Origin of the sequence: Bradyrhizobium sp. BRP56 (genome assembly GCF_020194035.1) — a bacterium.
Taxonomy (GTDB): Bacteria; Pseudomonadota; Alphaproteobacteria; order Rhizobiales; family Xanthobacteraceae; genus Bradyrhizobium; species Bradyrhizobium australafricanum.
Genome location: NZ_JADYVV010000014.1, coordinates 57,082 through 144,140 on the forward strand (window position 1 = coordinate 57,082; position 87,059 = coordinate 144,140).

Consider the following 87,059-nt stretch of genomic DNA (forward strand, 5'->3'; position numbering starts at 1 on the left):
CGTCCGCTTGCACCGGCGCGGTCGTTGCGTTCAGCGGGCCGCCTTGAAGGTCTCCCAGCGCGCATCGCGCTCTCTCTGATATTTGGGCGTTCGCTCCGCAACCATGTCCGCCCAATGCAGCGGCTTGCCGCAGGACTGGCAGACCGGACCGAGCCCGGCCGGCTTGCCGCAGACGAGGTGCGTATAGTTCATCGAAAGACCGTCCCTGGGTGACTTGCACCAGGTCTCGCCCCATGCGCGCAGGGCAAACATGACGGGGAAGAACGCCGCGCCCTTCTCCGTCAGATGATATTCGTGGCGCAGCGGCCGCTTGTTGTAGACGCGCCGCGTCACCAGTCCGTCCGCCTCCAGCTTCTTCAGCCGCGCGGTGAGCATCTGCGGGGTCGCGCCGGTATAGGCCTGAATCTCCTCGAAGCGATGGTTGCGCGCGAACAGCTCGCGCAGCACCAGCACCGTCCAGCGATCGCCCACCACGGTCTCTGCGCGCGCCACCGGACACAGCGTTGGGTCAGCAGGGTTGCCCTTTGGCCTTGCCATCACGTTTTCTTCATCCGCATTGTTACTATGATCTTCATAGCAATATGCGCTATCGTCAACGTGGGTGCAACGGGCGTTTCCGGCCCGGTCCCTCACATTTCAAGGAGCGCGCCATGAGTACCGAAAGCAGGAAATCGGGTATCGACATGAAGCTCGAGGTCGTGGTGATTCCCGTGTCCGATGTCGACCGGGCCAAGCGCTTCTATGAAAATCTCGGCTGGCGGCTCGACGCCGATTTCGTCAGGGCGGACGGGTCCCGGGCGCTGCAGCTGACGCCGCCGGGCTCGCCGACCTCGATCCATCTCGACAAGGGATCCGAGCTGCCGCGCTTCCTGATCGTGAACGACATCGAGGCGGCGCGTGCCGATCTGATCGCGCGTGGCGCCGATGTCAGCGAGGTGTTCCATCGCGGGGCGGCGGGCCGCATCAAGGGACCCGATCCGGAGCGGCCGAGCTACGGTTCGCTCGCCACCTTCAACGATCCCGACGGCAATGTCTGGCTGTTGCAGCAAGTGACACGGCGTCTGCCCGGTCGCGTCGACGGAAACAGCGCGACGTTCACCTCATCGACCGATCTGGCCGCCGCGCTGCGGCGCGCATCGGCCGCCCATGGCGAGCACGAGAAGCGAGCCGGCGGCCACGATGCGAACTGGCCGGACTGGTACGCCGATTACATCGTGCGCGAACAGGCCGGGAGCCCGCTGCCGGAGTGAAGGATCAAACAGGAGTATCCGTCATGGCGGCGCAATCGATCGCGCAGTTTCGCGAACGGACCGCCGCGCTCGGCGTCAAGGTTGCCGGGGTGTACGCCGGCCGGGTAGGCGGCGTCACGCCTTGAGGCAGGCGCCGCGCTCGGACAAAACCTTCTCGGCCTTCGGCGTCAGCTCGTAGAGGTCGCCGTCCTTGGCGACGTATCCCTCCCTGATGAGCCGGTCGACCTCGCCTTGCACGTCGTCGGCGAAGGCAATGGATTGGGCGATGTCGCAGAGAACCGCGACCTGTTCGTCTCTAAGCATGGCGTCCTCCGTCAGGGCGGGGAACGCACGACCCGGGTTTCGGTTCCAACGGACGGGATGATAGGCCCGGCTTTCACGCGGTGAGCTGTGGCGCCGGGTGTTGCATCTTACCCATGCCGCGCATCGAACACCGGCGCGTAGCCACCGCCGTCTCGGCGAGCATGGGCACAGCGCGGGCCGCGGAAGTGGGCGGGTATGACGAGGCGGCCGCTGTCCGCGGCCTCTGCCAGGATACTCATCCGCGTCTCGCGCGCGAGCTGTGGGTCGGCACAGGATGATGTCGACAGATCGGGCTGGAAGATCTGCACCGGATTGTGCACGGCATCACCGCAAAAGATCGCGCGATGTTGTGCGTAGTCCACCATCAGCCCCATCTGGCCGCTGGTGTGGCCCGGCAGCGGGACCAGCCGCAGGCCCGGTCCCAACTGATGGCCATCGTCGACCAGATCGACACGGCCTGCCTCGACGATCGGGATGACGCTCTGCTCCAGGGCGCGGGCGTGGATCGGCGGGGCACGTCCGGCATCATGCTGCGTCATCCAGTCGGCCAGCTCGCGGCGGCCGAACAGATACCGCGCGTTGGGAAAGGTCGGCTGCCAGCGGCCGCTGTCCTGGCGGGTATTCCAGCCGACGTGATCGACATGCAGATGGGTGCAGAATACGACGTCGATGCCGGCCGGGTCGACGCCGCACGCGTGCAGCCGCTCGAGGAAGGTGCTGCCGCGCCGCCGATGCCAGGCGGGAATCTCGGGGATGTCCTTGTGCTCGCCGATGCAGGCGTCGATCAGCAGCGTTCGGCCGCCGGTTCGCACCACAAAACTCTGGATCGCGTGTTTCGCGAGGCCCCGGGCGAGGTCGATGAACACCGGCTCCAGCGTGGCGCGATGCGTTTCGATCACGCGGCGATCGTATCCGGGCAGGAATTCGGCGAGCGGAAGGCCGAAATCGTCGTCGTCGACGATGACGTCGACGGTTGCGTCGCCGATCGCAAATCGCATGACCGCTCCTTCCCGGAGAACCGTGCATCCCAACGCGCGGTCACTATGCAGGGTGGCGCCGTCGATCGCAAGTTGGTGAACGGCTATGAGACCATGCCGCGCAGCAGGCCGATCAGGCGGCCGCACTCATCGTCGGTGCCGACCGTGATGCGCAAGAAGTCCTCGATCCGCGGCTTCTGAAAATGCCGCACCAGCACGGCGCGCTCGCGCAACCTCGCGGCGAGATCGGCGCCGCGATGGCTGGGATGGCGGGCGAACACGAAATTCGCCTGCGACGGCAGCACCTCGCAGCCCAGCTCAATGAGGCCACGGACCAGCGCCTCTCTGCTCCTGATGATGCGTTGCCGCGTCTCCTCGAACCACGCCTCGTCCTCGATGGCGGCAACCGCGCCGGCGATCGCGAAGCAGTCCAGCGGATAGGAGTTGAAGCTGTCCTTGACGCGCTCCAGCGCCTCGATCAGCGGGCGTTGGCCGATGGCGAAGCCGACGCGCAAGCCGGCCAGCGCGCGCGATTTGGAGAGCGTCTGGATGACGAGCAGATTGTCGTGGCGCGCGACCAGCGGCACGGCGCTCTCGGCGCCGAAGTCGACATAAGCCTCGTCGACCACCACCAGCCGGTCGGGATGCTCGGCGAGCAGCGCCTCGATCGCGGCGCGCGGCAGCGCAGTGCCGGTCGGTGCGTTCGGATTGCACAGCAGGATGGCGCTGCCGGGCCGCCGGTAGTCGGCAAGGTTCACCCGCATCGCGGCGTCGAGAGGCACGGTCTCGTAGCTGACGCGATAGAGGCGGCAATAGACCGGGTAGAAGCTGTAGGTGATGTCGGGAAACAGCAGCGGCGCATCGTGCTTCAGCAGCGCCGGGAAAGCGTGGGCCAGCACCTCGTCCGAGCCGTTGCCGACGAACACCTCGTCCGCCGTGACGCCGTAGCGCCTCGCGATCGCCTCACGCAGCGCGGTTGCGCGTGGGTCCGGATAGAGCCGCAGGCGATCCGTGTTCGCTGTGATCGCCGCCACCGCGCGCGGCGACGGCGGGTAGGGGTTTTCGTTGGTATTGAGCTTGATAAGGCCGTCGATCTTCGGCTGCTCGCCGGGCACGTATGGCGACAGATTGTGGACGACCGAACTCCAGAAGCGACTCATGATCTGCGATCCAGGGATGAACGCGATCACAATAAGGAATACGAGGCGCTGATGAAAGCGCCTCTTTATTCCCTCGCGTTATGACAGGCGTCGTGCTCGCGCGTTACCAGGTCGCCGTGCCCTTCATGGTCGGCTGGCCCTCGGCATTCGCGGTCCACAGCTCCATGCCGCCGTCCTTGTCGCTGGCATTGATCGAGAACTCGCTGCCCTCGAACAGCGGCTGCACGCCGCGATAGGCGAGCTTCTTCGGCGGCTTGCCGCCGCGCAGCTTGGCGGCGAACTCGACGATGAAGGAAGCCTGCAGCGGGCCGTGGAAGATCAGGCCCGGATAGCCCTCGACCTTGGTGACGTAGTCGCGGTCGTAATGAATGCGATGGCCGTTGAAGGTCAGCGCCGAGTAGCGGAACAAGAGCACCGGGTCGGAGACGTGGCTCTCGCGATGCTGCGCGACCGGCGGAGGCGGCGGCGCCTTGGCCGGCGCAGCGCCCTGCGTGCTCGTCATCTCGCGATAAACGATGTCCTGCCGTTCGCGCACCGCAAGCCCGCGCGAGGTCGTCACCTCGTGATTGACCGAGACGAAGCACAGCGTGCCGGTCGAGCCTGATTTGACCGTGACGTCGACGATCTTCGAGCTGCGTTTGGCCTCATCGCCGATGCGCAAGCTGTCGAAGAATTCCAGCTCGCCGCCGGCCCACATCCGGCGCGGCAGCGGCACCGGCGGCAGGAAGCCCCCGCGCGTCGGGTGGCCGTCGGGGCCAAGCTGCGACATCGGAAACACCGGCTGCGCCAGGCACCAATGCGTGGTCCACGGCGCGGCGTCACCGGCCTTCGGCTCGCCGATCTCCTGGAACAGCGTCGCGCGCAGCCCCATCACGAGATATTTGGTGACGACGTCGGAGGCCTCCGTGGTCTTGCCAATCCACTGGCGGAGATGATCGAGGTCGAGTTTGTCGCTCATGATTGTGTTGCCCGGGCAGGAGGGATTTCAGGAACGTCTGGTGCGCTCGCCGATCGCGGGCACCTTGCCGTAGTGCCTGTCCTCGCCGACCACGATCGCGGCCGGCGCCGGATAGCTGACCTTGCCGTTCGGCGTGTCGACCTCGACGCGGCGCAGATGCGGATGTTTCGCGAGGTCGTCCATGCTGTTGACCTCGGCAAAGGCAATGTCGGCCTCGGCAAGCTTCGCCAGCAACTCCTCGCGCGTCAGCTTGCCGAAGCTGTCGCTGACGATCTGGTCGGTAACGGCGCGGTTGCGCACGCGCTCGACCATATTGGCAAAGCGCGGATCGTCGGGCAGGCCGGGCTGGTCCAGCACCTTGGCGCACAGCGTCTTCCACTCGCGCTCGCTCTGGATCGAGATCAGGATCTCCTTGCCGTCCTTCGAGCGGAACACGCCATAGGGCGCGATCGAGGGATGGGCGAGGCCGATCCGCTTCGGCGACTTGCCGTCCTCGGCATTGAGCAGCGGCACGGTGAGCCAGTCGGCCATCACGTCGAACATCGAGATCCGGATGTCGGCACCGTCTCCGGTGCGGCCGCGGCCGATCAGCGCCTCGAGGATCGCGGCATGCGCGGTGGCGCCGGTCGCGACATCGACGATCGACATGCCGACGCGCGAGGCGCCTTCCGGGCCGCCGGTGATCGAGGCAAGGCCGCTCTCGGCCTGGATCAACAGGTCATAGGCCTTGCGGTCGGCGTACGGCCCGGTGTCGCCATAGCCGGTGATCGTGCACATGATCAGCTTCGGGTAATCCTTGCGCAGCCGCTCGCGCGAGAAGCCGAGCTTGTCCATCGAGCCCGGCTTGAGGTTCTGCAGCAGCACGTCGGCGCCCGCAATGAGCTCCTCGAGCTGCGCGCGGCCATCCTTGGTGGCAAGGTCGACCACGGCGGAATCCTTGCCGCGGTTCAGCCAGACGAAGTAGCTGCTCTGGCCCTTCGCCGCGGCGTCGTAGCCGCGGGCGAAATCGCCCTCGGGTCGCTCGATCTTGATGACATGGGCGCCGGCGTCGGCGAGGCGTGACGAGCAGAACGGCGCGGCAACCGCCTGTTCGACGGCGATGACGGTCAATCCCTCAAGCGGCAGCATGATCAAGCCACTCAGTAGGAGCGGGGCATGCCGAGCACGTGCTCGGCGACGTAGGACAGGATCAGATTGGTCGAGATCGGCGCCACCTGGTAGAGTCGGGTCTCGCGGAACTTGCGCTCGACGTCGTATTCCTCGGCGAAGCCGAAGCCGCCATGGGTCTGCACGCAGGCATTGGCCGCTTCCCAGGAGGCATCGGCCGCCAGCATCTTGGCCATGTTGGCCTCGGCGCCGCAGTCGAGGCCGGCCTCATATTTGCGGGTGGCTTCCTTCACCATCAATTCGGCCGCGCGCATCGAGGCGTAGGCCTTTGCGACCGGGAACTGGATTCCCTGGTTCTGGCCGATCGGCCGGCCGAACACGCTGCGCTCCTTGGCGTAATTGGTGGCCTTGGCGATGAACCACTTCGCGTCGCCGACACACTCGGCTGCGATCAGGATGCGCTCGGCGTTCATGCCGGACAGGATGTAGCGAAAACCCTTGCCTTCCTCGCCGATCAGATTCTCCGCCGGCACCTTCATGTCGGTGAAGAACACTTCTGTCGTGGCGTGGTTCATCATGGTGCGGATCGGGCGGATCTCCAGCCCCTTGCCCTTCACCTCGCGCATGTCGACGATGAACACCGAGAGACCGTCGGTGCGCTTCTTCGACTGCTCCTTCGGTGTGGTGCGCGCCAGCAGGACCATCAGGTCGGAATATTCGGCGCGGCTGGTCCAGATCTTCTGGCCGTTGACGACGTAATGGTCGCCCTCGCGGCGCGCGAAGGTCTTTAGCGACGACGTGTCGGTGCCGCTGGTCGGCTCGGTGACGCCGAACGCCTGCAAGCGCAACTCGCCGGTCGCGACCTTCGGCAGATACTTCGCCTTCTGCGCGTCGTTGCCGTGCCGCAGCACGGTGCCCATCGTGTACATCTGGGCGTGGCAACCGCCGCCATTGCAGCCGGCGCGCTGGATCTCTTCCAGGATCGCCGCTGCCGCCGACAGCTTCAGGCCGGCGCCGCCATATTCCTCGGGGATCAAGACCGAGAGATAGCCGGCCTCCGTCAGCGCATCGACGAACTCCTTCGGATAGGCCATCTGGCGATCGAGCTCGCGCCAGTATTCGCCGGGAAACTGCGCGCAGAGTTTTGCCACCGCGTCGCGGATGTCGGAATGGTCGTCGATGTGTTGATCGTGTGCGGTCATTGTTTCGTCTTGCCGAGAGGTTGCGCCAGAGCGTGTTCGAGCGAAGCGGAAATCGGTTCGCGTGAAGAAAACGCCCGCTGTTGTGGGGCCCCGGTAAACTCCCTATGCTGTTTTGTTATAGCGTATGAACCTGCCTTCCAGGATTGGCAAGTATGGATTTCCGCCAGCTTAGGACCTTTGCGTGCGTCGCGGAACTCGGGAGCCTGAGCAAGGCATCCGATACCTTGCGGGTCGCGCAGCCGGCGCTGAGCCGGCAGATCAAGCTGCTGGAACACGAGCTGCGCACCGAATTGTTCACGCGCAACGGCCGCGGCATGGTGCTGACCGATGCCGGCCGGCTGCTGCTGGCGCGCACCAGCGGTATCGTGCGGCAGATCGACCAGATCCGCGACGACATCCAGTCCGCCGGCGGCGCACCGTCCGGGCGCGTCGTGCTCGGGCTGGTGCCGACGGTGAGCTGCGTGCTGTCGGCGCGGCTGGCGCGGCGCACGGTGGAGCGCTATCCCGGCATCTCGCTCTGCATCGTCGAGAGCTACAGCGGCCATCTGATCGAGTGGCTGCATCGCGGCGAGATGGACCTTGCCGTGATCTATGGCCCGTCGGTCGATCTGCATCTGGCGGTGCAGAGCCTCGGCCGCGACAGCATCGTCGCGGTCGGCCCGCGCGGCAGCGGGCTGAAGCCGAAGAAGCAAGTCGACTTCGGCTGGCTGATGCGCCAGCGCCTGGTGCTGCCGAGTCATTCGCACGGCCTCCGTGCGCTGCTCGAACATGCCGCGGCCAAAAAGAAGATCGATCTCGACGTCAAGCTCGAGGCGGATTCGTTTCGCGTGCTGACCAGCCTGGTCGAGGAGGGGCTCGGATATACCTTGCTGCCGCCGTCCTCGGTGCGCGCCGAGGTGGCGGAGGGCCGGCTCGAGACCGCCGCCATCGCGCGGCCGGCGCCGCGGCGCGAGCTGACGCTGGCCTCGCCGGTCGAGCATCCCGGCTCCAACGCGATGACGCTGATCGCGAAGCTGTTGCGTGACGAGGTCGCCGCACTGCGCGCCGAGGGGCTCTGGGATATCCAGCTCGCCTGAGCGCGGCCTCGCATCAGCTCACCTTGAAGCCGAGATGGCCGCGGAAGCGGTTCTTCAAATAGGTGCCGTCGCGCGGCGGCAGCGCGCGCTCGACCTCGCCGGCCGCGATCCGGATCCGCGCCAACCGCGGGCCACCGCCGAGATCGCGCAGGCTGGTGCGGAATTTCTCGATGCCGGCCATGTCGGCGATCTCACAGACATTGCCGATGCCCGCGCCATCAGCGATCACTTCGAGCCTGGCGCCGAGGCCGGAGTGACTCGGCTGCATGCCGGTCTCGCCGAAATGGCCGTTGTCGAGCACCGCGATCGAGAGATTGCCGGGCTGCTTGGTCGCGATCGTCAGCAGGCTGCCGATCCCCATCAGCTGCTCGCCGTCGCCGGTGATCACGAGCACCGGGCGCTTCGGCTGCGCCAGCGCGAGACCGAGCCCGACCATCGCCGCGCCTCCCATCGCGCCCCACAGATAGAAATTGCCGGGATGCTCGCCGGCGTCGAACAAATCGTAGGAGGAGGAGCCGAGCCCGGAGATCACGAGCAGATCGCCGCGGTCGGCGAGCAGCGCCTTCACGGCGGCGCGGCGATCGAGAGTGCCTGTTGATGCCGACATCAGTGCGTCTCCCTGGTCCACTTCTTGCGGCCGATCATCCGCTGCGAGATCAGCACCGCGACCTGCTGGTCGCCGTCATAGGCGAGCGAGGCGGCCGCCGAGATCACCTCCTCGGCATCGTCGGGGTTCTCCAGCCGCAGCACGGTGGTGCCCATGATCTCGAACGCCTGCGGCGTCGCCCGGCCCATCGGGATCTGCCAGGGATTGAACTCGGCCCATTCGCCGCGCATCGTCACCAAGGTGAGCAGCGGGAAGCGGCAGCTCGCCATCAGCGACAGCATGTTGACGCAATTGCCGACGCCGCTCGATTGCATCAACAACACCGCGCGATCGCCGCCGAGCCAGGCGCCGGCCGAAAGCGCCACGCCTTCTTCCTCTGTCGTCAGCACCGTGGTCTTGATGTCGGCATCGGCGTGCGACAGCTTGATCAGCTTGGAATGTCCCGCATCGGGAACGTAGGACACTTGCGCCACGCCAAAGCTCTTCAGCGTGCGGTAGATCGCAACCGGCCAGTCCTGGCTGGTCGCGCTGTCCTGGTGAACGGCAATCTGGTCCATCATGGCCTCGGCGGTAGCGTTTTCGAACGAACCGGGTACCGGTTCGCGAAGAAAAACGCGTCAATACAAGGGACGCGCATCGGCGCGTCCTCACACCGCTGGCTTTAAGCCAGGTCACGGGTTTATTCTCTTCGCATCTGGCTCGCCCAGCTATGCCGGAATTTTATAGGGCCAGGGTTTTGCAGGGCCGACGCAAGCGAAATGGCGGCCGGAGCCGGCTGCGTCTTTTGGTCGGGTCGAGCAACAGCCCCATTACGGCCTAAAACGATGCTCTATGCTAGAAGATGTCGATTGGCGGCAGCGCCGGGCTTCATTTTCAAGGCTTTATTTCGCATATCGATATATCTGTCGCATTTTCAGGGATCAGGGCATGATTGTCCGAGATCGGTTTCGCGGCCTCTTCCCAAAGTATTTTCTCGCACTGTTCCTGGCCGTCGCGCTTCCGCTCGTGATCAACGGGTCGATCGAAGCCTGGTTCGGTTACCGCGATCAGCGCGCAAGGCTGGACCAGTTGCTCGGTGTTCAGGCGACGTCCGCGGCCGCTGAAATTCATAACTTCATCTCCGACATCGCAAGCCAGCTTGGCTGGCTGGTCCAGCTTCCCTGGACCGACGAGGCCGATGAGGGGCGCCGAACCGATGCGTTGCGTCTGTTTCGTCAAGCGCCGGCCGTCGTCAGCCTGACACTCATCGACAACAATGGGCTGGAGCGTCTCTACGTCTCGCGGGTCGGCCTCAATCGAATCGAAAGTCGTACCGACCGATCGGCTGAACCTGCGCTGGTCGGCGCCCACGCGCGTCAGGTTCAGCGATGTCAGCTACAACAGAGGCTCGGAACCGTATTTGACCATTGCGCTCGTGGGTAACCGATCCGCGGTCGGCGCAGTCATCGCCGAAGTCAATCTCAAGCTGATCTGGGATGTCGTATCGGCGATCAAGGTGGGAGAGACGGGCCTCGCCTTCGTGCTGGACCGGCCGGGCCGCCTCATTGCCCATCCCGACATCAGCCTCGTCCTCCGCGGGCTGGAAGAAACAACCTCTCAGCCGTTTCGCACCATTCGCGACGCGATCGGCCCGGGAGCGGGCTTTGCAACGGGCCGCGACGGACAGGGACGTCCGGTTGCCGCCCGCGCGGCTCCTGTGGCGGGTCCCGATTGGACCGTCGTGGTGGCGCAGCCGCTCTCCGAGGCTTACGCCCCGATCTATGCCGCGTTGCGACGGACCACAGTGCTTCTCGCAGGCAGCACCGTATTTGCGGGGCTGCTCGCTTATGCATTCGCGCACCGGATGACCGAGCCGATCAGGCTGCTCGAGGAGGGGACGGAGCGGATCGGCGCCGGATCGTTCGAGCACCGCATTTCGATCCAGACCGGGGACGAATTTCAGCGTCTGGCAAGCAGCTTCAACAGGATGGCGGGCGAGCTCGCGCTGGCACAGCAGCACCAGGAGCGGATCGCGAAGCTCAAGCGGTTTCTCGCGCCCCAAGTCGCCGATCTCGTCGATCGTGCCGGCGATGACAGCGTGCTGGATGGCCGCCGCACCGACGTCGTCGTTGTGTTCTGTGACTTGCGCGGATTCACCGCGTTTTCCGCAGGCGTCGCTCCCGAGGAAGTCATGAGCGTGCTGTCCGAATACTATGAGGTTCTGGGCAGGGTCATTGCGCGGTTCGAAGCAACGCTCATCAGCTTCTCGGGAGACGGGTTGATGGTGCTGGTGAACGCACCCGTGCCGGTCGAGGAGCCGGCGCTGAGAGCCGTCGACCTTGCGACCGAAATGCAGAAGCGCGTGCAGGGCTTGATCGGCGGCTGGCGGTCGCGGGGCTACCAGGTTGGCTTTGGAATAGGGCTTGCCAGTGGATCGGCGACGGTTGGGCGGATCGGCTACGAAGACCGGCTCGATTACACGGCCATCGGCAGTGTCGTGAATCTCGCCGCCCGCCTGTGCGCATCTGCCGCAGATCGGGAAATCCTGATGGATGCAGGGACCGCCGCAAGCGTGAGAGGCAAGCGCTCCCTGGAAGATATCGGCAGTCGCCAAATCAAGGGCTTCGATGACGCCATTCCGGTGTTCGGAATATCTTTTTGATGTGCGTCGGCCGATCTAGACCGGAGCGGCTCGGTGCAGTCCATTGGCGACTGGTTTCGGATCGTGGGATATACTTCCGCCGACGGCGAACGCCAGCGGGTCGATAGAGCATGAGTTGCGCTCACTCTCGTGCAGCCACATCCCACGGACACGGCAGCCGGCGCGAGGTCCTGTTGTTGATGGCCGCCGCCGCGGCCTGGACCACATCCTCGCGGGCGCAGAAGCCGTCGATGCCTGTGATCGGCTATCTTTGTCCGGAATCGCCGGAGTTGTTTGGCAGCCGGCTGAACGCTTTCCACCAGGGACTTCGTGAAGCCGGTTTTGTCGAGGGCCGCGACGTTGCGATCGAATATCGATGGGCCAATGGGCAATATGCCCGGTTACCTGCACTGGCCGGCGAATTGATCGCGCGCGACGTCGATGTGGTGGTTGCGCCCGGCGGCGCCCCCGTCGCGCTTGCCGCCAAAGCTGCCGGCGTCACCAAGACAATCGTTTTCGAGATGGGCGGCGACCCCGTTCAGCTGGGTGTGGTGGACAGCCTGTCGCGGCCGGGAGGCAACATCACGGGAATCTCGAGCCTGAGCGTCGACGTGTCGCCGAAGCGGCTCGAATTGATGCACGAACTTCTGCCGGCGGCGAAAACGTTGGGGGTCGTGACCAACCCGACAAGTCCAACCGCCAGCTCGCAACTGCAGAAGCTTCAGGCCGCTGCCGAAACTTTGGGGGTCCATCTGCAGATATCGAGGGCAAGCAAGGAAGAGGAGTTTGAAGCCGTATTTGCTTCCGTAGAGAGAGAGTCGATAAACGCGCTTGTTTTCACTTCCGATCCGTATTTTGCATTTCGCAGCCGCCGATTGGCCGATCTCGCACTGAAGTATCGTGTTCCCGCAATCACGCAGACCCGGGATTTCCCGACAGCCGGAGGCTTGATGAGCTATGGCGGAGATTTCGTGCAGTCGCATCGACGCGCGGGCGTCTACGCCGGCCGGGTTCTGAAGGGTGAGAAGCCTGCTGATCTTCCGGTCCAGCTGGTCACCAAGGTCGAGTTCGTCATCAACCTGAAGACCGCCAAGCTGCTCGGCCACGAGTTCTCTCCTTCAGTCGTCAGCGGCGCAGACGAGGTGATCGAGTGACTAATTCCTTCATGAACCTGGTAGTCCGGCCGGCACGGACTGAAATGGTCCGGCCGGACCGTGGCATCGCGTGCGCTCACGGGCTCAACCGTTGGGCCGTAGAAACGCGCCGTATTGCTTGCTCGTGGTGACCTCGGCTGCCGCCTGTCCGATGACACGCATTGCTGCCATCATCGGCCACGGTCCAAGGCTCACCCTGCGAACACCGGCACGGGCGAGCTCCCCGATTTCGGGCACACCTTGCGTTACCATGACGTTGACCGGCAGCGGCGTGAGCTGAACGAGCCTCGCGATCAGCGCGAGGTCGGTGAGCCCCGGCACAAAAATTCCGTCGGCGCCCGCATCGGCATAAGCTTCCGCGCGCCTTGCCGCCTCATTCAGGCATTGCTCGGGCGAGCCGAACTTCAGCAGAAACGGATCGGTTCGCGCATTGATGAAGAGGTGAACGCCGAGTTTCTGCGCGGCGTCCCGTACCGCCCTGATCTTCGCGGCATGCTGCTCCGGAGCGACGAGCTGCCGCTTTCCGCCGACAAGCCCGTCCTCGATGTTGATGCCGATCGCGCCGGCCTTCAGGATCCTCGCCGCCGAATGCGCGGCGGCATCCGGCGTGTCGCCATATCCCGCCTCCAGATCGATCGACAGCGGAACCGGCACCGACGCGGTCATCCGCGAGACCAAGCCTTCCACGATGTCGAGCGGGGCATTTTCGCCGTCGGCGTAGCCGAGTGCGGCCGCGACCGCGCCGCTGCTAGTTGCGATGGCCGGCGAAGTCTTCGCGATCGCCTTGGCGGTGGCGACGTCCCAGGCGTTGAACAGGACGAGCGGATCGCCCTGCTTGTGAAGTCGGTGAAACGCTTCGGCGTAGTGCTGCTGTGTCGTGGCGTCCATTGCGCGCACTCCTTCTCAGGGAAATTGACAGATATCGACTGACGCGGCCGCTGCTCGCGCGCGGGCGTTCAGTTGGGGGCGTGGGTGGTGAACCAGTCCATGATCAGACCTGTGACCTCGGCCTCGCGCTCGAGATGCGGGAAGTGTCCGACGTCGGGCAGGACGATGCGCCGATGTGGTCCCTTGAAGAGCGGCTCTTCCTTGATCGAATACCGCGCCGTCGGATCGTTGCCGCCATAGATTGTCAGCGTCGGTGTATGCATGTCGTTGATCGGTAGCCGGCCCGCAACTCCCGCATCGACCAGGCCATTGTAGTATTTCAGCGCCGCCTTCATGGTGCCGGGAGAGCTGAGCGTCTCCTTGACCGAGCGGAGATGCTCGTCGTTCTGCAGGGTTGGCGACCACAGCTTCCAAAGGTAGTCGACGAAGGGAAGTCCCTCGATGTTGACCGCCGAGTGAGCGCCAGGCACCGTGAAGAAATAGACATGGAAAACCGATCGAACGGCATCGGGATCGCTCCGGAGGCTTGGGATTGTGATCGGGTGCGCGGTGTTCATGACCACCGCCGCCTTGATCGCCGACGGCGCCGTGGCCAGTGCCTGGAAGGTTGACGTACCGCCCCAATCCATGCCGACGACGTAGGCCCGTCCGTCGTCGCTCAGCGCCGCGATCAACGCTTCGAGATCCTGGCCCAGCGCGATCGGATCGAAGATGCCGTCGGCCGGAATCTCGGTCGGCGCATAGCCGCGCAGGAACGGCGCGACCGCGCGATAGCCGGCATCCGCGAACACCTGCAGCTGCTTTCGGTACGACCAGGCGTTGTCGGGAAAGCCATGCATGAACATGACGAGCGGTCCGCTGCCTTGTTCGAGATAGGCAAATCGCACGCCGTTGGCCTGCACGTATTTCAGGGCGGGTTCGCTGCCGGCGGCGTCACGCGTTGCCAGTGCGGTGCTTCGGGTCGTCATCGCTGCTCTCCATTTGTGTCGTCGTTGCGCTCCCGGGCAAATATGTGCGCAGCGCACATATATGGTCAAGTTGTTTTTTGTGCGCAGCGCACATATTATTCCCGGCATGGAACACGGAATCGCTAATCTGCTGGGCGCGCTGTCGCTCGCCGTCATGGATCGCATCGAGCAAGGCGCGCGCGAGGTCGTCGGTCGCGGCGGCGAAACGCCCGCGGCGCTCATCGTCATCGGCTATGGTCAGGGCATGACTAACGACAAGCTGAGGCGGATCCTTGGCCTGTCGCACTCCGGAACGGTCCGCCTGGTCGATCGGCTGGTTTCGGATCGGCTTGTCGAACGCCGGGCCGGCAAGGACGGCCGCGAGGTCGCCTTGCACCTGACGGCATCGGGCGCCGCGTCCCGCAACGAACTGCTGGCGTCGCGGATTTCGGCCGTGACGTCGCTGCTCGACGTGCTGTCGGTCGCTGAGCGGAAGCAGCTCGCAACGCTGATCCGCGAGCTGCTGGCAAGGCAGGACACATCCGAGATGGATCGCTTCACGATCTGCCGGATGTGCGACGACCGCGTCTGCACCAATTGCCCGTTGCCGACCAACAAGGGCCAGCACGCGCGCTAGAGAGGTTACTCTGAATCGAGCGGCCAACTCCGCTCACCTCGCCCCGCGTGCGGGGAGAGGTCGGAACGCATCGCTAGATGCGTTCCGGGTGAGGGGGAGTTTCCGCAAACACAGCTATCACCGCTTATGCGGAGAGTGCCCCTCACCCCAACCCTCTCCCCGTAAGAACGGGGAGAGGGAGCGCGGTGCCATCGCGGCCGCTATTCGACCTCATCTCCTAAGGCTCCAGCAGCTTGCCGTCAGCGCGTGGCCTTGCCCGCCATGAACACGTACATGTCCCAGAACGTCTCGGGATGATCGACCTCGAAGCGGTGCCACTGATCGAGATTGGTCTCGTCGGCCGTGCCCTGAAACTGCTTGCGGAATCGGTCGAGGACCGCCGGATCGTCAAACGGCTCGAACCCCTCGAACGACAGGCCATGCTCGTTCAGGAATGCCGCGATCGCCGGAATCGTCAGGCGGTGTTCCATGACGTTGAACAGCAGATCGCGGCAGCCGCTCATGCTGTAGAAATCCTTCGCGCCGATCAAGGGTTTCCATTTGTCAGCTTCGCGGAAGATGTCCTGCCGGCAGCGTCTGATGTCGTCGGCGGTGGCGCGATAATTGCGCGCCGCGATGCGATCGCGGGCCTCGACGATGACGCGGCGCGCCAGATCGCTGTAGAGCCCGATGCGCATCGTGCCGCCCGGCCGCAGCAGCGAGACCAGCACGCGCCAGCCGGCCAAGGGGTCGGCAAGATGATGCAGCACGCCGACCGACTCGATGCTGTCGAAGCTGCGGCCGATCGAGCCCAATTCCAGGATGTCCGCCTGCGCATAGTCGATGTTGCGCAAGCCGAGCTCCCGCGTCTTGCGGCGCGCATAGGCGAGGCTGGTCCTGCTGATGTCGACCGCGAGCAGGCGGGCGTTGGGATAGACCTGAGCGATCTGGATCGCGTGCGAGCCGGTGCCGCAACCCGCGATCAGGATATCCCGTTCGGCTTGCTGGTCCGCGGTTGCGACGGTTCGTCCCCGCGCCCGATCGGCCGCGAAGGCCGTCAACGGGTTGACGGTCCAGCGCGGATAAGGATTTTCCTCGTATTGGCGCATCACCTCGACGGATATGTCGTTCCTGATCGGAGTGAGCGCTGCAATAGCGCTGCGCTCTTCGATCTCCTCGCGCGGCTCGCGAAGCTGCACCCGCAACAGGCCGGCGACGGCCGCGGGCCAATCCCGGCGCAGCAGCGCGTCCGCCGTCGGCAAGGCATGAAGCGGGAAGTAAGCGGCGACAACGGCGAGCGTGAGCGGCGCGATCGCAGCGCCTGATGCCAGGTCCTGCAGCAACCGGTCGCGCAGCGCGCCCGCGTCTTCGCTTTCCGCCCCGGTCTGCGCATAGACATATTCGTTGATGAAGCATTGCCGGGCGAGCGCGCAGGCAAAGGTTACGATATCGTCGTCGACTTCATCCTGATCCGGCTTGCTCGCGAGCCGCAACAGCTCGGCCCGCGCATATCCGAATAGCACCTCAAGCTGCATGCTCGCCAGCGTCGTCGTTTCCATCGCGCAGCGCAGGAACAGGTCGTTCGCGAGCGGGGCGACGCCTTCGCTGCCGAACAATTCGACGCTTGTGACCGGTAGCGGCCACTTGCTTGCAATCCGCCCGACATAGCTGGTGACGGTCGGGCTCTGCAGGATGAAGCCGACCGCCTTCGCGTCCATGCCGAGCGCCAGCGCCTTGCTGAAATGCGCGGCCGCCTTGCTGCGATCGCCCAGCGCCTGGTAGGAATTGCCGGCGTTGTAATGGCAGGCGGCATTGACCTCGTCCGAGGCAATCGCCTTGGTGAACATCTTTGCTGCAGCCCGGTGATCGCCGGCAGCCTGCGCCATCAGGCCGAGAAGATTCAGGCTCTGCACATGGCCAGGATCGCGCGCGAGAAGCTGCCGGCAGATCTCCTGCGCTTCGTTGAAGCGGCGCATCGCGTAGAAGCGGCTGGCCTCGGCGGCGAGGCCGCCAATGTTGACGCCCGTGGAGCCGAAGGCAGGTGCGTTTTTGCTGGACGCGTCCCGTTGCTTCCCGGCCGCACGCCGCTCTTTTCGGTTCATGTTCCGTCAACTGGCCCAAGCTGCAAGACGCGGTGCATCAACCACCACGCCCGGGAAGACATAGGGCCGATCGCGCTTGTGGCCAAGGACAATCTGGCTTCAGCCCGGGATACGCACCGGCAGGTTCTCGATGCCGCGGACGAAGCTGGAATAGACCCGCTTCGGCTCGCCGACCACCTCGATGCGGTCGAAGCGTTTCAGCATCTCTTCCCAGACGATCCGAAGCTGCAGCTCGGCGAGCCGCATGCCGACGCAGCGGTGGATGCCGAAGCCGAACGACAGGTGGATGCGCGGCCGCGGTCGGTCGATGATGAACTCGTTCGGACGATCGATCACCTCGTCGTCGCGGTTGCCGGAGACGTACCACATCACGACGCGGTCGCCCTTCCTGATCGTCTTGCCGCCGATCTCGGTGTCCTGAAGCGCGGTGCGCCGCATATGCGCCAGCGGCGTCTGCCAGCGGATCACCTCCGGCACCATGGTGTCGATCAGTGCGGGATTCTCCTTCAGCTTCCTGAACTGGTCGGGATGCTCGTGCAGCGCCAGCACCGAGCCGCTCATGGTGTTGCGCGTGGTGTCGTTGCCGCCGACGATCAGCAGGATGATGTTGCCCATCAGATTGTCGGGGTCCATGTGCCGCGTGGCGTCGCTATGCGCCATCATCGACAAAAGGTCGTTGCGCGGCGGGGCGTTGACGCGCTCGTTCCAGAGCTTCGAGAAATAGGCGTAGCACTCGTCCATCTCCTGCCGCCGCTCCTCCGGCGAGTTGACGATGCCGCTCTTCGGCAGCGCGGTGGAGACGTCGGACCAGCGCGTCAGCTTGCGCCGCTCCTCCCAGGGGAAGTCGAACAGCGTCGCCAGCATCTGGGTGGTCAATTCGATCGAGACGCGCTCGACGAAGTTGAAGGTCTCGTTGCGCGGCAGATTGTCGAGCACGCTGGCCGAGCGCTGGCGGATCAGCTTTGCCAGCTCGTCGAGATGCGTGGGCGTGAACATCGGCGACACGGTCTTGCGCTGATGGGCGTGCCTCGGCTGGTCCATCGCGATGAAGCTCGGATAGTCGTAGCCGGGCGGCACGTCGCGGATCGAGATGCCGCCGAGTGTGGAGTCCGAGGAGAAGATGCCGTGGCTGGTGTCGACATGCATGATGTCGTTGTACTTCACCACCGACCAATACGGCTCGATCGGCGCATTGGTGCAGTAGTGCACCGGCTCTTCCTTGCGCAGCCGCTCGAACCACGGCCACAGCGTGTCGTTCTGGAACAGTTTTGGCGCGCCGGGATGAAAATCCTTGAGTGGTGTCGAATACGCTTCCTCGCGGGCCTGGCGCAGCAGCTCGGCCCGGTCGGCACGGATGGCGGTCTGGACGTTCATGTTCCTTGATCCCGGTTGGCTCGCGACGCGTCAGGCGGCGATGCGCACTGGCAGCGTCTCGTAGCCCTTGATGAAGCTGGAATACACCCGCTGCGGCTCCTCCACCACCTCGATGGTGTCGAAGCGCTTGAGGATCTCCTCCCAGATGATCTTGAGCTGCAGCTCGGCAAGCCGCAGGCCGACGCAGCGGTGGATGCCGAAGCCGAACGAGATGTGGGTGCGCGGCCGGGCGCGGTCGATCAGGAACTCGTAGGGCTTCTCGATCGCTTCCTCGTCGCGGTTGCCCGAGACGTACCACATCACCACCTTGTCGCCCTTCTTGATCTGACGGCCGCGGAACTCGTAGTCGGCGAGCGCGGTGCGCCGCATATGGGCGAGCGGCGTCTGCCAGCGGATCACCTCGGGCACGAAGCTGTCGATCAGCGCCGGGTTCTCCCGCAGCTTGCGGTACTGTTCCGGATGCTTGCTCAGCGCATAGATGCTGCCGGACAGCGTGTTGCGCGTGGTGTCGTTGCCGCCGACGATCAGCAGGATCAGATTGCCGAGGAAGTTCTTCGGGTCCATGTTCCGCGTGGCGTCGCTGTGCGCCATCATCGAGAGCAGATCGCTCTTCGGCGGCTGGCTCGCGCGCTCCTTCCACAGCCTTGCGAAATAGCCCGCGCATTCCATCAGTTCGGCCTGCCGCTCGTCTTCGGTGGCGACGAGGCCGCCGGCGCCGGGCAGGGTCGTCGCGACGTCGGACCAGCGCGTCAGCTTGCGGCGGTCTTCCCAGGGGAAGTCGAACAGCACCGCGAGCATCTGGGTCGTCAGTTCGATCGAGACCTTGTCGACCCAGTCGAACACCTCGCCGCGCGGCAGATTGTCGAGGCACTCGGTCGAGCGCTTGCGGATGTTGGTGGCGAGCTCGTCGAGGTGCGTCGGCGTGAACATCGGCGCCACGGTCTTGCGCTGCGCCGAATGGCGCGGCTGGTCCATCGCGATGAAGCTTTCGCGGCGCAGATCCGGCGGCACGTCGCGGATGGTGATGCCGCCGAGCGAGGCGGCCGAGGAGAACACCGAGTGGTTGGTCTCGATGTCCATGATGTCGTTGTAGCGGGTGATCGACCAGTACGGACCGAACATCGAGTCCTTGCAGTAATGCACCGGATCCTCGCGGCGCAGCCGGTCGAAATACGGCCAGAAGGTATCGGTCTTGAACAACTCGGGATTGCCGGGATCGTAGTCCGAAAGCGCAAGCGAGTTGGCGCGTTCGCGTGCGGCGTCCAGATTCGTGTTGTCGACGAGATCGATGGTCCCGTGCATGAGCGGCTCCTCAACCGTTTGAGCTGCCGGGGCATGGCCGGCGCGGCATGTTTTACCGAATTACATTCTCATTCCGCGGTTTGCGCAAGGGCTCTCGACGCGCATTTGGCCGCATTGATGTCAGGCCAAAGCGGCCGAATCCGGGCCTTTCCGGTAGTGAAAGGGCCGCGGCCGCGACCACGCCCGTTTGAAACGGCGTTTGATTGGGTCGGGCGGGGCGTGCGAACGGTGCGGGCGCCGTTTATTGACTGCCGGTCTTCTCGCCGGCGGGTTTTTCGCAGGGGTAGGTGTCCTGCATCCCCCACAGCAGCAGGAGAGCGATCACCATCTCACCTTTCGCCGAGCGCTTGTCGGCGGACTTGAGCATGATCTCTTCGGTCTGCTCGCTGCTCAGTGCGAGGTCGTCGGGCATGCAGAACAACAATTGACCGCCATGCCGTTTCAGCCAGGCATTGGAAGCCATCAGGCCGCCCCTGACGCCGTCGAGGTACATGTGATTGAAGATGCGGAAATTCTCACTCTTTGGATTGCGATAGGAATCCAGCCGCACGTCGACGGCAGCAGCCGGAGCCGCCGTAAGCGCCAGAAGGCATGCCGACAAGATCCATCTGGTCATCGCTGCGGTTTCCTCGCTTTGCGGCGGCGTCCTCGCCTCGATCGCCCGATCGTTAAGTATGTCATTGCCGCCCGGGGGTTCGACGCCGGCGGTCGATCGAGGACTGCGCGCTTTCCGGCATTGTCGTTAAGGCATGGCCAACCGCATCCCGCCAAAAATCGGCCGGCGATCTCGACCTTGTGTGAAACCTGGATCACACTCGCGACGACAAATCTGTGCTTTTGATACCCAGAGATTGTCCCGCCAGGAGCCATCCCGTGAACGACATGAGCTGGACCCCGCTGGGGCCGCCGCAGCCGCCTCCGCAACCGGCCCCGCCGCCGATGCCGGTGGCGTTTTCAGGGAACCGGAAGGAGTTCTTTCGCCTGGTTGCGCGCGGCGCCGGGCTCGAACTGGTCACGGTCGGCTTCTACCGGTTCTGGCTCACCACCGACATCCGCCGTCATCTGTGGTCGAACAGCCAGATCGATGGCGATGCGCCGGAATATACCGGCCGCGGCAAGGAGCTCCTGATCGGCTTCCTGGTCGCGCTCGCGATCCTGGTGCCGATCTATCTCGGCTATTTCCTGATCGGTATCGAGGCGGAGCATCTCAAGGCGTTCGCCTCGCTGCCGCTGGTCGCCTTCTTCTATTTGTTCGGCCAGTTCGCGATCTATCGCGCGCGGCGTTACCGCCTGACCCGCACGGTGTGGCGCGGCGTCCGCTTCTGGATGAGCGGCTCGGGCTGGGTCTATGCGCTCAAGGCCTCGCTCTGGGGCGTGCTGGTCGTGATCACGCTCGGCCTCGCGCTGCCGTGGCGCGAGGCGGCGCTCGAACGCTACAAGATGCGGCACTCCTATTACGGCGACCTTCAAGGCTCGTTCGACGGCCGCGGCTGGGAGTTCTTCAAGCGGGGCTGGTGGCTCTGGGTCCTGATGCCGTTCGCGCTCTACAGCACGATCTTCGCTCCGTTTGCCTATGCCGCGTTCAAGGCGGTCGAGTGGCGCTGGTGGCTGTCGGGAATCCGCTTCGGCGAAGTGAGGCTGGAATCCACCCTCCGCCGCGGCGCGCTGATCGGCCTGTACTGGAAGGTGATCGGCTGGGTCGTGCTGCTCGGCGTGGTGTTCGCGGCCTATCTCGCGCTCTGCACCTTGCTGGTCGCCAGCATGGACGGCTCCTCGATCGCGGACTTCTTCAGGACCGAGGCGTTCGCCAAGAGCATTCCGTTGATCGTGCTGCTCGGCATCGGCTATCTCGCCTTCGCGCTGGCGCTGAACGTGGTGTTGCGCGTCTATCTGATGCGCGATCTCTGGGTCCGGGTGCTGTCCTCGACCATCGTGCACAACATCGGCGCGGCCGCCAACGTCACCGCGCGCGGCGAGCTCGCCAACGCGCTCGGCGAAGGCTTTGCCGACGGCCTCGACGTCGGGGGCTTCTAGCTCCATGGAATCCGATTCCGGCGAGACCAATTCCGCGGCGCCGGCTCCCGGCGGCGTCTTCTTCGACGGCCTGTCGAACCGGCGGCGCATCGTCGCGCTCAGGCTGTCCGATGCGCTGGAGATCAGGGAGGACGGCGCGCTGCTCGCGCGCTGGGCGTTTCACGACATCCGCCGCGCCGACAGCCCGTCCGGCCTGTTGCGGCTGAGCTGCCTGACCGCTCCGCCTCTGGCACGGCTCGACATTCGCGACGCCGGGCTGATCGCCGCGCTCGTCGCGCGCTGCGACACGCTCGAGGAAGGGCTGCCGAACCGCCGGGGCGTCGCCGCGATCGTCGGCTGGTCGCTCGCGGCCGCGGTGTCGATCGTGCTGGTGGTGCTGTTCGGCGTGCCGCTCGCCGCCGAGCGGCTCACGCCGCTGGTGCCCGACTCGTTCGAGCGCCGCATCGGCGATGTCGCGGAGGCGCAGGTCAAGGTGCTGTTCGACGGCAAGCCGTGCAGCAATCCGGCCGGCCAGGCGGCGTTCGCGAAGCTGGTCGGCAAGTTGCGGCAGTCCGCAGGCTTCGATACGTCGGTGCAGTCGGGCGTGCTGGCGACGTCGGTGCCGAACGCCTTCGCGCTGCCCGGCGGCAAGGTCTATCTGTTCGACGGACTCTTGGAGAAAGCCGAGAACCCCGACGAGATCGCCGGCGTCCTGGCGCATGAGCTCGGCCATCTCCGGCACCGCGACAGCATGCGCGAATTGATCCACAACGGCGGCACCTCGTTCCTGATCGGGCTGTTGTTCGGCGATGTCACCGGCTCCGGCGCGCTGATCTTCGCCTCGCGCTCGCTGGTGACGTCGTCCTATTCGCGCGACGCCGAGACCAACGCGGACAGCTTCGCGATCGAGACCATGCACAAGCTCGGCCGTCCGGCCAAGCCGATGGGCGAACTGATGTTCCGCGTCACCGGCAAGGAGGGCGGCAAGGGGCTCTCGCTCGTCTCCAGCCATCCCTTGACCGAGGACCGCCTCGCGCGCATGGACCAGGCCGATGCCGCCAGCCGGCCCGACGGCCCGCCGCTGCTGTCACCAGCCGAATGGCAGGCGCTGAAGGGCATCTGCAGCGGCGCCGGCAAGGTGTGACGGCGCAGCCGCCGACGGTCCCTCGCTACTTCACCAGCCGGAACTTGCCGCCCTCGACCTTGATCAGGAACGCCGAACGCTCGTCATAGCCGTTGTGATCGGTCGGGCTCATGGTCGAGAGGCCGTTGTTCAGGTAGACGTCCTTGCCGCGCTCGAGCTCGTCGCGCAGCGCGGCGCGGAATTCCGCCGTGCCGGGCTTTGCGGTCTTGAGCGCATTCGCCGCCGCCCGCTTGAACAGCGTGACGGCGTCCCACAGATGCGCGCCGAAGATGTTCGGCCTCGAGCCGTTGGCCTTCTCGTAGGACGACACGAACTCGTCGCGCACCTGGCGGAACGGATCGTTCGTCGGCAGATCGTCGGCGATGGTGAAGGCTTCGCCGGTGAAGATCGCGCCCTCGACATTGGCGGCGCCGAGCTTGATGAACTCTTCCGAGGCCACGCCGTGGGTCTGGAAGATCTTGCCGGCATAGCCGCGGCTGCGCAGCGCCTCCTGCGGCAGCACGGCCGGCGTGCCGGCGGAGGCAATGAACACCGCTTCCGGATTGGTCGCGATCACCTTGAGCGCCTGGCCCATCGCGCTGGTGTCGGCGCGCGCATAGACCTCATGCGTCGTCACGGTGAGGCCGAGCTGAGGGGCGAGCCGCGACACCTCCTTGTAGTAACCTTCGCCATAGCCGTCGGAGACGCCGATATAGCCGAGCGTCTTGATGCCGGACTTTGCGATGTATTTCAGGATCGCCGCCGCCATCAGGTCGTCATTGGGCACCACCTTGAACGCCCAGCGGCGGCGGTCGTCCATCGGCTGCACGATCGCGGTCGCCGCCGCGAGCGAGATGATCGGCGTCTTGCTCTCCACGGCGACGTCGAGCATCGGCATGGTCACCGGGGTGAGCGAGGAGCCGATCAGGATATCGACGCCGTCCTGGATCACGAGGCGCCGCGCATTCTGCGTGCCCTTGGTCGGATCGGACTCGTCGTCGAGCGCGATATAGGTCACCTTCTCGCCGCCGATTTCCTTCGGCAGCGCGGCGATGGTGCGCATCTGCGGCTGGCCGAGCGCCGAGCCCGGTCCGGATCCGGACACCACGACGCCGACCTTGATGTCGGCACGCGCGCCCGGCGCAATCAGGATCGCGCTCGCAAATGTCAACAGTCCGGCCATGGCCAGCTTCATTGCAAATCCTCCCAGCACGTTCTTTTTATCTGCGGTCGATGATAGCCGACCGCCGTCCGGTCGCGCATCATATTGATTCCGCGCGATCCGTCTGTCCCCCTGATTGGGGACATTGGGCGGCGCTGGGGGTCTGCGCCTCCCTGAGTTCTGCCCTGTTCGGCTGGGGTGCCGGAACGACGAACGGGGGATGGCGAGGCCGACATCGTCCGGAGCTCTTGAACGGGCTCCGCCCGTCCTCAACCTCGCGTTTACCAATCCCTTAAAGGCCGTGAGAACCAGTTTCCCTAATCGGGCGGCAACGTCCTGCTGTTATTGAAGGACAGGAAAAGGGAGTACGAACCATGTTCAGCATTGTTCGGATCCTCGTCTTGATCGCATGTGCACATGCGGGATCCGTGGTTGCGGAAGTGCAGTGGGACGGCGCGCAGTCATCGCCAGCGGTCCACGTCCATGATTGAGCCCCATCCGATTGCGTCCGAGCACGCGCGCGCCATCTGCGAAGAGATTGGCGAGCGGCTGCGCCATGCCCTGCGTGGCGATTACGCCGATCTGCCGCCAAGGCTGCGCGAGCTGGTCAACGAGCTTGCTCCGCAGGAGTGTAAAGCGCCATCGCTGGTGCCCACGATGGCGGAGATGACGAGACCGCTGGTCGTCGCGGCCTAGGTCATCGCCTCACGACGATCTGCCGATCCGCCGGCGTGCCCTTCGAGAGCGATAATCAATGCACGGAGATCGGACTGAATAACGGTTGGAGAAGCGGTGAGGTCTCCGCTTATTGCACCAGCCTTGCTTTGAAGTAGGGAACAGAAGCCCGCTTACACGTTCTTCGCGACCTTGCGTGTCCGCGTCGGACCGGCGCCGGCGATCGGCGGCTTGATATTCCATACCGCGCGCACGCTTGCGAAGGCGTGGGCGATCACCGGCTCCTGGCGGCGGGCGGCGAGGCTGGCGAAGGAGAGATCGCAGGTCAGCTTCACCTTGTCGGCGACCACGAACTGATGCGGCCGCGCCATCCGCGGCGCCAACACGTTTTCGCGTGCGAGGCTGAGGCAGAGGCCGGATTCGACGAAGTCGATCATCGCCTCTTCCTGGTCGGTGTAGCCGATCCGCTTCGGCAATGCGCCGAGCGGGCGGAAGATGTCGTCGAGCAGCCGCCGGTGGCCGGAGTGCGGCGGTGTCGCGAGCCAGGGCAGCTCGGCGAGCTCGGCCCAGCCCTTGCCCATCACCCGGTCGCGCCAGGCGATCGGTGCGATCACCCGGTAATCGTAGCAAAGCAGCGGGGCGAGCTGGTAGCGGCCGTCGACGATGGTCCGTTCGGTGAAGCTGTGATGGACGAGCTGGTCCTGAGGCGTGGCGTCGACATAGTAGCCGACGTCGAGTTCGCCGCGGCCGATCTGCGCCAGCACGTCGTCGCTCACGCCATGGCGCAGGAAGACCTCGGTGCGCTGCGAGGACATCGCAAGGCTGCGCACGAACGGTCCGAGCCGGGTGAATTCGGGGTCGAGGATGGTGCCGACGCGCAGCGTGCCGCGCTGTGCCTCGTTCAGCGAGTCCGCCATCGCCTTGAAATCGGAGGCGGCCGCGACCGCCCGGTGCGCCAGCGGCAGCAGCGCGGCGCCGGCCTCGGTCAGGGTGAATCCGGCAGGTGTGCGGTTGAACAGCTGCAGCCCGGTGCTTTCCTCGAGTGCCTTTAGCTGCAGGCTGACCGCGGGCTGGGTCAGTTTCAGCATCGCCGCTGCGCGCGATACCGTGCCCTCACGGGCAACCGTGATGAAGCAACGCAAGGCCTGGGTACGGGGAAGCTCGATCATCGCACGTGCTTATAGCACACTTTTTTTGCGCGCATCCGACCTGCGTCGTGCATTGTCATGCGATTATAATACAACCAATGCGAGAAGTCAGGACGGCCGCCACGCGATCGTGCCTTCGGTGCGCGCGCGGACCTCGGGCGAAGCAAGGCAGGTCGCGACCGCTTCATAGCCCGCCGCGCCCGGGACGGGCGTAACGCAGATCGGCCGGCTGTGATTGGCGGGGCACAGGATGATCGCTTCATCGTCGCCGACCGCGTCGAGATCCAGGATCGCGTTGGAGCGGGTGAGGAAGAACAGCGGCCGGGCCTCGGGTCCGCGGCGGCGCAGATGCGCGATGACGGCTTCCTGGCTCGCCGCATCGAGCCCTTGCTCGAGCAAGTCGATCACGAGGATCGCGTCGTCGCCGGCCTCGAGCGCCGCGAGCAGGGCGGTCAGCGCCGGCGAGTCCACGGCGCCGTCGGCCAGCAGGGTGGCAAGGCTCGCCGCGACCCTGGCGTCGTGCGCCGGATCGGCATCGAGGCGCGCCCGCACGGCCGCGCCGCCGTCGGCCGAGCGGTCCAGCCCGACGAAGCTGGCGCCGGGCAGGGCTTCGGCGAGCCGTTGCGCAAGGCGCGTCTTGCCGCTGCCGAGCGGGCCGACGATGTAATTCAGCCGTTTGATGTCGCGCAGCTCGAAGCGCTCGCCGCCCCACGGCCACGGCAGATCGAACGCGACGCCGATCGCCGGCCGTGTCCGCACCGCACCGATGATGTCACCGGTCGCGGGTATCCTGCCGCCGCCGAGGTCGGCGCGCAGCCGGCGCAGTTTGGCGATGCTGTCGCCGCATTGGCGGATGCGCGCTTCGAGCGCGGCCTCGTGCGCGGCCAGCACACGGCCAAGGATGACGGCGTCGCCGCTCAGGATCCGCGCCACTTCACCGATGCTGAGGCCGAGCGCGCGCAGCTCGACGATCTCGGCGCCGCGCGCCATCTCGGCCGGACCATAGGCGCGCCATCCCGCCGGCGTGCGGCCGGGTGCGATCAGGCCGCGCTCCTCGTACAGGCGCAGCGCTTTCGCGGAGATGCCGAGCTGCCTCGCAGCTTCGGACGGGCTGAGGAAACGGGCGGCAGCAGCATTCATCGAATCACCTCGCGTCGTCTGACCGCGCCTCTATGGAGACGGCCGCAGGGGCAAGGTCAAGCGGGGAGGTGGGACCCGTCCACGGGCGGCTCCCTCACTCGCGCAACACACTCGATGTCGTCCCTGCCTAGTGCGCAATTGCGCACGGGAGCAGGGACCCATAACCACAGATGCCGATTGTTATGCACCGCTGGAACGACGAGTCCCGTCAACAACATCTGCCGCGGAGTATGGGTCCCGGCCTGCGCCGGAACGACGGCGGTATGTGTCGCGAGCGCGGGCGCCCGATCACCCCTCACTCCAGATGGTTCACTTTCGCCACCCAGGCGCGGACGTCGGCGAGCACGGCGGGCAGTACGGCCTTGACCTCCTGCACGGTCATGCCGGGCTTGATGCGGGGGTCGTAGAGCAGGTTGAGCAGATATTGGTCGTAGACGTCGAAATAGCCCATCGAGACGTTGTCGTTGAACATGGTCCAGGGCACGGTGGCGGTGTCGTTGATCGGGCCGAGCGACTGCAACAGCTCCTCATAGGCGCAGTCGAGGAAGACGAAATCGCCGTTGTCGACGGTGAGGATCACGTCGGAATGCTCGATCTCGTAGTTCTCGTTCTTGCGGAAGCCGGACAGGCATTGCGGGTCGAGCGAGGAGCGGATCTCCCTGGCGCGCTCCTGGCCGTAGAAGGTCGCGATCGTGCGGTACAGCTCGCGGTCGCGCACCAGCTTGACCACGACATTGGCCGCTTCGTTGTTCTCGGTCATCGCGATGTCGAGATGCTGCACCTTGCTGCGGATGTCGGCGACGACCCTGGCGAGCTGGGCCTTGCGGTCGGCGCGGCTGCCGTCGGCGAACACGCGCACCGGACTGTCGTACTTGCGGATGCGGTCGACCCGCCCGGCGAGATGATATTCGGCGCCGAACGCGGTTTTCAGAAAGCCCTCGACGATCTCGGCGTCGGTGAAGACCTTCTTCTCGTTGCGCTGGCGCGCGGCGATCGCCGGTACCTCGGTGGCGGCCGCGGGCAGCGCGGCATCAGCGAAGCAAGCGGCGAGCGTTGCGGCGAGAAGGACGGGGATCGAAGGACGGTGCTGGGGCATTGTGACAACGCTGCCGCAAGGCTTGCGGCAGCGCAAGGAGGGATCAAGGCGACGGGATCAGCGATCTTGCCGAATGGCGGCGCCTGGTTCCGTTGAAATCGACGCGATCAGTTGTTCTTCACCACCACGGTGGTGCCGACCGAGACCCGACCATAGAGATCGGTGACGTCGTCGTTGGTCATGCGGAAGCAGCCCGACGAGACGGCCTGGCCGATCGTCTCCGGCTCGTTCGAGCCGTGGATGCGGTAGAGCGTCGAGCCGAGATACATCGCGCGCGCGCCGAGCGGGTTCTCGATGCCGCCGTTCATGTGGCGCGGCAGATCGGGGCGGCGGCGCAGCATCTGCGACGGCGGCGTCCACGACGGCCATTCCTTCTTTGCGGAGATGCGGTGGACACCGCTCCAGCGGAAGCCGTCGCGGCCGACGCCGATGCCGTAGCGCAGCGCCTGGCCGTTCGCCAGCACCAGATAGAGCCGGCGCTCGGCGGTGTTCACCACGACGGTGCCGGGGGCGTAGTTGGTCGGGTAGTTGACGGTGGTGCGCGGGATCGGGCTTGCGCCTCCGCCGCCGAAGAAACTCGGGGCTTCGGACTGATAGCCGCGGGAGTCGAAGAACTGGGCGTGGGCCTGGCCGGCACCTGCCAGGATCGTGAGCGCGGCAAACATCAAGGCAATCGGGCGCATGGTCGTCGTCCTCGCGAACAATCAAATATGTAGTCAGAGAGGCCACAATTGCCGGCGTTTCGCAAGCGACGAAGCCGTGACCTCAGGCATTTTCGAACAACACGGTTTAAAAAGGCAACAGATCGGAAGCGATACCTGCATTGTCCGGCCAAGCCTTTGACGAAGCGGCTGAAGAATGGTTGATCTGGAGCGTTTTCAAGCGAAGTGGGTACCGGTTCGCGTCAAGAAAATGCGACCAAACAAAAGCTGGAGCGTTTTCAAGCGAAGTGGGCACCGGTTCGCGTCAAGAAAATGCGACCAAACAAAAGGATACGAGCATGATCCGATTCAATCGGATCGGATCATGCTCTGAGCGACCTCAAGAACATCTCGAAACGGGAGCGAGAGCATGAATGGTGCGGAAAGTCTGGTGCGGACATTGGTCGCAGGCGGCGTGGATGTCTGCTTTACCAATCCCGGCACCTCGGAGATGCATTTCGTCGCGGCGCTGGACAAGGTCCCGGGCATGCGCTGCGTGCTCGGTCTGTTCGAAGGCGTGGTGACCGGTGCGGCCGACGGTTATTTCCGCATGAAGGGAATGCCGGCCTCGACGCTGCTGCATCTCGGGCCCGGCCTCGCCAACGGCCTTGCCAATCTGCACAACGCCAAGAAGGCGCATTCCGGCATCGTCAACATCGTCGGCCAGCATGCCACCTACCACATCGGCTACAATGCGCCGCTGACGTCAGACATCGAGGGCCTGGCGCGGCCGATGTCGTCCTGGGTGCGCACCTCGCCGGATGCCAAGTCGGTTGCCGCCGACGGCGCCGCCGCGATCGCCGCCGCCAGGAGCGCGCCGCCGCAGATCGCAACCCTGATCCTGCCGGCCGACACCGCCTGGAACGAAGCCGACGGCATCGCCGAGGTGCCCGTGGACACGCAGCGCCCGAGCTATTCGCCGCAGGCGGTCGATACCGCGGCGAAGATCCTGCACGGTGATGCCGCGCATACGCTGCTGCTCGTCACCGGCAGCGCGCTGACCGAGCACGGGCTGGCGCTCGCCGAGCGCATCGCCGGCAAGACCGGCTGCACGGTGATGGGCCAGACCTATCACCCGCGCATGGCGCGCGGCCGCGGCCGCTTCTCAATCAACCGCATTCCCTATGTGATCGAGCAGGCGTTGCCGATCCTGAAGAAATTCCGTCACATCGTGCTGGTCGAGGCCAACGATCCCGTGGCGTTCTTCGCCTATCCGAACAAGCCGAGCATGCTGAAGGCGGAAGGCTGCGAGGTGCATCGCATGACCGCCTGGGGCGAGAATTCGGTCGCGGCGCTCGAGGCGCTCGCGGGCGCGCTGCATGCGACCGCGCAGGACGTCAAGCCGCAGCAATCGCAGGAACTGGCCAAGCCGACCGGCGCGCTCAACCACGCCTCGATCGCGCAGGCGATCGCGTGCGCGATCCCCGAGAACGCCATCATGGTCGATGAATCCGTCACCACGGGCCGCGGCTTCTTCCCGCCGACGGCGGCGGCCGCGCCGCATGACTGGCTGCAGAACATGGGCGGCTCGATCGGCTTCTCGACGCCGGTGGCAACCGGCGCGGCGGTCGCCTGTCCGGACCGCAAGGTGATCTGCATGGTCGGCGACGGCAGCGCGATGTACACGATCCAGTCGCTGTGGACCCAGGCGCGCGAAGGGCTCAACGTCGTGACCATCGTGTTCGCCAACCGCATCTATCAGATCCTGCGCGGCGAGTTCGACGGCGTCGGCGCCGGCGAGCCGGGCAAGCGGGCGCAGGACATGCTGAAGATCGACCGGCCGACGCTCGACTTCGTCGCGCTCGCCAGGGGCATGGGGGTACCGGGCAGGGCGGTGACGACGGCCGACGAGTTCAACAAGGCGCTCGCGGAAGCCGTCGCCGAACCGGGACCGCGGCTGATCGAAGTGCAGATGCAGGGGCGTAGCTGAAAGGCCGCGGCGGCGGCCCCGAGCATGATCCGGAAAAGTGCGAAGCGGTTTTCCCTGCGACAAACGCGAAGCGTTTGCGCGGAGATCATGCTCAAACAAGAGGCTAAAGCGCGACGATGAACCACCCGATCTCATCGCGCTTTTGTCCAGTCGGAGGCGTCGATGCAGACCGAGCTGAACAAGGTGATCGCCGCCGTGGAGGAATTCTATGCGCAGGAGATGTTCCTGCTGGAGCGCGATCTCGGCGAGCGAACGCTCACTCACCGGCTGGCGGTCTATGTCGAGCGGCAATTTTCCGGCTGGCAGGTCGATTGCAACTACGACCGGCTCGGCGAGCGCACGCTGCGGCTGCCGCGCGGCTCGGGGAGCTCGACCGACGACCATCTCGGCAAGTCGATCTATCCCGATATCGTCGTGCATCAGCGCGACATCCCGAACAATCTCCTGGCCATCGAACTGCGCAAGGACAGCAATCACCAGCCGATCGAGCACGATCAGCGCAAGCTGCAGGCGCTGACCGATCCGAATGTCTGGTTTGCCTATGCAATGGGCGTGCTGGTGATCGTCGGACAAAGCGGGGTGAGCTTTACCGAGGTCTATGCCGGCGGAGCCATCGATAGCGCGACTTCGCTCTGGTTTGCCGAGCGGCTACGCGAGAGCGGGCTCGCGAACAGGCGCGACGATGGCGCTCCGCATTAAGTCTATCGGTGAATCTTTCCTCGCGTTTGCAGTGATAGCCCGTTTGGATCATGCGTCGCCCCTGCACGCGCGGCACAACAGAAGGTGCGGGAGGTGGAGCAATTCCTGGAGCTGGTGGTCAATTTTCAGAACGATCCGATGGCGGTGCGGATTATCAGCTCCGCAACTCTTTCGCTCCCCCTCCCGCACTTGAATTCCTGGTCCGACTTTGGCTGGTCCAGCTTGCACTGATCCAACTTCCACGCCCCAACTTCCACTGCCCGAGGTGTCGGCGCACTTGATTGCGACGCGACGGGCCGAGGCAGCATCCGCACCGAGACAGTAAAAAGGCCGCCTTCGGGCGGCCTTTTCCGTGATCGCCAAGTACCGAGCGCGATTGTTTCTTTTTATTGCTTGGCGGCATCGCTGCCGGTCCCGGCAGCGCCGGTCGCGGCGGCACCGGTCTTGGCGCTCGATTTCTTGGCGGTCTTCTTCGCCTTCTTCTTCGGCGCCTTGGCCGCCTCGCCCTTGGTCGCGGTGTCGCCGCTTTGCGCGGCGGGCGCCGGGCTGCCGCCCGCCTTGTCCTGCGCGAGCGCGGTGGACGAGACGAAGGCAAGGGCGGTGGCGGCGAGGATCAGTGTTCGCATCGGATGTTCTCCCAAGTTGGTTTCCGGCGAGCCTCAACGGGACAGAATGTCGCAGGGTTCCGCGGCGCCGATCAGCAGTCCGTGAGCTCTGCGTGAACGGCATGGCCGCCGCGGAACCGGGAACCGGGCGCCGCGTTGTCTGGCCGGGCAGGAGTTCCGAGGAGAGACGCCATGCGCTGGCGGTCAATGACGGAAACCACCAATACGATGCTCGACACCGCCCCCGAGGACAGCTTCTACGCGGCGGGCTGGACCATCAGCGGCGTGGCGACATTGGCCACCATCGTCGCGATCTGGATGTTCGGGATCTGAAAGCGAACGATCTACGATAGGCAACCGGCCCGGCCCCGCTGGCGGTCGCGGCCTGCGCCGTCAGCTACTTCCGCAGAATTGCCAGCGCTTCCCGATAGAGCTGCGAGAAGCAGACCAAGAGCGCACTCGACAGCAGGAACATCGCCAGGCTGTCATAGTCGCCGGCCGTCGGCCAGGAAAACTCGAAATAGGGCGGCATGAACGCCCACCAGACGATCGGTACCGTGATGATGGTCGCAAAGGCGCCGGCGGGCGCGCCGCCCATCAGGCCGGCGATCAGGATCGCCGGCACGAAGCCCGCGAAATAGAATTGCATGCCGAAGCTCGCGAACATCTCCTGGGTCGCGGTGGCCAGCACCACCGCAAGCAGGGCGACGACGAATGTCGACAAGGACCAAGGCCGCAGCTTCAAGATGTAGTCGTTGCCCTTGCGCATCCAGACTCCCGGCCCCGCGAGTTCCGGGAAGGTAGCCGAGGAGGCCTGCAAACAAAACCCCGTACGATTCCGAGGGGCAGGGTTGTGTTCGATACAGTGAAAAGGAACCGGCCCGGTCAAGCCGCCGCCGCATTGTCGCGCATATTGCATTGCGGCACGGTGATTGGGGGCAACACGATGCTCGAGCTTCTGATTGTCGCTCTCGTCGCCGGGATCGGGTTCATATCGGGGTACGGCGCACGCGAGCTGATCTCGCGCCGGCGGCGGCGATCCGCCCCGCGCGCTCACGTTCGTGCGCGGCAGGTCCGCGCCGCGAATGACGACAGCTCCGCCTCCGGCTGGTATCGGCGGACCGGCACGCAGGGCGCCGTTCACGCCATCCCGCCACCCGACGAACTCGACGGCGCCGTCCGCGACCTGCTCGGCGAGCTCAGCCGGCGCAACGCTCCGCCGCGCACCACCGCCGGCAGCGAGCTAGAAAGGCCGGGCCGCCGCCGCTAACGCGTCGGCTACTTTGCATGGGGTTGTTTTCGATATTTTTGATGAGGCGGTCCCGAAGGGGAATGGTGGACGCACAAGGGATCGAACCTTGGACCTCTCCCGTGTGAAGGGAACGCTCTCCCGCTGAGCTATGCGTCCGGGATGTGACGTGCCAACGGCCGCTGGTCGGCGGCCGGTCGATAGAGGCGCTTCGTCAGAGCGTGCGATTTACGAAGTGCCGGGTAGGGGTGTCAAGCCAAGACCTGCAGGAATTAGGCCCCTTGCTGGCGGGCGCGGGAGGCGTGTGACTGCAGCGCCCGGATGCGCTCGGCGAGCGTGCCGCCGCCCTCGGGCATCCCGCTGCCCGGCGAGGCGCCGTTGGCGGGCTTGGCCGCCGCCTTGCCCGGCACCGTCGGCTCCGCCGCCAGCATGGCCTCGATCGCCGAATTCGGGCCCTCGAGCTGGATCGCGAGCTTGGCCACCTCGGCGGCGATGTCGTTGATGCGCTCGCGCAGCAGCGCATTCTCCATCCGCTCGGTGGCCCAGGAGCTCTCGGCCTGCTGCTGGATCGCGTTGATGTCGCGCTGCAGCTTGCCGCGCTCGTCGCTGACGGTGCGCAGCTGCTCCTCGACTTGAGCCTTCTCCTGGCGCAGCCTGTCGAGCGCGGAGGATTTGCCGCCACCTGCCGCGGCGATCTCCTCGCGCAGCTCCTGCACCGTCCGCTCGGCGGCGGCGTTGGCCTGCTTCAACTGGCCGTTCTCGAATTCACGCTCGGCAAGCAGCTTGCCCTGGGTCGCAAGCCGCGTCTCAAGGTCGTTGACCCGGTTGCCGAGCATCTCGGCTTCCTTGACCTGGGCGACGAGCTGGCGGTCGAGATCGGTGACGCGCTGGCTCAGATTCTCGACCCGGCCGCGCGCGTCGGTGAGGTCGCGCGTCGCGGTTTCCGACTGGTTGCGCTCCTGGGCGAGGCGGGCTTCGGTTGCCGCGAATTCCCTGGCGGCATCGCCGACCCGATTCTTCAGCTCCTCGACCTGGGTCCGCACCGCGACCAGTTCGATCTGGCGGCTGTCGGCGGTCATCGCGCGGTCGTTGAGCTCGGCGTTGATCTTGCCGAGCTCGCCCTGCTTGTCGGTCAGCGCCTGCTCGGCGTTGCGCAACAGCTCCGTCTTGGCTGAGAACTCTTCCTCGGTGGCGCGAAGCTGATCCTTCATCGCCTTCTCGCGCGCCTCCAGCGCGAAGATCGCGGCGTTCTTCTCGCCGAGCTCGATCTTCATGCGGTTGATCGCATCGGTCTTCTTGCCGAGCTCGGCGAGCTGGCTCGTGGTCTTGCTCTTGAGCTGGTCGACGCTCATCTCGAGCCGGCGGGCCGACATGGCGAATTCGGCGCGGAGCTGGTCCTTGTCGGCCTGGATCTCGGCCATCGACAGCGGGGTGGCCGCCTCCATGCGGCGCGTGGTCAGCCGCACCGCCCGGTTATGCACCAGCGGAACGATCATCAGGCCGCACAGCATCGAGATCAGGAAACCGATCGCCGCGTACATGATCGGCTCGATCATGAAGGGTCACTCCAAGAAAAGAAGGAATTTATTAATCACAATGCCACGGCGGGCCGGCCAAAGGCCAGCCCGATTGCCGCGTTAACCTGAATTGCTAACCGTGCCGGAGCGCCGGCCTCATCGCCCGATCAGGGCTGCGACCTCGCGCTTCGTTCCGATGGAATCGGAACGAGGCTCCAGATTCTGTCCTGACGCGCTTTCTTGATGCGAACCGGCGTCCAATTCGCTGGAAACGCTCTAGAACGGGTTCCAGGTCGCGCGCGGGGTGAATTTGAGATAGCCAACGCTGGCGCCGAGCCGCAAGCCGATGCCCGAGCGAATCGGGACCAGCACGATGTTGTTGGCGGTCAGCGCCGTCATGCCGAAGCCGCCGACGATATAGGCCGAGCCGTCGATGCCGACGAAGCGCTGATAGATCGCCTGGGTCGAAGGCAGGTTGTAGACCAGCGTCATGGTCCTCGCGCCGTCGCCGCCCCAGTCGAAGCCGACCGAGGGACCCTGCCAGTAGACCCTGAGGTCGCCGGCGTTCTTGGTGTAGAGCGTGCCTTCGCCATAGCGCAGCCCGGCCACGAAGGCGCCGGAGCCTTCCTCGCCGAGCACATAACCATTGGGCAGGCCCCACTGGCTGACGGCGCGCTCGATGACCGAGGCGAGTCCGCGCGAGACATTGCCGAAGAACTTGTGTCCGGCATTGACCAGTTCGTCGGGCCCGTAAGTATACGGGGTCGGTTCACGCTGCGGCGGCGGATATTGCGGTGGCGGGCCCTGCTGCGCGGACGCCCCTGCGCTCCAGCACATCAGCGCGGCAAACGCGACCGCGGCAAGGCGTGATGCGAAAGTCATTAAGAACCCCTGCTATCGAAATCCGGGCGCTGCCCTTTAACCTGATGCCAACAGGCACGGCTCTAGGTTGCGCCCGGTGTCCCCTCGACTCGGATGTTATCGGTATCAACTATGACGGCACAACGGCAGGAAAGATATGGATCGTGCCGGGGGATGGCGTTTTTCGGCCTGTTGGCGGGCATTTTGGCGGCCATCTGGCCGTCCTTGCCTGTTCAGGCCACCACAACCGAGCGCGTGGTGACGAACCGCTACTCCGGATTGGCGATCGAGGGATTCGATCCCGTCGCCTATTTCACCGACGCCGCCGCCACCCAGGGGCGGCCGGAATTCGAGGCCGCGGAGAGCGGCGTGGTCTGGCGTTTCCGCAACGAGGGCAACCGCGCTTCGTTCGTGGCGCATCCCGAAATCTATGGCCCGCAATTCGGCGGTTACGATCCGACCGATCTGGTGCGGGGCGTCACCTGCGCGGGCAATCCGCGATTCTGGGCCGTCGTCGGGAACAGGCTTTATCTGTTCAACCGGGAACGCAGCCGTGACGCGTTCGCCGCCGATCCCGCGCGTTTCTTGAAGGAAGCCGCGGCGCGTTGGCCGGAGCTGGAAGACAATCTCGCGCAGTGATCACGGCGCCGCGGCCGGGTCGCCCCAGGCAATGAATTCCGGCACCAGAAAGTCTTCGCGGCCCAGCCCGAAATGCAACGGGCTGCCGTTCGAATCGGTGACCTTGCCGCCGGCCGCAACGACGACCGCGTGACCGGCCGCCACGTCCCATTCGGATGTCGGCGACAGGCGGGGATAGATATCGACTTCGCCCTCGGCGACGCGGCCGAATTTGACAGCCGAGCCCAGCACGGCGCGGACCGCGCCGCCGCGCTCGTCGATGAAGGCTTCGGTGCGTGCATCGCCATGCGAGCGGCTCACTGCCACCGTCCATGGCGCGCCGCGCGGCGGGCAGGGACGGGTCTTGATCGGCACCGCCTGCGAAACCGCGCCGCCCTGCAACGTCAACCGCTCCGCGCCCTTGCCGACGATGCCGCGCCAGATCAGGCCGAGCGCCGGTGCGCCGACGATGCCGAGCAGCGGCACGCCTTGCGTGACCAGCGCCACATTGACGGTGAATTCATTGCGGCCGGCAACGAACTCCTTGGTGCCGTCGAGCGGATCGATCAGGAAGAAACTGTCCTTGTAAGGCGGCGTCGCCAGATGGACGCGCTCCTCCGACAGCAGCGACACCTGCGGCGCGAGCCGCGTCAGGCCTTCGACGATGATGTGGTCGGCGGCGAGATCGGCCTCGGTGACCGGCGACCCGTCGCTCTTGCCGGTCACATTCATCGCTGAACGATTGACGGCAAGAATTGCCTCGCCGGCGCGGATCACCAGTTCGGTCAGTGATTCGAGCAGCGTCGCGGCGGCCTCGCAGCCGATCAGGGACGGCTGTGCCTTATTCATGTGCGCGTCTCATATCAGCGGGTCGCATATCCTGTTTGTGTTCCCTGAGATCATGATGCGATGACGGAGCATCGCATCATGATCTCATCTCCTTGTTTGAGCATGATCTTTTCGGAAAACCGGTTTCCACTTTTCCGGATCATGCTTTATCAGTCCTGCCGCAAGCTGGCAGCATCCGTCTGCGCGGTGTATCAAGCCGACAGGCATGCGTGATTCGCACTCCTCGGTCGGCGTGCGGCTTTCCAGGAAACAATTGATGTCTGGCACTTCGTCTCCCGGTCCCGCTCCCGACGCGCTCGAACTCGCGGCGCTCTTGTGCTCGCGGGTCTGTCACGATCTCATCAGTCCGGTCGGCGCGATCGTCAATGGGCTTGAGGTCCTTGACGACAATCCCAAGCCCGAAGATCGCGACTTCGCGCTCGATCTGATTCGCAAGAGCGCCAAGACCGCTTCGGCGCGGCTGCAGTTCTGCCGGCTGGCGTTCGGCGCGGCCGGTTCCTCCGGCGCGCAGATCGACCTCGGCGATGCCCAGAACATGGCGAAGGGGCATATCGAGGACGGCAAGGTGACGCTGACCTGGAATTTGCCGCGGCTGCTGTTGCCCAAGAACCGGGTCAAGCTGCTCTTGAACATGCTGGTCATCGCGCAGCAGACGATCCCGCGTGGCGGCACGCTCACGATCGATCCGGTTGGCGAAGGCGAGACGATGAGCTTCCGCATCACGGCCGCGGGCCTCAATGCACGCGTGCCGCAGAACATCGTCGATCTCCTGAATGCGACCTCGCCGAACACGGTCGATGCGCATGCCGTGCAACCGCACTACACCCGCCTGCTGGCGGAAGCCTGCGGGCTGAAGGTGACGCTCACTCTCGACGGTGACAAGGTCATCATTGCCGCGTCCTGACCGCGGCCGCGCCGATATCATTAATCAAAGGTTACGACCGGCCGCGCGATTCGATCGCGCGGCCTTATCTCTTTGTTGATCCCGTTCCTTTCCATTTGCTCAACCAAACTTAAACGCTTTGCGGAGAAGCTGACCTAAGTTCCGTCAGGCGCGTCGATGTTGCGCGCCGCTGCGTTTTCGGCGTTTTTCGAAGGTTGGTTTCATGGACGATCTGTTGCGCGAGTTCCTGACGGAGAGCAGCGAGAGCCTGGATACGGTCGACAACCAGCTGGTGCAGTTCGAGCAGGATCCGAACAACGCGAAGATCCTGGATAACATCTTCCGGCTTGTGCACACCATCAAGGGCACCTGCGGCTTCCTCGGGCTGCCGCGGCTCGAGGCGCTGGCGCATGCCGGCGAGACCTTGATGGGCAAATTCCGCGACGGCATGCCGGTGAAGGCGGAAGCCGTGACGCTGATCCTGTCCTCGATCGACCGCATCAAGGAGATCCTCGGCGGGCTCGAGGCGACCGAAGCCGAGCCCGAGGGCAACGACCGCGATCTGATCGATCAGCTGGAAGCGATGGTCGAGCACGGCATGGCGGCGATGGCTGCTGGCGAAGCTGCCGCTGAAGAGGATGTGCCGGTCGTCGAAGCCCCGTCGGTGCAGGCGGCGATGACCGAAGGCACGCTGGTGGTGCAGACGCTGGAGCGTCCGCTGCGTCCGGGCGAGGTCTCGCTCGACGAGCTCGAGCGCGCCTTCCGCGAGACCGAGACCGAAGTCGCCGCACCGGCGCCGGCCGCGAAGCCTGTTGCTGCTGCGCCCGCAGCCGAGCCGGCTGAGGCTGTGAAGAAGCCGGCCCGCAAGGCCGCCGGTGAGGACGTCCAGGAAGGCGACAAGATCGCCAACCAGTCGATCCGGGTCAATGTCGACACCCTCGAACACCTCATGACCATGGTCTCCGAGCTGGTGCTGACCCGCAACCAGCTGCTGGAGATCTCCCGCCGCAACGAGGACACCGAGTTCAAGGTGCCCTTGCAGCGGCTTTCCAACGTCACCGCCGAGCTGCAGGAAGGCGTCATGAAGACGCGCATGCAGCCGATCGGCAATGCCTGGCAGAAGCTGCCGCGCATCGTCCGCGACCTCTCCGGCGAACTCGGCAAGCAGATCGAGCTGGAGATGCACGGCGCCGACACCGAGCTCGACCGCCAGGTGCTCGACCTGATCAAGGATCCGCTGACGCACATGGTGCGCAACTCCGCCGATCATGGGCTGGAGACCACCGCCGAGCGGGTCGCGGCCGGCAAACCGGAACAGGGCACCATTCGTCTGTCCGCCTATCACGAAGGCGGCCACATCATCATCTGCATCGCCGACAATGGCCGCGGGCTCAACACCGAGCGGATCAAGGCCAAGGCGCTTCAGAACGGTCTCGTCACCGAGACCGAGCTGGAGAAGATGACCGAGGCCCAGATCCACAAGTTCATCTTCGCGCCGGGCTTCTCGACCGCCGCCCAGGTCACCTCGGTGTCCGGCCGCGGCGTCGGCATGGACGTGGTGCGCACCAATATCGACCAGATCGGCGGCACCATCGACATCAAGAGCGTGGCCGGCGAGGGCGCCTCGGTCACCATCAAGATCCCGCTGACCTTGGCGATCGTCTCCGCTTTGATCGTGGAAGCCGGCGGCGACCGCTTCGCGATCCCGCAGCTCTCGGTGGTCGAATTGGTGCGCGCCCGCGCCAACTCCGAGCACCGCATCGAGCGCATCAAGGACACCGCGGTCTTGCGGCTGCGCAACAAGCTGCTGCCGCTGATCCACCTCAAGAAGCTGCTCAAGATCGACGACGGCGCGACCACCACCGATGCCGAGAACGGCTTCATCGTGGTCACGCAAGTGGGCAGCCAGACCTTCGGCATCGTGGTCGACGGCGTGTTCCACACCGAGGAGATCGTGGTCAAGCCGATGTCGACCAAGCTGCGGCACATCGACATGTTCTCCGGCAACACCATTTTGGGCGATGGCGCCGTGATCATGATCATCGACCCCAACGGGATTGCAAAAGCCCTCGGCGCGTCCGGCTCCTCGGCCCATGACCTGGCCGACGACAATGCGAACGCCCATGCGGCGAGCGGCGAGCAGCTGACCTCGCTGCTGGTGTTCCGCGCCGGCTCCTCGCAGCCCAAGGCGGTGCCGCTCGGCCTCGTCACCCGGCTGGAGGAGATCGCAACCGACAAGATCGAGCTCTCGAACGGCCGCTACATGGTGCAGTACCGCGAGCAGCTGATGCCGCTGGTGCAGATGGCCGGGGTCGAGGTGCAGTCGCAGGGCTCGCAGCCGATCCTGGTGTTCGCCGACGACGGCCGCTCGATGGGGCTCGTGGTCGACGAGATCATCGACATCGTCGAGGAGCGGCTCAACATCGAGGTCGCGGGCTCGCAGGACGGCATCCTCGGCTCGGCCGTGATCAAGGGCCAGGCCACCGAGGTGATCGACGTCGGTCACTTCCTGCCGATGGCGTTCGCCGACTGGTTCTCGCGCAAGGAGATGCGCCCGTCGGCCTCGGCGCAGTCGGTGCTGCTGGTCGATGACTCGGCCTTCTTCCGCAACATGCTGGCGCCGGTCTTGAAAGCCGCCGGCTACAAGGTCAGGACCGCGGGCGGCGCGCAGGAGGGGCTCGCGGCGCTGCGTTCGGGACAGAGCTTCGACGTCGTGCTGACCGACATCGAGATGCCCGAGATGAACGGCTTCGAGTTCGCCGAGAACATCCGAAGCGACCACAACTTCAACCAGCTGCCGATCATCGCGCTGTCGGCGATGGTGTCGCCGGCGGCGATCGAACGCGGCCGGCAGGCCGGCTTCCACGACTATGTCGCCAAGTTTGATCGTCCCGGGCTGATCGCGGCGCTGAAAGAGCAGACCGCCGAACTGCGCCGCGCCGCGTGACCGGATGCAAGGAAACGAATTGATGACCAGCAAGACCGAGACCAGTGAAGGCGCGATGGCCGAATACGTCACCGCCGTGATCGGCGGGCAGCTGTTCGGCCTGCCGATCTCGCGGGTGCAGGACGTGTTCATGCCGGAGCGGCTGACGCGGGTGCCGCTGGCCTCCAGCGAGATCGCCGGCGTGCTCAATCTGCGCGGCCGCATCGTCACCGTGGTCGACATGCGCGCCCGGCTCGGGCTGCCGAAGGCCGACGACGGCCAGCCGCCGATGGCGGTCGGCGTCGACCAGCGCGGCGAATCCTATGGCCTGTTGATCGACCAGATCGGCGAGGTGCTGCGGCTCTCCGAAAACAGCCGCGAGGACAATCCCGTCAACCTCGATCCCCGCATGGCCAAGCTCGCCGGCGGCGTCCACCGCCTCGACGGCCAGCTCATGGTCGTCCTCGATGTCGATCGCGTGCTCGAACTGGTGCCTGATGCCAAGGCGGCCTGAGACGGCCCGCTGGAATTGAAGAACTGAAACATCCCACCGGGGATGAGGAAGTAGAGGTCGCAAATGAGAACCTGTCTTGTTGTCGATGACTCAAGCGTCATTCGCAAGGTCGCCCGCCGCATCCTGGAAGGGCTCGACTTCCAGATCGTCGAGGCCGAGGACGGCGCCAAGGCGCTCGAGGCCTGCAAGCGCGCGATGCCGGAAGCGGTGCTGCTCGACTGGAACATGCCGGTCATGGACGGCTACGAGTTTCTCGGCAATCTCCGCCGCATGCCCGGCGGCGATCAGCCCAAGGTCGTGTTCTGCACCACCGAGAATGACGTCGCGCATATCGCACGCGCGCTGCATGCCGGTGCCAACGAATACATCATGAAGCCGTTCGACCGGGACATCGTCACCGCGAAGTTCCAGGAAGTCGGACTCATTTAGATTCTTCGTTCGATCCGGCGGCAGAAGCCTTCGGCTCAACGGTTGTTGTGCGTCGTGTTGCGTCGCTGGTGAAGTCATGAGTGTTGCGTTGACAAGTACTGCGGCCCTGACATCGACCCGTTCCGACAAGGTGCGGGTGATGGTCGTCGACGATTCCGTGGTGATCCGCGGGATGATCTCGCGCTGGATCGGCGCCGAGCCCGACATGGAGGTGGTCGCCTCGCTGCGCACCGGCCTCGACGCCGTCAATCAGCTCGAGCGCATCAACCCCGATGTCGCGGTGCTCGATATCGAGATGCCCGACCTCGACGGCATCTCGGCGCTGCCGCAGCTGCTGGCGAAGAAGCGCGATCTCGTCGTCATCATGGCCTCCACGCTGACCCGCCGCAACGCGGAGATCAGCCTGAAGGCACTCTCGCTCGGTGCGTCCGACTACATTCCGAAGCCGGAAAGCACGCGCGAGGCCACCGCCGCGGAAACCTTCCGCCACGACCTGATCCAGAAGATCCGTCATCTCGGCGCCAAGGCGCGGCGCAGCCCGGTGCACACGACGGCAAGCCCGCCGCTTGCGCCCGGTCATGACAGACCGCGTCCATTGGCTCCCGCTGCCGCGCACACGGCGCCGGCCCAGGTCACGCGCCGTTCGTTCGGCCTGCTGCCGCCCAAGGTGCTGCTGATCGGCTCGTCGACCGGCGGACCGCAGGCGCTGATGACGCTGGTCGCCGAGATCGGCCCGGTGATCGATCGCTTCCCGGTGCTGATCACCCAGCACATGCCACCGACCTTCACGACCATTCTCGCCGAGCATCTGGCGCGCACCAGCAAGCGGCCGGCGCATGAGGGGATCGACGGCGAGAGCATCAAGCCGGGTCAGATCTATCTGGCACCGGGCGGGCGCCACATGCGCATCGCGCGCCACGGCGTCGATGCCACGATCGCGCTCGACGACGGGCCACCGGTCAATTTCTGCAAGCCCGCGGTGGATCCGATGTTCACCTCCGCGATCGACGTCTGGCAGGGCAGCATCATGTCGGTGATCCTGACCGGCATGGGCTCCGACGGCATGCGCGGCGGCAAGGACATCGTCGCCGCCGGCGGCAGCGTGATCGCCCAGGACGAAGCGACCAGCGTGGTGTGGGGCATGCCCGGTGCCGCGGTCAATGCCGGCATCTGCGCCGCGGTGCTGCCGCTCAATCAGATCGCACCGAAGCTTGTTCGCGTGTTTGCGGGAGACCGTTCGTGACGCCGCTGGACTATGAGTATCTGCGTAAGCTGCTGAAGGAACGTTCCGGCCTCGATCTGTCGGCCGACAAGCAATATCTGGTCGAGAGCCGCCTGCTGCCGTTGGCGCGCAGGTCGAACCTCGCCGGAATTCCCGAGCTGGTGCAGCGGATGAAGGGCGGCGCGGAGTTGCTGACATCCGAGGTGGTCGAAGCGATGACCACCAACGAGACCTTCTTCTTTCGCGACAAGATCCCGTTCGACCATCTGAGGGAAGCGGTGCTGCCCGCGCTGGCGCAGGCGCGCGCGGCGCGCCGCAGCTTGCGCATCTGGTGCGCGGCGTCGTCGACCGGGCAGGAGCCGTATTCGATCGCGATGCTGCTGAAGGAGATGACCGCGCTGTTTGGCGGCTGGCGGATCGAGATCATCGCCACTGACCTGTCGCAGGCGGTGCTCGAGAAGGCCAAGGCCGGCCTGTTCAGCCAGTTCGAGGTGCAGCGCGGCCTGCCGATCCAACTGCTGGTCAAGTATTTCGTGCAGAAGGGCGAGCTCTGGCAGCTGAACGCCGATATCCGCGGCATGGTGCAGCACCGCCAGCTCAATCTGCTGCAGGACATCTCGCATCTCGGCACCTTCGACGTGATCCTCTGCCGCAACGTGCTGATCTATTTCGATCAGCAGACCAAGGCCGGTATCTTCGGCAAGGTGGCCCGGATGCTCGAGCCTGACGGCGTGCTGGCGCTTGGCGCGGCGGAATCCGTGGTCGGCATCACCAATCTGTTCAGGCCCTATCCCGACCGGCGCGGACTCTATCAGCCGAACACTGCGCCAGTCGCGCGCGCCGGCGCCGCGCTGCATGTGCTGAAGGCGGTTGCGTCCGCCGCGCGGTGAGTGCGTTTTCCTGAGCGATCGTCAATTGTTTCCCCGTCATCCTGAGGAGCGCGCTCTTGCGCGCGTCTCGAAGGATGCACGGCCACCAGCCGGGCCGTCGATCCTTCGAGACGCCGCTTCGCGGCTCCTCAGGATGACGGGGAACGGGACGCGTTGACCGACACCGCTACAGAATCGCGTGCGGCAGGAAGCGCGAGGTGTTGCCGGTGATCGGATTCTCGTCTTCCCGAATCGAGAGTCCGCAGGGCGTGCCGTCGACCAGCCAGCTGCCGAGCACCGGGTACTGCCCTGAAAAATTCGGCAGCGGCGCCAGCGCCTGGCGGATGAAGCCTTCGGCGCCGTAGGGGCCTTGCTCGGCGACCAGCGTGACGCCGGCGCTGACCAGCTCGACATTGGCGCCCTCGCGCGAATAGATCGGCTTGCGCACGAACGACGTGCCGAGCTGTGCGGCCTGCGGATCGTCCTCGAAATAGGCCGGCAGCAGATTGGGGTGGTTCGGGAACATCTCCCACAGCAGCGGCAGGATGCCCTTGTTGGAGAGGATCGCCTTCCACGGCGGCTCGATCCACTGCGTCGGCGCGGTCGAGAGGTTCTTGCCGAATGCGTCGTGGAACATCCATTCCCAGGGATAGAGCTTGAACGCGAGCGCGATCGGGCGTTCGTCGAGGTCGACGAACTGACCGTCGTCGCGCAGTCCGACCTCTTCGATGTCGAGCAGCGTGGTCTTCAGCCCGGCCTGCGCCGCGGTGTCCTCGAGATAGGCGAGCGTGCCGGCGTCCTCGGGATTTCCGGTCAGTCCGGTGAGATGCAGCGGGTGGGTCGCGCCGATCCTCTTCCAGGTCTCGATCAGCCGGTCGTGGATCGAGTTGAACTGGTCGGCGCGCTTCGGGATGATGTTGCGTTGGATCGCCTGTTCGAGCCAGGTCCATTGAAACACCGCGGCCTCGAAGATCGAGGTCGGCGTGTCGGCATTGTATTCGAGCAGCTTGGCCGGGCCGCGGCCGTCGAAGGTGAGATCGAGCCGGCCGTACAGGCTCGGATTGTTGCGGCGCCAGCTTGCCGCGATCAGATCCCAGAACGCCTCCGGTATCTTCAGCCGGCGCAGATAGCGCTCATTCTTGATCGCGCGTCCGGCGAGCTCGAGACACATCGCGTCGATCTCGCCGGTCGGCGCCTCGATCGAGCGCTCGATCTCGTCCAGCGTGAAGGCGTAATAGGCGCGCTCGTCCCAGTAACGTTCGCCGTCGATGGTGTGGAAGGTGAAGCCGGCATTCTCGGCAGTCGTCCGCCAATCGTCGCGTTCGGGACATGCGATGCGTTGCATGAGGGGAAACCGCGCTCGCTCGTCAGCCTGTTGTCAGCTTCCGCCATGCGACGGATCGTCGTCGCCGTAGCGGGCGATGGTGCGCGGCGCGCCGCCGAAGCCGCCGGACGGCGACCGTTCCGCGGGCTTTCGCGTCGCGTCGTGTCCTGCGTGGTGATGGTGGCTGCGGGCATGGCTTGGCGTCAGGCCGATCGACGCCGCGCCGATCGCGATACTTCCCATCAATTTCAGCCATACGCGGCGCGAGCGTTTCATGGACGCAATCCCTGCCTTGCCGTCTGCGGAGCCATGGCGAGTTTCCATCAGCTGCGCTCGCCGGGCAAGCGAAAGCGGGATGACACCGCGATGACACGGCAACATGCATCAGCCGCCGCTGAAGCCGAACGCATGCGCGAATGAACCGAAGCCGCCGCGGCTCACCGACGAGCTTGACGACGAGTTCGAGGACGAGGAGGAGCCGCTCGATGAGGAGCTGCTGTAGAAGCTGCTGCGCGACGAGCCGCCGCTGCCGCCCGATCCGGACGACGAACTGCGCGCCGTGCAGTCGACGCCGGGTTGCGGCGGGACCGGCGCGGCGACGCCCGGTGCGGTAACGCCCGGCGGCGTCGGCGGCACCGGCTGGCAATTCGGCCGCGGCATCAGCGCGTAGGCGCTGCCGCCGACCGCGAGCGTTCCCATCAAGAGCAGCGCGACGTGGTTGGAGCGCTTGGATGGCGCATCCGGCCGCGGCGGCGTCGGCACCGCCGGCACGGCCGGTCGCCGTTTGCCGAAGTCCGGGTTGGGTTTGCGCGCCATGGTTTGGCTCAACGGCTCAGTAGATCATGCAGGCCGCGTTCAGCGCGCCCGCGGCCAGCGAGGACAGCCCGAGCCAGATCGCCGGCGCCATTTCGCCGGAGGCGATCCGCGCCGACAGGTTCGGCACCGGGATCTTCACGATGTAATAGACGATGATCTGCACGATCAGCGCGATGATGCTCCAGATCAGGCAGTCCACGACATTGGCGGAGTGGGCGATGGCGCTGACCACCGGCAGCACGAAGCCGAGCAGGCTTAGGCCCAGCGCAATCGCCGCCGCCGGATCGTTGTCGCGGATCAGCTGGAATTCGTCGTGCGGCGTAACGCGCGTGTAGACGAAGAGGTAGGCGACCACGGCGATCAGCGCCGTGCAGAAATAGACCAGGAACGCCGGCAGGCCGGCGAGGGATTGCAGGATCATGTCGGGGCGGTCCGGGAGTTCGTCGGGATTCGCGCGAGGCAGGATTGCACGTTCCCTTGGTCGGCGCATGCCGACAGCCGGTTCAATCCCAAACAAAACCCCGCCATTTGCGGCGGGGTTCAGGTCGAAAGGAGCGAACCTTGCGGTTCTCTGCGGGCCCAGAAGGTCAGGCGGGAATGCGCTCGTCGGCCTCGTGCGGCTCGCGCAGCACGTAGCCGCGGCCCCACACGGTCTCGATGAAGTTGCGGCCTTCGGAGGCGTTGGCGAGCTTCTTGCGGAGCTTGCAGATGAAGACGTCGATGATCTTCAGCTCCGGCTCGTCCATGCCGCCGTAGAGATGGTTGAGGAACATTTCCTTGGTGAGGGTGGTGCCCTTGCGGAGCGAGAGCAGCTCCAGCATCTGGTATTCCTTGCCGGTCAGGTGCACGCGCTGGCCGCCGACCTCGACTGTCTTGGTGTCGAGATTGACGACGAGATCGCCGGTCTGGATGACCGACTGGGCGTGGCCCTTGGAGCGGCGCACGATCGCGTGGATGCGGGCGACCAGTTCGTCCTTGTGGAAGGGTTTGGTCATGTAGTCGTCGGCGCCGACGCCGAGACCCTTGACCTTGTCCTCGATGCCGGCGAGGCCGGAGAGGATCAGAATGGGAGTTTTGATCTTCGACACCCGGAGCTGCTTGAGCACGTCGTAGCCGGACATGTCGGGCAGGTTGAGGTCGAGAAGGATGATGTCGTAGTCGTAAAGCTTGCCGAGATCGACGCCCTCTTCGCCGAGGTCCGTCGTGTAGACGTTGAAACTCTCGGACTTGAGCATCAATTCGATCGACTGCGCGACGGCGCTGTCATCTTCAATCAGCAAAACGCGCATGCCAGTCCCCTATAGTCGCCGCTCCGGGCGTCAGGTCGGCCGCACTTGCGGCACTCACAAAACGCCTTTGAACAACTGATTCGGATCCTGACGAGATATGGTTAACAAAAACTGATTCCTCCGCGCAAGCTCTAACCGTGCAATTTTTGTCGAATCGCCCTAAGATATTGCGTAGAAGAAGCTTTTCCTAACCGCGTCCGTTCAGTTTCCACATTAAGAGACGGGCCTAACCGACTCTCGCGACTCGCCCTTCTTCTGATGGGCGAGCGACCTCAGTCACCAAAGACAGTGACGCAATGATTAATGATGCGGGTAAACACGAAGTTAAGCGGCCGGAGCAAAAAAGCGGAAACTTAAGGTTTTCGCAATGAAGGCGCTCGCGGAGCAGATCGGCGACATCGACGGCGTCAATATTTATGGCCGCGTGGTCGGCGTCCGCGGGCTGATGGTCGAGATCGCGGGCCCCATTCACGCGATGTCGGTCGGCGCCCGCATCGTGATCGACGTCGGCGCGGGCCGCTTCATCCCCGCCGAGGTGATCGGCTTCTCCGGCGAGAACGCGGTGGTGATGCCGTTCGGCGGATTAGATGGCGTAAGGCGCGGTTGCCGCGCGGTGATAGCCAACGCGGCGAGCCAGGTGCGGCCGTCGCCGGCCTGGCTCGGCCGCGTCGTCAACGCGATGGGTGAGCCGATCGACGGCAAGGGCCCGCTGGTACAGGGCGCCTCGCCGATGTCCTACCGCAACTCGCCGCCGCCGGCGCATTCGCGCAAGCGGGTCGGCCCGCCGCTCGATCTCGGCGTGCGCGGTCTCAATACTTTCCTGACCTGCTGCCGCGGCCAGCGGCTCGGCATCTTCGCCGGCTCCGGCGTCGGCAAGTCGGTGCTGCTGTCGATGCTGGCGCGCAATGTCGATGCCGCGATCTCGGTGATCGGGCTGATCGGCGAACGCGGCCGCGAGGTGCAGGAATTCCTCCAGGAGGATCTCGGCGAGGAGGGGCTGGCGCGCTCGGTCGTGGTGGTCGCCACCTCGGACGAACCGGCGCTGATGCGGCGCCAGGCGGCGTATCTGACGCTCGCCATCGCGGAGTATTTCCGCGACGAGGACCAGGATGTGCTGTGCCTGATGGACTCGGTGACGCGCTTTGCGATGGCGCAGCGCGAGATCGGCCTCTCGGCGGGCGAGCCGCCGACCGCCAAGGGCTACACGCCGACTGTGTTCACCGAACTGCCGAAGCTGCTCGAGCGGGCAGGGCCGGGCACCGGCGACGGCACCATCACCGCGATCTTCACCGTGCTGGTCGACGGCGACGATCACAATGAGCCGATCGCGGATGCGGTGCGCGGCATCCTCGACGGCCATATCGTGATGCAGCGGGCGATCGCCGAGCGCGGCCGCTATCCCGCGGTCAATATCCTCAAGTCGGTATCGCGCACCATGCCGCGGTCGGCCGACCCCAACTTCCTGCCCTACATCAACAAGGCGCGGCAGGTGATGGCGACCTATGCCGACATGGAGGAATTGATCCGGCTCGGGGCCTACCGGCCGGGTTCCAGCGCGGAGGTCGACGAGGCGATCCGGCTGCATGAGCCGCTCGAGGCCTACCTGCGCCAGGCCAAGGACGAGTCCACCAGCCTTCCCGACGGCTACCGGCAACTGGCTCAAATCCTGTCGGGTTTGGAAACGGAACGCTAACTTTGTCAGGCCATCATCGCCGGCACACCATAGCTATGCCGGCGGGGCCCAGCGGGGAGCCGGCTCTGTCCCGCGTTCAGATTTGGGACTTCTGGGGAGTATGAGTCGATGAAGTCACGTGAAACGCTGATTCGCCTGAAGAAATTTCAGGTCGACGAGAAGCGCCGTCGGGTTACCCAGATCGAAGGCATGATCGCCGACTTCCAGCGCATGTCGGTCGAGCTCGAGCGCGAGATCCAGACCGAGCAGGAGCGCGCCGGGATCAACGACCCCACGCACTTCGCCTATCCGACCTATGCCAAGGCCGCGATCCAGCGCCGCGAGAACCTGACCCGTTCGGCCGACGAACTGCGCGCCCAGCTCGACGACGCCAAGGCGCTGCTGTCGGAGGCATTCGAGGAATTGAAGAAGGTCGAGCTGCTCGACGAGCGCGACCAGGCGCGCGAACGCGCGGAGGAGAGCGCTCGCGAACAAGCCGACATGGATTCGATCGGCCTGATGCGGGCCCGTCTCGGCGTCATCGCCTGAACCCTCGCTCCCTCCGCTGACCAGATTGAGAGCCCGGGCCGATCGCCCGGGCTTTTTGCTGGGCGCTGTCCACAAGCCGCCGGCTTGCCGGCCACTTGTTAGCCCCTTGGCGGATCGTGGTGTCCCAAAATATGCTACCACCGGTCCGGACGGATGATCGGCAGCACGGTGGCAATGAGGCGATGGGGGATCGGGGCTTGGAGGGCGCAAGATGCTGACGCCGGCTGAGCTGGTCTGGCTGATCGCCGCCGTCGCCAAGGGGGATGAGGCCGCCTTCGAGCGGCTCTACGCCGCGACCCGCGCGAAACTCTTCGGCGTCGTGCTCCGTATCTTGCGGCGACAGGACCTCGCCGAGGAGGTCATTCAGGAGGCTTACGTCAAGATCTGGAACAGCGCCGGGCAGTTCAACCCAGCCCTGTCGTCCCCGATCACGTGGATGACGTCGATTGCGCGCAACCGCGCCATCGACGTGGTGCGCAAGCGCGGCGAGGCCTCGCTGGAGGAAGAGCCGGCGGCGATGGAGGTCGCAGCCGACCAGCCCGATCCGCTGGCGCGACGGGAGATGACGGAAGAGTTGAAGCGGTTGCTGGAGTGCGTCGGTCGTCTGGAGCCGGATCGTCAGAAGCTCGTGCTGCTCGCCTATTACAACGGCTGGAGCCGCGAGCAACTCGCCGCAAAGTTCGAGACACCGGTGAACACGGTGAAGACCTGGCTGCGCCGCAGCCTGATGGATATCCGGGAGTGTCTTGGACTCTGATTGATGGCCTATAGCGAAGACCATATCGCGCTCGCCGCGGAATATGCGCTCGGTACGCTCGATGCCGAGGAGCGCGCGCAGGTCGAGACCATGATGGCCGTCGACAGCGAGTTCGCAGCGCTGGTGCAGGCTTGGCAGTTCAGGCTCGGGCCGCTGAACCAGATGGTCGGCCTGGTCGAGCCGCGTCCGGTGGTCTGGGACAACATCAAGGCGGCGATCGGCCATGCGAGCGCGCCGCAGGCGCCGCTGGTACTGCCGGAGACGCCGGCCACGACAGTGACGCCGCCGCCTTCGCCAATCACGGACGATCCTGAATTCGGCTCGGCGTTCGATCCGGACGAGCCCCAGCCGCCGTCCGAGATCCGCAGGCTGCCCGAGGCCCGACAGCCACGGGTTATCTTCGACGAACGCAACGTGACCGCGCTTACGAACCGCGTGAAGCGCTGGCGCGGTATCGCCTCGGCCGCGACCGCGATCGCGGCCGCCCTGCTGGCGACGCTCGGCCTGCAGATCTACAAGCCCGACGCCTTGCCGAACGCGATGAGGCCAAAGCCGCGCATCCAGACCGTCGAGGTGAAGACGCCGGCGCCGGCATTGACGCCGTCGGCGCAGTATGTCGCGCTGCTGCAGGGGCAGAATGGCGGGCCGGCCTTCATCCTGACGATCGACGGCGCGACCAAGAATTTTACCGTCCGCAAGGTCGGCGCCGCGTCGGAGCCCGGCAGGAGTTTCGAGCTCTGGCTGATCTCAGACAAGCTGCCGCAGCCGCGCTCGCTCGGCGTGATCGGCGCTGATGATTTCACCGCGCGTCCGGTGCTGTCGGGCTATGATCCCGACGTGATCAATGGCGCCACCTATGCGGTGACGGTGGAGCAGGCCGGCGGCTCGCCGAACGGACAGCCGACCTCGGCGCCGATCTTCACCGGGAAGCTGATCGAGACCGTGCCGGGCGCGTCGGCTTCGCCGCCGCGATAGGCCAGCCGCCCATCGTCAGAGGTTGCCGATGGTGGCCGCCCGTCATTGCGAGCGCAGCGAAGCAATCCATCCTTCCGCACGAGCGGTGACAGTGGATTGTTTCGCTGCGCTCGCAATGACGAGGATAGAGCTGCCCGTTTCGCAGCAGGTCAGTTCGATCCGCCACCCGCACAAAAAAGAAAACGCCCGTGGGGAGCGGGCGTTTTCGATAGTCAACTTGGGGGTAGTTGGGGGTCTTAAATATCCACGCAGCGACTTTGGGGGGCTGTAAAGAACACTACGTGAATTCGTGAAACTCTCCTGTTAGCGGACCAGCGAGTTGCTGGTGCTGGTGATCGCGACGGGCTTGCCGGCCTTCATGACCCGCGCCGTCTGCGTGTATCCCTCATCCGACGAATTGTGTGCCGCGATGCCGAAGCCCGCGACCAGGATACCGGCGAACAACGCCACAACCACAATCTTCAGATGCGTCATACGATCGGCGCTGTAGATCGAGTGGTTCATGGAAGTCTCCTGCCGCCTTCCTGCTCTCAGTAAATCTGTCGGTTCGGTCTGTTGTCCGGTTCAACGTCTCGTGCCCCGCTAACGTAGGATTTGCCGATTCCGTTCCCTAGAGGCCATCACAAGGCCGTGATGAGACGTGATCGGGCGCGATCAGAAATGACCCTTTGGTAATCCGAGACGCATTAAAGCTATTTAATATCAGTGTCTTGGGATTATGTTGGGATGCTGCATCCCAGATAGGGCCGTTCCGGCCTATTCTGCATAAATCAGTTGCCTGTGGCGAGAAAGCACAGACGAAAACGCAAGTGATTTGCGGCCCCTAGCTCGTTTTCGCGCGAAGTGGACGCCCGGCTCGCGTGCAGAAAACGCTTCCGAACAAGTGACTCTAAACGCTGCCGACCGTCTTCAGCCGGGCCCTGGGATGGATCTCGGCTTGCGACAGGACGGTGGTCTGCGAGCGGAACCGTTCCACCAGTGAGCGAACGAACGGCCGGATCGCGGCCGACGTCACCAGGACCGGCGCCTCACCCTCGCGCGCCGCCTGCTCGAAGGCGTTGCGCACGGCGGTCATGAACTCCGACAGTTTCGAGGGCTGCATCGCCAGGCTGCGGTCGTCGCCGGTGCCTACGATCGACTCCGCAAACGCCTGCTCCCAGCGCGCCGACAGCGCGATCAGCGGCAAATAGCCGTTCGGCGAGGTGTTTTGCGCGCAGATCTGGCGGGCCAGCCGGGCGCGGACGTGCTCGACCATGGTGGCCGGATTGCGCGAGAACGCCAGCGCATCGGCGATGCCTTCCAGGATGGTCGAGAGATCGCGGATCGAGATGCGCTCGGCGAGCAGCAACTGCAGCACGCGCTGGATGCCCGACACCGTGACCTGGCCCGGCACGATGTCCTTGATCAGCTCGCCTTGCTCCTTCGGCAGGTCCTTCAAGAGCTTCTGCACCTCGCCGTAGGACAGCAGGTCCGCCATGTTGGTCTTGAGCAGCTCGGTCAGATGCGTCGACAGCACGGTCGCGGCGTCGACCACGGTGTAGCCCTTCAGCGCGGCCTCTTCCTTCAGGCCGGCATCAACCCAGGTCGCCGGCAGGCCGAAGGTCGGCTCGATGGTGTGGATGCCGGGCAGTTGCACCTGGTTGCCGGCGGGGTCCATGACCATGAACTGGCTCGGCCAGATCTTGCCGGTGCCGGCGTCGACTTCCTTGATCTTGATGACGTAGCTGTTGGCTTCGAGCTGGACGTTGTCGAGGATGCGCACCGCCGGCATCACGAAACCCATCTCGATGGCCAGCGAGCGGCGCAGCGCCTTGATCTGCTCGGTCAGGCGGTCGGTGCCGTCGGGGCCGTTGACCAGCGGCAGCAGCGCGTAGCCGAGCTCGATCTTGAGGTCGTCGATCTTCAGCGCGGCGGCGATCGGCTCCTCCGCGGCCGCAGCGGCAGCGGCCGCGGCTGCAGCCGGGGCGGCGGCTGCTGCCGTTTCGGCCGCCTTCGCAGCCCGCTTCTGCTTGCGTGCGTTCCAGGCCAGCACCGCGGCGCCGGAGCCGAGCGCCAGGAACGGCAGCGTCGGAATGCCCGGCAGCAGCGCCAGCACCAGCATCACGCCGGCCGACATACCGAGTGCCTGCGGATAGCCGGAGAGCTGGCGCATCAGCGCCTTGTCGGCGGCGCCGGTGATGCCGGCCTTGGAGACCAGGAGGCCGGCGGCGGTCGAGACGATCAGCGCGGGCACCTGGGTGACGAGGCCGTCGCCGACCGTCAGCACGGTGTAGGTGCGGGCGGCTTCGCTGAAGGAGAGGCCCTGCTGGGCGACGCCGATGATGATGCCGCCGACGATGTTGATGCCGACGATCAGGAGGCCGGCGATGGCGTCGCCGCGGACGAATTTCGAGGCACCGTCCATGGCGCCGAAGAAACCGCTCTCGTCTTCCAGCGCCTTGCGGCGCTCCTTGGCAGCCTTCTCGTCGATCAGGCCGGCGGAGAGGTCGGCGTCGATCGCCATCTGCTTGCCGGGCATCGAGTCCAGCTGGAAGCGTGCGGCGACTTCGGCGATGCGGCCCGAACCCTTGGTGATGACCACGAAGTTCACGATCACCAGGATCGCGAACACGATGATGCCGATCACGAAGTTGCCGCCCATCACGAAGTTGCCGAACGCCTCGATGACGTGGCCGGCGGCCGCCGTGCCCTCATGGCCGTGGCTCAGGATCAGCCGGGTCGAGGCCATGTTCAGCGACAGCCGCAGCATGGTCGAGATCAGCAGGATGGTCGGAAACGACGAGAATTCCAGCGGCGCCTGGATGAACAGCGAGGTCATCAGGATCAGGATCGAGACCGTGATCGAGACCGCCAGGAAAAGGTCGAGCACGATCGAGGGCAGCGGCAGGATCAGCACCACCAGGATGGTGAGGACGCCGATCGCCAGCGCGATATCGCCGCGCTTCAGGATGTCGCCGATCTCGCCGAGGCTCGGCAATCCGCTCTTGCCTGCCGTGCCCTGACCCGCCGTGATGTCGACCATGGTAGCCGCTCTCCCCCGCGACTGGCGGCTGCGGCCGCCAAGCGTCTGCGCGACGGCCGCAGGGCCGCCGTTCCGAAAGTGAGGCACCGCGCTGGCGTTCACGGGGATCTCCGCCCGTTAGACGCGTTCGACGACACTCGACTTCACTCGGCAATTCTTGCCGGGTGTATGGTTAGCAAAGGGTTAATAAGGGCTTTGGCGCGACCGCACGGGTCGTCGCAGGCGCCGGCAGCGGGATTCGCGGCCGGAAGCAGGGGTGAGAGGGCCTCGTGGTCGAGATACGCCGCCCTCACCATGAGGGTCCAGACCAGGATTTTGCCCCGCAACAACGCGTCATCCTGAGGAGCCCGCCAAAGGCGGGCGTCTCGAAGGATGGCCACGGATGAGGCCGCCGGCCTTGCGGCCTCTATCTGAGGGCACCGAGCACGACGCCCGATGCGGCGATGATGCCGAGCGTGATGACGCTGGCGCGCCACAAGAACTGCTGCCGGGCGGCGCGCCGGTCATGAAAGGCCAGCCAGTCGTGGACAAAGCCCGCGGGGATGTCGAACACCACCGCCGACTTGTTGCGACGGTGCGTTTCATGCTCGCAGTACATCGTCCGGACCGTCGGCACGCCCAGCCGCTCGAGCTCGCAGTGCCACTCCCAGGCATGCTTGCCGTTGGTCCAGCGATTTTCAAAGGGGATCACGTGTGATTCCATGACGAGCCTCCTGGCCCACCCTTGAACCTCACGCGGCAAGTCTAGCCGATTTCATGGGCTGGCGCGAGATTGACGCCGCACCGGGGCTCGTGCCCGTGCGGCGCGATGGCGGTAACTCGTCCGGGCGCCATGGAGCGTCCCCGGCGGCCCTGCGCCGGGTCCGCCCGGCGGTGCAGGGGCCCGCTTTAGGCGGGCTCAGTCCAACTGCGCCAATGCGTCGGTTGAACATGGACGTGGTCATTTGAACCAACGACCCAGTCGGCGCCGTCCTTGTGGCAGGGGACCACGAGCGCATGGACCATTCCATCATAGTCCAGGACACAGACTTCGAGATCCCGGTCTGCTGGCGCAGTTGAAACGGGTAGCCATTCTGCGGGCAAGGTATGCATGATGTACCCTCCGATGAAATGCATGCGGTTCTCTCGGCGCGACGGCCGGGGCGTGGGGCATCTGGCTTGACGCCAGCACGCGAGCGTCTGTCGCTCGTCAGTTCCGTCACAAGCAGCGCTGCCGGCCTGCGACGCACAATCCACCGTCCGAACGATCCTGGCACGGATGACGATTGGCAAGTGTGAACCAGCTCGCACTCCTTTCAATCTTCTTCGACAGGATGATCGCCGTCGCGCGATCGATATTCCTACACGTCCGGACACTTTCTCAAGTCGTATGCACGAGCACGATCAGTCCCGCCACAATCAACGCGGCGCCGGCGGCATAGCTGAGGCGGTGGCCGACCGGGAGCAGCTTCTCGCAGGCGACGTAGACGGTGATGCCGACGATCCAGAGCAGGTTCATCACGCCGCCGACGAACAGCAATGCCATCAGGAACCAGCAGCAGCCGAGGCAGTAAAGGCCGTGCCGCAGCCCCATGCGCAGCGCACCGGCCGTGCCCGGTTGCCAGTGCCGGCTCAGGAACAGCACCGGGCTCTGGCAGTAGCGCAGGCAGGCGCGCTTGAGCGGCGTGAACTGGTAGAGCCCGGCCAGCAGCAGGACGCCGCTGGCGAGCGTCGCGCTGGTAGCAGCCATCGCCATCGACAAGAGGCCGGCGAGGTCGAGTTGCCATTGCGTCAGCGTCGCGGCGAGGCTAAAGCCGGCCCAGATCACGAGATAGCCGCACAGGAAGATCCAGGCCTCAGCGAGGGGAGAGGGCGTTGCCGATTGCTTGCGCTTCAGGGCGGCGAACAGCAACACCATCGGCGCGGCGCTCGAGATCATCATGGCGACCATCATCGTCAACCACATGACGAACACCAGCACGGCATAGGAAGGCGTCCATGGCGTCGGATCCATCGGCATATCAGCCATGCTCATGTCGATGCCGGCGCCGGCCAGGAGATAGGCCCAGGCCAGCGCCATCACCGCGGCGATGCCGCCTGCAAAGATCAGGCGGTCATGCCGCAGGACGTGTTCGAGCGCCGATGTCTCGCTCATGGTGGGATCCCAGCAGCCGAACGGCCGAACCGCGCCCGGCTGTGTCAGGCCGCGACGCCGTCCGGCGTCTGCACGACGTTGGCGAGCGAGCTGTGCGAGCCCTTGGTCTCGTACTTGATCGCCCCGGTCGAGCGGATGTTGGAGGAGGCCACCTCGGCCCCCCTGTGCTCGAACCCCTCCGGCATCACGACCTGGATGCGATGCGGCGTGCCGGTGACAGGATTCTTGATCGGCTCGACCTCGGTCTCCAGCACGCCCTTGGCGACGAGCTTGGCGACGCGCCCATTCTTGTCGAAGGAGAACTCGATCGGCACGAACACCGGATCATGGATCTTGGTCACGATCAGGCTGAAGATCTGGAACAGCGTGCCTTCGGCCGAATTCTTGCCGGACAGGATGTTGAACAGCGCTTCGCGCTGTTCCGCCGTGGCGCGCTCGTCGATGATCGGCTGCATCTGCCCGTTGCCCTCGTGCAGCGCGCCGGGAAAGTCGACGGTTGCCGCGAACACCAGGCCGTCGAGCTTGGTGCTGCCGAAATGCCCCTTGGTGATCCGCATGCCGACCATGCCTTTGCAGGAACCATGCGTCGGCAGCGCATTGAAATCGCAGGGGCAGCCAAATGCACAATTGCAGTTCTTGATCCATTCGCCTTCGAGACGCCAGTCAGAAGCCATGGCAAACCTCCATATGACTGTCGGTGATCAATGCAGGCGCTTCAGAATGCCTTCCGCTTCAAAAAAAACGGATCAGTTCAAGTAGGCCGGGATCATAGCAGCAACCGGTCCGGCGGTACAGGAAGCGCTGACGCCCGATCGCCCAAACATCGCCGCGGCGGCGCGCGGAGGCGCCGATCGGGGAGGGAGGACGGACCGGGATCGAACGTCCAAGCCTCGACGTCGGACGAAATACCGAGCAAGTCGCTTCGTGTCGGGGGATTCCATGACAAGCCAAGGAGACCGTGCGGCGGCAACGACCGGCAAACCCTGGATTGGTGGTTTCGGGGCTGTCGCGGCTGTCACCCTTTCCGTCGCGACGGGTGCTGCCGCAAAGCCTCCGGGCCAGGACGCCGCCATGATGCGCATGCTGGCGTGCGACGGCGAAGGCGTCAGGATGGAGGTCTATCTACCGCTATCGGTTGCATTGGCAGGCCAAGGCCTGCGCGCCGGCCAGACGGTGATCGGCTACTACGCGCTCGACCTGACCGAGGCCAACAAGGGCAAGCCGCTTGAGCCGGTTCGCGTCACGATGAGCGCGGACAAGAAGACGGTGACCGTCGACCAGTACACAAGGGGACTGCCGCCGACACAGATTCCGGTGCGCGGGGGCACGGTCGATTTCGATCAGCGGTTTGCGAAACGCGCCAAATGCGGCCCGTTCCAGTCGCAGGACCCGAACTTCGGGAATTGATGCGACGCTAGCCGCGCGCGAATCCGCCGCGGAGCGTGCCGTTTCAAGGGGCGGCGTCCCCTTGCTGGCGCATGCCTAATCTCTCGGCAATGTGGCTTGACCCGGAGGCAAATGCCGACGAAGTTCCGCCTGCCGTGGTAATTTCTTCTGAATATTCCCCTGAAGTCGCTACGTTCATTCCCGACTCGCGCCGGGCATGGCTGCGCCTTGTCGTGGCCGTGGTGATCGGCTCGCTCGGCAGCGTCGGCATGTGGTCGGTCGTGGTGGCGTTGCCGGTGGTGCAGACCGACTTCGGCGCGACCCGCGGAACGGCCTCGCTCGCCTTCACCATGGTGATGCTCGGCTTCGGCCTCGGCCAGGTCGTGACCGGCAAGATCAGCGACCGTTACGGCATCGTCGCGGCGATCGGCGCCGGGATCGGCATCCTCGGCCTCGGCTATGTCGGCGCCGGCTACGCGCCGTCGATCTGGGCCTTCATCCTGCTGCATTTCGCCATCGGCCTGTCGTCGGCGGCGACCTTCGGCCCGTTGATGGCGGAGGCGTCGCACTGGTTCGAGCGCTACCGTGGCCTCGCGGTCGCGATCGCCGCGAGCGGCAATTACGTCGGCGGTACGGTGTGGCCGCCGCTGGTCAATTTCGGCATGCAGAGTGTCGGCTGGCGCACCACCCATATTGCAATCGGCATCTTCACCGCGATCGCGATGCTGCTGGCACTCATGGTGCTGCGCGTGTTGATGGGCGCGGCGACCAGGCGCAGCCATGTCAACGCGGCACCACCGCGGGTCGACCTCAAGCTTTCCACCAACGCGCTGACCGCGATCCTGTCGCTCGCGTCGATTTCCTGCTGCGTGGCGATGTCGATGCCGCAGGTCCATATCGTCGCCTATTGCGGCGATCTCGGCTACGGCGTGGCGCGCGGCGCCGAGATGCTGTCGTTGATGCTCGGCTTCGGCATCATCAGCCGGATCGGCTCCGGCTTCCTCGCCGACCGGATCGGCGGTATCCGCACCCTGCTGATCGGCTCGATCGCGCAAGGCGCGGCGCTGTTGTTCTATCTGTTCTTCGACAGCCTGACCTCGCTCTACATCATCTCGGCGATGTTCGGCCTGTTCCAGGGCGGCATCGTGCCGAGCTACGCGATCATCGTGCGCGAGGCGATGCCGGCGTCGGAGGCCGCGACGCGGATCGGCATCGTGATCTTCGCCTCGGTGTTCGGCATGTCCTTTGGCGGCTGGATCTCGGGTGTGATCTTCGACGCCACCGGCTCCTATGCCGCCGCCTTCGCCAACGGCCTCGCCTGGAACCTGCTCAATGTCAGCATCATTCTGCTGCTCATGATGCGGGCGCGGCAGCGGGTGGCGCTGGCGTGACCCGGAAAAGTGCGAAGCGGTTTTCCTCGCGAGAAGCGCTTGCGTGGGATCATGCGCCGACAAAGGCCTGATCCGGGACTGCGGCGATTTTCGGCGACGCCCTACAGTTCGGCCGAGATCCGCGCGATCGCTTTTTCCAGGCGGTTCTTGATGGAATCCATCTTGCCGGTCAGTTGCTGCAACTCCCGTAGATCCAGCTCGGCATAGACGAACTCGTTCAGCTCCTTGCGTTGCGAGGACAGGTTCGCCATCTGCTTCTTGGCGTGGTCGGTCAGCGACAGGTTCACGACCCGGGCGTCCTCGCTCGAATTCTTGCGGCGTAAGAGGTTCTTCTTTTCGAGCAATTTTGACTGCGTGACCACAAACGACTGATCGACACGCAGTGCCCGCGAAACCGCGCCGACGGGAAGGCCGATGTTTCGGTCCTCGGCATTCGCCAGGACCGTCATGATCATCCATTGAGGACCGGTGATTCCGATCATCTTGGCCCAGATGCTGCGCAGCTCCTCCAAGCGTACGCTGGTCGACACGATTTCCCAAGCCAATCGCTCAGTGGCGTCCTGCAGTTTGTCGGTCGATTTGCGCTCGGTCATGACGCACCTTAACAAAAATTCATCTTCACAGATATCGAGCAATTTCTTGAAGCGGGCGTCTGACGAAAATGTTCGTCGCGGCGTTGCCTGAATGACACATGGCCGCGCAAACAGTATAATGATTAACTAATATAAGTTGAATATGTGACTGCCCGATAGCATTGTTCCGCCCCGTAGATGGGGGGCATCCACCATCTCACGCCTGCAGTGGCCGAGTTGACCACGAGCATCTCGAAAATGGCTGCGCCGCAGCGGTTTTTGGGAGGGGAAACGTTTGTCGCTTTGCCAGCAGTGCAAGGCATCACTTGGAGGACAGCATGAAAATCGTTAGGGGCCTTTTGTTGGGCTCGGCGGCAGCTCTCGTCGCGAGCAGTGGAGCGATGGCGGCCGACCTTCCGGTCAAGGCCAAGGCAATCGAGTACGTGAAGGTCTGCTCGCTCTATGGTCCGGGCTTCTACTTCATTCCGGGCACCGACACCTGCATCAAGCTGGGCGGCTATCTGCGTGTCGACGTTCTGGCCAACACCAACAGCGATGCCAGCGGCAACTATGGCGGTCAGGGCGGCGCACAGAATCGCTTCACCAACGGCTACACTTGGCGCTCGCGTGAAGACCTGAACGTCGACACCCGCACCGCGACCGAGTACGGCGTGGTCCGCACGTTCTTCGATGCGACCTTCAGCTGGACCTCGGACAGCTACGGTGGCGCCGGCAACGGTTCGACGGTCTACTCGCCGGTCGGAACGTCCGCTGCCCCCAACAACGCCAGCTCTGGCACAGTCGCGAACGGTACGGTCGGCGTCTACTACGCCTTCATCCAGTTTGCCGGCTTCACCATGGGCAAGGCGGTCTCGCAGTTCTCGGCGCCGTGGACCAACTATCCGGGCAACAACTTCGACGGTCTCGTCGGCGGCGGCGGCACGGTCACTGGCGTGAACCAGTTCACCTACACCGCGCAGTTCGGTAACGGCGTGTCGCTGGCCCTGTCGGCTCAGGATCAGTCGGCCTACTATCAGGCTGGCGTGCAGAATCTCGGCGCGCTCGGCACCGGTGCCCTCGGCATCTACGGCGCGAGCGACTATGCCGGTACAATTGCGCCGGATCTCGTCGCCGCTCTCCGCGTCGACCAGGCCTGGGGTCTGTTCCAGGCGTCGTTCGCGGCGCATGACAACCACGCGGCCTATTATGGCGGTACCGAGTTGACCGGCCATCCGGACGACAAATGGGGGTGGGCCGGTCAGTTGGCCCTGTCGATCAAGAACATCCCGACCGGACCTGGCGATACCGTCAACGTCCAGGGCGTCTATACCAACGGCGCAACGCGCTACAACATCCAGGATCTGTCGGGCGCCGGTGCGTTCACCTACTTCGGTAACACCAGCATTCCCGGTGCCTATCAAAGCATCGGCTTCGGCATGGCGCCGGACAGCGTGTTTGTCACCGGCGGCGAGCAGCAGCTGATCACGACCTACGGCGTGAGCGGTGCGTATGTCCACAACTGGAATCCGAACTGGAACACCAGCATCTACGGCGCCTGGGCCCAGGTTAACTACAACAGCACGGCCAAGAGCTACATCTGCGGTCCGGGCGGAACTGGTGTGGGCGGATCGTTCGGCATCCTGATCGGCGCCGCCTCGAACCTGACCTCGTGCAATCCTGACTACAGCATCGCGCAGATCGGTACGCAGACCCAGTGGACCCCGGTGAAGAACCTGACCTTCTCGGCTGACTTCACCTACACCCATCTGGATCAGAACTATGCCGGTACGGTCACCTATCCGGGTAGCGCTGCGATCGGCAAGCCGGCCGCAGTCTATTCTCTCAGCAACCAGGATACCTACACGCTGCTGCTCCGCGCCCAGCGCAACTGGTAAGGCCCGGCTGATCCTGGCTTGATCTCCACGCAAGGCCCCGACGGGCAACTGTCGGGGCTTTGATGTTGAAAGAAGAGGTGTATGATTTACTAATATTAGTCTATCATGTACAAAGTCGGCGTCGGTTGCTCTGCCGACCATGATGATGAGGAGATATCAGACATCTTCATGAACTAGCCTCCAGAACCTCCGGCAATGCCCTGCCGGAGGTTTTTTGTTGAGCTCGTGCGATTGGCACATGCTTCAGCGGCGCGCACGGCTTCGTGAGACCCGGGATCGAAAACCGCGCTGCATCGTGATCAGCGATACGGGCGAAGTAGCAGCGTCAGCTGGACGGCATATGCCGCGCTCAGTTATATGACTATATCATTTAATTGCCCGGCCTGATCAGGAAGCGTCGCTCGGCATGCCGAAGGCAACTGCAAAACCGAGCCATCACCGTAAACCTTCGACTGCGCATTTTCCGACCGCGACTGCTTCAACCAATCGAATTGCGAAAGCGACCGAACTGCAGTTACAGCGCCTCGCCGGCTGCTTGCATTCCCTGTCGTCGCGCCACCATCACCTGACCCAGGGCTATGCAGCGCATTGCGGCATCGCCGGCATTCAGTACACGATGCTGACCACGATCCGATATCTCGAGACCAGGGGCGACGTCTTCCCGGTCACCATCGTCGAATACCTCCGCTTGACCAGCGCGGGTGTTACCAAAGCGATCCAGCACCTGACCGAACTTGGCCTCGTCGAGAAGGCAGGCGATCTGGATGATCGTCGCCGCACCAAATTGACAGTCTCCCAGGCCGGCTGCGCCCTTCTGGACTCGCTCACGCCGATGCAGTCGAAGGTCAACGACGTCTGGCTGGGTTGCATGAACAACAAGGAGTTCTCGATCTTTCTCGATCTCGTCGAGCGGTTCATCAGGTCGAGCGATCGCGCGCTGGCGATGCAGGACTACCTGGTCAAGGACAGTGACATCCCGCCCTTCTAGCCATGCGGGCTCGTGGTCACGGTGGAGTGACCGATAACGTCTTGGTTCTCGCGATTCCGTGAGAGGGCCTGCGCCGGTGGCACGTGCGCGCGAGAGGCGATTCTGCTGCGTTCAGGACGTCGCCGAGCATCTGCTCGGAAAACGATTGCGGCAGCAACAATTAACAACAATCACAGGCATAAGCGCAACGCATTGCTGCGCCGCCGTATCGACGATTGCCGCCGCCGAATGACTTCAATTAAATGAACCAGCATTGGAATAATTTCTTGGGAGAGCTGGGTGATTGGCGTTTGCGATTTCGGCGCCAACATCACGCGGCTATCGAAGCGGCGCTTCGTCGACGCGAACTGGCGGACTCGTATCGATAACGCGAACCGGCAGCCGAGCCGGGTGCGAACGAGTTGACGAAATATGCATGACCACTGTGGGGTGCATGGCGCCTCGTCAAGCAGCGTCGAGTTCGATGATCAGGGCTGGCCTGTCTGGCCGGATCGCGAGGATCTGTCGGCGGAGTTCGTCAAGGTGTTGGCCGCCGCACAGGAGGGCGGTTCAACGGTTTCCGAATGTTGGTTGACATTGAGCAGGATCAACCTCGGTTCGGAGAACTCGTGGTCCGGGGAATGGATTAAAACCGCGGAACTGAACGAAGCGAGAGCCGAGCTTTCGTTGCAGAACGGAAACATGATCACCGCTCGTCGCAACTGGCTTCGCGCCACCACTTACTTTCACGCAGCCGCAAGGCCTCCTGGATACGCCAATGATCTGCTGAAATGCGCTGTCGACGGCATGCGCCGCTGCGCGACCAACTTCCTGAACAGCCGGGTCCCGGCGGGCCAGGTGCTGTCGATTCCCTGGACAGATGACCTGTCGCTTCAAGCCTACTATCTGCCATCGGCCTTTCGCGGCGACGGGCCCGTGATCGTCTGCATTGGCGAGCCAGGTTCCTACAAGGAAGAACTGATCGCCAAATACGCCGGCCACGCCGACGAGCGCGGCTTCTCGCTACTCGCCGTGGATCTATTGGGTACTCAGACGGCGTTGCCACCGGAACGGCTCGAGGGTCGCAAGTTCGAAGCCGCGATGAGCCGCATTCTGGACTTTCTTTCGGAGAAGCCCGGCGTCGACAACACGCGGATCGCCATCGTGGCGGACGCGTGGAATTCCTCGCTGGTCGCCCGGGCGGCCGCCAGTGACGCCCGGTTTGCCGCGGCGGTTTGCGATGCCGGCATGTGGGACTCGCACGAAAGAAGCTTCTTTTATCGGCAAGCAGACGGCAATGAGCAGATTGGATGGCTCGAGGAAGCCAACCCGACTTCGCGAAGCATCGAATGTCCGCTCCTCGTCACCGCGGGTGAAGCCGGCTGGCTCCTTCCGGGTGCGCTGATTGAATTTGGCGATCGATTGAGCAGCATTCATCGCGACGCCCGGCTGATGTTATTCCGGCGTGCTGAAACCGCCGCCATGCAGGGGCATATCGATAACCCCACGTTGGCCAACGAAGTCATCTTCGACTGGCTTGAAGACAGGCTCCGGCCGAGCAAGGGCCTGGCCTAAGCGGCGGATTCGGTCCCTGCGATCACACCGCCTGGCCGGCCTTGAGCAATGAGCAGCCGGTGATCTTCAGGCTGCCGTCGGCCTGCCGCTCCAGCGTGTAGAGCGCCTCCCACGCCTCGCCATTGGCATCGACGATGTGGACGCGCTGCGCGATCCGGTCGCCGTCGCTGCGCGCCTCGCCGAACTCGAAGCTTCTGTGCCGATAGACCGGCGCGTATTGGTTCTGCACCATCGACATGAAGATGTCGGCTTGCGGAAAGATCTGCCGGATCGCCGGCGCAGCATGCGAATAGGCCGCCGCGGCGTCGTCGCGGCCGAACGCCTGCTCCTGCGCGCGGATCACGGCCTGCGCGGCGCCGACGTCGTCGGCCGCTGCGGGAGCGAGCGAGCCGAGCAGAATAGCGACGAACATCAGGATGATGCGCATGCGGTGGCACCGGACAGTCGACCTTCCAGCCGCCGCAAGGTTACTCCCGCACGACCACGGCGGCAACGGAGCAGGGCGTCTTCGGCGGCTGGCTCCGAACGACCAAGCAGCGCGATGTCAGTTGACGCGCCGATGGTGCCGCAGCGCCTCGGCAGTCGGGCATCCGGCGTGCCGCGCATGACGCGTTGCGAATGGCTGCTCGATGGTGACGATCTGGCAACCGTATTGCGCCGAAACCTCGGCGATGACGTTCGACACCGCGTCGTCGATCCGCGAGCCGGGCAGATGCGCGACGATCAGGTCGCCGATGCTGAGCCGCTTGCGGACGCGCAGGTCGTTGTCGATGCGGTAACTGAACAGGGCATGGATCACGCCGCGGCGATCGCGAATCGCGATCAGCCCGGTCTCGGGCGAGCTGCCGCGGCAGCGCCGGCGCACGAACCGCAGCCATTGATCCGTGGTAATACTGGCATCATGCATGAACACCAGCGGATAGGCCACGATCGCATGCTGATGGTCGATCGGAAGTGCCTGGAATTGCTCGTTCATCGCCGGATTCCCCGATGATGGCGAAACTGCTGGGGAAAGCGCGGCGCAGCATTGATCTGCATCAATGCCGCCGGCGGTTGATCCAGATCAAATCGGGGTTGATAGTGTCAAGCACCCAACCAAGCGGACACCCGAAGCCATGACCATTGCCGAGCCACTGCAGGATTCGTGTGCAGGCGCGACGCGTTCCGACTGCAGGCATGGCCGCGCCACGAACGGCTGCGAGGACTGCAAGGTCAGGCTGTTCAGCGTCTGCGCTGCGCTGGAGCCGTCCGAGCTCGAGGAGCTCGACCGGATCAGCCAGGCAAAGCAGGTTCCGGCGCGAACGACGCTGTTCGAGCAAAGTGCGCTCGCGGGGAGCGTGTTCAATGTCACCGACGGGGTCGTGCGGCTTTACAAATCATTGCCCGACGGCCGGCGCCAGATCGTGGGTTTCGCGCTGCCGGGCGACTTCCTCGGACTTGCGCTGCAGGACCGCTACGGCGTGACCGCGGAGGCGGTCAACGACGTCGCGGTTTGCCGTTTCGTGCGATCGGCGTTCCTCGCCTATGTCGACGGCAAGCCGCATCTGTTGCGCCGCCTGCATGAGTTCGCGGGGCACGAGTTGAGCCTGGCGCAGGACCAGATGTTGCTGCTCGGACGGCGCAGTGCCGAGGAAAAGATCGCTGCATTCTTGCTCAACATGCAGACGCGATACGCCCGGATCGGAAGCGTGTCCGTCACCGTGCCGCTGCCGATGAGCCGGCAGGACATCGCCGACTATCTCGGTCTCACCATCGAGACGGTGAGCCGCACGCTGACCCGCCTTGCGCGCGAGAAGGTGGTGTTGATCGTGCCCGATGGCGTGCGGCTGCTCGACCTCGAACGGCTCAAGCTGAGCGGCGCGAGCTGACGCTGCGGCGTCGGCTTTTTGATCCAGCACAAGGCGATGCGCGCGCAGGCGCGCTAGGTCTCTCCATCATATGCAGGAGACGACCCATGCCTCTCGACACCATCCTCGTCATGATCGCGGTCACAGCGATGTTCGCTACCATTGCCGCCGTTATTGCGTGGGGCGACCGGCAGACGCGCGATCTGTGATACTGTCGCGTGATCAGAGCCATTCCGGTCCGATTGAATCGGAACGGGTCTCTGGATCGTTGTCTTGACGCTTTCGCCACGCGAACCGGTATCCGCTTCGCCTGAAGACGCTCTATCTGATCGAGCCCTTGAAATTATCGATGTCCGGCGAGGGGCGGGCGGGAAACAGCCGCGCGGTCGAGGAATTGTCGAGCCGGCGCTTGCATTTCGCTTCGTCGGCGTCCTTGTTCTCGGTGCCGTCCTTGTTCGAGTAGCGCTTCTTCGCGAACAGATCGTCCTGCCGGTTGACGATCAGCATGGCGTGGTCGCGTTCGAGCGTGTCGGGGTTCTTGCGCTGCTCGTCGGAGCGGAACGTGCCGCCGACGATCTTGCCCGTCATCTCGTAATCGCAGCCGGCCTTCCAGTCGCCCTGGTCCCACTTCCATCCCGTCGCCTTCACGGCGCCGTTGCTCTCGGTGGTGATCTTGATGATCGCGTTATGGGCGAGCCAGATGCCGGCAAGTCCGCCGCGCTTGTCGTCAAAGCCTTCGAGCAGCGCCAGGCGTTCACGCTGCAATCCGTCGACGTGATCGCGGGCATCGAGGGTGAAGTGAACCTGGGAGCTCTGCTTGTTCCAGGCCGGGTGCAGGAATTCCGGATATTGCTGCGCCTGGCTCTTCACCCAGTTGCGCTGGTCGTCGATCAGCGCGCGCCGCGTCGCCTCGTCGAGGTGCGGCTGCAACGCCTTCCAGGCGCGGTTCAGCCGCCGGTCGTTGTCGGCCAGATCAGGGTCGGCGCAGATTTCCTCGTCGGTCGCCGTCTCCGGCCTGGTGCAGTCGAAGGTCGGGACGACGAAGGCGGTGTCCGCCCGATCGGATGCCACCTCCTTGCCGGCGGCAAAATAGCTGCCGGTGACCTGCCACATCGACGAGCAGTCGGCGAAGCCGTGCCACTCCTCGTCATCGATGGTCCCGACGATCCGCAAGGTCTCGCCCTGGCGGCGGAGCTTTAATGATGGCGGCTTGGCCGGAGCAGGCGCTGCGTCGGCTTTCGGCTTGTCGGCCGCTGTGTCCGTATTGACGGCTACGGTGCCGGCGAGCCAGCCGCTCCCCGCAGGCTTCAGGTCGGCGGTGAGCTTGCAGCTTCGCCTGCGGTCGCCGCCATAGTCGCCGCGCAGATCGGCGGCGAGGCGATAGGCGCCGCCGTCGGCCGGCGTCAGCGTGATGTTGCCGAAGGCGTTGACCCAGTTGCCGGCGAAGCCGGGACGGCCGGATGCCATTCCCTCAAGCGCGGCGGCGCGGCGCCGCAAGGCTTGCGCAAAACTCTCCTTCAATTCGTCCGCGTCGCTATCGGCCAGCACCTCGGCGGCGTCGATGATCATCTCGTTGAACCAGGCCTGGTCGCGCTTCAAAAGCGGCTTGATGTTCGCCGGCATCCTGCCGAGCGCCGCGTCGAACGCCCGGTCGATCTGCGTCACCAGCCTGTCGGTGCCGGCCTTCCTGCAGTCCGCGGTCTTGATCGTGCCGTCGCCGCCATCGCCGCACAGCCTGATCGCGGTCGGCCCGCTGCTTGATGCCCGCAGATCATCGTCCATCGCAACGGACGGGCCGGATGCAAGGACCGCGATGGCCGCGACGGCGGCCGCAAACCGTGGAGAGCAAGGCATCGACGTCACCCGCACGGCCGCGCCATGCGGCCCCTGCGGCTTGGGTCGCCCGCCGCGCGCGCCGGGTTCAAAATGTCGGCGGCGTGCAGGCCGAGATCACTTCGCACGGCTTGGCGCCGATGCAGCGGAAGCGGTGCGGGCGGCGGCTTTCGAAGTAATAGGCGTCGCCGGCGTTGAGCACCCGCCGCTCGTCGTCGACCGTGACCTCGAGCCGGCCCGAGACCACGATGCCGCCTTCCTCGCCCTCATGCACCAGCGGCACCCGGCCGGTGTCGCTGCCGGGCTCGTAGCGCTCTTTGAGGATCTGCAACGCCCGGCCGAACAGACTGTCGCCGATTTGCAGGTAGGAGATCGGCTTCTTGCCGATCTCGGTCAGTTCGTCGGCGCGATAGAACGCCTTGCGCGGCCGCTCCGGCTCGATCGCGAAGAATTCGGCAAGCCCCATCGGGATCCCGTCGAGGATGCGCTTGAGGGCGCCGACCGACGGGTTCATCTGGTTGGATTCGATCAGCGAAATCGTCGAATTGGTCACGCCGGAGCGCTTGGCGAGCTCGCGCTGCGACAGCTTGTGCCGCGCGCGGATGAATCGAAGCCGACCGCCGATGTCGACGCTCATGGCAGTCCCCTTGGCAAATCCCTGTTGCAGGTGTTGCGGATCGAACAAATCTTGGCAGACCGCCTCAACAAGATCAATGGCTTGCGGTGCGGCAGAAAAGGACTTGTTGAGTGCCTGGAAGAGTGGTCCGACTAGCATCAGTCAGCAATGGAGCGCCGCCGTGACCGTTCATCAGATTCCGAACACCATCAAGACCGACTCGTTTTGGATGCCGTTCACGGCCAACCGGCAGTTCAAGAAGGCGCCGCGGCTGTTCTCCTCCGCCAAGGGCATGTACTACACCTCGGTCGACGGCCGGCAGGTGATCGACGGCTCCGCCGGCCTGTGGTGCGTCAACGCCGGCCACGGCCGCCCGCAGATCGCGGCCGCGGTCGAGCGGCAGCTGTCGACGCTGGATTTCGCGCCCTCGTTCAACATGGGCCACCCGCTGGCGTTCGATTTCGCCGAGCGGCTCGCCGAGATCGCCCCGAAGGGGCTGGATCGCGTCTTCTTCACCAATTCGGGCTCTGAATCGGTCGATACCGCGCTGAAGATCGCGCTGGCCTATCACCGCGCCGCCGGCCAGCCGAGCCGCACCCGTTTGATCGGCCGCGAGCGCGGCTATCACGGCGTCGGCTTCGGCGGCATGTCGGTCGGCGGCATGGTCGCCAACCGCCGCCAGTTCGCGACCCATCTGCCCGGCGTCGACCACATTCGTCATACCCACGATCTCGCCCGCAACGCCTTCGCCAAGGACCAGCCGGAGCACGGCGCCGAGCTCGCCGACGACATCGAGCGGATGGTGGCGCTGCATGGCGCCGACACCATCGCTGCGGTGATCGTCGAGCCGGTGCCGGGCTCGACCGCAGTGCTGCCGGCGCCGAAGGGCTATCTGCAGCGCCTGCGCGAGCTCTGCACCAAGCACGGCATCCTGCTGATCTTCGACGAGGTCATCACCGGCTTCGGCCGCCTCGGCACCCCGTTCGCCGCCAACTTCTACGGCGTGACGCCCGACATGATGACGACCGCGAAGGGCATCACCAACGGCACCGTGCCGTGCGGCGCGGTGTTCACCAGCCGCCAGATCCACGACGGGCTGATGGTTGGCCCGGACAACGCCATGGAGCTGTTCCACGGCTACACCTATTCGGCGCATCCGGTGGCCTGCGCGGCGGGTCTTGCCACGCTCGACATCTACAAGGACGAAGCTCTGCTGACCCGCGGCGCCTCGCTCGCCGACTACTGGCGCGATGCCCTGCATTCGCTGAAGGGCCTGCCGAACGTGGTCGACATCCGCAACCAGGGCCTGATGGGTGCGGTCGAAGTCGCGCCGCGCGATGGTGTCGTCGGCGCGCGCGGCTACGACATCATGGTCGATTGCTTCAACCGCGGCCTCTACTTCCGCATGAGCGGCGACTCGCTGGCGTTGTCGCCGCCCTTGATCGTCGAGAAGTCGCACATCGACGACATCGTCTCGATCCTCGGCGACTCCATCAAGCGCGTGGCCTGATAATTGCTAGCTATATTTTAGCTGGCTCTACAAATTGCTGTCGCCGTTGCGAAGCAGAGTGGTTTCGCAGCGGCGATTGCGTTTTCGCTGCAGGATGTGAGGAAAAGTGAAGGTCCTTGTTCTCGGCAGTGGCGTGATCGGCGTCACCTCTGCCTATTACCTTGCGCGCGCAGGCCACGAGGTCACGGTGATCGACCGTCAGCCGAAGCCCGCGCTGGAAACCTCCTTTGCCAATGCCGGCGAGGTGTCGCCGGGCTACTCGTCGCCCTGGGCCGGCCCCGGCGTGCCGGTCAAGGCGGTGAAGTGGCTGTTGATGAAGCACGGCCCGCTGGTGATCCGCCCCAAGCTCGATCCCGTGATGTGGCTCTGGCTCTTGAAGATGCTGCGCAACTGCACGACGGCGCGCTACGCGGTGAACAAGAGCCGGATGATCCCGATCGCGGAATACAGCCGCGACTGCCTGCAGGCGCTGCGCAGCGAGATCGGCATCCGCTATGACGAGCGTGCGCGCGGCACGCTGCAGCTGTTTCGCGAGCAGGCCCAGCTCGATCACACCGGCGACGACATCGCGGTGCTGAAGCAGTATGGCGTGCCGTTCGAGGTGCTCGGCCGCGAGGGCTGCATCGCCGCCGAGCCCGCGCTGGCCGGCGTGAAGGAAAAGTTCGCCGGCGGGCTGCGGCTGCCGCATGACGAGACCGGCGACTGCCACATGTTCACGCAGGCCCTGGCGCTGGAAGCCGAGAAGCTCGGCGTGCGCTTCAACTTCAATGTCGGCATCGACGGACTGAATGCGGACACGACCCGGATCACCGGCGTCGCGACCAGCGCCGGGATGATGACGGCGGACGCCTATGTGCTGGCGCTCGGCAGCTATTCGCCGATCCTGCTGCGGCCGCTCGGCATCTCGCTGCCGGTCTATCCGGTGAAGGGCTATTCGATCACCGTTCCGATCAAGGACGCGACCGGCGCGCCTGAATCGACCGTGATGGACGAGAGCTACAAGGTCGCGATCACCCGGCTCGGCGATCGCATCCGGGTCGGCGGCACCGCCGAGATCTCGGGCTATTCGACCAAGCTCTACGCCGCGCGGCGCGCGACGCTGGATCATTCGCTGACCGACCTGTTTCCGCGCGGCGGCGACCTTCCCAGGGCCACCTTCTGGTGCGGGCTGCGCCCGATGACGCCGGACGGCCCGCCGGTGATCGGCGCGACGCGCTTCGCCAATCTGCATCTCAACACCGGCCACGGCACGCTCGGCTGGACCATGGCCTGCGGCTCGGGCCGGGTGCTGGCGGACATGCTCTCGGGGAAGAAGCCCGAGATCGACACCAAGGAGCTGTCGATCAAGCGCTACGATGTCAGGTTCGGCTAGCTCGTTTCGAGCGAAGTTTCGTAGCCCGGATGAGCGCAAGCGATATCCGGGTCTTTGTCCCGCATGTCGCTTTCGCTCATGCGGGCTACGCGGCTTCGGTTCTGATTCAATCAGAACCGAGAATGCTCTAGCGACTTGATCGAAGGAACGCGCCAATGCCGATGCAGCGGATGCCTACCGACTACGAGATATCAGCCGATCCGCACCGCCTGGACGTCGAGGTCATTCACACGTTTCTGGCGAAGGATAGCTATTGGGCGCGGGGCATTCCGAGATCGACCGTGCAGCGGGCAATCGACAACTCGATCTGCTTTGGCGTCTATCATGGCGCCGCACAGGTTGGCTTCGCGCGTATCGTCACCGACAGGTCGACCTTCGCATTGCTTGCCGACGTGTTCATCCTCGAGGCGCATCGCGGCAAGGGATTGTCGAAATGGCTGGTGCGTTGCGTTGTCGAGCATGAAGACCTGCAGGGCCTGAGGCGCTTCCTGCTCGCGACCTCGGACGCCCATGGACTGTATCGTCAATTCGGGTTCGAGGCGCTGGGCAACCCGTCGCGCTTCATGGAGATCGTCCGGCCGGATATCTACCGGTCGGCTTGACCGCCCCGCCAGGGCGGTTGCGATCGCGGGTTCGCTTCCACTCCGGGGCTATTCGGCGGCGTTCTTCACGGGCGGTTCGACATCGTCGTCTCGCTTCGTTGCCGTCCAGTTCGACAGCGCATTCGAGAATCGGTCGAGATAGAGATACACGACCGGCGTCGTGAACAGCGTGAGCGCCTGGCTTACGATCAAGCCTCCGACCATCGCATAGCCGAGCGGTTGACGGATTTCCGATCCCGTTCCGGTGCCCAGCATCAGCGGGACGCCGCCGAGCAGCGCCGCCATCGTCGTCATCATGATCGGGCGGAAGCGCAGCAGGGCCGCTTTCCGGATCGATTCACGCGGCGATAGGTGCTCGTCCCGTTCGGCGGTGATCGCGAAGTCGACCATCATGATACCGTTCTTCTTCACGATCCCGATCAGGAGGATGATGCCGATCAGCGCGATCAGGCTGAAATCGAACCCGAACGCCATCAGGATCGCCAGCGCGCCGACCCCGGCCGATGGCAGCGTGGACAGGATCGTGAGCGGATGGATGTAGCTTTCATAGAGCACGCCGAGGATCAGGTAGACCACGACCAGCGCGGCCAGGATCAGCAGCGGCACCGAGCTCAGTGACTGCTGGAAGGCCTGCGCGGTGCCCTGGAAACTCGAGCTGAGCGTGGCTGGAGCACCGAGATCGGCGACGGCGTTCTGGATCGCATCGGTGGCCTGGCCGAGCGCCACCCCTTGCGCGAGGTTGAAGCTGATCGTGGTCGCAGGAAACTGTCCCTGGTGCGCGATCGCCAGCGGGCGCACGGGAATCGTGGTCCACTTGCAGAACACGGAGAGCGGCACCTCGTCCCCGGTGGTCGGCGACTTGATGTAGAGCTTGTTGAGCGTGTCGAGCTTGCCCTGCAATTCGGGGAGGATCTCCAGGATGACGTGATAGCTGTTGAGCTGGGTGAAGTATTGGGTCACCTGGCGCTGGCCGAATGCGTCGTACAGGGTGTCGTCGATCAGTTGCGGCTGGATGCCGAAGCGCGACGCGGTGTCGCGATCGATGGTCAGCGTCAGCGTCGTTCCCTCGGTCTGCTGGTCGGTGGCGACGTCGCGCAATTCGGGCAATGTCTTCATCGTGGCCAGAATCTTCGGCGCCCATTCGTTCAGCTCGTCGAGCTTCGCGTCCTGCAGCGTGTATTCGAATTGGGTCCGCGTGGCGCGGCCGCCGAGCCGGACGTCCTGGGAGGCTTGCATGTAGAGGCGTGCTCCCTCGACCGCCTCGAGCTTCGGCCGCAACCGTTCGATGATCTGCTGCGCGCTCGCGTCGCGCTCCTCGCGCGGCTTCAGCGTGATGTACATGCGACCCGAATTGAGCGCGGTGCCGCCGCCGCCGATGAACTCGGCCATGCTCTCGACCGCGGGATCGGCCCGGACGATGCTGCTGAGTTCTTCCTGATGCCGCTCCATGTCGGCAAACGAGATGTCCTGGGCCATCTGCGACACGGCCATCAGGAATCCGTTGTCCTGCTGCGGGAAGAATCCCTTGGGAATGATCACGAGCAGGTAGACCGACAGTGCCAGCGTCGCGAAGAAGATGCATAGCGTGGTCCGGCTCCAGCGGAGCGCCAGATCGAGGCCCCGTTGATAGCCATGCAGCATCCTGTCGAACGCCGCTTCGCTCCATTGGTAGAGCCGGCCGTGCTTCGTCTCGCCATGCGCGCGCAGGAAGCGCGATGCCATCATCGGCGTCAGCGTCAGCGACACCACCAGGGAGACGAAGATCGCCATCGCCAGGGTCACCGCAAACTCGCGAAACAGCCGGCCGATGACGCCGCCCATCAGGAGCAGCGGGATCAGCACCGCGACCAATGAAATGCTGATCGACAGGATCGTGAATCCGATCTCGCCGGCGCCCTGGAACGCCGCGGCGAGCGGCCGGGCACCCTGCTCGACGTATCGCGTGATGTTTTCCAGCATGACGATGGCGTCGTCGACCACGAAGCCGACCGCAATCGTCAGTGCCATCAGCGAAAGATTGTCGAGCGTATAGCCGAACACCCACATCAGCGCGCAGGCGCCGAGCAGCGCGAGCGGCACTGTCACGGCCGGGATCACCGTGGCCCAGAAGCTGCGCAGGAACAGGAAGATCACCATGACGACCAGGACGATGGTGATGAGCAGCGTGATCTGCACGTCCTCGACGGCGGCGCGGATGGTCAATGTCCGGTCGCTGATGATCTTGATCTTGATGGCGGGCGGAATCGCGGCCATGAGTCTCGGAAGTTGCTCCTTGATCCGGTCGACCGTTCCGATGACGTTGGCACCGGGTTGCTTGAAGATGACGAGGAACACGCCGCGTTGGCCATCCGCCCAGGCGGCCTGCTTCATGTCCTCCGGCGCGGCGACCGCCCGACCGACGTCGCGAATCCGCAACGGGCCGCCGTTGCGGTAGGCGATGATGACGTCATTCCAGTCCTTGGCCTCCACCAGTTGATCGTTGGCGTAGATCGTGTAGGCGCGCGTCGCGCCGTCGATGTTGCCCTTCGGACCATCGACCGTCGTAATGGCGATCTGGCTGCGGATATCTTCCAGCGAGAGTCCCTTGGCGACCAGCTTGGCGGGATCTACCTGCACGCGGATCGCGGGCTTCTGCTGTCCGCCGATGAACACCTGGGCGACGCCCGAAATCTGGCTGATCTGCTGCCCGAGCTGGGCGTCGACCGCATCGCTCACCTTGATCAGCGGCAGGGTGTCTGAGGTCGCCGACAATATGAGGATGGGCGAGTCCGCCGGGTTGACCTTGCGGTAGATTGGGGGCGTCGGCAGGTTCTTGGGCAACTGACCGCCTGCGGCATTGATCGCCGCCTGGACATCATTGGCGGCTCCGTCGATGCTGCGGTTCAGATCGAACTGAATGGTGACCGCGGTCGAGCCGAGCGAGCTCGTCGAGGTCATTTGAGCGATGCCCGGAATCTGCGCGAATTGCCGCTCCAGCGGCTGCGCGACGGAGGACGCCATGGTTTCCGGGCTGGCGCCGGGCAAGCTTGCGGAGATCTGGATGGTCGGAAAGTCGACTTGCGGCAGCGGTGCGACCGGCAACAGCGGATAGGCGACCATTCCGACGAACAGGAGGCCGGCCATCAGCAGTGAGGTGCCGATCGGGTAGCGGATAAACGGAGATGAGATGCTCTCGTTCATTTCCGGAGTCCAAATGAACGGCAGGCGCATCTTTTCCCGGATATCGGGAGTCGTCCTCGAAAGCTCGAGCGCGAACGCGCGTTTTCCTCGCCATGGCCAAGCGGCAGATCGCGGAGTTGGCCTTCGCGTCTACCTGTTTTTTGCCAGCATAATCATTGTTGAGGACGGCGCGCGAATGGAAACGTCGGGTCTCCCATTCGACGTTCGTTCAATGGCCGGAATTCGCGTGTCGTTATCGCCGTTTGGGAAGCGTCAAGCATGTCCCTGGCGTCAAATATGTCGCGGGACGACATATTATTGCGCGCCCGGTAGGCTCGACGCCATCAGGTGCGTCATGATCATTCAGGCGCGGCTTGTCCGGTGCAACTTGCTCGTGCACCGGTCCTAGGCGATGTCGAACTCGTCCTGCATCGCCGTCACGATCTCGCGAAGCTCTTTTTCCTTCGCCTCATCCAGCGCCGTCTCGCGCGTGCCGCCGAGATCCCAGCTCGGCGTGTAGCCCTTGAGCCGGATCAGCTTCAGGCCCGAGACACCGGATCGTCTTTCCAGTTCGGCCGTGATCTCGTGCTGCATTTGAAGTGTCTTCATCACGCATCTCCGGGAACGCTATCCCGCTCAACAGGACAGCCAGCATCATGTTCCTCCCGATCGGGCGTCGGATGCGGGTCCTGCCGTGCAGGAACGTCCGCCTTGCGGTCCACGTTGCTCCCGGTCGAACCAGGAAAGGACTTCACATGAAGAAACTGGCAACGATCGGATTGGCTGCGGCCATGATGCTGTCGACATCGCTCGCCTTCGCGCAGGGTGGCGGCGGCGGTGGGGGCGGCGCCGGTGGCGGATCGGCCGGAGGCGCGAGTGCAGGCGCGGGGACTGGAAGCTCCGGCACGGGAACCGGTACCGGAGGCCAGTTCGAGATGAACTGGGACTACAGCGACGCCCTGACCACCGCCGACCGGCACGCGTTCTTCAAGTACATGGTGAAGTCGATCGCCGAAAGGCACCAGTTGCGCGCGACGTTCATGCCAAAGCCGTTTTCGGGTCTGACGGGCAATGGCTGCCACGTCCACGTCTCGCTATGGAATGGCAACCGGAACGTCTTCGAGGACGACAAGGGAGAGCTTGGAATCTCCGCCACCGGCTACGCCTTCATCGGCGGGATTATTCATTCCGCCGATGCTCTCGCAGCCATCCTGAATCCCACGGTCAATTCCTACAAGCGCATCAACGCGCCGCGCACCATCTCCGGCGCGACCTGGAGCCCAAACACGGTGACGTTCTCGGGCAACAACCGTACCCACATGATTCGCATCCCCGAGGCGGGACGGTTCGAACTGCGGCTGGCCGATGGCGCCGCCAACCCTTACGCCATGCAGGCGGCGATCCTGGCCGCAGGCCTCGACGGCATCCAGAGTAATCGCGACCCCGGCAAGCGTCTCGATATCAACATGTATACCGACGGTCACCTCGTGAAGGACGTGAAGAAGCTGCCGCTCAATCTACTCGACGCGTTGCGCGCACTGGAAGGCTCCAAGCTGCTCTGCGAGAGCCTCGGCGCCTACGTTCCCGCCTTCCTAAAGCTGAAGCATCAGGAGTGGAACGATTTTTCACGTCATCTGACCCGGTGGGAACGAGAGACGACCCTGGACTGCTGAGCGCGCCCCAACTCCCTCTGTGCCGTTTCATCATCGCTCTGGATTCCAGTGGCGCACGACCGCTCCTTCTCGAGCACGACCTTTTCGAGAAGCGCAACAACCGATACCGACATTCGCCGATTCAACGTCACGAGCTGGTGGTGGCCTTCGAAGGTCGCACAGTCAGCGCTCCACATGAACATCCCTCTCTTGCATATGATCGAAGCTGTCGAAGTACTGTGGTTCCGCTTGATCGGGAGCTAAGAATGAGCTGGTGCGCCATCGGTTCATTCGATCACACGCAAGCCCGCCTGCCGGACAGCGTAGCCGCGCTGGCGGCATCTTGACAGCACACCAATCCGCCCGTCTGCGCGATCAAACTACCAAGGCAAAGTCAGCCGGCAGCGATCACGTTCCCCTGTGCCGAGGGCGTCCATTTGGTCCGAGATGCAATGAGCGTGAGAAACCGCAGAAAATCGTAGTCAGGCGTACAAAATCGCAGAATTGGTAGCGGGGGAGCGCTACCGCCTTTCCCCACACCAACCAAACCTACGATACATCATCCAATCCTTCGCATAGGGCAGTTCATGAGCCCGCGTGGCGAGCACAGATTTATCTCAACAAAGCGGAACGTTGAAAGACCTTCGCCTGTAGGTCAGGCGAAATCGACCTCTGTCGCGGAATATCGAAAGCCCGTATTCGGTGCCGGCATCGTGCCGTAGGCGCGTGGTGCTCCTCGTCTGCTTCCTTCCGACCAGCTCCGGCCAATTTCTCAACTTGACCTACCAGAAGCGCCAGACCTCTCCTTGTCGCGCGGATACCATTTCTAGACGGGTCGCGGGTCGATGACGCCCGGACAATCAACCTATCCCATGTGCCAGGCACACCACCGCGGTCGCCGGCGCGATGCTGTTTCGTATCGATCCGGCGCCGTTCCAGTACAAAGTCAACCAGCTCGAGGCATCGCTCGCGCAAACACGCCAGCAGGTCAAGCAGTTGAAGGCCAGTTACGAGCGGGCGACGGCGAATGTCGACGGGCTACGGCATCGACCCCGAAGGCAAACATCGCTTCTGCACTTGAAACTAGGCCGCCGGCGATTCGTTTCCCGAACAATACGTGGGTTTATGGTGCGCGCTCCGAGGGCATTCGTCTTTGCTGCAGCTTCAAGGAGTTGCGGATGTGGACAACGAGGCTGGGGATATCCGTGCGCAGGGGTACCTTGCCGTCTCTTGTCAGCGACCACTCTTAAGAGACGGCGGCACTCCCGGCATAATGGGCGCGGGGTTACGTTTCAGCGGGACATGATGACCGGCAAAGCCCATGGCCCGACCTATCGCGGATGAAGCCCAATTTCCGGCAAGGGACCGCTTCGGAAGTTCCCAAGCTTCGCGATCACCGGACCCAAGGTTTGAGTTAAGAAATCAATTCCCCGCCGCGGGTAAATGCTGCCGCCGTCCGCAGCGCGGCGCCGTGGAGAGCCTGCTCCCCACTACTTTCGATTATGCGGGCGTCCACGGATTTTTTCTCTACCGGTGGTTGCGCAAGGCGACGGTTGGCTGCAGCACGCCATCGGTCAAGGGCCTGGCTCGAGTACCATGAGAGCGGGACTTTCGTCCGGGTGCTTCAGGCGGGCAATGACCCTTCGCCCAATACGAAACGGTGCCAGCACTCCTGGGGCGGTGGAAGCCAATGCTGGGCCGCTGCCGCGTAGCCCAATCCTGGCTTGTCAGCTCGGTTCGCAAAACCAGCTTCTAGAACTCATCTGCCGGGGACGCCCTATCCCCGCCGAGCCTGCTGCAGCTCTTCGGAGGGGATTGTCGCCACCGCGTGACTGCCGGCGGCGCTTGCTCGCCCGCTCTTCGTTGAGGAGCCGCGAATGAAGCTTCCGGACCTGGATGTTTTCGTTCGTGCAGGGAAATGCACAAGCGATCCCCGCCAAGGACGTTCTTCAACCGGAGCGGCGAGTTCGCCGCCTAGCAACATGCGCTCCGCAGCCCGAGCGGCCATGAACTCGATGCACTGAGTATATCGACCCATGCCTTGGCGTCGAAAACCCGCCCGTCATCTCCGTTATTGGACTGGCCCTGTCGATCGCAACGCCGGTTTCAAGACGGTGCTTGTGTTCTTGCGTCGGCTGCCAACATCATAGCGGCTGCTGAAGCTTGCCGACTTGCAGATGGGATTGGGCTGAGATCTCGGTGCACCGCAAGTTCACCGCCTGCGGCAAGGTCGGCTGGGTTGATACCCGGGTCGACTGAGGCGAAGTGATCAATTCGCCAAGGACGTCTCTGGTAGGCCCTGCCGATTTCTCCTACTGGTAAACTTCCGATGCGCGGAGGTTTACTTTGCTTCGCAATCTCTGACGATGCGACCATCACGGGTCGATACCACGATCGGCGGGGTGGTGTAGTCGTCGCCTCAATCGCCACAATCTGCTTCAGGATGGATTGTGCTGCACTTCCCTTGCACTCTCGTAATGGTTGCTGTTGGATAAGTGGGCGTCACATTGGCGTGTCGCGAAAACATTTCATTGTCCATTTGAGGAGGAAAGTATGCTTCGGATCACTGCTCTTATTTTCTTCGCCCTTACCTGGTCCGCGAATGCCCAAACAAACCGCACCGAGTTGAAACGCGCCGACCTAAGCGGCACGAATATGGAGATTGTAGTCAGCGTCGTCGACGTACAGCCCGGGAATAATCTCATCCGCCACACGCATCATGGCGAGGAAGCCGTTTACGTTCTAGAGGGCGCAACGTTGGCGCTACCCGATGGAAAAGAGGTGCCATTTCCTACGGGAGCAGCAACAATCAACATTCGCGACGTGCCCCACGGTGGTTTCAAGGTGGCAGGCGACAAAACCCTGAAGATGTTGACGGTCCATATCGTCGATAAGGGTAAACCAATGATGGAGCCTGCAAAGTAAGAGGTCCCCTCAAACCGACATCAAGAAAAAGCGGTCGCAAACGCGCACCCGCTTTTTCTGCTTGAGAAAGCTACGCCGGGGCATTCTCGAATCCAGATGGTCGCCTCCGCGCCCATCCGCCCCTCGGCGACGCGCTCAACGCCGCATCGCTATCTCGAAGTAGCTCCAGCTCGGGGGACACGCCGCCTTCCGCCACGGAAAGGACAGCGCATGGTCATTAAGCGTCGGCACTTCAAGCAAGAGCACTCTCTAGAGGAACGCCTTACTGAAGAGGCCAAGAGTCTTCGTGAAGAAGCAAGCGTACTCCCCGCAGGTATGGAAAAAGAGCAGCTACTTAAGAGAACCCGGCAAGCTGAGACCGGCGCGCATATGAGCGCGTGACTTCAATCTCGCGGGTTACGGCCCCCAATATGAACCAATCAGCGAAGCCAAGCGCCGGACTAAAGATAGCGGCCGGGCGTCTGTTTTGCTCGCCCTGCTACTGATGGGTTTTTCCTTTGTCGCGTTCTAAGGTAGGCCCGCAGCGAATGTCCTAACTAGGACGGCACCCAATCGCATGACCCTAGGCCGGCGAGAATCTGTTCGGCTAACCGAATAAACACGACTTCAGCTGAATTTTTATTTCGGTTCGCTAATAACGCTGGCACTCCGCGGATCACCAGGTCAGCAAAGACCTTTTCGCGTAGTCTTTGCAAAAACGGCCCCAACGCGGTGAGGCGCGGCGCGGAGGGGCCGAGTTGCCACGATCACCTGCACGCCAAAACCAGCACCACTGGGCCGTTTATCCTAACGATCGATAATAGGAACGATCGGCTTGGCAACGAGTCGGCTCAGGTCCCCCAGCCGATCCAGGGCTCCCCCGGCTGCTGGAGGAAAACCCGCATTGTTCGGGTTGGCGGCCCTCGGGTTGGGGCCGTTTCAATTCGCTGGACGCCTGAAACCCTTCAATTTCACAGGTGGTGTTGCAATGGAATTTATTGGACGCCCGATGAGAGGCCGATTCCTCGTTCGGCAAGGCGGCAACGGCTGGATGGTCTACGATAGCGAATGCAAAGGACCGGCCCAGATAGAAAAGGACGGCGCGTTCGCCGAGAAGCTGACAAAAGACCAGGCTGAGATTTTAGCGAAGCTATTCACGAGTCGCGAAAACCGGCCCCTGACGTTAGAATGGCCTCAACGCCCGCGGAGAGCGCTAAGGCCGCGGTAATAGTCCCAGTCCATCGTTTAGATTTGACGTCGTGGACTGCTGCTCGTTCCCTGAACAGAAACGGCCCCGGCGAGACGCTGAGGCCGAGTCGACGGCCCTAGCGAGGTGCAGCCGGGGCCACTGGTTTAAACTGATTGAGAATGTACCCCGGATCTTCGGGGGCAAGGAAGCGTTGGTAGGAACTAGCTTTGGGTGGCCGACGTTACTGCCGCGACGGTCAATTTGCAAACCGCCCCGACAATAGCCTGATCTTCTTCGGACCAGCCAACGGCCGCGACCTTTTATTTTGGGATAGAGGCAATGCCGGACAATTTAACCAACCGCGTCCAGCCAGATCGCTCGAAGATCAACATGCACGAGCCATACGAGGTGAAGTATTGGACCCATGCACTTGGTGTGTCGAAGAATGACCTTCAGAAGGTCGTCGAAAAGGTCGGCAACTCCGCTGCTGCGGTCCGCAAGGAATTGGGTCTGCCCGACAAAGCTCAAGAATGACCAAACCCACCTGTCCGATTTGCTTGGGGTTGGGCTGGGTCTGCGAGAACCATCCGCACTTGCCTTGGACGGCGGAGGCACATGGCTGTCAGTGCGGCGCCGGCATGCCTTGCGAGTGCAATCGGGCGGATGGGATTGATGAGCCTGATGTGAGCAAGGTCATTGAGCAATCCGAATAAGATATTGCCGTCTGGCAATTCGTAGGGCTGCGCTGCATGGACGCTACCGACGAGCTAGGCCGTGAACCCATAAATCTGCCGGGTGGACGGCTTGCCAAAGTCAGCTATGCACCAATAGCGATCGAAATCTGCAGCGCAGCTAGATGACGCGATTGGCCATTAGCGGAAGCGCGCTGGAGCGCGGAACTATCAGCCGACAGCGTCATACCATTCTCTGACGAGGCGTGATCATAACCTGTCGAAACTGATTGTGACCACCCATGCATTACAACGGCAAGCAATCAGAGCGGGGCGCCAATTATTCGGGAAACCTTAGCGTCAGTAAACCGGGGGACGTCGTCCATAATTGCGTCTGTTTCGGCGGATGCAAGCGCAGCGTGAAGAGCAGACTCATCGCGAAATCGATAAATTCCCACGGAAACATCTACCGCATCGGCGTCTCGCGGGAAGAAGGCGGCGGCACCTTCGAGGCCATGCTTCTGCCAGCTTGCGAGCGCCAACGGCAGGTGAACATCGACATAATAGTCGCGATCGAAATACGTGCCGCCGCTGCAGGTCACTATCATTGTTGCATTTGTCATAAGCCGAACTTCTAACGTGTTAAGATTGATTGTAAACTCATCGAACTCTGCGCCATCTTCGAACTTGGCGCGCGGCGCTGTTTATGATCGCGATTGTCATGTCGGTCGCTCGGCCGCTTCGCCGGCGGGCGCATATCCCGGATGAGACAGTGGTTCCGATGGACCGCTATTTCGAAAAGGTACATGGTGGCCCCCGGCGCTGAGCCGGGACATGCATCCGGCATGTCGTTGGTCAAAGCCGGTAGCTCCCCGCTCCTCTCAATCCTCGTCTTGCCACCGCCGCAGGTTCGTTTGATCGTGGTAGGCCATGCGGTCAGGCGTGGTGATGAACTCAATCGTCGTGCCCCATGGCATGCGGCAATAGCAGACCCTGTTTTCGGGACCTTTTTCGGTTGCGTAGGGAATAGCGCGGGGCGCGGTAAGGACTGTGCCACCGGCCTTCTCGAAGCGCTCAACCGAAGCGTCGATGTCGTCAGTGTAGACGCCGAAGTGCGTAATGCCGAAGTCGCTGGCCCGAACCGGCTGGGCTTGTTCGGGGCCGTGCATTTCAAAGAGCTCGATGTCCGGTCCGGTTCCGATCTTGACCATCGCCTGCGCCCGCACGACCGTTCCAGGAAAAGCACCAGTGGCCCGCTCGAATTCGGGTCCTTGTCGCGGAGGGTCCTGCGGTCCGAAGGACTGATAAATCACCTGGCCGCCGAAAGCTTCCACCAGGAACGATTTGGCTGCTTCGATGTCGGGCACCGTGATGCCGATATGATTGACGCCGCGAATGACAGGTGCGGTCATGATAGTCTTCCTTTCTCGTTTGATTGATCGAACGCGATGGGTGCGGGCACAACTCGCCCGCAATGTCGTGATCCGCCCGGCCCACGACGGCGCGGGCGCAGAGTTTCAATTGGCCTTGAGGAAATCGATCAGAGCGGCTGCGACTTCATTCGGCCGCTCGTCAGCGACATAGTGGCTGCACCGCGCAATCGAGCCGCCCGTCACGTTGGTGGCAAACTCCTTGAGCATCGGCACCATCTGCGCACCGAAGCGCTGGTCGCCACCGATGCCAAGCACGGGTATCGCGAGAGGTTGCTTCTTATACTCGAGCGCGGCGGCGTGGTCGGCCGCGAGGGCTCGATACCATTCCATGCCCCCGCGCGTGCGGCCAGGAAGGGCCATCGCTTTCGCGTAGATCTCGATGTCCGCGGGATTAAAGGTGCTGTGATCGTAGAACCGCTCAGCCATGAAGGTCGAAACATAGTCATATTCACGGCCATGGATCAGGCGCTCGGGTAGGTCCCGGTTCATATGAAAACTGAAGTGCCAGATCTTTGCCGTCGTCGACTCCCATTGCGTCCAGCCAGGAAGTGGAACGTCGAGGACAGCAAGATGTGTGACAGCCCCTCGATAAAGTGCCGCCTGGCCCAACGCCACCATTCCGCCGATGTCATGACCGCACACAGCATAGCGTTCATGCCCAAGGGCAAGCATCACTTCATGCGCATCGCGCGCCATCGTCGCCTTGTCATAGCCGCCCTGCGGGCAGTCGGAAAAACCCGCGCCGCGCAGATCAATAGCCACCACGCTGAAGTGCTCGGCCAGCAGCGGCATCACATGGTGCCATTCCCACCATGTTTCCGGCCAGCCGTGAAGCAGAAGGATCGGCGGGCCTGAGCCTCCCGTCACGGCGTTGATCTTGATGCCGTTCACCGGCACCAGCTGCTGGGTAAACCCGTTCAAAGCTGCGATCATGATCGCTTTCCAGTCAGATGGAGGTGTCAGATAGAGCGCGTGTACAGCGCTCAGGGCTGGTCGAAATCGGTGGCGATCGTGATGTCACGCCAAGCGTCGATGTCGCTGCGGAAGGCCGCCAGCTTTCTCTCGGCGATCGCGTGCGCGGCCGGGCCGAGCGGCAGATGGAGCGGGGGGTCCTCGGCGTCGACCGCCTGCAGGATCACTGTGATCGCCTTGTCGGGATCGCCCGCCTGATTGCCGTTGCTGGTTTCGCGATAGTGTTTGCGTGAGCTTGCGGCATATTCGGGCATCTCGTTGCCCGCCATCATGATCGATCGGCCAAGGAAATCGGTGCGAAACGGCCCGGGTTCGACGACCAGCACGCGAACTCCGAACGGCTTCAGCTCGCCGGCGAGCGCTTCGGAAATTCCTTCCACAGCAAACTTGGCGGCGTGGTAATAGCCTCCGCCGCCGCGGCCCTCGATACCCGCACCGGACGACATGTTGACGATCGTTCCGCCCGAACGTCGTAGGACGGGTAGCGCGGCTCTGGTGGTTTCGATCAGACCGAAGACGTTTACATCGAACATCGGCCGATATTCTTCGGGCGTGCCTTCCTCGATCGCGCCGAACAGTGCGTAGCCGGCATTGTTCACGAGCACGTCAAACCCGCCAAATGTCTCGACCGCCTTCGCGACCGCTGCCTTGGCCGCCGCCGAATCGGTCACGTCGAGTGGCAAGGTGATCATGCGGCCGCCGAAAGGCTCAGCCATTGCCCCGATCGATCTGACATTGCGGGCCGTCGCTATAACCCGATCGCCGCGCTGTGCCGAAGCGAGCGCGAGCCGCTGGCCGAAGCCGCTCGAACAGCCTGTGATAAGCCAGGTTTTCATAACTTCTTCTCCAAGTTGTTTCACCTCGCAGCCGCCCTCATGGGGTGGCGGACCCCCCCAGAAGGACGCGGCTCAGACGATGGCGGGAATCTAGGTGCTTAGATTTGTTCGTTAAGTGATGTTCCTGTACTCTCGGCGTTCAGTTTTGTGCGGGGGTCGCGATGGAATGGAGTGACGTAAGGATCTTCCTCGCTGTTGTGCGATCTGGCACGCTCGGCGGTGCCGCGCGTTCGCTTCGGACAAGCCATCCGACCGTCGGCAGGCGCCTTCGCGCACTCGAGCAGGCAATCGGTCACACGCTCTTCCAGCGCACAGCGGACGGTCTTGTTCTGACCGATGAGGGCCACGGAATCATCGCGCTGGCCGAGCAAATGGAAGAAGGCGCGCTGGCCATGGAGCGCCGGCTTGCGGGGCGGGAGCAGAATCTCAAAGGCAATCTGCGCATTTCATCAACGGACTGGTTCGGGGCCTATGTCCTGCCTCCCATCCTGGCGGATTTCTCGAACGCATACCCCAATGTCGACATTGAGATCCTGACCGGCACGCGCCGGTTCAGCCTCGCTCAGCGGGAGGCCGAAGTCGCTTTTCGTGCCGTTCCGTTCGACACTGCCGATGTCATTCAGCGGCGGCTCTTCAGGCTCGAATACGGCGTCTACATCGCGGAGGAGGCGGCTGATCCCAAATATGGCGATGGGACTGGTTTCCGGCTGATCACATCATCCACGCCCCACTTCCCCGACATCGCGTGGCTCATCGAGAGTTTCCCCAACGCAAGACCGGTCCTGCGATCGAACAACCGCAACGTCCAGGGGCGCATGTGCAGGGAAGGCGTCGGCATCGCTGTCCTGCCCTGCGTGGTCGCCAATCAGATCCCTGGTATCCGTAGACTGGACCTGCCGACGCTGCCGCCAGCGCGAGACATTTGGATGGGATACCACCGAGACCTACGGCGTCTTGGGCGTCTTCGAGCGTTCATTTCGACGGTATCGGACCATCTCGTGAACGCGACCGCCTGATGTGCGGCCTGGAAAGGACTCAAGGCTCCCGGAGAAAACCAAGGTCGCTGCAGTCGTCTCGGCCGGTCGCTCCTCGACCGTCCAGTGCCTAATTTGCTTGAATTCGATCATCGTCGCATCCTGCGTAGCTATCGAGGAAGGCCTTGAGAAACGGTGTGTGCTAATCCCGCTGAGGTTAGGTGATCCTCTGAATTTCCGCAGTTGGTCATTCGCGATTGGGGCGAGCCAGCAGAGCGTCCAGTCATGTCCGCAGCGCCGCCGAAAGCGGAAGTAAATTCGGAACATAAGCGGCAGTCCCATCGGGCGTTGGCGGTTGATGGCTCTGCCCGAGCCGTGATTCAAGCTCCGAAACCGGAGCCTCGAATCATGCGCTACGAACTCAGCGATTACGAATGGACCGTCATCAAACCGATGCTGCCGAACAAGCCGCGCGGGGTTCGGCGCGTAAATGATCGTCGCGTGCTCAATGGCATCTTTTGGGTCCTGCGTTCAGGTGCACCATGGCGCGACCTGCCGGAGAAATACGGTCCCCGAACCACCTGCTACAATCGCTTCGTTCGGTGGCGACGGGCTGGCGTCTGGGACCGAATCATGGATGCACTGGCCGCCGATCGTGACGCGACGGTGCAAATGATCGATACCTCGGTTGTCCGCGTGCACCAGCACGGAGCCTGCATCGCTGATAGCAATCATCAAGATATGGGTCGCTCACGAGGGGGCCTGACCAGCAAGATTCACGCGGTGGTGGACACCAACGGCCTTCCGGTCCATCTCGCGCTCACACCGGGTGAGGCGCACGACAATCGGCTGTGTTCGGTCCTCCTCAGCGCCTTGCTTCCACAAACGATGCTGCTCGCGGATCGTGGATACGACGCGGATTGGATCAGGGAGTTCGCCCGCCAGCAAGGCGCGTGGGCCAACATTCCGCCGAAACGCAATCGCAAAGAGCCGATCTGCTTCAGCCGCTATTTGTATCGCGCGCGCAACTTGATCGAACGGTTCTTCAACAAGATCAAGCAATGCCGGCGTGTCGCGACCCGATATGACAAACTCGCGGCCAACTATCTAGCCTTCATCAAGCTCGCATCAATCCGCATTTGGCTACGTGCTAATGAGTCCACGCCCTAGCACTACTTTGGCAGATTGTTGATTTGGTCGCGTTTTATAGGATTCCCGAATCGACTTTTCAATGATTCATGGGTGGTCGGCTCTTGGAGGGCTGACCATGCCGGGATGGGAAGACGAACTCGA

The 87,059-nt window shown here is 64.0% G+C and carries 82 protein-coding genes, 1 tRNA gene and 2 pseudogenes; 38 read left to right on the forward strand and 47 right to left on the reverse strand.

The features are described from left to right. Window positions 1–30: 30 nt before the first annotated feature. The gene (locus I6F38_RS12605) at window positions 31–537 is read right to left on the reverse strand and encodes a helix-turn-helix domain-containing protein (protein WP_225160549.1); all 507 of its coding nucleotides are present in this window, start codon (window positions 535–537) and stop codon (window positions 31–33) included. 113 nt (window positions 538–650) lie between these two features. On the opposite strand from I6F38_RS12605, the gene I6F38_RS12610 reads away from it, so the two are divergent. Continuing rightward, on the forward strand, window positions 651–1,250 hold the full coding sequence (locus tag I6F38_RS12610; protein WP_225160550.1) for a VOC family protein: 600 nt from the start codon (window positions 651–653) through the stop codon (window positions 1,248–1,250). 114 nt (window positions 1,251–1,364) lie between these two features. Here I6F38_RS12610 and I6F38_RS12615 read toward each other — a convergent pair whose 3' ends face one another. From I6F38_RS12615 to I6F38_RS12640, 6 genes are all read right to left on the reverse strand, one after another. Continuing rightward, window positions 1,365–1,553, reverse strand: coding sequence for a hypothetical protein (locus tag I6F38_RS12615; RefSeq protein ID WP_038386258.1), 189 nt, complete (start codon window positions 1,551–1,553; stop codon window positions 1,365–1,367). Between the two features lie 107 nt (window positions 1,554–1,660). Continuing rightward, entirely contained in the window at window positions 1,661–2,551 is an 891-nt protein-coding gene (locus I6F38_RS12620) for an MBL fold metallo-hydrolase (protein ID WP_225160551.1), read from the reverse strand. Between the two features lie 83 nt (window positions 2,552–2,634). Continuing rightward, window positions 2,635–3,690, reverse strand: coding sequence for a histidinol-phosphate transaminase (gene hisC / locus I6F38_RS12625; protein WP_225160552.1), 1,056 nt, complete (start codon window positions 3,688–3,690; stop codon window positions 2,635–2,637). A gap of 103 nt (window positions 3,691–3,793) precedes the next feature. Further along, window positions 3,794–4,648 carry a MaoC family dehydratase N-terminal domain-containing protein gene (locus I6F38_RS12630; protein ID WP_225160553.1) on the reverse strand — a complete coding sequence of 285 codons (855 nt, stop codon included), beginning with the start codon at window positions 4,646–4,648 and terminating at the stop codon, window positions 3,794–3,796. A 27-nt stretch (window positions 4,649–4,675) separates the two neighbouring features. Beyond that, the gene (locus tag I6F38_RS12635; RefSeq protein WP_225160554.1) at window positions 4,676–5,776 is read right to left on the reverse strand and encodes a CaiB/BaiF CoA-transferase family protein; all 1,101 of its coding nucleotides are present in this window, start codon (window positions 5,774–5,776) and stop codon (window positions 4,676–4,678) included. Window positions 5,777–5,787: 11 nt separating this feature from the next. Then, window positions 5,788–6,957, reverse strand: coding sequence for an acyl-CoA dehydrogenase family protein (locus I6F38_RS12640; protein ID WP_225160555.1), 1,170 nt, complete (start codon window positions 6,955–6,957; stop codon window positions 5,788–5,790). 152 nt (window positions 6,958–7,109) lie between these two features. On the opposite strand from I6F38_RS12640, the gene I6F38_RS12645 reads away from it, so the two are divergent. Continuing rightward, window positions 7,110–8,033, forward strand: a complete 924-nt coding sequence (locus tag I6F38_RS12645) for a LysR substrate-binding domain-containing protein (protein ID WP_028334965.1) — start codon at window positions 7,110–7,112, stop codon at window positions 8,031–8,033. Window positions 8,034–8,046: 13 nt separating this feature from the next. Here I6F38_RS12645 and I6F38_RS12650 read toward each other — a convergent pair whose 3' ends face one another. Continuing rightward, on the reverse strand, window positions 8,047–8,640 hold the full coding sequence (locus I6F38_RS12650; RefSeq protein WP_225160556.1) for a thiamine pyrophosphate-dependent enzyme: 594 nt from the start codon (window positions 8,638–8,640) through the stop codon (window positions 8,047–8,049). Next, on the reverse strand, window positions 8,640–9,200 hold the full coding sequence (locus I6F38_RS12655; protein WP_225160557.1) for a thiamine pyrophosphate-binding protein: 561 nt from the start codon (window positions 9,198–9,200) through the stop codon (window positions 8,640–8,642). The genes I6F38_RS12650 and I6F38_RS12655 overlap by 1 nt, the downstream gene beginning before the upstream one ends. A 367-nt stretch (window positions 9,201–9,567) precedes the next feature. Here I6F38_RS12655 and I6F38_RS12660 point away from each other — a divergent pair. Beyond that, a pseudogene (locus I6F38_RS12660) lies at window positions 9,568–11,281 on the forward strand (adenylate/guanylate cyclase domain-containing protein). 179 nt (window positions 11,282–11,460) lie between these two features. After that, the gene (locus I6F38_RS12665; RefSeq protein ID WP_225160611.1) at window positions 11,461–12,414 is read left to right on the forward strand and encodes an ABC transporter substrate-binding protein; all 954 of its coding nucleotides are present in this window, start codon (window positions 11,461–11,463) and stop codon (window positions 12,412–12,414) included. A gap of 84 nt (window positions 12,415–12,498) precedes the next feature. Here the strand turns inward: I6F38_RS12665 and I6F38_RS12670 are convergent, their stop codons facing one another. Both I6F38_RS12670 and I6F38_RS12675 read right to left on the reverse strand, forming a co-directional pair. Beyond that, window positions 12,499–13,302: an isocitrate lyase/phosphoenolpyruvate mutase family protein gene (locus tag I6F38_RS12670; RefSeq protein WP_225160558.1), complete on the reverse strand. Its 804-nt coding sequence runs from the start codon at window positions 13,300–13,302 to the stop codon at window positions 12,499–12,501. A gap of 68 nt (window positions 13,303–13,370) precedes the next feature. After that, the gene (locus I6F38_RS12675) at window positions 13,371–14,270 is read right to left on the reverse strand and encodes an alpha/beta hydrolase (protein ID WP_225160559.1); all 900 of its coding nucleotides are present in this window, start codon (window positions 14,268–14,270) and stop codon (window positions 13,371–13,373) included. A 61-nt stretch (window positions 14,271–14,331) separates the two neighbouring features. Between I6F38_RS12675 and I6F38_RS12680 the strand changes: the two genes are divergently transcribed. Beyond that, complete coding sequence (locus tag I6F38_RS12680) at window positions 14,332–14,886, forward strand: MarR family transcriptional regulator (protein WP_225160560.1); 555 nt, start codon at window positions 14,332–14,334, stop codon at window positions 14,884–14,886. A gap of 239 nt (window positions 14,887–15,125) precedes the next feature. On the opposite strand, the gene I6F38_RS12685 is transcribed toward I6F38_RS12680, so the two are convergent. The 4 genes from I6F38_RS12685 to I6F38_RS12700 form a co-directional block, all read right to left on the reverse strand. Next, on the reverse strand, window positions 15,126–16,967 hold the full coding sequence (locus I6F38_RS12685) for a class I SAM-dependent methyltransferase (RefSeq protein WP_225160561.1): 1,842 nt from the start codon (window positions 16,965–16,967) through the stop codon (window positions 15,126–15,128). A 99-nt stretch (window positions 16,968–17,066) separates the two neighbouring features. Further along, window positions 17,067–18,341: a cytochrome P450 gene (locus I6F38_RS12690; RefSeq protein ID WP_157347120.1), complete on the reverse strand. Its 1,275-nt coding sequence runs from the start codon at window positions 18,339–18,341 to the stop codon at window positions 17,067–17,069. Window positions 18,342–18,371: 30 nt separating this feature from the next. Beyond that, complete coding sequence (locus tag I6F38_RS12695; RefSeq protein WP_225160562.1) at window positions 18,372–19,643, reverse strand: cytochrome P450; 1,272 nt, start codon at window positions 19,641–19,643, stop codon at window positions 18,372–18,374. A gap of 241 nt (window positions 19,644–19,884) precedes the next feature. Further along, a complete protein-coding gene (locus tag I6F38_RS12700; protein ID WP_225160563.1) occupies window positions 19,885–20,259 on the reverse strand; it encodes a hypothetical protein in 375 nt (124 codons plus the stop codon). A 266-nt stretch (window positions 20,260–20,525) separates the two neighbouring features. Here I6F38_RS12700 and I6F38_RS12705 point away from each other — a divergent pair, with 266 nt between their 5' ends. Both I6F38_RS12705 and I6F38_RS12710 read left to right on the forward strand, forming a co-directional pair. Continuing rightward, window positions 20,526–21,677, forward strand: a complete 1,152-nt coding sequence (locus tag I6F38_RS12705; protein WP_225160612.1) for a DUF898 domain-containing protein — start codon at window positions 20,526–20,528, stop codon at window positions 21,675–21,677. A gap of 4 nt (window positions 21,678–21,681) precedes the next feature. Next, entirely contained in the window at window positions 21,682–22,800 is a 1,119-nt protein-coding gene (locus I6F38_RS12710; RefSeq protein ID WP_225160564.1) for a M48 family metallopeptidase, read from the forward strand. 25 nt (window positions 22,801–22,825) lie between these two features. Here I6F38_RS12710 and I6F38_RS12715 read toward each other — a convergent pair whose 3' ends face one another. After that, on the reverse strand, window positions 22,826–23,974 hold the full coding sequence (locus I6F38_RS12715; RefSeq protein ID WP_225160565.1) for an ABC transporter substrate-binding protein: 1,149 nt from the start codon (window positions 23,972–23,974) through the stop codon (window positions 22,826–22,828). 450 nt (window positions 23,975–24,424) lie between these two features. Between I6F38_RS12715 and I6F38_RS12720 the strand changes: the two genes are divergently transcribed. Further along, window positions 24,425–24,637, forward strand: a complete 213-nt coding sequence (locus tag I6F38_RS12720; RefSeq protein WP_225160566.1) for a hypothetical protein — start codon at window positions 24,425–24,427, stop codon at window positions 24,635–24,637. 152 nt (window positions 24,638–24,789) lie between these two features. Here the strand turns inward: I6F38_RS12720 and I6F38_RS12725 are convergent, their stop codons facing one another. The 4 genes from I6F38_RS12725 to I6F38_RS12740 all read right to left on the reverse strand — a co-directional run bounded on the left by I6F38_RS12725 (window position 24,790) and on the right by I6F38_RS12740 (window position 28,683). Further along, on the reverse strand, window positions 24,790–25,785 hold the full coding sequence (locus tag I6F38_RS12725; protein ID WP_225160567.1) for a LysR family transcriptional regulator: 996 nt from the start codon (window positions 25,783–25,785) through the stop codon (window positions 24,790–24,792). An 87-nt stretch (window positions 25,786–25,872) separates the two neighbouring features. Next, window positions 25,873–26,904 carry a MerR family transcriptional regulator gene (locus I6F38_RS12730; protein WP_225160568.1) on the reverse strand — a complete coding sequence of 344 codons (1,032 nt, stop codon included), beginning with the start codon at window positions 26,902–26,904 and terminating at the stop codon, window positions 25,873–25,875. A gap of 295 nt (window positions 26,905–27,199) precedes the next feature. Continuing rightward, window positions 27,200–28,000, reverse strand: a complete 801-nt coding sequence (locus I6F38_RS12735) for a DUF2927 domain-containing protein (protein ID WP_225160569.1) — start codon at window positions 27,998–28,000, stop codon at window positions 27,200–27,202. A gap of 107 nt (window positions 28,001–28,107) precedes the next feature. Further along, window positions 28,108–28,683 (reverse strand): L,D-transpeptidase, encoded by a 576-nt coding sequence (locus tag I6F38_RS12740; RefSeq protein WP_035633276.1) that lies wholly within the window; start codon window positions 28,681–28,683, stop codon window positions 28,108–28,110. 388 nt (window positions 28,684–29,071) lie between these two features. On the opposite strand from I6F38_RS12740, the gene I6F38_RS12745 reads away from it, so the two are divergent. Continuing rightward, window positions 29,072–30,631, forward strand: a complete 1,560-nt coding sequence (locus I6F38_RS12745) for an acetolactate synthase large subunit (RefSeq protein WP_225160570.1) — start codon at window positions 29,072–29,074, stop codon at window positions 30,629–30,631. A 162-nt stretch (window positions 30,632–30,793) separates the two neighbouring features. Further along, window positions 30,794–31,330 (forward strand): hypothetical protein, encoded by a 537-nt coding sequence (locus tag I6F38_RS12750; RefSeq protein WP_168858521.1) that lies wholly within the window; start codon window positions 30,794–30,796, stop codon window positions 31,328–31,330. A 386-nt stretch (window positions 31,331–31,716) separates the two neighbouring features. On the opposite strand, the gene I6F38_RS12755 is transcribed toward I6F38_RS12750, so the two are convergent. Next, a complete protein-coding gene (locus I6F38_RS12755) occupies window positions 31,717–31,956 on the reverse strand; it encodes a hypothetical protein (protein ID WP_225160571.1) in 240 nt (79 codons plus the stop codon). A 171-nt stretch (window positions 31,957–32,127) separates the two neighbouring features. Between I6F38_RS12755 and I6F38_RS12760 the strand changes: the two genes are divergently transcribed. After that, window positions 32,128–32,268: a hypothetical protein gene (locus I6F38_RS12760; RefSeq protein WP_225160572.1), complete on the forward strand. Its 141-nt coding sequence runs from the start codon at window positions 32,128–32,130 to the stop codon at window positions 32,266–32,268. Window positions 32,269–32,332: 64 nt separating this feature from the next. On the opposite strand, the gene I6F38_RS12765 is transcribed toward I6F38_RS12760, so the two are convergent. Beyond that, window positions 32,333–32,704, reverse strand: a complete 372-nt coding sequence (locus tag I6F38_RS12765) for a DUF4118 domain-containing protein (RefSeq protein WP_225160573.1) — start codon at window positions 32,702–32,704, stop codon at window positions 32,333–32,335. A gap of 177 nt (window positions 32,705–32,881) precedes the next feature. Here I6F38_RS12765 and I6F38_RS12770 point away from each other — a divergent pair, with 177 nt between their 5' ends. Next, window positions 32,882–33,205, forward strand: a complete 324-nt coding sequence (locus tag I6F38_RS12770) for a hypothetical protein (protein WP_225160574.1) — start codon at window positions 32,882–32,884, stop codon at window positions 33,203–33,205. A 63-nt stretch (window positions 33,206–33,268) separates the two neighbouring features. Here I6F38_RS12770 and I6F38_RS12775 read toward each other — a convergent pair. From I6F38_RS12775 to I6F38_RS12785, 3 genes are all read right to left on the reverse strand, one after another. Next, window positions 33,269–33,343 (reverse strand) — tRNA-Val (locus tag I6F38_RS12775). Window positions 33,344–33,456: 113 nt separating this feature from the next. Continuing rightward, window positions 33,457–34,740: a hypothetical protein gene (locus tag I6F38_RS12780; RefSeq protein WP_225160575.1), complete on the reverse strand. Its 1,284-nt coding sequence runs from the start codon at window positions 34,738–34,740 to the stop codon at window positions 33,457–33,459. Window positions 34,741–34,977: 237 nt separating this feature from the next. Next, entirely contained in the window at window positions 34,978–35,583 is a 606-nt protein-coding gene (locus I6F38_RS12785) for a DUF1134 domain-containing protein (RefSeq protein WP_016843676.1), read from the reverse strand. 153 nt (window positions 35,584–35,736) lie between these two features. On the opposite strand from I6F38_RS12785, the gene I6F38_RS12790 reads away from it, so the two are divergent. Further along, window positions 35,737–36,201: a YHS domain-containing (seleno)protein gene (locus tag I6F38_RS12790; RefSeq protein WP_028344112.1), complete on the forward strand. Its 465-nt coding sequence runs from the start codon at window positions 35,737–35,739 to the stop codon at window positions 36,199–36,201. On the opposite strand, the gene cysQ is transcribed toward I6F38_RS12790, so the two are convergent. Next, the gene (gene cysQ / locus I6F38_RS12795; RefSeq protein ID WP_225160576.1) at window positions 36,202–37,029 is read right to left on the reverse strand and encodes a 3'(2'),5'-bisphosphate nucleotidase CysQ; all 828 of its coding nucleotides are present in this window, start codon (window positions 37,027–37,029) and stop codon (window positions 36,202–36,204) included. Window positions 37,030–37,285: 256 nt separating this feature from the next. On the opposite strand from cysQ, the gene I6F38_RS12800 reads away from it, so the two are divergent. The 6 genes from I6F38_RS12800 to I6F38_RS12825 all read left to right on the forward strand — a co-directional run bounded on the left by I6F38_RS12800 (window position 37,286) and on the right by I6F38_RS12825 (window position 43,893). Beyond that, entirely contained in the window at window positions 37,286–37,933 is a 648-nt protein-coding gene (locus tag I6F38_RS12800; protein ID WP_225160577.1) for a histidine phosphotransferase family protein, read from the forward strand. 202 nt (window positions 37,934–38,135) lie between these two features. Continuing rightward, window positions 38,136–40,859, forward strand: a complete 2,724-nt coding sequence (locus I6F38_RS12805; protein WP_225160578.1) for a hybrid sensor histidine kinase/response regulator — start codon at window positions 38,136–38,138, stop codon at window positions 40,857–40,859. 22 nt (window positions 40,860–40,881) lie between these two features. Next, window positions 40,882–41,352, forward strand: a complete 471-nt coding sequence (locus I6F38_RS12810) for a chemotaxis protein CheW (RefSeq protein WP_225160579.1) — start codon at window positions 40,882–40,884, stop codon at window positions 41,350–41,352. A gap of 63 nt (window positions 41,353–41,415) precedes the next feature. Continuing rightward, complete coding sequence (locus I6F38_RS12815) at window positions 41,416–41,781, forward strand: response regulator (protein ID WP_018273268.1); 366 nt, start codon at window positions 41,416–41,418, stop codon at window positions 41,779–41,781. A 76-nt stretch (window positions 41,782–41,857) separates the two neighbouring features. Beyond that, entirely contained in the window at window positions 41,858–43,024 is a 1,167-nt protein-coding gene (locus I6F38_RS12820) for a chemotaxis response regulator protein-glutamate methylesterase (protein ID WP_225160580.1), read from the forward strand. Then, window positions 43,021–43,893: a protein-glutamate O-methyltransferase CheR gene (locus tag I6F38_RS12825; protein ID WP_225160581.1), complete on the forward strand. Its 873-nt coding sequence runs from the start codon at window positions 43,021–43,023 to the stop codon at window positions 43,891–43,893. Before I6F38_RS12820 ends, I6F38_RS12825 begins: the two co-directional genes overlap by 4 nt. Before the next feature lie 166 nt (window positions 43,894–44,059). On the opposite strand, the gene I6F38_RS12830 is transcribed toward I6F38_RS12825, so the two are convergent. The 5 genes from I6F38_RS12830 to I6F38_RS12850 all read right to left on the reverse strand — a co-directional run bounded on the left by I6F38_RS12830 (window position 44,060) and on the right by I6F38_RS12850 (window position 47,301). Continuing rightward, the gene (locus I6F38_RS12830) at window positions 44,060–45,217 is read right to left on the reverse strand and encodes a glutathionylspermidine synthase family protein (RefSeq protein ID WP_225160582.1); all 1,158 of its coding nucleotides are present in this window, start codon (window positions 45,215–45,217) and stop codon (window positions 44,060–44,062) included. 33 nt (window positions 45,218–45,250) lie between these two features. Then, window positions 45,251–45,472 (reverse strand): hypothetical protein, encoded by a 222-nt coding sequence (locus I6F38_RS12835; protein WP_225160583.1) that lies wholly within the window; start codon window positions 45,470–45,472, stop codon window positions 45,251–45,253. 108 nt (window positions 45,473–45,580) lie between these two features. Further along, the gene (locus I6F38_RS12840; protein WP_225160584.1) at window positions 45,581–46,012 is read right to left on the reverse strand and encodes a hypothetical protein; all 432 of its coding nucleotides are present in this window, start codon (window positions 46,010–46,012) and stop codon (window positions 45,581–45,583) included. A 16-nt stretch (window positions 46,013–46,028) separates the two neighbouring features. Next, window positions 46,029–46,433 carry a DUF350 domain-containing protein gene (locus I6F38_RS12845; RefSeq protein ID WP_016848561.1) on the reverse strand — a complete coding sequence of 135 codons (405 nt, stop codon included), beginning with the start codon at window positions 46,431–46,433 and terminating at the stop codon, window positions 46,029–46,031. 166 nt (window positions 46,434–46,599) lie between these two features. Beyond that, window positions 46,600–47,301: a response regulator transcription factor gene (locus I6F38_RS12850; RefSeq protein ID WP_016848562.1), complete on the reverse strand. Its 702-nt coding sequence runs from the start codon at window positions 47,299–47,301 to the stop codon at window positions 46,600–46,602. 367 nt (window positions 47,302–47,668) lie between these two features. Between I6F38_RS12850 and fliI the strand changes: the two genes are divergently transcribed. The 4 genes from fliI (at window position 47,669) to I6F38_RS12870 (ending at window position 51,254) form a co-directional block, all read left to right on the forward strand. Beyond that, on the forward strand, window positions 47,669–48,994 hold the full coding sequence (fliI, locus tag I6F38_RS12855; protein WP_028335735.1) for a flagellar protein export ATPase FliI: 1,326 nt from the start codon (window positions 47,669–47,671) through the stop codon (window positions 48,992–48,994). A gap of 108 nt (window positions 48,995–49,102) precedes the next feature. After that, window positions 49,103–49,522 carry a flagellar export protein FliJ gene (fliJ, locus tag I6F38_RS12860; RefSeq protein WP_016848565.1) on the forward strand — a complete coding sequence of 140 codons (420 nt, stop codon included), beginning with the start codon at window positions 49,103–49,105 and terminating at the stop codon, window positions 49,520–49,522. Window positions 49,523–49,733: 211 nt separating this feature from the next. Further along, window positions 49,734–50,279, forward strand: a complete 546-nt coding sequence (locus tag I6F38_RS12865) for a sigma-70 family RNA polymerase sigma factor (protein ID WP_028335734.1) — start codon at window positions 49,734–49,736, stop codon at window positions 50,277–50,279. 3 nt (window positions 50,280–50,282) lie between these two features. Continuing rightward, window positions 50,283–51,254: an anti-sigma factor gene (locus I6F38_RS12870; protein WP_225160585.1), complete on the forward strand. Its 972-nt coding sequence runs from the start codon at window positions 50,283–50,285 to the stop codon at window positions 51,252–51,254. 303 nt (window positions 51,255–51,557) lie between these two features. Here I6F38_RS12870 and I6F38_RS12875 read toward each other — a convergent pair whose 3' ends face one another. The 5 genes from I6F38_RS12875 to I6F38_RS12895 form a co-directional block, all read right to left on the reverse strand. Then, window positions 51,558–51,758: a hypothetical protein gene (locus I6F38_RS12875; protein WP_092090232.1), complete on the reverse strand. Its 201-nt coding sequence runs from the start codon at window positions 51,756–51,758 to the stop codon at window positions 51,558–51,560. 385 nt (window positions 51,759–52,143) lie between these two features. Next, a complete protein-coding gene (gene flhA / locus I6F38_RS12880) occupies window positions 52,144–54,276 on the reverse strand; it encodes a flagellar biosynthesis protein FlhA (RefSeq protein ID WP_225160586.1) in 2,133 nt (710 codons plus the stop codon). 406 nt (window positions 54,277–54,682) lie between these two features. Next, window positions 54,683–54,979: a hypothetical protein gene (locus I6F38_RS12885; RefSeq protein WP_028341258.1), complete on the reverse strand. Its 297-nt coding sequence runs from the start codon at window positions 54,977–54,979 to the stop codon at window positions 54,683–54,685. A 657-nt stretch (window positions 54,980–55,636) separates the two neighbouring features. Next, a complete protein-coding gene (locus I6F38_RS12890) occupies window positions 55,637–56,410 on the reverse strand; it encodes a DUF2182 domain-containing protein (RefSeq protein ID WP_225160587.1) in 774 nt (257 codons plus the stop codon). 44 nt (window positions 56,411–56,454) lie between these two features. Next, entirely contained in the window at window positions 56,455–57,084 is a 630-nt protein-coding gene (locus I6F38_RS12895; RefSeq protein ID WP_057015186.1) for a DUF1326 domain-containing protein, read from the reverse strand. Between the two features lie 265 nt (window positions 57,085–57,349). On the opposite strand from I6F38_RS12895, the gene I6F38_RS12900 reads away from it, so the two are divergent. Together I6F38_RS12900 and I6F38_RS12905 are read left to right on the forward strand one after the other, a co-directional pair. After that, window positions 57,350–57,817 carry a hypothetical protein gene (locus tag I6F38_RS12900; protein WP_225160588.1) on the forward strand — a complete coding sequence of 156 codons (468 nt, stop codon included), beginning with the start codon at window positions 57,350–57,352 and terminating at the stop codon, window positions 57,815–57,817. 134 nt (window positions 57,818–57,951) lie between these two features. Next, window positions 57,952–59,187, forward strand: coding sequence for an MFS transporter (locus I6F38_RS12905; protein ID WP_225160589.1), 1,236 nt, complete (start codon window positions 57,952–57,954; stop codon window positions 59,185–59,187). 101 nt (window positions 59,188–59,288) lie between these two features. Here the strand turns inward: I6F38_RS12905 and I6F38_RS12910 are convergent, their stop codons facing one another. Beyond that, window positions 59,289–59,780, reverse strand: coding sequence for a MarR family transcriptional regulator (locus tag I6F38_RS12910; protein WP_225160590.1), 492 nt, complete (start codon window positions 59,778–59,780; stop codon window positions 59,289–59,291). A gap of 317 nt (window positions 59,781–60,097) precedes the next feature. Between I6F38_RS12910 and I6F38_RS12915 the strand changes: the two genes are divergently transcribed. The 3 genes from I6F38_RS12915 (at window position 60,098) to I6F38_RS12925 (ending at window position 64,196) form a co-directional block, all read left to right on the forward strand. Further along, window positions 60,098–61,654: a porin gene (locus I6F38_RS12915; RefSeq protein ID WP_225160591.1), complete on the forward strand. Its 1,557-nt coding sequence runs from the start codon at window positions 60,098–60,100 to the stop codon at window positions 61,652–61,654. A 535-nt stretch (window positions 61,655–62,189) separates the two neighbouring features. Further along, window positions 62,190–62,642: a MarR family winged helix-turn-helix transcriptional regulator gene (locus I6F38_RS12920; RefSeq protein WP_225160592.1), complete on the forward strand. Its 453-nt coding sequence runs from the start codon at window positions 62,190–62,192 to the stop codon at window positions 62,640–62,642. A gap of 411 nt (window positions 62,643–63,053) precedes the next feature. Next, window positions 63,054–64,196, forward strand: coding sequence for a dienelactone hydrolase (locus I6F38_RS12925; RefSeq protein WP_225160593.1), 1,143 nt, complete (start codon window positions 63,054–63,056; stop codon window positions 64,194–64,196). Window positions 64,197–64,218: 22 nt separating this feature from the next. Here I6F38_RS12925 and I6F38_RS12930 read toward each other — a convergent pair whose 3' ends face one another. Then, window positions 64,219–64,623, reverse strand: coding sequence for a DUF4864 domain-containing protein (locus I6F38_RS12930; RefSeq protein ID WP_225160594.1), 405 nt, complete (start codon window positions 64,621–64,623; stop codon window positions 64,219–64,221). 117 nt (window positions 64,624–64,740) lie between these two features. Beyond that, window positions 64,741–65,172, reverse strand: a complete 432-nt coding sequence (locus I6F38_RS12935; RefSeq protein ID WP_057015184.1) for a hypothetical protein — start codon at window positions 65,170–65,172, stop codon at window positions 64,741–64,743. 139 nt (window positions 65,173–65,311) lie between these two features. On the opposite strand from I6F38_RS12935, the gene I6F38_RS12940 reads away from it, so the two are divergent. Further along, a complete protein-coding gene (locus tag I6F38_RS12940; RefSeq protein ID WP_225160595.1) occupies window positions 65,312–66,064 on the forward strand; it encodes a helix-turn-helix domain-containing protein in 753 nt (250 codons plus the stop codon). A 300-nt stretch (window positions 66,065–66,364) separates the two neighbouring features. Here I6F38_RS12940 and I6F38_RS12945 read toward each other — a convergent pair whose 3' ends face one another. Together I6F38_RS12945 and I6F38_RS12950 are read right to left on the reverse strand one after the other, a co-directional pair. After that, complete coding sequence (locus I6F38_RS12945; protein WP_225160596.1) at window positions 66,365–67,897, reverse strand: lysozyme inhibitor LprI family protein; 1,533 nt, start codon at window positions 67,895–67,897, stop codon at window positions 66,365–66,367. 67 nt (window positions 67,898–67,964) lie between these two features. After that, a complete protein-coding gene (locus I6F38_RS12950; protein ID WP_018273259.1) occupies window positions 67,965–68,513 on the reverse strand; it encodes a cupin domain-containing protein in 549 nt (182 codons plus the stop codon). A gap of 160 nt (window positions 68,514–68,673) precedes the next feature. On the opposite strand from I6F38_RS12950, the gene I6F38_RS12955 reads away from it, so the two are divergent. The 3 genes from I6F38_RS12955 (at window position 68,674) to I6F38_RS12965 (ending at window position 71,976) form a co-directional block, all read left to right on the forward strand. Continuing rightward, window positions 68,674–70,002: an aspartate aminotransferase family protein gene (locus tag I6F38_RS12955; protein ID WP_225160597.1), complete on the forward strand. Its 1,329-nt coding sequence runs from the start codon at window positions 68,674–68,676 to the stop codon at window positions 70,000–70,002. A gap of 106 nt (window positions 70,003–70,108) precedes the next feature. Next, entirely contained in the window at window positions 70,109–71,374 is a 1,266-nt protein-coding gene (locus tag I6F38_RS12960) for a D-amino acid dehydrogenase (protein WP_225160598.1), read from the forward strand. 155 nt (window positions 71,375–71,529) lie between these two features. Beyond that, on the forward strand, window positions 71,530–71,976 hold the full coding sequence (locus tag I6F38_RS12965; protein WP_225160599.1) for a GNAT family N-acetyltransferase: 447 nt from the start codon (window positions 71,530–71,532) through the stop codon (window positions 71,974–71,976). A gap of 48 nt (window positions 71,977–72,024) precedes the next feature. Here I6F38_RS12965 and I6F38_RS12970 read toward each other — a convergent pair whose 3' ends face one another. Further along, entirely contained in the window at window positions 72,025–75,156 is a 3,132-nt protein-coding gene (locus I6F38_RS12970; RefSeq protein WP_225160600.1) for a multidrug efflux RND transporter permease subunit, read from the reverse strand. A gap of 384 nt (window positions 75,157–75,540) precedes the next feature. Next, complete coding sequence (locus tag I6F38_RS12975) at window positions 75,541–75,744, reverse strand: hypothetical protein (protein ID WP_225160601.1); 204 nt, start codon at window positions 75,742–75,744, stop codon at window positions 75,541–75,543. 314 nt (window positions 75,745–76,058) lie between these two features. On the opposite strand from I6F38_RS12975, the pseudogene I6F38_RS12980 reads away from it, so the two are divergent. From I6F38_RS12980 to I6F38_RS12995, 4 genes and pseudogenes are all read left to right on the forward strand, one after another. Next, window positions 76,059–76,808 (forward strand): annotated as a pseudogene (locus I6F38_RS12980) (type III glutamate--ammonia ligase); the annotation flags it as partial. A gap of 2,532 nt (window positions 76,809–79,340) precedes the next feature. Next, entirely contained in the window at window positions 79,341–79,712 is a 372-nt protein-coding gene (locus tag I6F38_RS12985; RefSeq protein ID WP_016844188.1) for a cupin domain-containing protein, read from the forward strand. Between the two features lie 210 nt (window positions 79,713–79,922). Next, a complete protein-coding gene (locus I6F38_RS12990; RefSeq protein ID WP_225160602.1) occupies window positions 79,923–80,093 on the forward strand; it encodes a hypothetical protein in 171 nt (56 codons plus the stop codon). 1,126 nt (window positions 80,094–81,219) lie between these two features. After that, window positions 81,220–81,414, forward strand: a complete 195-nt coding sequence (locus I6F38_RS12995; RefSeq protein WP_016844186.1) for a DUF3606 domain-containing protein — start codon at window positions 81,220–81,222, stop codon at window positions 81,412–81,414. 460 nt (window positions 81,415–81,874) lie between these two features. Here I6F38_RS12995 and I6F38_RS13000 read toward each other — a convergent pair whose 3' ends face one another. The 4 genes from I6F38_RS13000 to I6F38_RS13015 form a co-directional block, all read right to left on the reverse strand. After that, the gene (locus tag I6F38_RS13000; RefSeq protein ID WP_225160603.1) at window positions 81,875–82,174 is read right to left on the reverse strand and encodes a hypothetical protein; all 300 of its coding nucleotides are present in this window, start codon (window positions 82,172–82,174) and stop codon (window positions 81,875–81,877) included. 258 nt (window positions 82,175–82,432) lie between these two features. Next, a complete protein-coding gene (locus I6F38_RS13005; RefSeq protein ID WP_038960368.1) occupies window positions 82,433–82,963 on the reverse strand; it encodes a VOC family protein in 531 nt (176 codons plus the stop codon). A gap of 105 nt (window positions 82,964–83,068) precedes the next feature. Next, window positions 83,069–83,917 (reverse strand): alpha/beta hydrolase, encoded by an 849-nt coding sequence (locus I6F38_RS13010; protein ID WP_225160604.1) that lies wholly within the window; start codon window positions 83,915–83,917, stop codon window positions 83,069–83,071. 50 nt (window positions 83,918–83,967) lie between these two features. Continuing rightward, a complete protein-coding gene (locus I6F38_RS13015) occupies window positions 83,968–84,792 on the reverse strand; it encodes an oxidoreductase (protein ID WP_225160605.1) in 825 nt (274 codons plus the stop codon). Window positions 84,793–84,953: 161 nt separating this feature from the next. On the opposite strand from I6F38_RS13015, the gene I6F38_RS13020 reads away from it, so the two are divergent. Beyond that, window positions 84,954–85,808: a LysR family transcriptional regulator gene (locus I6F38_RS13020; protein ID WP_225160606.1), complete on the forward strand. Its 855-nt coding sequence runs from the start codon at window positions 84,954–84,956 to the stop codon at window positions 85,806–85,808. Between the two features lie 366 nt (window positions 85,809–86,174). Continuing rightward, the gene (locus I6F38_RS13025; protein WP_225160607.1) at window positions 86,175–86,936 is read left to right on the forward strand and encodes an IS5 family transposase; all 762 of its coding nucleotides are present in this window, start codon (window positions 86,175–86,177) and stop codon (window positions 86,934–86,936) included. Window positions 86,937–87,059: the final 123 nt, after the last annotated feature.

Excerpts from the sequence above, each read along its gene's own strand:
- I6F38_RS12605 (WP_225160549.1), bottom strand. The coding sequence starts at position 537 with ATGGCAAGGCCAAAGGGCAACCCTGCTGACCCAACGCTGTGTCCGGTG.
- I6F38_RS12610 (WP_225160550.1), top strand. The coding sequence starts at position 651 with ATGAGTACCGAAAGCAGGAAATCGGGTATCGACATGAAGCTCGAGGTC.
- I6F38_RS12615 (WP_038386258.1), bottom strand. The coding sequence starts at position 1,553 with ATGCTTAGAGACGAACAGGTCGCGGTTCTCTGCGACATCGCCCAATCC.
- I6F38_RS12620 (WP_225160551.1), bottom strand. The coding sequence starts at position 2,551 with ATGCGATTTGCGATCGGCGACGCAACCGTCGACGTCATCGTCGACGAC.
- hisC (WP_225160552.1), bottom strand. The coding sequence starts at position 3,690 with ATGAGTCGCTTCTGGAGTTCGGTCGTCCACAATCTGTCGCCATACGTG.
- I6F38_RS12630 (WP_225160553.1), bottom strand. The coding sequence starts at position 4,648 with ATGAGCGACAAACTCGACCTCGATCATCTCCGCCAGTGGATTGGCAAG.
- I6F38_RS12635 (WP_225160554.1), bottom strand. The coding sequence starts at position 5,776 with ATGCTGCCGCTTGAGGGATTGACCGTCATCGCCGTCGAACAGGCGGTT.
- I6F38_RS12640 (WP_225160555.1), bottom strand. The coding sequence starts at position 6,957 with ATGACCGCACACGATCAACACATCGACGACCATTCCGACATCCGCGAC.
- I6F38_RS12645 (WP_028334965.1), top strand. The coding sequence starts at position 7,110 with ATGGATTTCCGCCAGCTTAGGACCTTTGCGTGCGTCGCGGAACTCGGG.
- I6F38_RS12650 (WP_225160556.1), bottom strand. The coding sequence starts at position 8,640 with ATGTCGGCATCAACAGGCACTCTCGATCGCCGCGCCGCCGTGAAGGCG.
- I6F38_RS12655 (WP_225160557.1), bottom strand. The coding sequence starts at position 9,200 with ATGATGGACCAGATTGCCGTTCACCAGGACAGCGCGACCAGCCAGGAC.
- I6F38_RS12665 (WP_225160611.1), top strand. The coding sequence starts at position 11,461 with ATGGCCGCCGCCGCGGCCTGGACCACATCCTCGCGGGCGCAGAAGCCG.
- I6F38_RS12670 (WP_225160558.1), bottom strand. The coding sequence starts at position 13,302 with ATGGACGCCACGACACAGCAGCACTACGCCGAAGCGTTTCACCGACTT.
- I6F38_RS12675 (WP_225160559.1), bottom strand. The coding sequence starts at position 14,270 with ATGACGACCCGAAGCACCGCACTGGCAACGCGTGACGCCGCCGGCAGC.
- I6F38_RS12680 (WP_225160560.1), top strand. The coding sequence starts at position 14,332 with ATGGTCAAGTTGTTTTTTGTGCGCAGCGCACATATTATTCCCGGCATG.
- I6F38_RS12685 (WP_225160561.1), bottom strand. The coding sequence starts at position 16,967 with ATGAACCGAAAAGAGCGGCGTGCGGCCGGGAAGCAACGGGACGCGTCC.
- I6F38_RS12690 (WP_157347120.1), bottom strand. The coding sequence starts at position 18,341 with ATGAACGTCCAGACCGCCATCCGTGCCGACCGGGCCGAGCTGCTGCGC.
- I6F38_RS12695 (WP_225160562.1), bottom strand. The coding sequence starts at position 19,643 with ATGCACGGGACCATCGATCTCGTCGACAACACGAATCTGGACGCCGCA.
- I6F38_RS12700 (WP_225160563.1), bottom strand. The coding sequence starts at position 20,259 with ATGACCAGATGGATCTTGTCGGCATGCCTTCTGGCGCTTACGGCGGCT.
- I6F38_RS12705 (WP_225160612.1), top strand. The coding sequence starts at position 20,526 with ATGAGCTGGACCCCGCTGGGGCCGCCGCAGCCGCCTCCGCAACCGGCC.
- I6F38_RS12710 (WP_225160564.1), top strand. The coding sequence starts at position 21,682 with ATGGAATCCGATTCCGGCGAGACCAATTCCGCGGCGCCGGCTCCCGGC.
- I6F38_RS12715 (WP_225160565.1), bottom strand. The coding sequence starts at position 23,974 with ATGAAGCTGGCCATGGCCGGACTGTTGACATTTGCGAGCGCGATCCTG.
- I6F38_RS12720 (WP_225160566.1), top strand. The coding sequence starts at position 24,425 with ATGATTGAGCCCCATCCGATTGCGTCCGAGCACGCGCGCGCCATCTGC.
- I6F38_RS12725 (WP_225160567.1), bottom strand. The coding sequence starts at position 25,785 with ATGATCGAGCTTCCCCGTACCCAGGCCTTGCGTTGCTTCATCACGGTT.
- I6F38_RS12730 (WP_225160568.1), bottom strand. The coding sequence starts at position 26,904 with ATGAATGCTGCTGCCGCCCGTTTCCTCAGCCCGTCCGAAGCTGCGAGG.
- I6F38_RS12735 (WP_225160569.1), bottom strand. The coding sequence starts at position 28,000 with ATGCCCCAGCACCGTCCTTCGATCCCCGTCCTTCTCGCCGCAACGCTC.
- I6F38_RS12740 (WP_035633276.1), bottom strand. The coding sequence starts at position 28,683 with ATGCGCCCGATTGCCTTGATGTTTGCCGCGCTCACGATCCTGGCAGGT.
- I6F38_RS12745 (WP_225160570.1), top strand. The coding sequence starts at position 29,072 with ATGAATGGTGCGGAAAGTCTGGTGCGGACATTGGTCGCAGGCGGCGTG.
- I6F38_RS12750 (WP_168858521.1), top strand. The coding sequence starts at position 30,794 with ATGCAGACCGAGCTGAACAAGGTGATCGCCGCCGTGGAGGAATTCTAT.
- I6F38_RS12755 (WP_225160571.1), bottom strand. The coding sequence starts at position 31,956 with ATGCGAACACTGATCCTCGCCGCCACCGCCCTTGCCTTCGTCTCGTCC.
- I6F38_RS12760 (WP_225160572.1), top strand. The coding sequence starts at position 32,128 with ATGCGCTGGCGGTCAATGACGGAAACCACCAATACGATGCTCGACACC.
- I6F38_RS12765 (WP_225160573.1), bottom strand. The coding sequence starts at position 32,704 with ATGCGCAAGGGCAACGACTACATCTTGAAGCTGCGGCCTTGGTCCTTG.
- I6F38_RS12770 (WP_225160574.1), top strand. The coding sequence starts at position 32,882 with ATGCTCGAGCTTCTGATTGTCGCTCTCGTCGCCGGGATCGGGTTCATA.
- I6F38_RS12780 (WP_225160575.1), bottom strand. The coding sequence starts at position 34,740 with ATGATCGAGCCGATCATGTACGCGGCGATCGGTTTCCTGATCTCGATG.
- I6F38_RS12785 (WP_016843676.1), bottom strand. The coding sequence starts at position 35,583 with ATGACTTTCGCATCACGCCTTGCCGCGGTCGCGTTTGCCGCGCTGATG.
- I6F38_RS12790 (WP_028344112.1), top strand. The coding sequence starts at position 35,737 with ATGGCGTTTTTCGGCCTGTTGGCGGGCATTTTGGCGGCCATCTGGCCG.
- cysQ (WP_225160576.1), bottom strand. The coding sequence starts at position 37,029 with ATGAATAAGGCACAGCCGTCCCTGATCGGCTGCGAGGCCGCCGCGACG.
- I6F38_RS12800 (WP_225160577.1), top strand. The coding sequence starts at position 37,286 with ATGTCTGGCACTTCGTCTCCCGGTCCCGCTCCCGACGCGCTCGAACTC.
- I6F38_RS12805 (WP_225160578.1), top strand. The coding sequence starts at position 38,136 with ATGGACGATCTGTTGCGCGAGTTCCTGACGGAGAGCAGCGAGAGCCTG.
- I6F38_RS12810 (WP_225160579.1), top strand. The coding sequence starts at position 40,882 with ATGACCAGCAAGACCGAGACCAGTGAAGGCGCGATGGCCGAATACGTC.
- I6F38_RS12815 (WP_018273268.1), top strand. The coding sequence starts at position 41,416 with ATGAGAACCTGTCTTGTTGTCGATGACTCAAGCGTCATTCGCAAGGTC.
- I6F38_RS12820 (WP_225160580.1), top strand. The coding sequence starts at position 41,858 with ATGAGTGTTGCGTTGACAAGTACTGCGGCCCTGACATCGACCCGTTCC.
- I6F38_RS12830 (WP_225160582.1), bottom strand. The coding sequence starts at position 45,217 with ATGCAACGCATCGCATGTCCCGAACGCGACGATTGGCGGACGACTGCC.
- I6F38_RS12835 (WP_225160583.1), bottom strand. The coding sequence starts at position 45,472 with ATGAAACGCTCGCGCCGCGTATGGCTGAAATTGATGGGAAGTATCGCG.
- I6F38_RS12840 (WP_225160584.1), bottom strand. The coding sequence starts at position 46,012 with ATGGCGCGCAAACCCAACCCGGACTTCGGCAAACGGCGACCGGCCGTG.
- I6F38_RS12845 (WP_016848561.1), bottom strand. The coding sequence starts at position 46,433 with ATGATCCTGCAATCCCTCGCCGGCCTGCCGGCGTTCCTGGTCTATTTC.
- I6F38_RS12850 (WP_016848562.1), bottom strand. The coding sequence starts at position 47,301 with ATGCGCGTTTTGCTGATTGAAGATGACAGCGCCGTCGCGCAGTCGATC.
- fliI (WP_028335735.1), top strand. The coding sequence starts at position 47,669 with ATGAAGGCGCTCGCGGAGCAGATCGGCGACATCGACGGCGTCAATATT.
- fliJ (WP_016848565.1), top strand. The coding sequence starts at position 49,103 with ATGAAGTCACGTGAAACGCTGATTCGCCTGAAGAAATTTCAGGTCGAC.
- I6F38_RS12865 (WP_028335734.1), top strand. The coding sequence starts at position 49,734 with ATGCTGACGCCGGCTGAGCTGGTCTGGCTGATCGCCGCCGTCGCCAAG.
- I6F38_RS12870 (WP_225160585.1), top strand. The coding sequence starts at position 50,283 with ATGGCCTATAGCGAAGACCATATCGCGCTCGCCGCGGAATATGCGCTC.
- I6F38_RS12875 (WP_092090232.1), bottom strand. The coding sequence starts at position 51,758 with ATGAACCACTCGATCTACAGCGCCGATCGTATGACGCATCTGAAGATT.
- flhA (WP_225160586.1), bottom strand. The coding sequence starts at position 54,276 with ATGGTCGACATCACGGCGGGTCAGGGCACGGCAGGCAAGAGCGGATTG.
- I6F38_RS12885 (WP_028341258.1), bottom strand. The coding sequence starts at position 54,979 with ATGGAATCACACGTGATCCCCTTTGAAAATCGCTGGACCAACGGCAAG.
- I6F38_RS12890 (WP_225160587.1), bottom strand. The coding sequence starts at position 56,410 with ATGAGCGAGACATCGGCGCTCGAACACGTCCTGCGGCATGACCGCCTG.
- I6F38_RS12895 (WP_057015186.1), bottom strand. The coding sequence starts at position 57,084 with ATGGCTTCTGACTGGCGTCTCGAAGGCGAATGGATCAAGAACTGCAAT.
- I6F38_RS12900 (WP_225160588.1), top strand. The coding sequence starts at position 57,350 with ATGACAAGCCAAGGAGACCGTGCGGCGGCAACGACCGGCAAACCCTGG.
- I6F38_RS12910 (WP_225160590.1), bottom strand. The coding sequence starts at position 59,780 with ATGACCGAGCGCAAATCGACCGACAAACTGCAGGACGCCACTGAGCGA.
- I6F38_RS12915 (WP_225160591.1), top strand. The coding sequence starts at position 60,098 with ATGAAAATCGTTAGGGGCCTTTTGTTGGGCTCGGCGGCAGCTCTCGTC.
- I6F38_RS12925 (WP_225160593.1), top strand. The coding sequence starts at position 63,054 with ATGCATGACCACTGTGGGGTGCATGGCGCCTCGTCAAGCAGCGTCGAG.
- I6F38_RS12930 (WP_225160594.1), bottom strand. The coding sequence starts at position 64,623 with ATGCGCATCATCCTGATGTTCGTCGCTATTCTGCTCGGCTCGCTCGCT.
- I6F38_RS12935 (WP_057015184.1), bottom strand. The coding sequence starts at position 65,172 with ATGAACGAGCAATTCCAGGCACTTCCGATCGACCATCAGCATGCGATC.
- I6F38_RS12940 (WP_225160595.1), top strand. The coding sequence starts at position 65,312 with ATGACCATTGCCGAGCCACTGCAGGATTCGTGTGCAGGCGCGACGCGT.
- I6F38_RS12945 (WP_225160596.1), bottom strand. The coding sequence starts at position 67,897 with ATGCCTTGCTCTCCACGGTTTGCGGCCGCCGTCGCGGCCATCGCGGTC.
- I6F38_RS12950 (WP_018273259.1), bottom strand. The coding sequence starts at position 68,513 with ATGAGCGTCGACATCGGCGGTCGGCTTCGATTCATCCGCGCGCGGCAC.
- I6F38_RS12965 (WP_225160599.1), top strand. The coding sequence starts at position 71,530 with ATGCCGATGCAGCGGATGCCTACCGACTACGAGATATCAGCCGATCCG.
- I6F38_RS12970 (WP_225160600.1), bottom strand. The coding sequence starts at position 75,156 with ATGAACGAGAGCATCTCATCTCCGTTTATCCGCTACCCGATCGGCACC.
- I6F38_RS12975 (WP_225160601.1), bottom strand. The coding sequence starts at position 75,744 with ATGAAGACACTTCAAATGCAGCACGAGATCACGGCCGAACTGGAAAGA.
- I6F38_RS12985 (WP_016844188.1), top strand. The coding sequence starts at position 79,341 with ATGCTTCGGATCACTGCTCTTATTTTCTTCGCCCTTACCTGGTCCGCG.
- I6F38_RS12990 (WP_225160602.1), top strand. The coding sequence starts at position 79,923 with ATGGTCATTAAGCGTCGGCACTTCAAGCAAGAGCACTCTCTAGAGGAA.
- I6F38_RS12995 (WP_016844186.1), top strand. The coding sequence starts at position 81,220 with ATGCCGGACAATTTAACCAACCGCGTCCAGCCAGATCGCTCGAAGATC.
- I6F38_RS13000 (WP_225160603.1), bottom strand. The coding sequence starts at position 82,174 with ATGACAAATGCAACAATGATAGTGACCTGCAGCGGCGGCACGTATTTC.
- I6F38_RS13005 (WP_038960368.1), bottom strand. The coding sequence starts at position 82,963 with ATGACCGCACCTGTCATTCGCGGCGTCAATCATATCGGCATCACGGTG.
- I6F38_RS13010 (WP_225160604.1), bottom strand. The coding sequence starts at position 83,917 with ATGATCGCAGCTTTGAACGGGTTTACCCAGCAGCTGGTGCCGGTGAAC.
- I6F38_RS13015 (WP_225160605.1), bottom strand. The coding sequence starts at position 84,792 with ATGAAAACCTGGCTTATCACAGGCTGTTCGAGCGGCTTCGGCCAGCGG.
- I6F38_RS13020 (WP_225160606.1), top strand. The coding sequence starts at position 84,954 with ATGGAATGGAGTGACGTAAGGATCTTCCTCGCTGTTGTGCGATCTGGC.
- I6F38_RS13025 (WP_225160607.1), top strand. The coding sequence starts at position 86,175 with ATGCGCTACGAACTCAGCGATTACGAATGGACCGTCATCAAACCGATG.